Source organism: Streptomyces sp. NPDC014656, assembly GCF_043084305.1.
Taxonomy (GTDB): domain Bacteria; phylum Actinomycetota; class Actinomycetes; order Streptomycetales; family Streptomycetaceae; genus Streptomyces.
Window position 1 is genome coordinate 280,488 of sequence record NZ_JBIBZN010000004.1, and the last position, 112,694, is coordinate 393,181.

106 protein-coding genes and 2 riboswitches (2 of these 108 cut by a window edge) are annotated in these 112,694 nt (G+C 73.1%); of the genes, 40 read left to right on the plus strand and 66 right to left on the minus strand.

Annotated elements, in window-relative coordinates:
- The 16 genes from ACF1ED_RS11970 to rsmH form a co-directional block, all read right to left on the minus strand.
- Nucleotides 1-990: the 5' portion of a DivIVA domain-containing protein gene (locus ACF1ED_RS11970; RefSeq protein ID WP_391759226.1), read on the minus strand. Its footprint begins 81 nt before the window's first position; the window shows 990 of its 1,071 coding nt (coding positions 1-990); it begins with the start codon at nt 988-990; the stop codon falls past the left edge of the window.
- A gap of 55 nt (nt 991-1,045) precedes the next feature.
- Nucleotides 1,046-1,336, minus strand: a complete 291-nt coding sequence (locus ACF1ED_RS11975) for a YggT family protein (protein WP_391759228.1) — start codon at nt 1,334-1,336, stop codon at nt 1,046-1,048.
- A gap of 81 nt (nt 1,337-1,417) precedes the next feature.
- Nucleotides 1,418-2,038: a cell division protein SepF gene (locus ACF1ED_RS11980; RefSeq protein ID WP_030748389.1), complete on the minus strand. Its 621-nt coding sequence runs from the start codon at nt 2,036-2,038 to the stop codon at nt 1,418-1,420.
- Nucleotides 2,039-2,160: 122 nt separating this feature from the next.
- Nucleotides 2,161-2,880: a YggS family pyridoxal phosphate-dependent enzyme gene (locus tag ACF1ED_RS11985; protein WP_391759230.1), complete on the minus strand. Its 720-nt coding sequence runs from the start codon at nt 2,878-2,880 to the stop codon at nt 2,161-2,163.
- The gene (gene pgeF, locus ACF1ED_RS11990) at nt 2,877-3,620 is read right to left on the minus strand and encodes a peptidoglycan editing factor PgeF (RefSeq protein WP_391759232.1); all 744 of its coding nucleotides are present in this window, start codon (nt 3,618-3,620) and stop codon (nt 2,877-2,879) included. The genes ACF1ED_RS11985 and pgeF overlap by 4 nt, the downstream gene beginning before the upstream one ends.
- Nucleotides 3,617-4,831 carry a cell division protein FtsZ gene (gene ftsZ, locus ACF1ED_RS11995; RefSeq protein WP_391759234.1) on the minus strand — a complete coding sequence of 405 codons (1,215 nt, stop codon included), beginning with the start codon at nt 4,829-4,831 and terminating at the stop codon, nt 3,617-3,619. Before ftsZ ends, pgeF begins: the two co-directional genes overlap by 4 nt.
- Before the next feature lie 279 nt (nt 4,832-5,110).
- Entirely contained in the window at nt 5,111-5,914 is an 804-nt protein-coding gene (locus ACF1ED_RS12000; RefSeq protein WP_391759236.1) for a cell division protein FtsQ/DivIB, read from the minus strand.
- Nucleotides 5,915-5,939: 25 nt separating this feature from the next.
- Complete coding sequence (gene murG, locus ACF1ED_RS12005) at nt 5,940-7,034, minus strand: undecaprenyldiphospho-muramoylpentapeptide beta-N-acetylglucosaminyltransferase (protein ID WP_391759238.1); 1,095 nt, start codon at nt 7,032-7,034, stop codon at nt 5,940-5,942.
- Between the two features lie 6 nt (nt 7,035-7,040).
- Nucleotides 7,041-8,381 (minus strand): putative lipid II flippase FtsW, encoded by a 1,341-nt coding sequence (gene ftsW, locus ACF1ED_RS12010; RefSeq protein WP_391759240.1) that lies wholly within the window; start codon nt 8,379-8,381, stop codon nt 7,041-7,043.
- Between the two features lie 55 nt (nt 8,382-8,436).
- Nucleotides 8,437-9,876 carry a UDP-N-acetylmuramoyl-L-alanine--D-glutamate ligase gene (gene murD / locus ACF1ED_RS12015; RefSeq protein ID WP_391759242.1) on the minus strand — a complete coding sequence of 480 codons (1,440 nt, stop codon included), beginning with the start codon at nt 9,874-9,876 and terminating at the stop codon, nt 8,437-8,439.
- On the minus strand, nt 9,858-10,928 hold the full coding sequence (gene mraY / locus ACF1ED_RS12020; protein ID WP_391759244.1) for a phospho-N-acetylmuramoyl-pentapeptide-transferase: 1,071 nt from the start codon (nt 10,926-10,928) through the stop codon (nt 9,858-9,860). Before mraY ends, murD begins: the two co-directional genes overlap by 19 nt.
- Nucleotides 10,925-12,349, minus strand: a complete 1,425-nt coding sequence (gene murF / locus ACF1ED_RS12025; RefSeq protein WP_391759245.1) for a UDP-N-acetylmuramoyl-tripeptide--D-alanyl-D-alanine ligase — start codon at nt 12,347-12,349, stop codon at nt 10,925-10,927. The genes mraY and murF overlap by 4 nt, the downstream gene beginning before the upstream one ends.
- A 4-nt stretch (nt 12,350-12,353) precedes the next feature.
- Entirely contained in the window at nt 12,354-14,048 is a 1,695-nt protein-coding gene (locus ACF1ED_RS12030; protein WP_391759246.1) for a UDP-N-acetylmuramoyl-L-alanyl-D-glutamate--2,6-diaminopimelate ligase, read from the minus strand.
- An 18-nt stretch (nt 14,049-14,066) separates the two neighbouring features.
- Nucleotides 14,067-16,046 (minus strand): peptidoglycan D,D-transpeptidase FtsI family protein, encoded by a 1,980-nt coding sequence (locus tag ACF1ED_RS12035; protein ID WP_391759247.1) that lies wholly within the window; start codon nt 16,044-16,046, stop codon nt 14,067-14,069.
- Between the two features lie 7 nt (nt 16,047-16,053).
- Nucleotides 16,054-16,593: a septum formation initiator family protein gene (locus ACF1ED_RS12040; RefSeq protein ID WP_391759248.1), complete on the minus strand. Its 540-nt coding sequence runs from the start codon at nt 16,591-16,593 to the stop codon at nt 16,054-16,056.
- On the minus strand, nt 16,590-17,546 hold the full coding sequence (gene rsmH / locus ACF1ED_RS12045; protein WP_391759249.1) for a 16S rRNA (cytosine(1402)-N(4))-methyltransferase RsmH: 957 nt from the start codon (nt 17,544-17,546) through the stop codon (nt 16,590-16,592). Before rsmH ends, ACF1ED_RS12040 begins: the two co-directional genes overlap by 4 nt.
- Nucleotides 17,547-17,865: 319 nt before the next feature.
- Between rsmH and ACF1ED_RS12050 the strand changes: the two genes are divergently transcribed.
- The 4 genes from ACF1ED_RS12050 (at nt 17,866) to ACF1ED_RS12065 (ending at nt 23,346) form a co-directional block, all read left to right on the plus strand.
- Nucleotides 17,866-18,459 carry a beta-class carbonic anhydrase gene (locus ACF1ED_RS12050; RefSeq protein ID WP_391759251.1) on the plus strand — a complete coding sequence of 198 codons (594 nt, stop codon included), beginning with the start codon at nt 17,866-17,868 and terminating at the stop codon, nt 18,457-18,459.
- 146 nt (nt 18,460-18,605) lie between these two features.
- Nucleotides 18,606-19,622 (plus strand): AAA family ATPase, encoded by a 1,017-nt coding sequence (locus tag ACF1ED_RS12055; RefSeq protein WP_391759253.1) that lies wholly within the window; start codon nt 18,606-18,608, stop codon nt 19,620-19,622.
- Nucleotides 19,622-21,001: a DUF58 domain-containing protein gene (locus tag ACF1ED_RS12060; RefSeq protein WP_391759255.1), complete on the plus strand. Its 1,380-nt coding sequence runs from the start codon at nt 19,622-19,624 to the stop codon at nt 20,999-21,001. Before ACF1ED_RS12055 ends, ACF1ED_RS12060 begins: the two co-directional genes overlap by 1 nt.
- Nucleotides 20,998-23,346, plus strand: a complete 2,349-nt coding sequence (locus ACF1ED_RS12065; protein ID WP_391759257.1) for a transglutaminaseTgpA domain-containing protein — start codon at nt 20,998-21,000, stop codon at nt 23,344-23,346. The genes ACF1ED_RS12060 and ACF1ED_RS12065 overlap by 4 nt, the downstream gene beginning before the upstream one ends.
- A 128-nt stretch (nt 23,347-23,474) precedes the next feature.
- Here ACF1ED_RS12065 and ACF1ED_RS12070 read toward each other — a convergent pair whose 3' ends face one another.
- The 3 genes from ACF1ED_RS12070 to ACF1ED_RS12080 form a co-directional block, all read right to left on the minus strand.
- Complete coding sequence (locus ACF1ED_RS12070) at nt 23,475-23,876, minus strand: DUF3040 domain-containing protein (protein WP_391759259.1); 402 nt, start codon at nt 23,874-23,876, stop codon at nt 23,475-23,477.
- A gap of 273 nt (nt 23,877-24,149) precedes the next feature.
- Complete coding sequence (locus ACF1ED_RS12075; RefSeq protein ID WP_391759261.1) at nt 24,150-24,938, minus strand: class I SAM-dependent methyltransferase; 789 nt, start codon at nt 24,936-24,938, stop codon at nt 24,150-24,152.
- Between the two features lie 66 nt (nt 24,939-25,004).
- Nucleotides 25,005-25,478, minus strand: coding sequence for an SAV_6107 family HEPN domain-containing protein (locus tag ACF1ED_RS12080; protein WP_391759263.1), 474 nt, complete (start codon nt 25,476-25,478; stop codon nt 25,005-25,007).
- A gap of 260 nt (nt 25,479-25,738) precedes the next feature.
- On the opposite strand from ACF1ED_RS12080, the gene ACF1ED_RS12085 reads away from it, so the two are divergent.
- The 5 genes from ACF1ED_RS12085 (at nt 25,739) to ACF1ED_RS12105 (ending at nt 31,741) form a co-directional block, all read left to right on the plus strand.
- The gene (locus tag ACF1ED_RS12085; protein WP_391759761.1) at nt 25,739-26,581 is read left to right on the plus strand and encodes an ATP-binding cassette domain-containing protein; all 843 of its coding nucleotides are present in this window, start codon (nt 25,739-25,741) and stop codon (nt 26,579-26,581) included.
- On the plus strand, nt 26,553-28,697 hold the full coding sequence (locus tag ACF1ED_RS12090; protein ID WP_391759265.1) for a YhgE/Pip family protein: 2,145 nt from the start codon (nt 26,553-26,555) through the stop codon (nt 28,695-28,697). Before ACF1ED_RS12085 ends, ACF1ED_RS12090 begins: the two co-directional genes overlap by 29 nt.
- A gap of 29 nt (nt 28,698-28,726) precedes the next feature.
- The gene (locus ACF1ED_RS12095) at nt 28,727-29,338 is read left to right on the plus strand and encodes a TetR/AcrR family transcriptional regulator (protein ID WP_391759267.1); all 612 of its coding nucleotides are present in this window, start codon (nt 28,727-28,729) and stop codon (nt 29,336-29,338) included.
- A gap of 317 nt (nt 29,339-29,655) precedes the next feature.
- Nucleotides 29,656-30,294: a DUF4126 domain-containing protein gene (locus tag ACF1ED_RS12100; protein WP_391759269.1), complete on the plus strand. Its 639-nt coding sequence runs from the start codon at nt 29,656-29,658 to the stop codon at nt 30,292-30,294.
- Nucleotides 30,295-30,304: 10 nt separating this feature from the next.
- Nucleotides 30,305-31,741, plus strand: coding sequence for a phytoene desaturase family protein (locus tag ACF1ED_RS12105; RefSeq protein WP_391759270.1), 1,437 nt, complete (start codon nt 30,305-30,307; stop codon nt 31,739-31,741).
- 19 nt (nt 31,742-31,760) lie between these two features.
- Here ACF1ED_RS12105 and ACF1ED_RS12110 read toward each other — a convergent pair whose 3' ends face one another.
- From ACF1ED_RS12110 to ACF1ED_RS12130, 5 genes are all read right to left on the minus strand, one after another.
- Nucleotides 31,761-32,648 (minus strand): hypothetical protein, encoded by an 888-nt coding sequence (locus ACF1ED_RS12110; RefSeq protein WP_391759272.1) that lies wholly within the window; start codon nt 32,646-32,648, stop codon nt 31,761-31,763.
- 54 nt (nt 32,649-32,702) lie between these two features.
- Nucleotides 32,703-33,617 carry a methylenetetrahydrofolate reductase [NAD(P)H] gene (gene metF, locus ACF1ED_RS12115; protein ID WP_391759274.1) on the minus strand — a complete coding sequence of 305 codons (915 nt, stop codon included), beginning with the start codon at nt 33,615-33,617 and terminating at the stop codon, nt 32,703-32,705.
- 182 nt (nt 33,618-33,799) lie between these two features.
- Nucleotides 33,800-34,453 (minus strand): thiamine phosphate synthase, encoded by a 654-nt coding sequence (gene thiE, locus ACF1ED_RS12120; RefSeq protein WP_391759276.1) that lies wholly within the window; start codon nt 34,451-34,453, stop codon nt 33,800-33,802.
- Between the two features lie 72 nt (nt 34,454-34,525).
- On the minus strand, nt 34,526-34,891 hold the full coding sequence (locus ACF1ED_RS12125; protein ID WP_391759278.1) for an Rv2175c family DNA-binding protein: 366 nt from the start codon (nt 34,889-34,891) through the stop codon (nt 34,526-34,528).
- Nucleotides 34,892-34,987: 96 nt separating this feature from the next.
- A complete protein-coding gene (locus ACF1ED_RS12130) occupies nt 34,988-36,211 on the minus strand; it encodes an NAD(P)/FAD-dependent oxidoreductase (protein WP_391759280.1) in 1,224 nt (407 codons plus the stop codon).
- A gap of 83 nt (nt 36,212-36,294) precedes the next feature.
- A riboswitch (TPP riboswitch) is annotated at nt 36,295-36,408 on the plus strand.
- On the opposite strand from ACF1ED_RS12130, the gene thiO reads away from it, so the two are divergent.
- The 6 genes from thiO (at nt 36,406) to ACF1ED_RS12160 (ending at nt 42,144) form a co-directional block, all read left to right on the plus strand.
- Nucleotides 36,406-37,593, plus strand: a complete 1,188-nt coding sequence (thiO, locus tag ACF1ED_RS12135; protein ID WP_391759284.1) for a glycine oxidase ThiO — start codon at nt 36,406-36,408, stop codon at nt 37,591-37,593. Its footprint overlaps the riboswitch before it by 3 nt.
- Complete coding sequence (gene thiS / locus ACF1ED_RS12140; RefSeq protein WP_391759286.1) at nt 37,590-37,802, plus strand: sulfur carrier protein ThiS; 213 nt, start codon at nt 37,590-37,592, stop codon at nt 37,800-37,802. Before thiO ends, thiS begins: the two co-directional genes overlap by 4 nt.
- A gap of 5 nt (nt 37,803-37,807) precedes the next feature.
- Nucleotides 37,808-38,602: a thiazole synthase gene (locus tag ACF1ED_RS12145; protein WP_391759288.1), complete on the plus strand. Its 795-nt coding sequence runs from the start codon at nt 37,808-37,810 to the stop codon at nt 38,600-38,602.
- A gap of 97 nt (nt 38,603-38,699) precedes the next feature.
- Nucleotides 38,700-40,628 carry a Stk1 family PASTA domain-containing Ser/Thr kinase gene (gene pknB / locus ACF1ED_RS12150; protein WP_391759290.1) on the plus strand — a complete coding sequence of 643 codons (1,929 nt, stop codon included), beginning with the start codon at nt 38,700-38,702 and terminating at the stop codon, nt 40,626-40,628.
- A 7-nt stretch (nt 40,629-40,635) separates the two neighbouring features.
- The gene (locus tag ACF1ED_RS12155) at nt 40,636-41,487 is read left to right on the plus strand and encodes a deoxyribonuclease IV (protein ID WP_391759292.1); all 852 of its coding nucleotides are present in this window, start codon (nt 40,636-40,638) and stop codon (nt 41,485-41,487) included.
- A 96-nt stretch (nt 41,488-41,583) separates the two neighbouring features.
- Nucleotides 41,584-42,144 (plus strand): DUF4396 domain-containing protein, encoded by a 561-nt coding sequence (locus tag ACF1ED_RS12160; RefSeq protein WP_391759294.1) that lies wholly within the window; start codon nt 41,584-41,586, stop codon nt 42,142-42,144.
- A 35-nt stretch (nt 42,145-42,179) separates the two neighbouring features.
- Here ACF1ED_RS12160 and ACF1ED_RS12165 read toward each other — a convergent pair whose 3' ends face one another.
- Nucleotides 42,180-42,824, minus strand: coding sequence for a sulfite oxidase-like oxidoreductase (locus tag ACF1ED_RS12165; protein ID WP_043223051.1), 645 nt, complete (start codon nt 42,822-42,824; stop codon nt 42,180-42,182).
- Between the two features lie 181 nt (nt 42,825-43,005).
- On the opposite strand from ACF1ED_RS12165, the gene bfr reads away from it, so the two are divergent.
- Nucleotides 43,006-43,482: a bacterioferritin gene (bfr, locus tag ACF1ED_RS12170; protein ID WP_361394084.1), complete on the plus strand. Its 477-nt coding sequence runs from the start codon at nt 43,006-43,008 to the stop codon at nt 43,480-43,482.
- Here the strand turns inward: bfr and ACF1ED_RS12175 are convergent.
- Together ACF1ED_RS12175 and ACF1ED_RS12180 are read right to left on the minus strand one after the other, a co-directional pair.
- Nucleotides 43,479-43,730 carry a bacterioferritin-associated ferredoxin gene (locus ACF1ED_RS12175; RefSeq protein ID WP_391759296.1) on the minus strand — a complete coding sequence of 84 codons (252 nt, stop codon included), beginning with the start codon at nt 43,728-43,730 and terminating at the stop codon, nt 43,479-43,481. The genes bfr and ACF1ED_RS12175 overlap by 4 nt on opposite strands.
- 122 nt (nt 43,731-43,852) lie before the next feature.
- Complete coding sequence (locus ACF1ED_RS12180; RefSeq protein WP_391759298.1) at nt 43,853-45,205, minus strand: class II 3-deoxy-7-phosphoheptulonate synthase; 1,353 nt, start codon at nt 45,203-45,205, stop codon at nt 43,853-43,855.
- A 215-nt stretch (nt 45,206-45,420) separates the two neighbouring features.
- Here ACF1ED_RS12180 and ACF1ED_RS12185 point away from each other — a divergent pair, with 215 nt between their 5' ends.
- The 3 genes from ACF1ED_RS12185 to ACF1ED_RS12195 all read left to right on the plus strand — a co-directional run bounded on the left by ACF1ED_RS12185 (nt 45,421) and on the right by ACF1ED_RS12195 (nt 50,298).
- Nucleotides 45,421-48,171, plus strand: coding sequence for an N-acetylmuramoyl-L-alanine amidase (locus tag ACF1ED_RS12185; protein ID WP_391759300.1), 2,751 nt, complete (start codon nt 45,421-45,423; stop codon nt 48,169-48,171).
- 92 nt (nt 48,172-48,263) lie between these two features.
- Nucleotides 48,264-48,320 carry a trp operon leader peptide gene (locus ACF1ED_RS12190; protein ID WP_360600813.1) on the plus strand — a complete coding sequence of 19 codons (57 nt, stop codon included), beginning with the start codon at nt 48,264-48,266 and terminating at the stop codon, nt 48,318-48,320.
- A gap of 103 nt (nt 48,321-48,423) precedes the next feature.
- A complete protein-coding gene (locus ACF1ED_RS12195; protein WP_391759302.1) occupies nt 48,424-50,298 on the plus strand; it encodes an anthranilate synthase family protein in 1,875 nt (624 codons plus the stop codon).
- On the opposite strand, the gene ACF1ED_RS12200 is transcribed toward ACF1ED_RS12195, so the two are convergent.
- The 4 genes from ACF1ED_RS12200 to ACF1ED_RS12215 form a co-directional block, all read right to left on the minus strand.
- Nucleotides 50,295-51,296 (minus strand): 2-hydroxyacid dehydrogenase, encoded by a 1,002-nt coding sequence (locus tag ACF1ED_RS12200; RefSeq protein WP_391759303.1) that lies wholly within the window; start codon nt 51,294-51,296, stop codon nt 50,295-50,297. The two genes, ACF1ED_RS12195 and ACF1ED_RS12200, sit on opposite strands and share 4 nt — an antisense overlap.
- 94 nt (nt 51,297-51,390) lie before the next feature.
- Nucleotides 51,391-52,038 carry a response regulator transcription factor gene (locus ACF1ED_RS12205; protein WP_351841196.1) on the minus strand — a complete coding sequence of 216 codons (648 nt, stop codon included), beginning with the start codon at nt 52,036-52,038 and terminating at the stop codon, nt 51,391-51,393.
- Nucleotides 52,039-52,082: 44 nt separating this feature from the next.
- The gene (gene macS, locus ACF1ED_RS12210) at nt 52,083-53,312 is read right to left on the minus strand and encodes a MacS family sensor histidine kinase (RefSeq protein ID WP_391759305.1); all 1,230 of its coding nucleotides are present in this window, start codon (nt 53,310-53,312) and stop codon (nt 52,083-52,085) included.
- A gap of 37 nt (nt 53,313-53,349) precedes the next feature.
- Nucleotides 53,350-54,096 carry a lysophospholipid acyltransferase family protein gene (locus tag ACF1ED_RS12215; RefSeq protein WP_351840958.1) on the minus strand — a complete coding sequence of 249 codons (747 nt, stop codon included), beginning with the start codon at nt 54,094-54,096 and terminating at the stop codon, nt 53,350-53,352.
- Nucleotides 54,097-54,270: 174 nt separating this feature from the next.
- Here ACF1ED_RS12215 and ACF1ED_RS12220 point away from each other — a divergent pair, with 174 nt between their 5' ends.
- Together ACF1ED_RS12220 and ACF1ED_RS12225 are read left to right on the plus strand one after the other, a co-directional pair.
- Entirely contained in the window at nt 54,271-55,053 is a 783-nt protein-coding gene (locus ACF1ED_RS12220; RefSeq protein ID WP_391759307.1) for an alpha/beta hydrolase, read from the plus strand.
- Nucleotides 55,046-55,741 (plus strand): hypothetical protein, encoded by a 696-nt coding sequence (locus ACF1ED_RS12225; RefSeq protein WP_391759309.1) that lies wholly within the window; start codon nt 55,046-55,048, stop codon nt 55,739-55,741. The genes ACF1ED_RS12220 and ACF1ED_RS12225 overlap by 8 nt, the downstream gene beginning before the upstream one ends.
- A 158-nt stretch (nt 55,742-55,899) precedes the next feature.
- Here ACF1ED_RS12225 and ACF1ED_RS12230 read toward each other — a convergent pair whose 3' ends face one another.
- The 6 genes from ACF1ED_RS12230 to ACF1ED_RS12255 form a co-directional block, all read right to left on the minus strand.
- Nucleotides 55,900-56,655: an endonuclease/exonuclease/phosphatase family protein gene (locus ACF1ED_RS12230; protein WP_391759311.1), complete on the minus strand. Its 756-nt coding sequence runs from the start codon at nt 56,653-56,655 to the stop codon at nt 55,900-55,902.
- A gap of 73 nt (nt 56,656-56,728) precedes the next feature.
- Nucleotides 56,729-57,670, minus strand: a complete 942-nt coding sequence (locus tag ACF1ED_RS12235; protein ID WP_391759313.1) for an ROK family glucokinase — start codon at nt 57,668-57,670, stop codon at nt 56,729-56,731.
- A 67-nt stretch (nt 57,671-57,737) separates the two neighbouring features.
- Nucleotides 57,738-58,235 carry a DUF5304 domain-containing protein gene (locus ACF1ED_RS12240; protein ID WP_391759315.1) on the minus strand — a complete coding sequence of 166 codons (498 nt, stop codon included), beginning with the start codon at nt 58,233-58,235 and terminating at the stop codon, nt 57,738-57,740.
- A gap of 55 nt (nt 58,236-58,290) precedes the next feature.
- Nucleotides 58,291-59,457 carry an ArsA family ATPase gene (locus ACF1ED_RS12245; RefSeq protein ID WP_391759317.1) on the minus strand — a complete coding sequence of 389 codons (1,167 nt, stop codon included), beginning with the start codon at nt 59,455-59,457 and terminating at the stop codon, nt 58,291-58,293.
- Between the two features lie 81 nt (nt 59,458-59,538).
- Complete coding sequence (locus ACF1ED_RS12250) at nt 59,539-59,979, minus strand: SRPBCC family protein (protein ID WP_391759319.1); 441 nt, start codon at nt 59,977-59,979, stop codon at nt 59,539-59,541.
- 91 nt (nt 59,980-60,070) lie between these two features.
- Nucleotides 60,071-60,838, minus strand: a complete 768-nt coding sequence (locus ACF1ED_RS12255) for a metallophosphoesterase (protein ID WP_391759321.1) — start codon at nt 60,836-60,838, stop codon at nt 60,071-60,073.
- 257 nt (nt 60,839-61,095) lie between these two features.
- Between ACF1ED_RS12255 and ACF1ED_RS12260 the strand changes: the two genes are divergently transcribed.
- Entirely contained in the window at nt 61,096-62,892 is a 1,797-nt protein-coding gene (locus ACF1ED_RS12260) for an AMP-dependent synthetase/ligase (RefSeq protein ID WP_391759323.1), read from the plus strand.
- 51 nt (nt 62,893-62,943) lie between these two features.
- Here the strand turns inward: ACF1ED_RS12260 and ACF1ED_RS12265 are convergent, their stop codons facing one another.
- On the minus strand, nt 62,944-64,086 hold the full coding sequence (locus ACF1ED_RS12265) for a glycosyltransferase family 4 protein (RefSeq protein ID WP_391759325.1): 1,143 nt from the start codon (nt 64,084-64,086) through the stop codon (nt 62,944-62,946).
- Nucleotides 64,087-64,181: 95 nt separating this feature from the next.
- Here ACF1ED_RS12265 and ACF1ED_RS12270 point away from each other — a divergent pair, with 95 nt between their 5' ends.
- Nucleotides 64,182-65,462: a glycosyltransferase 87 family protein gene (locus ACF1ED_RS12270; RefSeq protein ID WP_391759327.1), complete on the plus strand. Its 1,281-nt coding sequence runs from the start codon at nt 64,182-64,184 to the stop codon at nt 65,460-65,462.
- On the opposite strand, the gene ACF1ED_RS12275 is transcribed toward ACF1ED_RS12270, so the two are convergent.
- A complete protein-coding gene (locus ACF1ED_RS12275; protein WP_391759329.1) occupies nt 65,423-66,775 on the minus strand; it encodes an MATE family efflux transporter in 1,353 nt (450 codons plus the stop codon). The two genes, ACF1ED_RS12270 and ACF1ED_RS12275, sit on opposite strands and share 40 nt — an antisense overlap.
- A gap of 96 nt (nt 66,776-66,871) precedes the next feature.
- Here ACF1ED_RS12275 and ACF1ED_RS12280 point away from each other — a divergent pair, with 96 nt between their 5' ends.
- Nucleotides 66,872-67,411, plus strand: a complete 540-nt coding sequence (locus ACF1ED_RS12280; RefSeq protein ID WP_391759331.1) for a PadR family transcriptional regulator — start codon at nt 66,872-66,874, stop codon at nt 67,409-67,411.
- On the opposite strand, the gene ACF1ED_RS12285 is transcribed toward ACF1ED_RS12280, so the two are convergent.
- The 5 genes from ACF1ED_RS12285 to ACF1ED_RS12305 form a co-directional block, all read right to left on the minus strand.
- Complete coding sequence (locus tag ACF1ED_RS12285; protein WP_391759333.1) at nt 67,399-68,622, minus strand: hypothetical protein; 1,224 nt, start codon at nt 68,620-68,622, stop codon at nt 67,399-67,401. The two genes, ACF1ED_RS12280 and ACF1ED_RS12285, sit on opposite strands and share 13 nt — an antisense overlap.
- A gap of 59 nt (nt 68,623-68,681) precedes the next feature.
- Nucleotides 68,682-69,707: an NlpC/P60 family protein gene (locus ACF1ED_RS12290; RefSeq protein WP_391759335.1), complete on the minus strand. Its 1,026-nt coding sequence runs from the start codon at nt 69,705-69,707 to the stop codon at nt 68,682-68,684.
- A 187-nt stretch (nt 69,708-69,894) separates the two neighbouring features.
- On the minus strand, nt 69,895-70,941 hold the full coding sequence (locus ACF1ED_RS12295) for an NlpC/P60 family protein (protein ID WP_391759337.1): 1,047 nt from the start codon (nt 70,939-70,941) through the stop codon (nt 69,895-69,897).
- Nucleotides 70,942-71,206: 265 nt separating this feature from the next.
- Nucleotides 71,207-72,571 (minus strand): NYN domain-containing protein, encoded by a 1,365-nt coding sequence (locus ACF1ED_RS12300; protein WP_391759339.1) that lies wholly within the window; start codon nt 72,569-72,571, stop codon nt 71,207-71,209.
- Nucleotides 72,572-72,605: 34 nt separating this feature from the next.
- A complete protein-coding gene (locus ACF1ED_RS12305) occupies nt 72,606-72,848 on the minus strand; it encodes a hypothetical protein (RefSeq protein WP_351840925.1) in 243 nt (80 codons plus the stop codon).
- Between the two features lie 161 nt (nt 72,849-73,009).
- On the opposite strand from ACF1ED_RS12305, the gene ACF1ED_RS12310 reads away from it, so the two are divergent.
- Both ACF1ED_RS12310 and ACF1ED_RS12315 read left to right on the plus strand, forming a co-directional pair.
- Nucleotides 73,010-73,744 carry a rhomboid family intramembrane serine protease gene (locus tag ACF1ED_RS12310; protein WP_391759342.1) on the plus strand — a complete coding sequence of 245 codons (735 nt, stop codon included), beginning with the start codon at nt 73,010-73,012 and terminating at the stop codon, nt 73,742-73,744.
- A complete protein-coding gene (locus ACF1ED_RS12315; RefSeq protein WP_030758121.1) occupies nt 73,741-74,022 on the plus strand; it encodes an Lrp/AsnC family transcriptional regulator in 282 nt (93 codons plus the stop codon). The genes ACF1ED_RS12310 and ACF1ED_RS12315 overlap by 4 nt, the downstream gene beginning before the upstream one ends.
- A 112-nt stretch (nt 74,023-74,134) precedes the next feature.
- Here the strand turns inward: ACF1ED_RS12315 and ACF1ED_RS12320 are convergent, their stop codons facing one another.
- The 6 genes from ACF1ED_RS12320 to ACF1ED_RS12345 form a co-directional block, all read right to left on the minus strand.
- On the minus strand, nt 74,135-75,523 hold the full coding sequence (locus tag ACF1ED_RS12320; protein WP_391759344.1) for an aminotransferase class V-fold PLP-dependent enzyme: 1,389 nt from the start codon (nt 75,521-75,523) through the stop codon (nt 74,135-74,137).
- Between the two features lie 206 nt (nt 75,524-75,729).
- Nucleotides 75,730-75,845: riboswitch (SAM riboswitch) on the minus strand.
- An 85-nt stretch (nt 75,846-75,930) separates the two neighbouring features.
- Nucleotides 75,931-76,995, minus strand: a complete 1,065-nt coding sequence (gene trpD / locus ACF1ED_RS12325; protein WP_391759346.1) for an anthranilate phosphoribosyltransferase — start codon at nt 76,993-76,995, stop codon at nt 75,931-75,933.
- A gap of 129 nt (nt 76,996-77,124) precedes the next feature.
- Entirely contained in the window at nt 77,125-78,750 is a 1,626-nt protein-coding gene (locus ACF1ED_RS12330) for a cytochrome bc complex cytochrome b subunit (RefSeq protein ID WP_391759348.1), read from the minus strand.
- Complete coding sequence (locus ACF1ED_RS12335; RefSeq protein ID WP_391759350.1) at nt 78,747-79,799, minus strand: Rieske 2Fe-2S domain-containing protein; 1,053 nt, start codon at nt 79,797-79,799, stop codon at nt 78,747-78,749. The genes ACF1ED_RS12330 and ACF1ED_RS12335 overlap by 4 nt, the downstream gene beginning before the upstream one ends.
- Nucleotides 79,796-80,605 carry a c-type cytochrome gene (locus tag ACF1ED_RS12340; RefSeq protein WP_391759352.1) on the minus strand — a complete coding sequence of 270 codons (810 nt, stop codon included), beginning with the start codon at nt 80,603-80,605 and terminating at the stop codon, nt 79,796-79,798. The genes ACF1ED_RS12335 and ACF1ED_RS12340 overlap by 4 nt, the downstream gene beginning before the upstream one ends.
- A 74-nt stretch (nt 80,606-80,679) precedes the next feature.
- Entirely contained in the window at nt 80,680-81,300 is a 621-nt protein-coding gene (locus ACF1ED_RS12345) for a heme-copper oxidase subunit III (RefSeq protein ID WP_169085597.1), read from the minus strand.
- 201 nt (nt 81,301-81,501) lie between these two features.
- Between ACF1ED_RS12345 and ACF1ED_RS12350 the strand changes: the two genes are divergently transcribed.
- Nucleotides 81,502-81,903 (plus strand): hypothetical protein, encoded by a 402-nt coding sequence (locus tag ACF1ED_RS12350; RefSeq protein WP_351840904.1) that lies wholly within the window; start codon nt 81,502-81,504, stop codon nt 81,901-81,903.
- Nucleotides 81,904-81,934: 31 nt separating this feature from the next.
- Here ACF1ED_RS12350 and ACF1ED_RS12355 read toward each other — a convergent pair whose 3' ends face one another.
- From ACF1ED_RS12355 to coxB, 4 genes are all read right to left on the minus strand, one after another.
- Nucleotides 81,935-83,188, minus strand: coding sequence for an Ig-like domain-containing protein (locus tag ACF1ED_RS12355; protein WP_391759355.1), 1,254 nt, complete (start codon nt 83,186-83,188; stop codon nt 81,935-81,937).
- A 113-nt stretch (nt 83,189-83,301) separates the two neighbouring features.
- A complete protein-coding gene (locus tag ACF1ED_RS12360; RefSeq protein WP_041128840.1) occupies nt 83,302-83,700 on the minus strand; it encodes a cytochrome c oxidase subunit 4 in 399 nt (132 codons plus the stop codon).
- Nucleotides 83,697-85,430 carry a cytochrome c oxidase subunit I gene (gene ctaD / locus ACF1ED_RS12365; RefSeq protein WP_043222955.1) on the minus strand — a complete coding sequence of 578 codons (1,734 nt, stop codon included), beginning with the start codon at nt 85,428-85,430 and terminating at the stop codon, nt 83,697-83,699. Before ctaD ends, ACF1ED_RS12360 begins: the two co-directional genes overlap by 4 nt.
- Complete coding sequence (gene coxB, locus ACF1ED_RS12370; RefSeq protein ID WP_200426443.1) at nt 85,427-86,392, minus strand: cytochrome c oxidase subunit II; 966 nt, start codon at nt 86,390-86,392, stop codon at nt 85,427-85,429. Before coxB ends, ctaD begins: the two co-directional genes overlap by 4 nt.
- 656 nt (nt 86,393-87,048) lie before the next feature.
- Between coxB and ACF1ED_RS12375 the strand changes: the two genes are divergently transcribed.
- On the plus strand, nt 87,049-88,431 hold the full coding sequence (locus ACF1ED_RS12375; RefSeq protein ID WP_391759358.1) for a cysteine desulfurase/sulfurtransferase TusA family protein: 1,383 nt from the start codon (nt 87,049-87,051) through the stop codon (nt 88,429-88,431).
- A 186-nt stretch (nt 88,432-88,617) separates the two neighbouring features.
- Here ACF1ED_RS12375 and ACF1ED_RS12380 read toward each other — a convergent pair whose 3' ends face one another.
- Nucleotides 88,618-89,592 carry a carbohydrate kinase family protein gene (locus ACF1ED_RS12380; protein WP_391759360.1) on the minus strand — a complete coding sequence of 325 codons (975 nt, stop codon included), beginning with the start codon at nt 89,590-89,592 and terminating at the stop codon, nt 88,618-88,620.
- A gap of 130 nt (nt 89,593-89,722) precedes the next feature.
- Here ACF1ED_RS12380 and ACF1ED_RS12385 point away from each other — a divergent pair, with 130 nt between their 5' ends.
- Both ACF1ED_RS12385 and ACF1ED_RS12390 read left to right on the plus strand, forming a co-directional pair.
- Nucleotides 89,723-89,929, plus strand: coding sequence for a hypothetical protein (locus tag ACF1ED_RS12385; protein ID WP_391759362.1), 207 nt, complete (start codon nt 89,723-89,725; stop codon nt 89,927-89,929).
- A 67-nt stretch (nt 89,930-89,996) separates the two neighbouring features.
- A complete protein-coding gene (locus tag ACF1ED_RS12390) occupies nt 89,997-91,469 on the plus strand; it encodes a hypothetical protein (protein ID WP_391759364.1) in 1,473 nt (490 codons plus the stop codon).
- A gap of 93 nt (nt 91,470-91,562) precedes the next feature.
- Here the strand turns inward: ACF1ED_RS12390 and ACF1ED_RS12395 are convergent, their stop codons facing one another.
- A complete protein-coding gene (locus ACF1ED_RS12395; protein ID WP_031006968.1) occupies nt 91,563-91,919 on the minus strand; it encodes an iron-sulfur cluster assembly accessory protein in 357 nt (118 codons plus the stop codon).
- 226 nt (nt 91,920-92,145) lie between these two features.
- Between ACF1ED_RS12395 and nadA the strand changes: the two genes are divergently transcribed.
- Complete coding sequence (gene nadA, locus ACF1ED_RS12400) at nt 92,146-93,336, plus strand: quinolinate synthase NadA (protein ID WP_391759367.1); 1,191 nt, start codon at nt 92,146-92,148, stop codon at nt 93,334-93,336.
- 76 nt (nt 93,337-93,412) lie between these two features.
- Here nadA and ACF1ED_RS12405 read toward each other — a convergent pair whose 3' ends face one another.
- The 5 genes from ACF1ED_RS12405 to ACF1ED_RS12425 all read right to left on the minus strand — a co-directional run bounded on the left by ACF1ED_RS12405 (nt 93,413) and on the right by ACF1ED_RS12425 (nt 99,937).
- Nucleotides 93,413-96,571 (minus strand): efflux RND transporter permease subunit, encoded by a 3,159-nt coding sequence (locus ACF1ED_RS12405; RefSeq protein WP_391759369.1) that lies wholly within the window; start codon nt 96,569-96,571, stop codon nt 93,413-93,415.
- Between the two features lie 157 nt (nt 96,572-96,728).
- Nucleotides 96,729-97,412, minus strand: coding sequence for a response regulator (locus ACF1ED_RS12410; RefSeq protein WP_391759371.1), 684 nt, complete (start codon nt 97,410-97,412; stop codon nt 96,729-96,731).
- On the minus strand, nt 97,409-98,653 hold the full coding sequence (locus tag ACF1ED_RS12415) for a sensor histidine kinase (RefSeq protein WP_391759373.1): 1,245 nt from the start codon (nt 98,651-98,653) through the stop codon (nt 97,409-97,411). Before ACF1ED_RS12415 ends, ACF1ED_RS12410 begins: the two co-directional genes overlap by 4 nt.
- 166 nt (nt 98,654-98,819) lie before the next feature.
- Entirely contained in the window at nt 98,820-99,098 is a 279-nt protein-coding gene (locus ACF1ED_RS12420; protein WP_391759375.1) for a hypothetical protein, read from the minus strand.
- 41 nt (nt 99,099-99,139) lie between these two features.
- The gene (locus tag ACF1ED_RS12425; protein ID WP_079021937.1) at nt 99,140-99,937 is read right to left on the minus strand and encodes a PspA/IM30 family protein; all 798 of its coding nucleotides are present in this window, start codon (nt 99,935-99,937) and stop codon (nt 99,140-99,142) included.
- A 280-nt stretch (nt 99,938-100,217) separates the two neighbouring features.
- Between ACF1ED_RS12425 and ACF1ED_RS12430 the strand changes: the two genes are divergently transcribed.
- From ACF1ED_RS12430 to ACF1ED_RS12440, 3 genes are all read left to right on the plus strand, one after another.
- Nucleotides 100,218-100,820, plus strand: coding sequence for a DUF3043 domain-containing protein (locus ACF1ED_RS12430; RefSeq protein WP_391759378.1), 603 nt, complete (start codon nt 100,218-100,220; stop codon nt 100,818-100,820).
- Nucleotides 100,821-100,885: 65 nt separating this feature from the next.
- Entirely contained in the window at nt 100,886-101,662 is a 777-nt protein-coding gene (locus tag ACF1ED_RS12435; RefSeq protein WP_391759764.1) for a class I SAM-dependent methyltransferase, read from the plus strand.
- Between the two features lie 237 nt (nt 101,663-101,899).
- The gene (locus tag ACF1ED_RS12440; RefSeq protein WP_391759380.1) at nt 101,900-102,979 is read left to right on the plus strand and encodes a S1C family serine protease; all 1,080 of its coding nucleotides are present in this window, start codon (nt 101,900-101,902) and stop codon (nt 102,977-102,979) included.
- A 104-nt stretch (nt 102,980-103,083) separates the two neighbouring features.
- Here ACF1ED_RS12440 and ACF1ED_RS12445 read toward each other — a convergent pair whose 3' ends face one another.
- Nucleotides 103,084-103,290 (minus strand): hypothetical protein, encoded by a 207-nt coding sequence (locus ACF1ED_RS12445; protein WP_043222929.1) that lies wholly within the window; start codon nt 103,288-103,290, stop codon nt 103,084-103,086.
- 91 nt (nt 103,291-103,381) lie between these two features.
- On the opposite strand from ACF1ED_RS12445, the gene ACF1ED_RS12450 reads away from it, so the two are divergent.
- The 4 genes from ACF1ED_RS12450 to ACF1ED_RS12465 all read left to right on the plus strand — a co-directional run bounded on the left by ACF1ED_RS12450 (nt 103,382) and on the right by ACF1ED_RS12465 (nt 108,313).
- Nucleotides 103,382-104,584 (plus strand): bifunctional adenosylcobinamide kinase/adenosylcobinamide-phosphate guanylyltransferase, encoded by a 1,203-nt coding sequence (locus ACF1ED_RS12450; protein WP_391759382.1) that lies wholly within the window; start codon nt 103,382-103,384, stop codon nt 104,582-104,584.
- Nucleotides 104,585-104,654: 70 nt separating this feature from the next.
- Entirely contained in the window at nt 104,655-105,734 is a 1,080-nt protein-coding gene (gene cobT / locus ACF1ED_RS12455) for a nicotinate-nucleotide--dimethylbenzimidazole phosphoribosyltransferase (protein ID WP_391759766.1), read from the plus strand.
- A 111-nt stretch (nt 105,735-105,845) separates the two neighbouring features.
- Nucleotides 105,846-107,606 carry a phosphatidylglycerol lysyltransferase domain-containing protein gene (locus ACF1ED_RS12460; protein ID WP_391759384.1) on the plus strand — a complete coding sequence of 587 codons (1,761 nt, stop codon included), beginning with the start codon at nt 105,846-105,848 and terminating at the stop codon, nt 107,604-107,606.
- On the plus strand, nt 107,603-108,313 hold the full coding sequence (locus ACF1ED_RS12465) for a hypothetical protein (RefSeq protein WP_391759386.1): 711 nt from the start codon (nt 107,603-107,605) through the stop codon (nt 108,311-108,313). The genes ACF1ED_RS12460 and ACF1ED_RS12465 overlap by 4 nt, the downstream gene beginning before the upstream one ends.
- Here the strand turns inward: ACF1ED_RS12465 and ACF1ED_RS12470 are convergent.
- Nucleotides 108,253-109,017 (minus strand): hypothetical protein, encoded by a 765-nt coding sequence (locus tag ACF1ED_RS12470; RefSeq protein ID WP_391759388.1) that lies wholly within the window; start codon nt 109,015-109,017, stop codon nt 108,253-108,255. The two genes, ACF1ED_RS12465 and ACF1ED_RS12470, sit on opposite strands and share 61 nt — an antisense overlap.
- A gap of 76 nt (nt 109,018-109,093) precedes the next feature.
- Between ACF1ED_RS12470 and cobS the strand changes: the two genes are divergently transcribed.
- The gene (gene cobS, locus ACF1ED_RS12475; RefSeq protein ID WP_391759390.1) at nt 109,094-109,858 is read left to right on the plus strand and encodes an adenosylcobinamide-GDP ribazoletransferase; all 765 of its coding nucleotides are present in this window, start codon (nt 109,094-109,096) and stop codon (nt 109,856-109,858) included.
- A 66-nt stretch (nt 109,859-109,924) separates the two neighbouring features.
- Nucleotides 109,925-111,085, plus strand: a complete 1,161-nt coding sequence (locus tag ACF1ED_RS12480; protein WP_391759392.1) for a hypothetical protein — start codon at nt 109,925-109,927, stop codon at nt 111,083-111,085.
- Between the two features lie 102 nt (nt 111,086-111,187).
- Here ACF1ED_RS12480 and ACF1ED_RS12485 read toward each other — a convergent pair whose 3' ends face one another.
- The 3 genes in view from ACF1ED_RS12485 to ACF1ED_RS12495 are tightly spaced (at most 12 nt apart) and all read right to left on the minus strand, a layout consistent with a single transcriptional unit that may run on beyond the window.
- Complete coding sequence (locus ACF1ED_RS12485) at nt 111,188-111,976, minus strand: endo alpha-1,4 polygalactosaminidase (RefSeq protein ID WP_391759394.1); 789 nt, start codon at nt 111,974-111,976, stop codon at nt 111,188-111,190.
- Nucleotides 111,973-112,593, minus strand: a complete 621-nt coding sequence (locus tag ACF1ED_RS12490; RefSeq protein WP_391759396.1) for a spherulation-specific family 4 protein — start codon at nt 112,591-112,593, stop codon at nt 111,973-111,975. Before ACF1ED_RS12490 ends, ACF1ED_RS12485 begins: the two co-directional genes overlap by 4 nt.
- A 12-nt stretch (nt 112,594-112,605) precedes the next feature.
- Nucleotides 112,606-112,694, minus strand: the 3' portion of a protein-coding gene (locus ACF1ED_RS12495) for a hypothetical protein (RefSeq protein ID WP_391759398.1). Its footprint extends 1,339 nt past the window's final position; the window shows 89 of its 1,428 coding nt (coding positions 1,340-1,428); its start codon lies off the right edge, out of view; it ends in the stop codon at nt 112,606-112,608.

Genomic DNA, 112,694 nt, shown 5'->3' on the forward strand with positions numbered 1-112,694 from the left:
CGGAGCCATCGGCTGGGTCATCGCCGGCGACATCTGCTGCTGGCCGCCGTAGGACGGAGCGGCACCCATGGACGGACCGCCGCCCATCGGGCCGTTGCCGCCGTAGGACGGCGCACCCGCACCGGCGGACGCCATGGACGGGGCCGGCGGCAGCGAGGCCGTCGCCGGGGTCCGCGGCGGAGCCAGCGAGTCGTCCGCCTGGGTCTCCAGCTGACGCAGCTGGGACTCCAGGTAGGACTTCAGGCGGGTCCGGTACTCGCGCTCGAAGCCGCGCAGGTCCTCGACCTTGCGCTCCAGCGTGGCGCGGGCGGACTCGAGGGAGCCCATCGCGACGCGGTGCTTCTCCTGCGCGTCCCGCTCCAGCGCGTCCGCCTTGGCGCGGGCGTCCCGCTCCAGGCCCTCGGCGCGCGAGCGCGCCTCGCCGACGATCTTGTTGGCCTCGGAACGCGCCTCGGCGATCGCCTGGTCGGCGGTCTGCTGGGCCAGCGAGAGGACACGGGCCGCGCTGTCGCCACCGGGCTGCTGGGGCGGCTGCGGCTGCATCTGCTGCTGCTGCGGGTGGCCCATGGGGCCGCCCTGCATCGGGCCGGGACCCATCGGACCGCCCTGCATCGGGCCCGGACCCATGGGTCCGCCCTGCATGGGGCCGGCGGGAAGCTGAGGAGCGCCGGAAGGCAGCTGCGGCGGGCCCATCTGCTGCTGCTGCTGGACCGGCGGACCGGATATGGCGGCGGGCACGGGGGCGCCGGGACCGACGGGACGGTTGTCCTGCGGCTCCGGGGGCTTGCGCATGGCCTGCTGCTGGTTCTGCGCGGCCGCGCGGGTCGCCGCGGCCAGCTTGGCGCGCAGGTCCTCGTTCTCGCGGAGCAGGCGGGTCAGCTCGGCCTCGACCTCGTCGAGGAAGGCATCGACCTCGTCCTCGTCATAGCCTTCTCGGAGGCGGACGGTCGTGAACTGCTTGTTCCGCACGTCCTCGGGGGTCAGCGGCATCTCTTCTTCACCTCTACGTAGTCGTCGGCAGTCGGCAGGACCGTATCGTCCATCCTCACCTCGCGAGCGAGTTCACGACGTTGATGAGGATGTAGACGATGATCATCAGAACGAAGAAGGACAGGTCGAGTGCCACGCCCCCGAGACGCAACGGCGGGATGAGCCGCCGCAGAAGCTTGAGCGGTGGATCGGTGACAGTGTAGGTGGCCTCCAGAACGACCACCATCGCCTTGCCGGGCTGCCACGAACGGGCGAACTGGAAGACGTAGTCCATGACCAGCCGGAAGATCAGGAAGACGAGGAAGCACATCAGCGCGATGTAGACCACCTGTAGTGCGACGCCCATCCCGCGGTTCCCTCTCCCCTGGCTCTCGTTTTCTCAGCTTGCTCCGGCCGCCCTCGCGGCCGGTCCGTCCGGTCTCGGTTCTCAGCTCTGGTTGAAGAATCCGCCCTCTGCGATACGGGCCTTGTCCTCCGCCGTGACATCGACGTTAGCAGGCGACAACAGGAACACCTTCTGCGTCACGCGCTCAATGCTGCCATGGAGCCCGAAGACGAGTCCGGCGGCAAAGTCGACAAGTCGCTTCGCGTCCGTGTCGTCCATCTCCGTGAGGTTCATGATCACCGGGGTGCCCTCACGGAAGTGTTCCCCGATGGTACGGGCTTCGTTGTAGGTCCGGGGGTGGAGCGTGGTGATGCGGTAGGGCTCCCGCTCGGACACGACCTTGGGCATGATCACCGGTGCGTTCTTCTCCAGGCTCGGGCGTTCGGGTGTGATGGATGCCACGGGGGCAATTCGGGCCGGACGACCGCTTTCGGCGAGTACCGGGGCAGAGTGGGCGACCGGTTCCCGGGGGGCCGGAGGGGCCACCACGCGCACCGGCTCCTCGCGCTCGATCTGGCGGGGCGGGGTGTGACGCCGCTCCCTCTCGGGCTCCGGCTCCAGCTCGGGCTCGAAGTCGTCGTCGGGGTCGAAGCCCCGGCCGTCGTACCCATCGTCCTCCACGAGACCGAGGTAGACCGCCATCTTGCGCATCGCGCCGGCCATGCTCCGATTCCTCCGCTCTGTGGTGGATCGGCCTCGTCACCAAGTGCCCGCGATCCACGCGGTCACCCCGCCGTTCGCGGAATGACCATATTTTCTGCTGTGGTCCGACCTGCTTCGCGACGTTACCCGAGCTTCGGACGGACTCCGAGTACCGCCGTACCGACGCGTACGTGTGTCGCCCCGGCGGCGACGGCGTCCTCGAGATCCGCACTCATTCCCGCTGAGACCATGTTCGCAGCCGGACGTGTCGCGCGCAGGGCAGTCGACAAATCCATCAGCCGGTCGAAGGCGGCGCGTTGCCTGCCCGCGTACTCGCCGACGAGCGGGGCGACCGTCATCAGGCCGCCGAGCCGCAGCCCGGGGGCCTCGTCGAGGGCGGCGGCCAACTCCTCGACCCCGTCCGGCGACACGCCGCCGCGGTCGCCGCGTCCGCCGGACTCGGCGTCGAGGGCGACCTGGATCAGGCAGCCGAGCTCGCGTCCGGCCCTCTCCGCGGCCGCGGAGAGGGAGGAGACGAGCTTGAGCCGGTCGACGGACTGCACCACATCGGCATAACCCACCACGGATCTGACCTTGTTGGTCTGCAACTGACCGACGAAGTGCCAGGTGAGATCGAGGTCGGCGCAGGCGGCCGCCTTGGGCGCGGCGTCCTGGTCCCGGTTCTCCGCCACGTTCCGCACCCCGAGTCCGTGCAGGATCCGCACGTCGCTCGCGGGGTAGGTCTTGGTGACGACGATCAGGGTCACCTCCTCGCGGGGGCGCCCGGCGGCGGCGCAGGCGGCGGCGATCCGCTCCTCCACCCGCGCCAGGTTCTCCGCGAGTTCGGCCGTACGGTCCGTCATGCCTCTTCCCTGCCCAACCAGACATATCCCGCGAGTCGCCCCGTGGTGCGGTCGCGTCGGTACGAGTAGTGATCGCCGGACTCCAGGGTGCAGACCCCGGCGTCCTCGACGTCGGTGACCCCGAGCCGCGCCAGCTGGGCCCGGACGCCGGCGGCGACGTCGACGGCGGGGGTGCCCCAGGAGGTCTCGGCGTGGGCGGCGGGTTCGACGGCGGCGACCTCGGCGCGCATCGCCTCGGGGACCTCGTAACAGCGTCCGCAGACGGCGGGGCCGGTGCGGGCGGTGATCCGCGCGGGCTCGGCGCCCAGTTCCGTCATCGCCGCGACCGCCGCGGGGACGACCCCCGCGATCATGCCGGGGCGTCCGGCGTGGGCGGCGGCGGCGACCCCGGCGACCGGGTCGGCGAGGAGGACGGGGACGCAGTCCGCGGTGAGGACCGCGAGGCCGAGGCCGCGACGGGTGGTGACGATCGCGTCGACGGCGGGGACGGCCCCGCCGTTCTCCCAGGGGCCGTCGACCACGGCGACGCCGGCGCCGTGGACCTGGTTCATCCAGACGACCAGTGCGGGGTCGAGCCCCAGCTCGGCGGCGGCGCGGGCCCGGTTGGCCCGGACGGCCTCCGGGTCGTCGCCGACGGCGCCGCCGAGGTTGAGCTCCTCGTACGGAACGGCGCTCACCCCGCCCCACCTGTCGGTGAAGGCGAAGTGCGCGCCGTTCGTGGTGAGGCGGTGCCCTATCACTTCAGGAAGTCCGGGACGTCCAGCTCCTCGGCGGGGCTGTCCGCGTACGGACGGGCCGGCGGGACCACCGGCGGGACGGGCGGCAGCGGGGCCTCGTTGACGACCGGGGCCGGCTCGGCCTGGACGGCGGGGGGCTCCTCGCGGGGGGTCACCGTGCCGAGGCCGCCGAGCGGACGGGGGGTCTCGGCGACGCGGGGGGCCGGGGCCGGCTCCTCGCGCTTGGCGGAGACCGAGCCGATGATGTTGTCCCGGCGGGCCGGCGGCTGGCCGCCGTCGAAGCCGGCCGCGATGACGGTGACCCGGACCTCGTCGCCGAGGGCGTCGTCGATGACGGCGCCGAAGATGATGTTGGCCTCCGGGTGGGCGGCCTCGCTGACCAGCTGGGCGGCCTCGTTGATCTCGAAGAGACCGAGGTCGCTGCCGCCGGAGATGGAGAGCAGCACACCGCGGGCGCCGTCGATGGACGCCTCCAGGAGCGGCGAGGAGATCGCCATCTCGGCGGCGGCCACCGCGCGGTCGTCGCCGCGGGCGGAGCCGATGCCCATGAGGGCCGAGCCGGCCTCGGACATGACCGACTTGACGTCGGCGAAGTCGAGGTTGATCAGACCCGGGGTGGTGATGAGGTCGGTGATGCCCTGGACGCCGGAGAGCAGGACCTGGTCGGCCGACTTGAAGGCGTCGAGGACCGAGACCTGGCGGTCCGAGATGGACAGCAGCCGGTCGTTCGGGATGACGATGAGGGTGTCGACCTCTTCGCGGAGCTCGGCGATGCCGTCCTCCGCCTGGTTGGCGCGACGACGGCCCTCGAAGGTGAAGGGGCGGGTGACCACGCCGATGGTCAGGGCGCCGAGCGAGCGGGCGATGTTGGCGACGACGGGCGCGCCGCCGGTGCCGGTGCCGCCGCCCTCGCCGGCGGTGACGAAGACCATGTCGGCCCCCTTGAGGACCTCCTCGATCTCCTCACGGTGGTCCTCGGCCGCCTTGCGGCCGACGGCGGGGTTGGCCCCGGCCCCGAGGCCGCGGGTCAGTTCACGGCCGACGTCGAGCTTGACGTCGGCGTCGCTCATCAACAGTGCCTGTGCGTCGGTGTTGATGGCGATGAACTCGACGCCCTTGAGACCGACCTCGATCATTCGGTTGATGGCATTGACACCACCGCCGCCGACACCGATGACCTTGATGACTGCGAGGTAGTTCTGCGGTGCTGCCACGTCGAAGGCCTCTCGCCTCGAGTTACGTGTCGTCATTGCGCGGTGGTTGGCGCGCCGCGACGACGGATGCCGATGGGGTGGTCCGTTGCGCCGACCCCAACCCTAACGTTGAAGTTTAGGGTTACCAGTGTCCCTGTCCGCTGGACTCTTCCGAACAGGACACTAAGTCGACACGTGGCGCGTGTTCAACGAACACGCCGAACCTCCCGTTTTTCTTTTCACCCTATGTGATCACCCGTAGCGCTGGCCAACCAGGGTGCTGGCCAGCGCGGATGCGCGTCAACTCCCGGAGGAGGCGGGCGCGCTGGGGGCACTTACATCGAAGTGCCCCGCTTTGGGGGTCGCCTTCATGAGGGCGGTGAGCACCCGGGCCTTCGTGGGCCCGTGTTCGGCACTGCCCCAGAACACGGTGCGATCCCGGGTCAGCTCCAGAGTGACGGAGTCGTACGAGGAGAGGCGTACGACACGAGTGTCCTTCGCGATCGCGTCCGGGAGTTCACTCCGTACGCGCACCGCCTCGGCCAGCAGGCGGTCCGCGTCGAACCGGCGCAGGCTGGGCGAAGCGGCCGCGTCGAGGACGAGCCGGGGCACTCCGCGGGGCGGAGTGGTGACGGTCGCGAACGGGACGGCGGTGGAATCGACTTCGGTGAAGGATCCGCGTTTCTCCAGAAGGAGCACGGGTTTCCTTTCGGTCACTTTCAGACCGATTTCGTGCGGCCAGGACCGGAATACCTCGACCGAGGCGATCCGGGGCAGTTCCTCCCGGAGGCGGGCCTCGATCGCGTCGACGTCGACGGTGGCCAGCGGGGCGCCGACGGGGACGGCGGCGACGGCCTCGACCCGGGCCGGGGTGAGCACCGCCGTGCCCGAAGTCTTCACACGTTCCACACGGAACCAGGTCGAGCCGTAGAGGGCCCAGGCCGTGCCGCCGGCGAGCAGGAGCGCACCGGCGGCGAGCAGGGCGAGCTTCAGGCCGGCCGGGCGGAAGCGCCCGCCCGGCCCCTCCGGACCGGACCGCCGGTCCGACGACCCCTTCGGCCTCTCGGTGCCGCTCTTCTCCGCGGTCGTCGGTCCGGCTGCCACGCGCGCCCCTTCCCTCGGTCCCCCGCTACGCCTGCCGGCGGGCGGCGATCGCCTCGTACACCATGCCGACGAGCAGGTCGTCGGCGTCCCGGCGGCCGAACTCGGAGGCGGCGCGGGACATCTCGTACAACCGGTGCGGATCGGCCAGTACGGGCAGGACGTTGGCCTGCACCCACTGCGGCGACAGCTCCGCGTCGTCGACGAGGAGTCCGCCGCCGGCCTTGACCACCGGCTGCGCGTTGAGCCGCTGTTCGCCGTTGCCGATGGGCAGCGGGACGTAGGCGGCGGGCAGTCCGACGGCGGAGAGCTCGGCGACGGTCATGGCGCCGGCGCGGCAGAGCATCATGTCGGCCGCGGCGTACGCGAGATCCATCCGGTCCACGTACGGTACCGGTACGTACGGCGGCATTCCGGGCATGTTGTCGACGCGCGGCACCTCGTTCTTCGGGCCGACCGCGTGCAGGATCTGGATGCCGGAGCGCTGGAGCACCGGAGCGACCTGCTGGACGACCTCGTTGAGCCTGCGGGCGCCCTGCGAGCCGCCGGAGACCAGCAGCGTCGGCAGGTTGGGGTCGAGGCCGAAGGCGGCGCGCGCCTCGGGCCGGACCCGGGCCCGGTCGAGGGTCGCGATGGTGTGCCGCAGCGGGATGCCGATGTAACGGGCGTTCCGCAGCTTGGAGTCCGGGGTGGAGACGCCGACGGCGGCCGCGTACCGGGAGCCGATCTTGTTGGCCAGGCCGGGCCGGGCGTTGGCCTCGTGGACGACGATCGGCACGCCGAGCCGCTTGGCGGCCAGATAGCCGGGGAGCGCCACGTAACCGCCGAAGCCGACGACGACGTCCGCCCTGGTGCGCTCCAGGATCTGCTCGGCGGCCTTGATGGTGCCGCGCAGGCGTCCGGGGACGGTGATCAGCTCCGGGGTGGGCTTGCGGGGCAGCGGTACGGCCGGGATGAGCGCCAACTCGTAGCCCCGCTCGGGCACGAGCCGGGTCTCCAGGCCCTTCTCCGTGCCCAGCGCCGTGATGCCCACGCTCGGGTCCTGCCTGCGCAGGGCGTCCGCGAGGGCGAGCGCCGGCTCGATGTGACCGGCGGTCCCCCCGCCGGCGAGTACGACATGCACCGAAATTCACCGCTCTCCGGACGGGCGCTTCTTGACGCGCCGTCGCATCGACTTCCATCTCACCCCGGCCCGCTTGCCCCAGCCGGGGCGGCGCAGGGCCAGGGCCGCTTTCGCGGCGGGTTCCTGTCGCGCGAAGGCGATCAGGAGCCCGACGGCGAACATGGTCGGCAGCAGGGCCGACCCCCCGTACGAGAACAGCGGGAGCGGGACGCCGGCGATCGGCAGCAGACCGAGCACCGCACCGATGTTGACCACGGCCTGGGCCGTGATCCAGGTGGTCACGCCTCCCGCGGCGAATCGAACGAAGGGGTCCTCCGTGCGTCCGGCCACGCGGATACCCGCATAGCCTAGGGCCGCGAACAGGGCGAGCACCGACAGCGTCCCCGCGAGGCCCAGTTCCTCACCGGCGACCGCGAAGATGAAATCGGTGTGCGCTTCGGGCAGTTGGCCCCATTTTTCCACACTCGCACCGAGCCCGGAACCGAACCATCCGCCCGATGCCAGAGCATAGATTCCGTGCGCGGCCTGGAGGCACGGGGCCCCCTCGCCACCCGGATCGGTGGCGCCGATGCACTGGAAGCGGTCCATCCGGTGCGGGCTGGTCTTGATGAGCAGCACGCCGAGGGCGCCGGCCACCGCGAGCACCCCGACGAAGAGCCGGGTGGGGGCGCCGGCCGTCCACAGCAGGCCGAAGAGGATCGCGGTGAGGATGATCGCGGTGCCCATGTCGCCGCCGAGCATGATCAGTCCGAGCAGCATGAAGGCCCCCGGCACCAGCGGCACGAGCATGTGCTTCCACTGCGTGAGCAACTTCATGTCCTGCTTGCGGGCGAGCAGGTCGGCGCCCCACAGGATCAGGCCAAGCTTGCCGAACTCGCTGGGCTGGAGCATGAACGGGCCGCCCAGCGAGATCCAGTTCTGGTTGCCCCCGACGGAATGCCCTATCCCCGGGATCTGGACGAGCACCATGAGGAAGACCGCCCCGGCCAGGATCGGGTAGGCGAGCGCCCGGTGGAGCTTCACCGGCATCCGGGAGGCGAGGAGCAGCAGCCCGGTGCCCAGGAGGGCGGCGAAGAACTGCTTGCGGAAGAAGTAGGACGGCACGAGCTCGTAGCGGAGCGCGGTGATCATCGAGGCCGAGTAGACCATCACCAGGCCGAGCGTGGTGATGAGCAGCCCCGCTCCGATGATCACGTAGTACGCCGTGAGGGGCCGGTCCCAGGCCCGCCGCACGCGCGCGGGGAGCCCGCGCACGCCTCCGCCGCGCGCCGCACGCGGGGCCGCGGGAGCCCGCCCTCCGCCCGGTCGGGCGGAGGGCCGGCGCGTCCCGACGATCTTGCTCGGCATGGTCGCTGCCCCCTCCGGTCAGGCCCGGTACGGCCGGACCCTCGCAGTGGTCGGGTCAGGCGTCGCCGGTGGCGGCGAGGGCGCGGACCGCGTCCGCGAACGCCTCGCCGCGCTTGTTGTAGTTGGTGAACATGTCCATCGAGGCGCAGGCCGGGGCCAGGAGGACGGTGTCCCCCGGGCGGGCGAGCCGGGCCGCCTCGCGGACCGCCTCGGACATCGCCCCAGTGTCGGTCCGGTCGAGGTCCACCACCGGGACCTCCGGGGCGTGTCGCGCCAGCGCTTCGCGGATCAGCGCGCGGTCCGCGCCGATCAGGACGACGCCGCGCAACCGCTTCGCGGACTTCTCCACCAGCTCGTCGAAGGTGGCGCCCTTGGCGAGTCCGCCGGCGATCCAGACGATCGGGTCGTAGGCGGCCAACGAGGCTTCGGCGGCGTGGGTGTTGGTGGCCTTGGAGTCGTCGACGTACGTCACGCCCCCGACCTCCTCGACCAGTTCGATCCGGTGCGGGTCGGGGCGGAAGGCCCGCAGCCCGTCCCGTACCGCCTGCGGCTCGACGCCGAAGGCGCGGGCGAGGGCGGCCGCGGCGAGCGCGTTGGCGATGTTGTGCGGGGCCGGCGGCCGCACGTCGGCGACCTCGGCCAGCTCCTGGGCGTTCTTCTGCCGGTTCTCGACGAAGGCCCGGTCGACGAGGATCCCCTCGACGACGCCGAGCTGGGAGGGGCCGGGGGTGCCGAGGGTGAAGCCGATCGCCCGGCAGCCCTCCTCGACGTCGGCCTCGCGGACCAGGTCCTCGGTGAGCGGGTCGGCGACGTTGTAGACGCAGGCGACCCGGTTGCCCTCGTAGATCCGGCCCTTGTCGGCGGCGTACGCCTCCATGGAGCCGTGCCAGTCGAGGTGGTCGGGCGCCAGGTTGAGCACGGCGGCCGAGTGGGCGCGCACGGAGGGCGCCCAGTGCAGCTGGTAGCTGGACAGCTCGACGGCGAGCACGTCGTACTTCTCGTCGCCGAGGACGGCGTCGAGGAGCGAGACGCCGATGTTGCCGACGGCGGCGGTCCGCAGCCCGGCGGCCTCCAGGATGGAGGCGAGCATCCGGGTCGTGGTGGTCTTGCCGTTGGTGCCGGTGATCGCCAGCCAGGGGGCCGCGTCCGGGCCCCGCAGCCGCCAGGCCAGCTCGACGTCGCCCCAGACCTCCACGCCCGCCTCGGCGGCGGCCGCGAAGAGCGGCTTGTCCGGCTGCCAGCCGGGGGCGGTGACGACCAGCCCGGTGCCGGCCGGCAGGGTCGCCCCGTCGCCGAGGCGGACGGTGATCCCCTCCGCCTCCAGCTCCGCGGCCTGCGCCCGGGAGCGCTCGTCGTCCCCGTCGTTCACGACGGTCACCACGGCGCCCCGGGCGGCCAGGGCCCGGGCGGCCGGGATGCCGGACACCCCGAGGCCCGCGACCGTGACGCGCTTGCCCTGCCAGTCCAGCTCTTCGCTCACTTGTCGGCTGCCCATCCCGCGTAGAAGAGGCCCAGGCCCACGATGACGCACATGCCCTGGATGATCCAGAACCGGACGACGACCAGGACCTCGGACCACCCCTTGAGTTCGAAGTGGTGCTGGAGGGGGGCCATCCGGAAGACGCGCTTGCCGGTCATCTTGAACGAGCCGACCTGGATGACCACGGACATCGTGATCAGCACGAACAGGCCGCCGAGCAGCGCGAGCAGCAGCTCCGTACGGGAGCAGATGGCGAGACCGGCGAGCGCGCCGCCGAGCGCGAGGGAGCCGGTGTCACCCATGAAGATCTTGGCGGGCGAGGTGTTCCACCACAGGAAGCCGAAGCAGGCGCCCATGAGGGCGGAGGCCACGACCGCGAGGTCCAGCGGGTCGCGGACCTCGAAGCAGGCGTTCGGGTTGGTGAGGGTCAGCGCGTTGGCGCAGGACTCCTGGAACTGCCACAGCCCGATGAAGGTGTAGGCGCCGAAGACCATCACGGAGGCGCCGGTCGCCAGACCGTCCAGACCGTCCGTCAGGTTCACGCCGTTGGACATGGCCAGGATCATGAAGAGCGCCCAGACCACGAAGAGGACCGGGCCGATCGACCAGCCGAAGTCGGTGATGAAGGAGAGCTTCTCGGAGGCGGGGGTGAGCCCGCGCAGGTCCGCGAACTGGAGCGAGAGCACCGCGAAGGCGATGCCGACGATGAGCTGGCCGGCCATCTTCGCCTTGGCCCGAAGGCCCAGCGAACGCTGCTTGACGATCTTGATGTAGTCGTCGAGGAAGCCGACCAGGCCCATGCCGGTCATCAGGAACAGCACCAGGACGCCCGAGTACGTCGGGTCCTCGCCGGTGATGACCTTGGCCAGGGCGTACGCGATGAGCGTGGCCAGGATGAAGGAGATGCCGCCCATGGTGGGCGTGCCCTTCTTCCCGGCGTGACCGCGCGGGCCGTCGTCCCGGATGAACTGCCCGTACCCCTTGCGGGCGAGCAGCTTGATGAGCAGCGGGGTGCCGATCAGGGTGAGGAAGAGGCCGATGGCCCCCGCGAAGAGGATCTGCCTCATCGGCCGGATACCTCGCCCTCAGCGTCGAGCAGCGCCAGGGCGACCTGCTCGAGACCGACCGACCGGGAGGCCTTCACCAGGACCACGTCCCCCGGGCGCAGTTCCCTGCGCAACAGGTCGACAGCCGCCTGCGCGTCGGACACGTGCACCGACTCCTCACCCCACGAACCCTCGTTATAGGCGCCCAGTTGCAGCCAGGACGCTTCCCTGTCCCCGACCGCGACGAGCTTGCTGACGTTGAGCCGGACGGCGAGCCGTCCGACCGCGTCGTGCTCGGCGAGCGACGCGTCACCGAGCTCGGCCATCTTGCCGAGCACCGCCCACGTGCGGGTCCCCCGGGCCTGTCCGGCCCTGCCCATGGCCGCGAGCGCGCGCAGGGCGGCTCGCATGGACTCGGGGTTCGCGTTGTAGGCGTCGTTGACGATCGTCACGCCGTCCGGACGCTCGGTGACCTCCATGCGCCAGCGCGAAAGGGAGCCGGCCTCGGAGAGCGCGGTGGCGATCTCCTCGACAGGCATGCCCAGCTCGTGCGCGACGGCGGCCGCTGCGAGCGCGTTCGACACGTGGTGCTCACCGTACAGGCGCAAGGTCACGTCGCTGCACCCGGTGGGTGTGTGAAGCGTGAAAGCGGGCCGGCCGGAGTCCGTGAGGCGGACGTTCTCGGCACGTACGGCCGCTTCGTCCGCTTCGCCGAAGAGGGTCACGCGGGCCTTGGTGCGGCTCGCCATCGCGCGGACGAGCGGATCGTCGGCGTTGAGGACCGCCACTCCGCCGTCCTCGGCGGACGGCAGGGACTCGACCATCTCGCCCTTGGCCTCGGCGATCTGCTCGCGTCCGCCGAACTCGCCGATGTGGGCGGTGCCCACGTTGAGGACGAGCCCGATCCGGGGCGGGGTGAGCCCGGTCAGGTAGCGGATGTGGCCGATGCCGCGGGCGCCCATCTCCAGGACGAGGTGCCGGGTCTCCCCGGTGGCCTTCAGCGCGGTGAGCGGCAGGCCGATCTCGTTGTTGAGGGAGCCGGGCGTCCAGACGGTGGGCGCGTGGCGGTCGAGGACCTGGGCGATCAGGTCCTTGGTGGAGGTCTTGCCGGCCGAGCCGGTGAGGGCGACGACATCGGTGCCGAGCCGCTCGACGACCGTGCGGGCGAGGGCGCCCAGCGCGGTCTGCACGTCGTCCACGACGATCGCGGGGACGCCGAGGGGGCGGACGGCGAGCACGGCCGTCGCGCCCGCCGCGACGGCGCGCTCCGCGTAGTCGTGGCCGTCGACGCGCTCCCCGGCGAAGGCGGCGAAGAGGCTGCCGGGCTTCACCTCGCGGGAGTCGATGACGACGGGCCCGGTGATCCGGGCGCCCGGATCCGGTATGTCGTGCGCCTGCCCGCCGACGATTTCGGCGATCTCGGCGAGGGAGAGGGCGATCACTGCTTCATCCCTGACTGTTCTGGTGACGGTGTCCGATCGCGGCGGCGGCCGGTGTCCCGCTCGCCGCCTCGATCGCTTCGCGGAGGACCTGGCGGTCGTCGAAGGGACGGACCTTCCCGGCGATCTCCTGGCCCTGCTCGTGGCCCTTGCCCGCGACCAGGACGGTGTCGCCCGGCCGGGCGCGGGCGACTGCGGCGGCGACGGCGGCGGCCCGGTCGGGTTCGACCAGGACGTCGCCGCGCTCCGCGGCGGGCACCTCGGCGGCGCCCGCGAGCATCGCGGTGAGGATCGCGAGCGGGTCCTCGGAGCGGGGGTTGTCGGAGGTCAGTACGGCGGTGTCGGCGAGCCGGGCCGCGGCGGCGCCCATGGGGCCGCGTTTGGTGGTGTCCCGGTCGCCGCCGCAGCCGATGACCACGTGCAGCCGGCCCTCGGTGACCTCGCGCAGCGAGCGGAGCACCGACTCGACGGCGTCGGTCTTGTGGGCGTAGTCGACGACGGCGAGGTACGGCTGGCCGGCGTCGACGCGCTCCAGGCGGCCGGGGACGCCGGGGACGGCGGCGACGCCGTCGGCGGCGGTCCGCGGGTCGAGCCCGGCGGTCGCGAGGGTGGCGATGGCGGCGAGGGTGTTGGCGACGTTGAAGGGGCCGGGCAGCGGGGCGGTGGCGGGGATCCGCTCGCCCTCGGGGCCGACGGCCGTGAAGGTGGATTCGGCGGCGCCCAGGACGACGTCCTCGGCGCGCCAGTCGGCGTCGGCGCGGCCCTCCGCGGAGAAGGTGACGACCGGGACGGTGGCCTCCTTCGCGAGCCGGCGGCCGTACTCGTCGTCGGCGTTGACGACGCCGGTGCGGCTGCGCTCCGGGGTGAAGAGGGTCGCCTTGGCCCGGAAGTAGTCCTCCATGTCGGAGTGGAACTCCATGTGCTCCGGGCTGAGGTTGTTGAAGACGGCGACGTCGAAGACGCAGCCGTCGACCCGGCCGAGCACGAGGGCGTGGCTGGAGACCTCCATGGCGACGGCCTCGACGCCCCGCTCGCGCATGACGGCGAAGAGGGCCTGGAGGTCGGTGGCCTCGGGGGTGGTGCGCTCCGACTTGATGCGCTCGTCGCCGATCCGCATCTCGACGGTGCCGACGAGCCCGGTGTGCTTCCCGGCGCCGCGCAGTCCGCCCTCGACGAGGTAGGCCGTGGTGGTCTTGCCGGAGGTGCCGGTGATGCCGATCTGGAGGAGGTCCGCGCCGGGGCGGCCGTAGATCTCGGCGGCGAGTTCGCCCATCCGGGCCCGCGGGTCCTCGACGACGAGGACGGGCAGGCCGGTGGCGGCGGCGCGGTCGGCTCCGGCCGGGTCGGTGAGGACCGCGGCGGCTCCGAGGCCCGCGGCCTGGGCCACGAAGTCGGCGCCGTGCAGGCGGGCGCCGGCCAGGGCCGCGTACACGTCCCCGGGGCGTACCGCCCGGGAGTCGTGGGTGATGCCCGAGACCGGGACGTCCTGTGCGGCGTCGGGGGCCTCGGTGCCGAGCCGCTGCGCGAGCTCGCCCAGGGGTGTCGGGCGGGCCCGCTCCGGGCGGGGCGGGGTGGTTCGGGACTGATCAGCGTGTGGCACGGCGGTGAGCGTACCGGGCTCACCCTGCGGGGGACCAAACGAGCGGGGGGCGTCGCCGGAGTTCGATTTCCGGTTCCCGGAGTGGGGGGTGATCGTCGTCACTGGTGGTGCTCCCGGGGGTCACGGGGTGGGTTCGAAGGTGACCGGCAGGCGGGCGGACTCGCTGCCGGTGGGTGCCACGTGGAGGGTCTTGAGCGCGAACTCCATGACCTTCTTGTAGATGGGTCCGCAGATCTGGCCGCCGAAGTAGCTGCCCTTGGTGGGGTTCTGGATGGCGCAGTAGACGGTGACGCGGGGCTGGTCGGCGGGGGCGAAGCCGGCGAAGGAGGCGGTGTAGCCCTTGTAGCGGCCGAGTTCGGGGTCGACGCGGTTGGCGGTGCCGGTCTTGCCGGCGACGCGGTAGCCGGGGATGGCGGCCCGGGTGCCGGTGCCCTCGCGGTCCTCGACGACCGATTCCAGCATCTGGGCGAGGGTCTTGGCGGTCTTCTCGCTGACGACGCGGTTCTGCTCGGGCGTGGCGGCGGGGGTGAAGCGGCCGTCGGGGCCCTTGGTGCCGCGGACGAGAGTGGGTTCGATCCGTACGCCTCCGTTGGCGATGGTCGAGTAGACGGAGGCGGCCTGGAGGGCGTTGACGGAGAGGCCCTGGCCGAAGGGGATCGTGTACTGCTGCGAGGTGGACCAGTCCTCGGGCTTGGCGAGGATGCCGGGGGTCTCGCCGGGGAAGCCGAGGCCGGTGGGGCTGCCGATGCCGAAGCGGCGGAGGTAGCCGTCGAGGACGCGGTTGGACTCGGCCTGGTCCTTGCCGAGCTGGCCGGTGGCGAGGATGGTGCCGATGTTGCTGGACTTGGCGAGGACGCCGTTGAGCGTCAGGTACCAGGTCCTGTGGTCGATGTCGTCCTTGAAGAGCCGGTCGCCGCGGTGGAGCCGGTTGGGGACGACGACGTGGGTGTCGGGGGCGGCCTTGCCCTCCTCCAGGACGGCGGCCATCGACATGACCTTGCTGGTGGAGCCGGGTTCGTAGGCGTCCTGGAGGGCGGCGTTGCCCATGGCGGCGGCGTTGGCGGCGGAGAGGTCGTTGGGGTCGAAGCCGGGGGCGTTGGCCATGGCGAGGACCTCGCCGGTGCGGGTGTCCTGGACGATGACGTAGCCGCGGTCGGCCTTCGACTTGCGGACCTGGTCGCTGATGGCCTGCTGGGCGGCCCACTGGATGTCCCGGTCGATGGTCAGCTCGATGTCGGAGCCGGGGACGGCGGGGGTGCCCTGGGAGCCGGCGGTGGGGACCTGCCGGCCGCCGGAGGCGGTGAAGCGGATCTTCCCGTCCCGGCCGGCGAGTTCGGGGTCGAGCATGGACTCGACGCCGCCGGCCCCGCGGCCCTCGGCGTTGACGTAGCCCAGTATCCCGGCGCCGAGATCGCCGTTGGGGTAGACGCGCTTGGTGCTGGGCTCGCTGAGGACGCCGCCGAGCAGGTTGACGCCGGTGCCGCCGGCCGCCTGGGCCTTCTGCGCGTAGACCTTCTTGAGGTCCTTGATCTGGTTCCACACCTGCGGGGTCTGCTTGCGGGCGAGCAGGGTGTAGCGGGACTTGGGGGTGCGGAGCTTCTTCGCCAGGTCCGCCGGCTCCTTGCCGAGGATCGGGGCGAGGAGGGCGGCCGCCTGCTCGGGCGCGTCGCGGACCTTGGACTCCTCGGGGGTGAAGAGCTTCGGGTCGGCGGTGATGTCGTAGGCGTCGACGCTGGTGGCCAGGGCGATGCCGTTGCGGTCGGTGATCTCGCCGCGCTCGGCGGAGAGCGTGTACTCCTGGTAGCGGTACTTGTCGGCCTTGGCCGCGTACGCGCTGGCGTCGACCGCCTGGACCTGGAGCAGCCGCACCACGAAGGCCAGCATGACGAGGGTGAGGCCGACGGAGATCAGCCGCAGCCGGGGCTTGGGGCTGCCGAGCTTGATGGTGCGGGGCCTGCGGGCGGGCGGCCGGGGCGCGGGGCGGCGGGCGGGCGGGCGCGCCGCGGGGCGCGGGGCCCGGGCGCCGGCTCCGGCGGGCCGGGGGCGGGCCGGGCGCGCGGGGCCGGGGACGCGGCGGCGCGGGGGCTCCTGGGAGGGCACTGCTCGGTCACCTGCCGGAGGTCGTGGGGGCGGTCTCGGTCGCGGTCGGGGTGGTGCCGGTGGCGGTGGGCTTCGGGGCGGGGCTCGCGCCGGGGCCGGGCGCGGCCTCGCGCGTACGGGAGGGGCCGGGGTCGCCCGTGCGGTCCGGGGCGCGGCTCGGCGTGCGGGAGGGCTTCGGGGAGGCGGCGACGGTGGGTTCGCCGAGGACCTTGCCGTCGGGGCCGAGGAAGGCGGGGCTGCCGCCGGGGACCATGCCGAGCTCGCGGGCGCGGCGCTCCAGGGCGTCGGGGGCGGCGTTGGCGTCGACGTCGCGCTGGAGGGCCTGCTCCTCGTCGGTGAGCTCGGTGGTGCGGTCCTTGAGCTCGCGCAGCTCGAAGGAGCCCTGGTTGAGGGCGGAGTTCAGCAGCAGCAGGGTGATGAGGCCGCCGCCGAGGAGGAGGAAGACGAGCAGGACGAAGGGGGTGCGGGCGGCCGTGCTGGGTCCGGACGGCATCAGCCGTCCGAGCCGCGCGGCCCGGCCTTTGAGCGGCCCCCTCGCCGTGCTCACAGCACGTCCTCCCGGATGCGCTCGACGCCCCGGAGCCTGGCGGGGGCGGCCCGGCGGTTCTCGGCCACCTCCTCCTCGGTGGGGAGTTCGGCGCCGCGCGTGAGGAGCTTGAGGCGGGGCTGGTACTGCTCGGGGACGACCGGGAGGCCGGGCGGGGCGGTGGTGGCCGCGCCGGCCGCGAAGACCTGCTTGACGAGCCGGTCCTCCAGGGAGTGGTACGAGAGGACGGCGACCCGGCCGCCGACGGCGAGGGCCTTCACGGCGGCCGGGATGGCCCGCTCCAGGACGCTCAGTTCGCCGTTGACCTCGATGCGCAGGGCCTGGAAGGTGCGCTTGGCGGGGTTGCCGCCGGTGCGCTTGGCGGCCTGCGGGAGGGCGTCGCGGATGAGCTCGACGAGCCGGGCGCTGTTGGTGAAGGGCTCCTTGTCGCGCTCGCGCACGATGGCGGAGACGATCCGCTTGGCCTGCTTCTCCTCGCCGTAGGCGCGCAGGATGCGGACCAGCTCGCCAGCCGGGTAGGTGTTGAGGACCTCGGCGGCGCTCATGCCGGTCGTCTGGTCCATGCGCATGTCGAGCGGGGCGTCCTGGGCGTAGGCGAAGCCGCGGTCGGCCTCGTCCAGCTGCATCGAGGAGACGCCGAGGTCGAAGAGGACGCCGTCGGCCTTGTCGATGCCGAGCCGGTCGAGGACCTCGGGGAGTTCGTCGTAGACCGCGTGGACGAGGGTGGCGCGGTCCCCGAAGGGGGCGAGCCGCTCGCCGGAGAGGCGCAGGGCCTCCTTGTCGCGGTCGAGGGCGACGAGCCGGGCCTCGGGAAAGGCGCGGAGCAGGGCCTCGCTGTGTCCGCCGAGGCCCAGGGTGCAGTCGACGACGACCGCTCCGGGGTGCTGGAGGGCCGGGGCCAACATGTCCAGGCACCGCTGGAGCATCACCGGGACGTGTCGGTCGTTGCTCAACGCACCCTCTCAGAACGGGCACGGCGAGCGGGTAAGGGGGCGAGCCGTGGGTGCCGCCGCGCACACGGGGGAGAAACCGCTGCAAATCGCTCGATTGTCTCCGGGAACTCCGCGTCACTCTAGTCCACGGACGGGGCCGGTCAATCAACCGGCTGGCGCGCCGCGCGGCGCCGGGCGCGCGGGTGGACCTTCCGGGCGGTTCACCCGATCGGCGGCGGCCCGTGAGCACTGTGGGTTGGCTCACACACGGGATCATCGGTGTTCTTTGTCCGCTTCTCACAGCGGGTCCGCGGGGGTGGTGCGCACTACCGTCGGAGTCATGACGATCTCCGCACACCCCTCCCCCGGCCCGTCCGGCGCGACGCCCGCCGACGCCTCGGTCACCGAGCGGCTCGTCGAGGCGAACGCGCGGTACGCCGCCGACTTCGCGGACCCGGGCATGGACGCGCGTCCGGTGCTCCGCGTCGCCGTCGTGGCCTGCATGGACGCCCGGCTCGACCTGCACGCCGCGCTGGGCCTCGAACTCGGCGACTGCCACACCATCCGCAACGCGGGCGGCGTCGTCACCGACGACGCGATCCGCTCCCTCACCATCAGCCAGCGGGCGCTCGGCACCCGGGCCGTGATGCTGGTGCACCACACCGGCTGCGGCCTGGAGTCGCTCACCGAGGACTTCCGGCACGAGCTGGAGGACGAGGTGGGCCAGCGGCCGGCCTGGGCGGTGGAGGCGTTCCGGGACGTGGACCAGGACGTGCGGCAGTCGATGCAGCGGGTCCGCACCTCCCCCTTCCTGCCGCACACCGACGACGTCCGGGGGTTCGTCTTCGACGTCACGACCGGCCTGCTGCGCGAGATCCACCCTGTGGAAAATGGTTCCGGCACCGGCCCGAGCACAACTTCCGCCCCCGCGTAAGACGACAAACCCCGGCATTTCGCCTGCGGTTGTCCACAGGCGAGTGACAGGGCCCGGCCATCCCCACGAGAATGCTCGGGTGACACCCCCCGTACATCCCATCGGGGGCAGGTGTCCGTGTTCCTGCAAGGCCGAGGAGGGCCGGGGTGACGACCTATGACGACCGAGCGAGCCTCACAGATCTGACCACCACCGCGGAGCGCGTCCGCGGCTCGGTGGAGAGCGTGATCGAGGGCAAGCCCGAGGTCGTACGTCTCGCGCTGACCGTGCTGCTCGCCGAGGGCCATCTCCTCATCGAGGACGTGCCCGGCGTCGGCAAGACCATGCTCGCCAAGACGCTCGCGCGGTCCATCGACTGTTCGGTGCGCCGCATCCAGTTCACCCCCGATCTGCTGCCGTCGGACGTCACCGGCGTGTCGATCTTCGACCAGCAGCGTCGGGAGTTCGAGTTCAAACCGGGCGCGATCTTCGCCCAGATCGTCATCGGCGACGAGATCAACCGTGCCTCGCCCAAGACGCAGTCCGCGCTCCTGGAGTCGATGGAGGAGCGCCAGGTCACCATCGACGGGCACACCTACGAGCTGCCCAGCCCGTTCATGGTCGTGGCCACCCAGAACCCGGTCGAGATGGAGGGCACCTACCCGCTGCCCGAGGCCCAGCGCGACCGCTTCATGGCCCGCGTCTCCATCGGGTACCCGAGCGCCGAGGCCGAGTTCCGGATGCTCGACGTGCACGGGGCGGTCAACCCGCTGGACGACCTCCAGCCGGTCGCCCACGCCCACGAGATCCTCAAGCTGATCGAGGCGGTCCGCGCGGTGCACGTCGCCGACGCCGTCCGGCGGTACGCGGTCGACATCGTCGCCGCCACCCGCAGCCACCCCGACCTGCGGCTCGGCGCCTCCCCGCGCGCCACGCTCCACCTGCTGCGGGCCGCCCGGGCCTCCGCCGCCCTCGCCGGCCGCGAGTACGTGCTGCCCGACGACCTCCAGGCACTGGCCGTCCCGGTGCTCGCGCACCGGCTGCTGCCCACCGCGCAGGCCCAGCTGGGCCGGCGCAACGCCGAGCAGGTCGTCCTCGACATCCTCCAGCGGACCCCCGTCCCGTCCACGGCCCCGCCCGCCGGGCCGGTCCACGGCCGGCTGCCCGGGGGCCGACAGCTGTGATGGCGACCCCCGCCGCACCCGAGGGGCAGCGGGCCGACGACCGCGCCGGCCCCCGGGCCGAGGACGGCCGGGCCGGCCTGCGGGCCGCCCTCTCCGGGCTCACCACCCGCGGCCGGTCCTTCCTGGCCGCCGGGGCGGCCGCCGCGGTCTGCGCCTACGTGCTCGGCCAGGCCGACCTGCTCCGGGTCGGCCTGCTGCTCGCCAGCCTGCCGCTGATCTGCGCCGTCGTCCTGCACCGCACCCGCTACCGGGTGGCCACCTCCCGCATGCTCACCCCGCAGCGGGTGGAGGCGGGAACCGAGGCCAGGGTCCGGCTCCGGATGGAGAACGTCTCCAAGCTCCCCACCGGGCTGCTGATGCTCCAGGACCACGTGCCCTACATGCTGGGCCCCCGCCCCCGCTTCGTCCTCGACCGGGTCGAGGCCGGCGGCCGGCGCGAGGTCTCCTACCGGGTCCGCTCCGACCTGCGCGGCCGCTTCCCGCTCGGGCCGCTCCAGCTCCGGCTGAGCGACCCCTTCGGGATGTGCGAGCTGACCCGCTCCTTCCACGCGTACGACACCCTGACCGTCGTCCCGCGCACCACGGCGCTGCCGCCGGTCAGGCTGGGCGGCGAGGCGTCCGGGTACGGGGAGGGCCGGCAGCGCGCCCTGGCCCTCGCCGGCGACGACGACGTCATCCCGCGCGCCTACCGGATCGGCGACGACCTGCGCCGCGTCCACTGGCGCTCCACCGCCCGCTACGGCGAGCTGATGGTCCGCCGCGAGGAGCAGCCCCAGCGCTCGCACTGCACGGTCCTCCTCGACACCCGCCGGGTCGGCTACCAGGGCTCCGGCCCCGACTCGGCCTTCGAGTGGGCCGTCTCCGGCGCCGCCTCCGTCCTCACCCACATGCTGGAGCGCGGCTACGCGGTCCGGCTGCTCACCGACACCGGCACCGCCGTCCCCGGCGAGGGCTCCGAGGGCTACGCGGGCGCGTCGGCCGGCGACTCCGCGGAGACGGCCGGGCTGCTGATGGACACCCTCGCGATCGTCGACCACTCCGACGGCGCCGGGCTCTCCCGCGCCTCCGACGTGCTGCGCGCCGGGAGCGAGGGACTGCTCGTCGCCTTCCTCGGCGACCTCGACGAGGAGCAGGCCGCCCTGGCCGGCCGGATGCGCGGCCGGGCCGGCGCCGCCGTCGCCTTCGTCCTGGACTCCGGCACCTGGCTGACCGGCGGCGCCGTGGCCGGGGCCGTCGAGAACCGGATCCGGGAGCTGCGCGAGGCCGGCTGGACGGTCGTCTCCGTGCCGCCCGGCGCCCGCATGGCCGACCTCTGGCAGCAGGCCGCCGGGGCGCTGCGCGACACCGCCGCCGCGGACAGCTACGGAGGATGGGCATGAGCGGGCTCACCCGTCTGGCACTGGCCGCCTGGGCGGCCTCCCTGATGGCCGCCGGGGCGCTGCTGCCCCTGGTCAAGCCGGCCACCTGGATCTTCACCGCCGCCTTCCTGCTCGCCCTGCAGAGCGCCGCCGGCATGCTGTGCCGGCGGGTGCCGCTGGCCCGGCCGCTGACGGTCGGCGTCCAGCTGCTGGTCGGCGTGGTCGCGCTGACCGTGGTCTTCGCCCGGGAGCAGGCGCTCCTCGGCTTCCTGCCCGGGCCGCTCGCGGTCCAGCGGGTGGCGGAGCTGTTCCGGCTCGGCGCCGAGGACGTCGGCACCTACGCGATCCCCGCCCCGGACACCGAGGGCATCCGGCTCATGCTGGTCGCGGGCGTGCTGACGATCGGGCTGCTGGTGGACGTCCTGGCGGTCACCTTCCGCCGTGCCGCCCCGGCCGGTCTGCCGCTGCTCGCGCTGTACTCGGTGGCCGCCGGGCTGTCCGGGGGCGGCGCCGGCCAGCTCTGGTTCCTGCTCGCCGCCACCGGCTACCTCCTGCTGCTGCTCGCCGAGGGCCGCGACCGGCTCTCGGCCTGGGGGCGGGTCTTCGGCGGCGCCCAGCGCTCCGGCCGGCCCGGCTCGGCCGCGGGCGGCGGCGGGAACGCCTTCGCCCCGGTCCGCACCGGCCGCCGGATCGGCGCCGTCGCGATGGGCACCGCCCTGGTGGTGCCGCTCGTCCTGCCGGGCTTCTCCGGCGGGCTGCTGGGCACCGGCGGCGGATCGGGTCCCGGCGAGGGCGGTGGGGGCGGCGGCACCATCGCCGCGGTGAATCCGCTGGTCTCCCTCCAGGACAACCTGCGGCAGCCGGAGGACTTCGAGGTCCTGCGCTACCGGACCAACGCCCTGGACAACAGCGGGCTGTACCTGCGGCTCGTCGCCCTCGACCAGTTCGACGGCACCTCCTGGAAGTCCTCGGTCCGCCCGATCGAGGCGGTGCCGAAGGTGCTGCCGTGGCCCGACGGCCTGGCGCAGTCCGTCCGCACCTCCGAGGTGACCAGCAACTTCGTCGCCTCGGACGGGTACGACCAGAAGTGGCTGCCGATGCCGTTCCCGGCCGCCCGGGTCGACATCGAGGGCCGCTGGCGGTTCGAGCCGTCCGGCCGGATGCTCGTCGGCGACGACAAGCAGACGACCAAGGGCGTCCGCTACCAGGTGACCAGCCTCGACGTGCAGCCCACGAGCGAGCAGCTCGCCGGGGCGGGCCCGGCGCCGGAGCAACTGCTCCGCGAGTACACCAAGGTGCCCGGGAGCCTCCCCGCCGACGTGCGGTCGACGGCCCTGGAGGTCACCAAGGACGCGGCGAACGACTACGAGCGGGCGGTCCTGCTCCAGGACTGGTTCTCCGAGGACGGCGGCTTCCGGTACGACGTCGACGTGACGTCCGGGACGGGCACGCAGGCGATCTCCCGCTTCCTGAGGGACAAGGAGGGGTTCTGCATCCACTTCTCCTTCTCGATGGCGGCGATGGCCCGCACGCTGGGCATCCCGGCCCGGGTCGCGGTCGGCTTCATGCCGGGCACCCCCCAGTCCGACGGCTCGGTGTCGGTCGGCATCCGGGACGCCCACGCCTGGCCGGAGCTGTACTTCGAGGGCTCCGGCTGGACCCGTTTCGAGCCGACGCCGTCGCGCGGCTCCACCCCGGCGTACACCCGGCAGGCCTCCCCCACCGGTGGTCCGACCGGTCCGGCGCAGCCCTCCGCGACCTCCTCGGCGCAGCCCTCGGCGGCGCCGAGCGCCTCGGAGAGCTGCCCGCCGGAGATGCGGCGCCTCGGCGAGTGCGGCCCGAACCCGGCGGCGGCGGACGACACGTCCTCCGGCGGCGGCACGGACCTGCTGAAGGTCGGCGGATGGACGCTGGCGGCGCTGCTGGTCCTGGCCGTGCCCCTGGTCCCGCTCCTCTGGCGGACCCGGGTGCGGGCCAAGCGGCTCGCCCCCTCGGCCGGCGCGCTGGCGGTGTGGCGGGAGATCGGCGACACGGCCTGGGACCACGGTCTCGAACCCGACGAGGCGCAGACGCCCCGCAGGACCGCGGAGCGGATCGTCCGGGCGGGTGAGCTGTCCGGGGAGGCGGCGGAATCGGTGCACCGGGTGGCGCGGGCGGTGGAGGAGGCCCTCTACGCGCCGTCGCCGCGGATGGTGGCGGGGCTCGCGCGGGACGCGGAGCGGGTACGGGCGGGGTTCCACGCGCGGGCCACGCGCGCGGTCCGGCTCCGTGCCCTCCTGGCCCCCCGGTCCGCGGCCCGTCTCCACTGGTCCGCCTCCGCCCGCTGGGCCGCCCTCAAGTCCCGCGCCCCCCGGCTCCACGCCTGAGCCGCGTCGTGGGGCGCGTCCGGCGGGCGCGGCCCACGACGCGGGGGCGCGGGGAAAGACCGCGCCCCGCCGGGCTCGGGCCGGCGGGGCGGGGTCACGGGGGTGCGGGGTCTCCGCTCAGCGGGGCGTCAGTGACCGCCGCCCTGCTGCTCGTCGCGGCGTCGCTGCCACCGCGTCTCGATCCGGTCCATCATGGAGCGTCGCGCCTGCCCACCGCCACGGCGGCCCCTGGCCGCCTGCTGCGGCTGCTCGCCCGGCTTCGGCGCCTTGCGCCAGCCGGTGACCGCCAGGACCGCGCAGCCCAGCATGACGAGGAACCCCACCACGCTGATCCAGATCTGCTGGATAACCATTCCGGTCATGAGGAGCGCGATACCCACCAGGAAGCCGGCGACTGCCTGGTAGACCCGTCGCCGGGTGTACGTGCGCAGCCCGCTTCCCTCGAGCGCTGTCGCGAACTTGGGGTCTTCGGCGTACAGCGCTCGCTCCATCTGCTCGAGCATTCGCTGCTCGTGCTCCGAGAGCGGCACGGAGTCCTCCTAGTCGTCGGTCGCGGGGGCGACCGGTTGCGGCCCTTTCAGGATAGGCAGGGAATCGCCCCCGTGAAACCCGCCCTCAATACCGATCAGCCAATCCGGGCCGCCATGCGGTTCGGTTGGTGAGGCGTTGATTCCCCAGCCGTCCGCCCGTCATGCCGGATGGTTTCCCTCGATCATACGGCGCGAAGCCGCATATGGGGCGGCCTGTGGCAGAGCCGGGCCCGCACCTCCGAACGGGTGGCGCGGCCCCGGAGTTCCGCCGGATCAGACGGGCTTCTCGGCGAGCACGTGGAGCTGGGTGGCGATGGCGTGGAAGGCGGCCAGTTCGGCGGCGGCCTCCTCCAGCTTCAGGAGGGCCTCGGCGGCTCCGGGCTCGGTGTCGACGAGGACGCCGGGCACGAGGTCGGCGAAGATCCGCACGCCGTGGACGGCGGCCACGGAGAGGCCGGCCTCCTCGGCCAGTCCGGTGAGCTGCTCGGCGGTGAAGCGCCGGGGCACGGGGTCGCCGGCGCCCCAGCGGCCGTCGGGGTCGCCGAGCGCGGTCCGGGCCTCGGTGAAGTGTCCGGCGAGGGCGCGGGCGAGGACCGCGCCGCCGAGTCCGGCGCCGAGGAGGCTGAGCGCGCCGCCGGGGCGGAGCGCGGCCACCGTGTTCCGCACGCCCTCGGCGGGGTCGTCGACGTATTCCAGGACGCCGTGGCAGAGCACCACGTCGTAGGCGCCGCGCTCGGCCACGTCGAAGAGACCGCGGACGTCGCCCTGGACGCCGGTCACCAGGTCGGCGACCCCGGCCTCGGCGGCGCGGCGCTCCAGCGCGAAGAGCGCGTTGGGGCTGGGGTCGACCACGGTGACGCGGTGGCCGAGGCGGGCCGCCGGCACCGCGAAGTTGCCGGAGCCGCCGCCGGTGTCGAGGACGTCCAGGGCGGCCTTCCCGGTGCTCCCGACCCGGCGGTCGAGGGCGTCCTTGAGGACGTCCCAGACGACGGCGGTGCGCAGGGAGGCGCGCGACGGGCGCGACGACGCCTCGCGGCTGAAGACAGCGGATGGGTCCGGCACGGCTCTCGGCTCCTTCGTGACGGGTACGGACGTCCCCACCCTATGGCCTCCGGGGTGGGGTGCCGATCAACCGGCGACGCCGTCCGCCGGGGGCTGCCGGGGCAGCACCGGCTGGAGCACGAGCAGCCGCTCGACCAGGCGCAGGAAGTGGGCGGCGTCCCTGACCAGGTCGTCGGCCTCGCGCGGGGTCGCGGCCGCGGCGACCCCGGCTTCGGCGAGGGCCCGGCGCGGGGCCCCGGAGGCGAAGAGGACGCTCCACTCGGTGAGCTCGGGCGCGAGCTGCGGCAGCAGCTCCCAGGCGCTCCTTATGGCCTGGCGCCGGCGGGTCGGGGGCACGGGGCGGGCGCGGGCGGCGAGGACGGCGGCCGCCGCGCGCAGGGCGGCGAGGTGCGCGGTGGCATACCGCTCGTGGGGGCGGTCGAGGGCGGCGGCCTCGTCGAGCCCGGCGTGGGCCTTGGCGAGCAGGTCGAGGGCGGCGGGCGGGGCGGCGCTCCTGCGGGACACGGGGTGGACGTCGGCTGCTGCGAAAGGGCTGACCATGACGAGCCTCCTGTCGTCGGGTGACGGACTTGTCGCCGTCTGTGTCCATGGTGGAGGCGCCCACTGACAATCCGGCTGAGCTGGGGTTTTGCCAGCGAAGCGACTCGCGGGTAACTTTTGCACTGACCAGTCAGTTCAAAAGTGGGGAAGCGGGGGGTGGATCCGTGGGATCCGACGACCTGACCACACGGCCGTCTCCGGAGGACGCCGGCGGGGAGCCCGGCACCGGCCACGGCCCGGCGGCGCACGGCGCCGCGCTCGTGGCCGAGGGGCTGGGGCTCAAGGGCCCCCGGGGCTGGGCCTTCCGGGAGGTCTCCTTCCGCGCCGGGGCCGGGTCCCTGGTGGCGCTCGAAGGCCCGTCCGGCAGCGGCCGCACCTGTCTGCTGCTCGCGCTCACCGGGCGGATGAGGACCCACGAGGGCCACGCCGAGGTCGGCGGGCTGCCGCTGCCACGCCGGATGGCGGCCGTGCGCCGGATCGCCGCGCTCGGGCAGGTGCCCGGCGTGAGCGAGCTCGACCCGTCCCTCACGGTGGCCGAGCACCTGCGCGAGCGGGCGCTGCTCCAGCGCCGTTTCGACGGTTCGGTCCGCGCCCTGCTGCGCCGCCCCGGCGCCCGGGCCGCCGAGGCCGGGGCCCGGATCGACGAGGCCCTGGCGGCCGCCGGGCTGGACCCGGCCGCCCTGCCGAAGGGCGAGCGGACCTCCGTACGGGACCTGGAGCGCCTGGAGGCGCTGCGGCTGTCGATCGCGCTGGCCCTCATCGGCCGGCCGCGGCTGCTCGCCGTGGACGACACGGACCTGAAGCTGTCGGACGCCGACCGGGCCGAGGCCTGGGCGCTGCTGCGCGCGGTGGCCGACGCCGGCACCACCGTCCTCGCCGTCTGCAGCGAGGCCCCGGCCGGCGCCCTGCGCATCACCACGGTCGGCGCCGACACGAGGCCCGACCGGGACGCGGAGCCCACCGCGGACACCCCGGGGCCCGACCAGGACGCGAAGACCACCGCGAAGACCGCGACGGCCGGTCCGGACACGGGAACCACCGCCGAAGACGACATCACCGAGGAGGGGGCGGACGATGCGCTCGCCGAAACTGGCCGCGCTTGAGCTGAGGCGCTTCGGGAGGGGGAAGCTGCCGCGCGCCGCGCTCGTCGCGGTCCTGCTGCTGCCGCTGCTGTACGGCGCCCTGTACCTGTACTCGTTCTGGGACCCGTACAGCAGGCTCGACCGGCTGCCCGTGGCCCTCGTCGACGAGGACCGCGGCGCCACCGCCGACGGCAAGCGGATCACCGCCGGCGCGGACCTCACGGAGGGGCTGCTGGAGAGCAGGACCTTCGAGTGGCACCGGGTCGGCGACGCGGAGGCGCGCAAGGGCGTCGAGGACGGCACGTACTACCTGTCCCTGACCGTGCCCGCCGACTTCAGCGAGCGGATCGCCTCCAGTTCCGGGGACTCCCCCGAGACCGGCGCCCTGAAGGTCCGGACGAACGACTCCAACAACTACATCGTCGGCCAGATCTCGCGGACGGTCTTCTCCGAGGTGCGCACCGCCGCGTCCACGAAGTCCTCCCGGACCTTCCTCGACAAGATCTTCATCTCCTTCTCCGACATCCACGAGGCCACCGCCGAGGCCGCCAAGGGCGCGGCCGACCTCAAGAAGGGCGTGGACAAGGCCAAGAAGGGGTCCAAGGACCTCTCCGACGGCCTGACCGACGCCAAGACCGGCAGCAGCGACCTGGCCTCCGGCCTGAAGAAGCTGGACAAGGGCTCCAAGGACGTCCAGACCGGCACGCGCAAGGTCGCGAACGGCACCCAGTCGCTCGCCGACAAGGTCAACGGCACCGCGGACAAGGTCCGCCCCTACCTGGCGAACAACGGCAAGTCGATCCGCGACACCGCCAAGCTGGTCTCCGACTCGGCCACCGCCGCCCGCAACGACCTGGAGGACCTGGTCCGCCGCGCCCCGGTGCTGCGCACCGCCGCCCACAAGGCGGCCGACACGCTCTCCCGGCTGCACCGCGAGTCCTGCGCGAAGCCCGGCACCGCTCCGCCGATCGAGCTGCCCGAGGGCGTGACCCTGCCCGAGGGCTTCGCCCTCCCCGACAACAAGGAGTTCTGCGCCGCCCTGAAGGAGGCGTCGACCAACGCCGGGGACGTCGCGACCGTCGCGGACGACGTGCACGAGCTGACCGGGAGCGGCAAGGGCGATCTGAAGACGCTCGACACGCGGCTGAAGAAGCTCAAGAAGGAGGCCGACGAGCTGGCCGCCCGCGCCCCGCACCTGGACGAGGACGTCGAGGACGCCATCCGGAAGATCAACGAACTCAACAGGGGCGCGAAGAAGGTCGCCGACGGCGCCGAGCGGCTGCACACCGGCGTCACCGGCGCCCGCGCGGGCTCGGTCAGCCTGGACAGCGGGGTCGGCCGGCTCAAGAAGGGCGCCGGCGACCTCGACGGCGGCCTGTTCAAGCTGGCCGACGGCTCCGGCTCGCTCGCCACCGGGCTCAAGGACGGCGTCGACCAGATCCCGGACTACGACAAGGACGAGCGCGACCGGCGCACCGAGGTCATGGCCGACCCGGTGAAGCTGGCCGCCCAGTCGCTCCACAAGGCGCCGAACTACGGCACGGGCTTCGCCCCGTACTTCATCCCGCTCTCCCTCTGGGTCGGCGCGATGGTCGCCTACATGATCATCCAGCCGATGAACCGGCGGGCCCTCGCGGCGGGCGCCTCCGCCTGGCGGATCGCGCTGGCCGGCTGGTTCCCGGTGGCGGCGATCGGCGTCCTCCAGGTCGGCGCGCTCCTCTCCGTCCTGCACTGGGGCCTCGGCCTGGAGATGGCGAGGGCGGCCGGCACGGTCGGCTTCCTCGCCCTGGTGACCTGCTGCTTCGCCGCGATCATCCAGTGGCTCAACGCCCGCTTCGGCGCGGCCGGCCGGATCCTGGTGCTCGCGCTGCTCATGGTCCAGCTGACCTCGGCGGGCGGCACCTACCCGGTGCAGACCAGCCCGGGCTTCTTCAACGCCGTCCACCCCTTCCTGCCGATGACCCACGTGGTCGACGCGCTGCGCCGGCTCATCAGCGGCGGCGGGCTCGGTCCGGTCTGGGAGGCCGTCGCCGTCCTCACCGCCTTCACCCTGGGCGCGCTCGCCCTGACCGCGGTCTCCGCGCGGCGCAAGCAGGTGTGGACGCTGGACCGGCTGCACCCCGAACTGTCCCTGTGACCCGCGCCGCCTCTGTGAGAATCGATCCCATGGAAAGCAGCAGCACCCGGCGCCAGGCCACCCGCGCCAAGCTCTACGAGGCGGCCGTCACCCTCATCGCCGAGCAGGGTTTCTCGGCCACGACGGTCGACGAGATCGCCGAGCGGGCCGGGGTGGCCAAGGGCACGGTCTACTACAACTTCAAGAGCAAGACCGAGCTCTTCGAGGAGCTGCTGCGCCACGGCGTCTCCCTCCTCACCGCCTCCTTGCGGACGGCGGCCGAGGAGACCGCGGCGGCGGGCGGCAGCCGGACGGCCGCACTGGACGCGATGATCCGGGCCGGCCTCGTCTTCATCGACCGCTACCCGGCCTTCACCCAGCTGTACGTGGCCGAGCTCTGGCGCACCAACCGCGCCTGGAACTCCACGCTCCTGGTGGTCCGCCAGGAAGCCGTCGCCGTCGTGGAGGGCGTGCTGCGCGAGGGCGTCGAGGCGGGCGAGCTGAGCGAGGAGATCGACGTCCAGCTGACGGCGGCGGCCCTGGTCGGCATGGTCCTGGTCGCCGCCCTGGACTGGAAGGCCTTCCAGAGCGAGCGCTCCCTCGACGACGTGCACGCGGCGCTGTCGCTGCTGCTGCACGGGCGCGTGGGCGGGCGCGGCTGAGCCGGTACGCGACCCGGACGAGGAGAAGGAACGACGGGCAGGAACGACGAGAAGCGCCGGTCCCGCGAGGCTCGATCCCCCCGAGCCACGCCGGACCGGCGCTTCCTTCGTACACCCCCGTGCACGTCCCCCGTGCCGGCAGGCGCACGGCCCCGTTCCGCCGCCCCGTGCCGGCGGTTCCGGAGCCGTGCCCCTTCCGTGGGCTCCACTCTCTCCTCCGGACGGCCCCTCCCCCATCCGCGCGCGTACTCATCTCGGCGTCTGAGTACACGTACTCAGTCGTGACGTACGGGCGCGGCCTCGTTACGATCGCGAGCGTGTCCGTACTCCCCCTGGTCTTCACGAGCGGCTGGGCGAGCGGGATCAACGCCTACGCGGTGGTCCTGCTCCTCGGTGTCTTCGGCGCGACCGGGCTCACCGACGAGGTGCCCGAGGCGCTCCAGCGCACGGACGTGCTGATCGTGGCCGGCGTGCTGTTCCTGTGCGAGGCCGTCGCGGACAAGATCCCGTACGTGGACAACGTCTGGGACTCCGTCCACACCGTGATCCGGCCGGTCGCAGGCGCCGTGGTGGCGGCCCTGCTGGCGGGCGAGAGCGGTTCGCTGCCCGAGCTGGCGGCGGGGGCGATCGGCGGTTCGACGGCGCTGATGAGCCATCTGGTCAAGGCGGGGACGCGGATGGCGGTGAACACCTCGCCGGAGCCGTTCTCCAACATCGCGATCAGCACGGGCGAGGACCTCGCGGTCGCCGGTGTCATCACCTTCGCGATATTCCATCCGGTGGCGGCGGCGGTGATCGCCGCCGTGCTGCTGGCGCTCGGCGTGTGGCTGCTGGTCTTCCTGGCCTCCCGGATCCGGCGCTTCCTGCGCCGCCGGGCGCAGCGCCGCGAGGAGCGCAGGCCGGCCTCGGCGGAGGGCGGCCCACCTGCGGACCGCTCTGTCGGCGGGGGCCGATAGGGTCCCTGACATGGGACGGATTGTGGTGATCGGCGCGGGTCTCGGCGCCATGTCGGCGGCGGCGCGGCTCGCGGTCGCCGGACACACGGTGACGGTGTACGAGCGGTCCTCGACGTACGGCGGGGCGGTGGGCCGCTTCGAGCGCGACGGCTTCGCCTTCGACACCGGACCCGGGCTGCTGCACCTGCCCGCGGTCTACCGCGATCTCTTCGTGAAGACGGGGAAGAAGCCGCTGGAGGAGTGTGTCGGGCTGCGCCAGGTCGATCCGGCCGCCCGGCACGTCTTCGCCGACGGCATCCGCGTGGACCTGCCGAACGCCTCCCGGGCCGGCACGGTCGCCGCGCTGGACGCGGCGCTCGGCGCGGGCGCGGGCGAGCGCTGGGGCGACTTCCTGACGCGGGCCCGCGAGGCGTGGGACCGCACCCGGCGCCCGCTCCTGGAGGAGCCGCAGCCCGCCGACCCGAAGGCGCTCGCCCAGGAGCCGTATCCGGCGCTCAAGGCGGGGCTCCTGCGCCGTCCGACGCGGTCGCTGGCCCAGGTCGGCGAGCGGGAGCTGAAGGACCCCCGGTTGATCGCGCTGCTCGACTCCTACGCGGAGGCGTACGGCTTCCCGGCGTCCTCCGCCCCGGCGTCCGCCGCCGTGCTGCCGTACATGGAGCAGACCTTCGGCAGCTGGTACGTGGCGGGCGGCATCCGGGCGCTCGCGGACGCGGTGTACGAGCGCTGCCGGGAGCGGCGGGTGGAGTTCGTCTTCGACGCGGCCGTGGACGAGGTCCTGACCGAGGCCGGGCGGGCGGTGGGCGTCCGGCTGTCCGGTGGCGAGACCGTCGAGGCCGACCACGTGGTGTCCGGGGCCCCGCTGCCGGCGCTCCCCCACGGTGAGGTGCCGCCTCGCCACCAGGCGAACGGGACGAGCCGGGTGACGGTCTGTCTGGCCCTGCGCGGCCCCCGGGAGGCGGGGGCGGTCCACCGGACCGTCGTGCACGCGGAGGGCGGGCGGCCGACCGTGACGGTGCTGCGGCCGGACGACCCGGCGCTGCGTCCGGGGGGTGCCTACGAGGCGGTGACGGTCACGGCGACCGTGCGGACCTCCGGTGAGCGGGAGTGGGAGCCCTTCGCCGGCCGGATGGCCGGGACGGCCCTCCCCGACCGGATGGTCGAGGCGGCCGAGCGTGCGGTGCCGGGGCTCGCGGAGCGGCTGCTGTGGCGGCACGTCCGCACGCCGGAGGACGTACGGGCGGCGACCGGGTCGGCCGAGGTCCCGGGTCCGGCGCTGGCGGACGCGGGCGGGGAGTGGCTGCCCGCGCCCAGCCTCTCCCCCGTCCCCGGCCTCTACTTCGCCGGCGGCTGGTCGCACCCCGGCGGCGGGCTCGCCCACGCGGGCATGTCGGGCGCTCTGGTGGCCGGGCTGATCGTGGAGGGCGCGGAGTTCCGCGGCTCGCGGTGAGCCGGTCCGCCCCGTCGGCTCAGTAGCGGTACTGGGACTGCTCGTCCGGGTGCGGCTCGTAGCCGTACTGCCCCGGGGCGTGGGCCTGGGGCGGCTGCTCGTCGGTGTCGCGCTGCTGCGGGACCCAGACGCCGCCGGGCGGGGTGTCGTAGCTGTACGAGGGGGCGTAGGGGTCGCCGTAGTACGACGTGTACTGCTGGCCGTCGGTGCCGGGGCCGATGTACGGGTCGGAGTAGGCGGCGTACTGCTGCGGGGCGCCCGCGGTGCCGTAGTCGTAGCCGGGCTGCTGCTCGTAGCCGGCGGCGTAGGTGTCGTACGCGGGGGCGTCCTGGCCGGCGGGGGCGTAGCCGCCGGTGCCGTAGCCGGTGGTGTCGTACGCGCCGGTGTCCTGGGCGCCCGGGTCGTAGCCGCCGTACGCGGGGGCCTGCTGGGCCTGGTCGTGCTGCCCGCCGTAGACGCCGTACTGGCCGGTGTCCTCGGGCAGGGGCTGCGGCTCGTAGACGGAGTCCGGGCCTGCCCCCGCGCGCAGTTCCTCGGCGTCGGGGCCGGGGGCGCGTGCCGCGTCGGCGTCCTCGTAGGCGAGGCCGGAGACCTCCAGGGTGGGGCCGGCCCCCGGTTCCGTGCCCGCCTTGCGGCGGCGGCTGGCGCCGGGGCGGCCGCCGATCGCCCAGCCGGTGGAGAAGCCGCGGCGGAAGGAGAGGGTCACGAAGGTCTGGCCGACGGCGAAGGCGACGGCGCCGGCGATGATGACCGCCACCGAGGGCAGCAGCACGCCGGCGACCACGCCGAGGAAGCCGCAGAAGGCGAGGATCCGCCAGCGCAGCCGTGCCTTGTACTGGAGGAGCACTTCGCCCAGCAGCCAGAGCGCCACCAAGCCGAACGCGATGTAGAGGACCGTCCACCCCATGCCCCGCAGCCCCTCTCTACGGCCACCGCCGCGGGTCGGGGCGGGTGTGACCGGTCAGGACTGCTGGTGCAGTCCGAGATTCTCGTAGATCTCGAGCGTCGCGGTGGAGCTGTTGAGCGTGATGAAGTGCAGTCCGGGGACGCCCTCGGCCAGCAGCCGCGCGCAGAACTCCGTCGCGAACTCGATACCGATGGAGCGTACAGCGGCGGGATCGTCCTTGACCGCGAGGATGCGTTCTTTCACGTCGGCGGGGAAGGCCGCGTTGCTGAGCTGGGGCAGCCGGTCGAGCGTCTTCACGTTCACGACGGGCATGACCTCGGGGATGATCGGGGTCTCGCAGCCGGCCTTCTCGACGCTGTCGCGGAGCCGCAGGTAGTTCTCCGGGTCGAAGAACATCTGGGTCACCGCGTAGTCGGCGCCCGCCCGGCACTTGTCGACGAAGTGCCGGATGTCGGTGTCCCGGTCGGCGGACCGGGGGTGCATCTCGGGGAAGGCGGCGACGCCCACGCAGAAGTCGCCGGACTCCTTGATGAGACGGACCAGGTCGGCGGCGTAGCGGACGCCCTCGGGGTGCTCGACCCAGTCGCCCAGCGGGTCGCCGGGCGGGTCGCCGCGCAGCGCGAGCATGTTGCGGATGCCGGCGTCGGCGTACTGCCCGAGGACGTTGCGCAGCTCGGCGACCGAGTGGTCGACGGCGGTGAGGTGGGCGACCGGGGTGAGGGTGGTGTCCGAGGCGATCTTCTGGGTGGCCTTGACGGTGCCGCCGCGGGTGGAGCCGCCGGCGCCGTAGGTCACGGAGACGAAGCTGGGGCCGACGGCCTCGACGCGGCGCATGGCGTTCCAGAGGACCTGCTCGCCCTTGGCCGTCCGGGGTGCGTAGAACTCGAAGGAGTACGACGTCCCGGAGGCGAGGATCTCGCGGACCGTGCGGGCTCGGTCCGTACGGACGGAAGCGGTTCCAAGGGCCATACGGGCAGGTTAGACGGGGTCCAGGGAGGCGCGGAAACCGCGTCCGAGTACTGGACACCTTTTCGGACACCGGTGCGAGACGGAACCGGCCCCTCCGGGCCCGGCCGGGCGGGGCCGACGGGGCCGTGTGCCGTGGGGCCGCGCGCCGGAGCCGTGCGCCGCGCGGCCGTCCGGCGGGGCCGTCAGGCTCCGGCCCGCTCCCGGACGCGCGCGGCGAGGGAGGCGGCGGCCGCGGCCGGGTCGTCGGCCTCGGTGAGCGCGCGGACCACGACGATCCGGCGGGCCCCGGCGTCCAGCACCTCGTCCAGGTTGGTCCCGTCGATGCCGCCGATGGCGAACCAGGGGCGGTCCTGGGCGAGGCCCGCCGCGTACCGCACCAGGTCGAGGCCGGGGGCGTACCGGCCGGGCTTGGTGGGGGTGGGCCAGCAGGGGCCGGTGCAGAAGTAGTCGACGCCGGGCTCGGCGGCGGCCGCGGCCACCTCGGACTCGGCGTGGCAGGAGCGGCCGATCAGCACCTCGTCGCCGAGGATCGCGCGGGCCGCGGGGACGGGCAGGTCGCCCTGGCCGAGGTGGAGGACGTCGGAGCCGATGGCGTGGGCGACGTCAGCCCGGTCGTTCACGGCGAGGAGCTTGCCGTGGCGGCGGCAGGCGTCGGCGAGGACGGCGAGGTGCTCCAGCTCCTCGCCGGCCTCCATGCCCTTGTCGCGGAGCTGCACGACGTCCACGCCGGAGGAGAGCACGGCGTCGAGGAAGTCGGGCAGGTCGCCCTGGCGCTTCCGGGCGTCGGTGCACAGGTAGAGCCGGGCGTCGGCGAGCCGCTCACGAGGCGTGGGCATGGTGGTTCCCCCGTCGGGTGGCGCCGGTGCCGCGGCGCGGGGCCGCGGCACCGGCGGTGGTGGTCCGGTGGTTCAGAGGGCGAGCGCCTGGGCCCGGCGCTTCACCTCCGTGCCGCGATTCTCGCCGAGGGCCTGCGCGGGGGTGCCGGGCAGGGTCGGGTCCGCGGTGAAGAGCCACTCCAGCATCTCCTCGTCGGAGAAGCCGTCGTCCCGCAGGAGCGTCAGGGTGCCGGCGAGGCCCTTGACGACCTTGTCGTCCTGGATGAAGGCGGCGGGCACCTGGAGGGCGTTGTTCTCCCCGCGGCGCACGGCGATCAGCTGGCCCTCCTTCACCAGCTGCCGCACCCGCGTCACCTCGACGTCGAGCATCTCCGCGATGTCGGGGAGGTAGAGCCAGGCGGGGACGAGAGCATCGATGTTTGCGTCAATCTCGGTCACGGGACAAGCCTGCCATCCGGGACCGGCGGCCGGTAGTCGGGCCCGCCCCGCCCGCCTCCGTACGGGGGTGCTACCGGACCGCCGGCTCCAGGCGCGCTACCGGACCGCCGACTTCAGCGGGACGCCCGGGTCTGCGACGCGCTCGGGGTCGACGGGGGTGCCGGCCTCGATGAGCCTGCGCCCCTGGGCGAGGTCGCGGGGGCGGCCGACGGCGAGCAGCGCGACGGGCACTCCGGCGCGCAGCCAGAGCACCGACCAGGAGGCGCCGGACGAATCGCCGCGCCGCACCAGCGCGTCGGCGCCCGCGTGGTGGCCGGCGTACTGGACGAAGCGGCCGAACTGCTCGGACCAGAAGTACGGGACGGGGTCGTACGGCTCCGGGGCGGGGCCGTCGGCGCCGGTGAGGTCGGCGGCGACCGTGCGGGGGCCCTGGAGGGCGTTGTCCCAGTGGTGGACGAGGAGCCGCTCCCCGTAGCGGGCGGAGGGGAAGGAGGCGCAGTCGCCGACCGCGTACACGTCGGGCAGGGAGGTGCGCAGCCGGTCGTCGGCGGTGACGGCGCCGCTCGGGTCGAGGGCGATGCCGGAGCCGGCGAGCCAGCCGGTGGCGGGCCGGGCGCCGATGCCGACGACGACGGCGTCGGCGGGCAGTTCGCGGCCGTCGGCGAGGACGACGGCGCCGGGCCTGACGGTCTCCACGCGCGCGTGGGTGAGGAGTTCGGCGCCGCTCTCGGCGTACCAGCCGGCCATGGCGGTGGTGACCTCGTCGGGCAGGGCGCCGGCCAGCGGGAGGGCGGCGGCCTCGACGACGGTGACGGCGCAGCCGGCCTCGCGGGCGGCGGTGGCGAACTCGGCGCCGATCCAGCCGGCGCCGACCACGACGACGGAGCCGCCGCCGGCGAGGACGGGCCCGAGGCGGACGGCGTCGTCGAGGGTGCGCAGCAGGTGGACGCCGGGGACGCCCTCGGTGCCGGGGAGGGTGAGCGGGTGGGCGCCGGTGGCGATGACGAGGGCGTCGTACGGGAAGCGGCCCTCCTCGGTGACGAGCTCGCGCTCGGCGGGGCGCAGTCCGGTGACGTCGAGGCCGAGGCGGAGGTCGACGCCGAGGGACTCGAAGTCGACGTCGAAGGCGGAGTGCTCGGCCTTGCCGAGGAGGACGGCCTTGGACAGCGGGGGCCGGTCGTAGGGCTGGTGGGGTTCGGCGCCGATGAGGGTGACGGGACCCTCGAAGCCCTGTTCGCGCAGGGCGACGGCGGTCTGTACGCCCGCCATGCCCGCGCCGACGATCACGACGTGCCGCTGGGTCTGCTTCTGCTCGCTCACCCGCCCACCTTACGCATCTGACGGCCCGTCAGGAAGGGAGGTCCCCTGCGGCGCCCCGCCGGCGGGGGCTAGGGTGGCGGGCACACACCACTCGCGGGAGCCCGGACGCACCGGGCTGAGAGGGAGGCTGGCCGGCCTCCGACCGTACGAACCTGATCCGGGTCATGCCGGCGAAGGGAGGGGCGGCGACGCCCATGCGTTCTTCCGACAGCACCGACACGAACACCACCGACGTCCTCGTGGTCGGCGGCGGCGTCATCGGCCTGGTCACGGCCTGGCGGGCGGCCCTGCGCGGGCTGACCGTCGCGGTCGTCGACCCCGAGCCGGGCGGCGGCGCCGCGCGCGTCGCGGCCGGCATGCTCGCCGCGGTCACCGAACTGCACTACGGCGAGGAGACCCTGCTCGGGCTCAACCTCGCCTCCGCCGCGCGCTACCCCGCCTTCGTCGCCGAGCTGGAGGAGGCCACCGGCCTCGACGTCGGCTACCGCGCCTGCGGCACCCTCGCGGTGGCGCTCGACGCCGACGACCGCGCCCACCTGCGCGAGCTGCACGCCCTCCAGACCCGCTGCGGGCTCGCCTCCACCTGGCTGTCCGGCCGCGAGTGCCGCCGCCTCGAACCCATGCTGGCGCCCGGGGTGCGCGGCGGGCTCCGGGTGGACGGCGACCACCAGGTGGACCCCCGCCGGCTGGCCGCCGCGCTGCTCGTCGCCTGTGAGCGGGCCGGGGTGGTCCTGCGCCGGGCCGTCGCGGAGCGGCTCGTGGTGACCGGCGACCGGGCGCGCGGCGTCGTCCTCGGCGACGGCACCGAGCTGGCCGCGGACCGGACCGTCCTCGCGGCGGGCAGCCTCAGCGGCCGGCTGGCGGGCGTGCCCCCGGCGGTCCTGCCGCCGGTCCGCCCGGTGAAGGGCCAGGTCCTGCGGCTGCGGATCCCCGCCCCGTACGCCCCCTTCCTCTCCCGCACCGTCCGGGCCGTGGTCCGGGGCAGCCACGTCTACCTGGTGCCGCGCGAGAACGGCGAGCTGGTCGTCGGCGCCACCAGCGAGGAGCTGGGCTGGGACACCACGGTGACCGCGGGCGGGGTGTACGAGCTGCTGCGCGACGCCCACGAGCTGGTCCCCGGCCTCACCGAGCTGCCGCTCACCGAGACCCTGGCCGGGTTGCGCCCCGGCTCCCCCGACAACGCGCCGCTGCTCGGCCCGAGCGCCCTGCCCGGCCTCCTCCTGGCCACCGGCCACTACCGCAACGGGATCCTCCTCACCCCCGTCACCGGCGACGTCATGGCGGAGGCGCTGACCACCGGCGTCCTCCCCGACGAGGCCCGCCCCTTCTCCCCCCGCCGTTTCCCCACCGCTCTGCCCGTACGTCAGGAGCAGCCCGCATGAACGCGTCCGTGACCGTCTCCGTGAACGGCGAGCCGCGCGCGCTCGCCGCCCCCGCCTCCCTGGCCTCCCTGGTCGCCGGGCTCACCGCGGCCCCCGCCGGGGTCGCCGCCGCCGTCAACGAGACGGTGGTGCCGCGCGGCGAGTGGGCGGCGACGCTGCTCGCCGACGGCGACCGGGTCGAGGTGCTGACCGCGGTGCAGGGGGGCTGAGCGCGATGTCCGACGACACCTTCGTCCTCGGCGGTACGGAGTTCTCCTCCCGGCTCATCATGGGCACCGGCGGCGCCCCCAGCCTGGACGTCCTCGAACGCTCCCTGGCGGCGAGCGGCACCGAGCTGACCACCGTCGCCATGCGCCGCCTCGACCCGACCGTGCAGGGCTCGGTCCTCTCCGTCCTGGACCGGCTCGGCATCCGCGTCCTGCCGAACACGGCGGGCTGCTACACGGCGGGCGAGGCCGTCCTCACCGCCCGGCTCGCCCGGGAGGCGCTGGGCACCGACTGGGTCAAGCTGGAGGTGGTGGCCGACGAGCGGACCCTCCTCCCGGACGGGGTGGAGCTCCTCGACGCCGCCGAGACCCTGGTGGACGACGGCTTCACCGTCCTCCCCTACACCAACGACGACCCGGTCCTGGCCCGGAAGCTGGAGGACGTCGGCTGCGCGGCGATCATGCCGCTCGGCTCCCCCATCGGCTCCGGCCTCGGCATCCGCAACCCGCACAACTTCGAGCTGATCGTGGAGCGGGCCGGCGTCCCGGTGATCCTCGACGCCGGCGCGGGCACCGCCTCGGACGCGGCGCTCGCGATGGAGCTGGGGTGCGCGGCGGTGATGCTCGCCTCGGCGGTGACCCGCGCGCAGGAGCCGGTCCTGATGGCCTCGGCGATGCGGCACGCGGTCGAGGCGGGCCGGCTGGCCCGCCGCGCGGGCCGCATCCCCCGCCGCCACTTCGCGGAGGCGTCCTCCCCCACGGAGGGCCGCGCCCGCCTCGACCCGGAGCGCCCCGCCTTCTGACCCCGCCCGGGCGCCGGGGCGCGGGGTACGTCACAAGCGTGCTGCGGTCGGCCCCGGGGGGCGGGCCGCGTCCGTACCGGCTCGTAGACTCGACGCCGTGGACACGACCCTTCAGGACCCCCTCGTCGGGCGGCTGCTCGACGGCCGCTACCGCGTCGACGCGCGCATCGCCGTCGGCGGGATGGCCACGGTCTACCGGGCCGTGGACACCCGTCTCGACCGCGTCCTCGCGCTCAAGGTGATGCACCCCGCCCTGGCGGCCGACGCCGTCTTCGTCGAGCGGTTCATCCGCGAGGCGAAGTCCGTCGCCCGCCTCGCGCACCCGAACGTGGTCGCCGTCTTCGACCAGGGCGCCGAGGGCGCCTACGTCTACCTGGCGATGGAGTACGTCTCCGGGTGCACCCTCCGGGACGTGCTCCGCGAGCGCGGCGCCCTCCAGCCCCGCGCCGCCCTGGACGTCCTGGAGCCGGTGCTCGCCGCGCTCGGCGCCGCGCACCGGGCCGGGTTCGTGCACCGGGACATGAAGCCGGAGAACGTGCTGATAGGGGACGACGGCCGGGTCAAGGTCGCCGACTTCGGGCTCGTCCGGTCCGTCAACTCGGCGACCGCCACCACAGGGGCGGTCCTCGGCACCGTCTCGTACCTCGCCCCCGAGCAGATCGAGCACGGCACCGCCGACACCCGCGCCGACGTGTACGCCTGCGGCGTCGTCCTGTACGAGATGCTGACGGGCGCCAAGCCGCACTCCGGCGACACCCCGGCCCAGGTGCTCTACCAGCACCTGAACACCGACGTGCCGGCCCCGTCCGCCGCCGTCCCCGGGCTGCCGCCGGAGCTGGACGAGCTGGTCGCCGCCGCGACCGCCCGCGACCCCGAGGCCCGCCCGCACGACGCCGTGGCCCTGCTCGCCCGGGCCCGGGAGGCGCGGGCGGCGCTCACCGACGCGCAACTGGACGCGGTGCCGCCGCGGGCCCGCGCCGAGGAGCGGGACACCGGCGAGGACCGCACCAGCGTGATCGCCCGCCCGGTGCCCTCGGCCGAGGCCGCCGACCCGCACGCGGTGCAGCACACCAGCCGCCTCGCGACCCCCGCGCCCCCGCCGCCCGGCGCGGGCGCGGGCCGCACCCGCCGCCGGCCCGTCCCGCGCGGCCCGCTCATGATCGTCCTCGGCGTGCTGCTCGTCCTGGGCCTCGGCGGCGGCGTCTGGTACATCAACGCCGGCCAGTTCACCCGCGTCCCCGCCGTCCTCGGCCAGACCGAGGAGGCGGCCGGCAAGCGGCTGGCCGACGCCGGTCTGGAGCTGGGCACGACGAAGCGCGCCTTCAGCGACGTGTACGAGCGGGGCACCGTGATGGGCGTCGACCCGGCTCCCGGCGAGCGGGTCCGCAGCCACACCACCGTCACGCTCACCCTCTCCCGCGGCCCGGAGATCGTGAAGGTGCCCAACCTGCGGAACAAGCCGCTCGACGAGGCGAAGCGGATCCTCACGGAGCAGGGCCTCGCCCCCGGCGTGGTGTCCACCGCCTTCAGCACGACCGTCGCCCAGGGCGCGGTGATCGGCTCCGACCCGGAGCCGGGCACCGAGCGGGCCCCGGACTCGGCCGTCGCCCTCGTGGTCAGCAAGGGCGCGCCCGTCGACGTCCCCGACGTGACCGGCGAGACCGTCGCCGACGCCACCGCCGCCCTCCAGGAGGCCGGGCTCAAGGTCACCGTCGCGCCGGAGCGGGTGCACTCCGCCGAGGCCGCCGGCTCGGTCGCCGCCCAGTCCCTCGCCGAGGGCAGCCGCGCCGCGAAGGGCGACGCGGTCACCCTGACGGTCTCCAAGGGCCCGCGCCCCGTCGAGGTCCCGGACGTGCTCGGCATGACGACCGACGAGGCCCGGACGGCGCTGGAGGAAGCCGGTTTCGAGGTGAAGGTCGAGAAGTCCTTCCCCTTCCTCGGCAACGAGGTCACGGGCCAGTCCGTGGAGGGCGGGACGACCGCCCCGGAGGGCTCCACCGTCACCGTCACGATCAAGGGAATCTGAGAGAGCCATGCGCAACCCCGTCGGCGGCCACGTCCCCGTGGCCGGCGGTCTCGCCACGACCGGTCTGGGCTACGCCCGCGAGCTGGGCGCCGAGACCGTCCAGGTCTTCGTCGCCAACCCGCGCGGCTGGGCCACCCCGACCGGCAACCCCGCCCAGGACGAGCGGTTCCGCCAGGAGTGCGCCGCCGATTCGGTCTCGGCCTGGGTGCACGCCCCCTATCTGATCAACTTCGGCTCCCACACGGAGGCCACCGTCGAGAAGTCGGTGGAGTCGCTGCGCCACTCGCTGCGGCGCGGCCGGGAGATCGGCGCGCGGGGCGTGGTGGTCCACACCGGCTCGGCCACCGGCGGCCGGCCCCGTGAGGAGGCGCTGGCGCAGGTGCGGGAGCACATGCTGCCGCTGCTCGACGAGCTGACCCACGAGGACGACCCGTACCTGCTCCTGGAGTCCACGGCGGGCCAGGGCTCCTCGCTCTGCTCCCGGGCGGAGGACTTCGGTCCGTACTTCGACGCGCTCGACCACCACCCCAGGCTGGGGATCTGCCTCGACACCTGCCACATCTTCGCGGCCGGCCACGACCTGGCGGAGCCGGGCGGGGCGGTACGGACCCTGGACGAGCTGGTCGCCACGGTCGGCGAGGGCCGGCTGCGGCTGATCCACGCCAACGACTCGAAGGACGTCGCCGGCGCGCACAAGGACCGGCACGCCAACATCGGCGTCGGCCACATCGGCCAGGAGGCCTTCCGGGAGCTCCTGCGCCACCCGGCCACCGACGGCGTCCCGCTGGTCATCGAGACCCCGGGCGGCAAGGAGGGCCATGTCGCCGACATCGAGCTGCTCAAGAAGCTCCGGGACTGATCCGCTTCTGATCATTTCCGATTGAGGCATACCCAGAGGGGGTATACGGTTCCCGAGGAGAAGCAGGAACCGCTACCCGAGGCTGGGGGCACCCTCATGGAGCACGAAGCACACGAGACGCACCACCATCACGGCGAACACGCAGGTCACGACCACGACCCCGACGCACACGCGGACCCCGCCGGCCACGAGGGCCACCACGCCGGTCACGGCGGCGGGACGGCGTCCTGGGGCACGGCGGCGAAGGCCACCCTCCACTGCCTCACCGGCTGCGCCATCGGCGAGGTCCTCGGCATGATCATCGGCACCGCGCTCGGCTGGGGCAACGCCCCGACCATGGTCCTCGCGATCGCCCTGGCCTTCTTCTTCGGCTACGCGCTCACGCTGCGCGGCGTCCTCGCCGCCGGCCTGGACCTCCGGTCCGCCGTCAGGGTCGCGCTCGCCGCCGACACGATCTCGATCCTCGTCATGGAGATCGTCGACAACGGCGTGCTGCTGCTGGTCCCCGGCGCCATGGACGCCCACCTGGACGACGCCCTCTTCTGGGGGGCGCTCGCCTTCGCCTTCGCCGTCGCCTTCCTGGTCACCACGCCGGTGAACAAGTGGATGATCGGGCGGGGCAAGGGCCACGCGGTGGTGCACCGGTACCACCACTGACCCGCGATCGAGCCGTACGCGACGGCCCGGGGCCGCTACAGCTCCGGGCCGTCGCCCGGCTCCTCCTGGTACGAGTAGCGCTGCTCGGTCCACGGGTCGCCGAGGTTGTGGTAGCCGCGCTCCTCCCAGAAGCCCCGGCGGTCGGCCGTCATGTACTCCACGCCCCGGACCCACTTCGGGCCCTTCCAGGCGTACAGGTGCGGCACGACGAGCCGCAGCGGGAAGCCGTGCTCGGCGGTGAGCAGCTCGCCGTCCTTGTGGGTGGCGAAGATCGTGCCCTCGGCGGCGAAGTCGGCGAGCCGCATGTTGGCGCTGTAGCCGTACTCGGCCCACACCATCACGTGCGTGACGTGCGGCGCGGGCGGCGCGAGCTCCAGGACGGTGCGGGCGGCGACGCCGCCCCATTCGGCGCCGAGCATGCTGAACTTGGTCACGCAGTGCAGATCGGCCACCACCGTGGAGAACGGCAGGGCCGAGAACTCCTCGTGGTTCCAGCAGCGCTTGTCGCCGTCGGCGGTCGCGCCGAAGACGCGGAACTCCCAGCGCTCCGGCTTGAACTTGGGCACGGGGCCGTAGTGGGTGACCGGCCAGCCGCGCTGGAGCCGCTGCCCCGGCGGAAGCTCGGGCGAAATCTCCGGCATCCCCACGTCCCGGTGTACTCCGCTCTCCGGCTGACCCATGCCTCCCATGGTGACAGACCGCAAGGGGTGGTCATGACCAGCCACCCGCCCGGACGCGGCCATTCGGGCAAGTCCTACTAAGCCTGCACTTACTGGACGCCCCCCATTCGGAGTGCGAGGATGCGGCCATCCTGCCCCGTGACGGGGTGGATACACCCCGTGATGGAAGGAACCTGGAGCGATGCAGGGCGACCCCGAGGTCCTGGAGTTTCTGAACGAGCAGCTGACCGGCGAGCTGACGGCCATCAACCAGTACTGGCTGCACTACCGCATTCAGGACAACAAGGGCTGGACGAAGCTCGCGAAGTACACCCGCGAAGAGTCCATCGACGAGATGAAGCACGCGGACAAGCTGACCGAGCGCATCCTGATGCTCGACGGCCTGCCCAACTACCAGCGGCTCTTCCACGTGCGCGTCGGCCAGACCATCACCGAGATGTTCCAGGCGGACCGCCAGGTCGAGGTGGAGGCGATCGACCGCCTCAAGCGGGGCATCGAGGTCATGCGCGCCAAGGGCGACATCACCTCGGCCAACCTCTTCGAGGAGATCCTCGCGGACGAGGAGCACCACATCGACTACCTGGACACCCAGCTGGAGCTGATCGAGTCGCTGGGCGAGGCGCTCTACGTCTCGACGCTCATCGAGCAGCCGAGCTAGGCGGCCTCGGGCAGCTCGATCTCGGCGTCCTCGGAGGCGAGGGCCGGCATGCCCTGGTCGATGAGCTCGCGGCGCGGGCAGTTCCCCCGCCCGAGAATGGCCTGAATGCGCCGTACGCACGAACCGCAGTCCGTGCCGGCCTTGCAGGCCGAGGCGACCTGGCGGGGCGTGCGGGCGCCGGCCTCCGCGTGCTCCTTGACCTGCTTCTCCGTGACACCGAAGCATGAGCAGACGTACACGCGGATCACCTCCCGCCGAGATCGATTAGGCTAACCTAACCTTACCCGGCGGGCCCGGAGCGTAAAAGCCTTCGATACGACGATGGGGCGCGGATCACAAGGATCCGCGCCCCATCGTCGTAGGTATCTACTTACTGATCGCGGTACATCTCGGCCACGAGGAACGCGAGGTCGAGCGACTGGCTCCGGTTGAGGCGCGGGTCGCAGGCCGTCTCGTAGCGCTGGTGCAGGTCGTCGACGAAGATCTCGTCGCCGCCGCCCACGCACTCGGTGACGTCGTCGCCGGTGAGCTCGACGTGGATGCCGCCCGGGTGGGTGCCGAGCTCCTTGTGGACCTCGAAGAAGCCCTTGACCTCGTCGAGCACGTCGTCGAAGCGGCGGGTCTTGTGGCCCGAGGCCGCCTCGAAGGTGTTGCCGTGCATCGGGTCGGTCACCCAGGCGACGGTGGCGCCCGAGGCGGTGACCTTCTCGACCAGCTCCGGGAGCTTGTCCCGGACCTTGTCGGCGCCCATGCGGACGATGAAGGTCAGCCGGCCCGGCTCGCGGTCCGGGTCGAGGCGCTCGATGTACGTCAGCGCCTCCTCCGGGGTGGTGGTCGGGCCCAGCTTGATGCCGATCGGGTTCGCGATCCGCGAGGCGAACTCGATGTGGGCGTGGTCCAGCTGGCGGGTGCGCTCGCCGATCCAGACCATGTGGCCGGAGGTGTCGTACAGCTTGCCGGTGCGCGAGTCCGTACGGGTCAGGGCGCCCTCGTAGTCGAGCAGCAGCGCCTCGTGCGAGGCGTAGAACTCCACCGCCTTGAACTCGGCCGGGTCGGTGCCGCAGGCCTTCATGAAGTTCAGCGCGTTGTCGATCTCGCGCGCCAGCTGCTCGTAGCGCTGACCCGACGGGGACGACTTCACGAAGTCCTGGTTCCAGGCGTGCACCTGGCGCAGGTCGGCGTAACCGCCGGTGGTGAAGGCGCGGACCAGGTTGAGCGTGGAGGCGGAGGCGTTGTACATCCGCTTCAGGCGCTCGGGGTCCGGGACGCGGGCCTTCTCGTTGAAGTCGAAGCCGTTGACGGAGTCGCCCCGGTAGGTGGGGAGCGTCACGCCGTCACGGGTCTCGGTGCCCTTGGAACGGGGCTTGGAGTACTGCCCGGCGATGCGGCCCACCTTGACGACGGGCACCGAGGCCGCGTACGTCAGGACGGCGCTCATCTGGAGCAGGGTCTTCAGCTTGGCCCGGATGTGGTCGGCCGACACCGCGTCGAAGGCCTCCGCGCAGTCGCCGCCCTGGAGCAGGAACGCCTCGCCACGGGCGACGGCTCCCATCCGGGCGCGCAGCTGGTCGCACTCGCCGGCGAAGACGAGCGGAGGATACGACTCGAGGTCCGCGATCACATCGCGCAGAGCCTCGGCATCGGGGTACTCGGGCTGCTGCGCCGCGGGCAGGTCTCGCCAGGTCGCCTTGGCGACGGCGTGGGATTCGGCGTTCACGGTCACGCGGACAACACTACGGGGTTCTTCGTCCTGTCCTGCCCCGTGCCCAGTCACTGAGACGCGCATCCGTTATGTCCGGGCGCGATCTTCATGCCATCGAGTGATGTTACCCTCGGGCCCGTTTCGCAAACGAGCAAACCCGCTCGCCAAATACATAGCTGACAACAGGGGTGGGTGTGACCCAGAGTCACCGCAGGGATCGCAAAAAGAAACGACTCTTGTACGGAGCGGCGGCCGCCGTCGTCGCCACCGCCACCATCGGGACCCTCGCGGTCGCCTCGCCGAACCTCCTCGGCACGGCCGGCGACGCGAAGCCCGGTGCCGACGCCTCGCTCCAGGAACAGTTCGCCGCGGCGGCGAAGGAGTTCGACGTCCCGCAGAGCGTGCTGATGGCGGTGTCGTACCAGCAGTCGTGGTGGGAGACGCACGACGGGCAGCCGAGCACCACGGGTGCCTACAACGTGATGGGTCTGACGAAGGTCGACCCCGAGGACATCGAACCGCAGGACGACAAGGAGCGGCTCGCGCACCTCAACGCGAGCGACAGCCCCGAGGTCGAGAAGAAGTTCAACGCCGCGAAGGCCCTGCGCGAGTCGCCGAAGGAGACCGTCGACACGGACGATCCCCGGCTGCACACGCTGGACAAGGCGGCCGGGCTGATCGGCAGCTCCACCGACGCCGTCGAGAACGACACCGCCGCGTCGATCCGCGCCGGCGCCGCCCTGCTGGTCGACTACCAGAAGCAGGCCGGCGGCAAGCTGTCCGACGAGGCCGGCGACTGGTACGCCGCCGTCGCCCGCTTCAGCCAGTCCCCGGACAGGAAGGGCGCCGACCTCTTCGCCCAGCGCGTCTTCTCGTCGATCAAGAAGGGCGAGCGGGCCCTCACCACGGACGGCCAGCAGGTCTCCCTGCCCGCCGACCCGTCGGTCGTACCGGTCAAGCCGGCCAGCCAGCCGCTGGCCGCGAGCTTCGCGGACACCGCCGCCGACCCCACGCCGGAGTGCCCCACGACCCTGGCCTGCGAGTTCGTCCCCGCCGTGGACCCGACCAACGGCACCAAGAACTACAGCGTCGCCAACCGCGGCAAGGACCCCGCCGGCTTCCAGATCCGGCAGATCGTGATCCACGACACCGAGGGCGAGTACGACGGCTCGCTGGCCACCTTCCGCAACTCCAGCAAGGGCGTCAGCACCCACTACCTGATCCGCTCCTCGGACGGCCACGTCGCCCAGATGGTCGAGAACAAGGACGTCGCCTGGCACGCCGGGAACTGGACCCTCAACATGCACTCCATCGGAGTGGAGCACGAGGGCTTCGCGATCAAGGGCAACTGGTACACGCCCTCGCAGTACCAGTCCTCCGCCGCCCTGGTGAAGTACCTGGCGGCCCAGTACGACATCCCGCTGGACCGCGAGCACATCATCGGTCACGACGAGATCCCCGGCACGCTCGACGCCAAGGTGTCCGGCATGCACTGGGACGCCGGTCCGTTCTGGGACTGGAACCGCTACATGGCCCTGATGGGCGCGCCCACCGGCGACCAGCGCGCGGGCGGCCTGCTCCAGGCCGGCCAGGTGGTCCGGGTCGTGCCGCCCTTCACCACGGCCAACCAGCCGAAGCTCACGTACGGCGGCGACGCCGTCGCCGCGCAGCCGACGAACTTCGGCTACCTGTACGCCTCGGCGTCGACGGCCACCCCGCTCGCCGACCCGTACCTGCCCTCCGGCTGGGGGTCCACCGAGGCCGCCAACTGGGGCAGCAAGGTCAGGGCCGGCGCCTCCTACGTGGTCGCGGAGTCCACGACCAGTTGGACGGCGATCTGGCACAACGGCCGCAAGGCCTGGTTCTACAACCCGGGCGGCCAGTACACCTCCGTCGTCTCCTCCCCGACGGCCAAGGTCGTGAAGGCCAAGGCGGGCGTCGCGCCCCGGATCTACGGGCGCTCCTTCCCCGAGGCCGAGGCCTACGCCGGCACCGGGCAGACCGCGCCGGCGGACAACCCGAACTACCTGTCGAAGTACTCCTTCGCGGCCGGTGCCGCCTACGTGAAGGCGGGCGACGCGGTCAAGGGCGACGACTACTTCGGTTCCGCCCAGACGCGGGTGGTCGGCAACGACACGTACGTGCCGATCCGCTACAACCACCGCATCGCCTGGGTGAAGCAGGACGACGTCGTGGAGGAGTCCCCGGCCCCCGCCGTCTCCGCCACCGACCGCCACAACATCATCGCCCGTGACGCCTCCGGCGTCCTCTGGCAGTACCAGGGCTCCGGCAGCGCGACCGCCCCGTTCCTGCCCAAGTACCGGGTCGGCAGCGGCTGGCAGGTGTACAACGCGATCACGCCGATGACGACGCTGCGGGCCGACGGCACCGGGGACGCGGTCGCCCGGGACAAGGACGGCGTGCTCTGGTACTACCAGGGCAGCGGCAACCCGAACGCGCTGTTCAAGGCCCGGCTCCGCACCGGCGGCGGCTGGCAGGTCTACAACAAGATCCTCGGCATCGGCGACATGAACGCCGACGGCAAGGCCGACCTGATCGGCCGCGACGCGGCCGGCGTGCTGTGGTTCTACAAGGGCACCGGCGACCCGCTGAGGCCCTTCGCGCCCAAGTCCCAGGTCGGCGGCGGCTGGCAGACGTACGACGAGATCGTCAGCACCGGCGACGTGACCGGCGACGGCAAGCCCGACCTGCTGGGCCGGGACAAGACCGGCGTGCTGTGGTTCTACAAGGGCACCGGCGACCCGCTGAAGCCCTTCGCCCAGCGCGTCCAGGTCGGCGGCGGCTGGCAGGCGTACAACCTGATGGTCGGCCCCGGCGACCTGAACAAGGACGGCAAGCCGGACCTGATCGCCCGCGACGCCTCCGGCGTGCTCTGGTTCTACAGGAACACCGGCGGCTACCCGAACCCCTACGCCCCCAAGGCGCAGGTCGGCGGTGGCTGGCAGGGCTTCAACCTGATCGTCTGATCCGGTCGCTCCCGACGGACGGGGCCCGTTCCGCGCCTTCCACGGTGTGGGACGGGCCCCGTTCCCGTGCCCGGCTGGGTTACAGTGCTCGCATGTACGCGCCTTCGAACCAGAACTGGTGGTGGACCGTCCCTCCGGCGGCCCACTGACTGCGCGTACCCGAAGACCACGCGAAGGCCGCCCGAGGGGCGGCCTTTCTCGTACCCGCGAGGCCGTTCCTCTCCGCACTCCGACCGGAAGGAACCCACTGCCATGGACTTCGACCTCTCCCGTCTCCTCGACGGCTCCGCCCCGCCCTTCGCCCTGCTGCGCCGCCGCACTCCCGGCCGCGACCACGACACCGTCGAGGTGCTGACCGGCGCCGTCCACGAGGTGGAGCGGCTCGCCGAACTGCCGGTGGGCGAGCGGCCGGCGCTCGCGCTGGTGCCGTTCCGGCAGATCCGGGAGCGCGGGTTCGACGTGCGGGACGACGGGACGCCGCTGTCGGTGCTCGTCGCCGAGGAGACGTACGAACTGCCGCTCGGCGAGGTGCTGGAGGCGCTGCCCGCGCACCCCGTCACCGTGACCGGCGGGCGGTTCGACGTCTCCGACGAGGAGTACGCGGCCACCGTGCGGCGGGTGATCGAGGAGGAGATCGGCGGCGGCGAGGGCGCGAACTTCGTCATCCGCCGGACCTACACCGGCGAGATCCCGGGCTTCGGCCGGGCCGACGCGCTGGCCCTCTTCCGACGACTGCTCCAGGGCGAGCGGGGGGCGTACTGGACCTTCGTCGTGCACACCGGGGAGCGGACGCTCGTGGGGGCCAGCCCCGAGGCGCACGTGCGGATGTCGGGCGGGACCGTGGTCATGAACCCGATCAGCGGAACGTACCGCTACCCGGACGGGGCGGCTCCGACCGCCGAGGGGCTGCTCGGCTTCCTCGCCGACCGCAAGGAGACCGAGGAGCTCTCCATGGTGGTGGACGAGGAGCTGAAGATGATGTGCACGGTCGGGGACATGGGCGGGGTGGTGATCGGCCCCCGGCTGAAGGAGATGGCCCATCTCGCGCACACCGAGTACGAGTTGCGCGGCCGTTCCACGCTGGACGTGCGGGAGGTGCTGCGGGAGACGATGTTCGCGGCGACCGTGACGGGCTCCCCGGTGCAGAACGCCTGCCGGGTGATCGAGCGCCACGAGACGGGCGGGCGCGGCTACTACGCGGGCGCGCTGGCGCTGCTCGGCACGGACGCCAACGGGGCGCAGACGCTGGACTCCCCCATCCTGATCCGCACCGCCGACGTCGCGGCCGACGGGCGGCTGCGGGTCCCGGTGGGCGCGACGCTGGTGCGGCACTCGGACCCGGCGGGCGAGGTCGCGGAGACCCACGCGAAGGCGGCGGGGGTGCTGGCGGCGCTCGGGGTGCGGGAGGGACGCCCCGAGGAGGACTCCGCCACCCGGCCCCGGCTGGCGGACGATCCGCGGGTGCGGGCCGCGCTGGACGCCCGGCGGGCGGACCTGGCGCCGTTCTGGCTGCGGATGCAGACCCGGTCGGCGGAGCTGACGGGCCACGCGCTGGTGATCGACGCGGAGGACACCTTCACGGCGATGCTGGCCCACCTGCTGCGCTCCTCGGGCCTGGAGGTGTCGGTGCTGCGCTACGACGAGCCGGGGCTGCGGGAGCTGGCGCTCGCCCACGAGGGCCCGGTGGTGCTGGGCCCCGGACCCGGCGACCCGATGGACGCGGCCGACCCCAAGATGCGGTTCCTGCGCGGGCTCACCGCCGAGCTGCTGCGCGGCCACCGGCACGGCCTGCTGGGGGTGTGCCTCGGGCACGAGCTGATCGCGGCCGAACTGGGCCTGGACCTCGTGCGCAAGCGCGTCCCCTTCCAGGGCGCGCAGGTCCGGATCGACCTGTTCGGGCAGGAGCGGACGGTCGGCTTCTACAACAGCTTCACGGCGCGCTGCGACGAGCGGGAGGCGACGGAGCTGGCGCTGCACCGGATCGAGGTGAGCCGGGACGCGGACTCGGGCGAGGTGCACGCGCTGCGCGGCCCGGGCTTCGCCGGGGTGCAGTTCCACCCGGAGTCGGTGCTGACCCTGGAGGGCGCGTCGGTGACGGCCGGGCTGCTGGCCGGGGTGCTGGTCTAGGGGGCGGCCCGCGGGACCAGGACGTTCTCGCCGCGCTCGCCGCGGGTGTAGTCGAGGACGTTCCGGACCGTGGTGTCGATGATCTGGCCGACCGCGTCGGCGGTGTAGTACGCCTGGTGGCTGGTCACGACGACGTTCGGGAAGGTCACCAGGCGGGCCAGGGTGTCGTCCTCGACGCCGGCGAGGGACTTGTCGAGGAAGAAGAGGCCGGCCTCCGCCTCGTAGACGTCGAGGCCGACGCCGGCGAACCGGCCGGCACGCAGCTCGGTGACGAGGGCCTCGGTGTCGACGAGACCGCCGCGGCTGGAGTTGACCAGGATCGCGTCGTCCTTCATGGCCTTGAGGGCGGCGGCGTCGATGAGGTGGTGGGTGGTGGGCAGCAGCGGCACGTGGAGGCTGACGAGGTCGGCCTCGGCGAGGAGGCGGTCCTTGTCGGCGTACTCCATGCCCAGTTCGACGCAGGCCGGGTTCTCGGCGACGTCCCAGCCGAGGAGCCGCATGCCGAAGCCGTGGGCGATCCGGGCGAAGGCCTCGCCGATCTTGCCGGTGCCGAGGACGCCGGCGGTGCGGCCCCGCAGGTCGCGGCCCATCAGTCCGTCGAGGCGGAAGTCGAAGTCGCGGGTGCGGTTGGAGGCGCGGACGATCCGCCGGTTGACGGCCATGGCGAGGGTCCAGGCGAACTCGGCGACCGAGTATGGCGAGTAGTACGAGACGCGGGCGACGGTGAGGCCGAGGCGCTCGGCGACCTCCAGGTCGATGTTGTTGAAGCCGGTGGAGCGCTGGGCGATCATCTGGGTACCGCCGGCCGCGAGGGTCTGCAGGACCCGGTGGTCGAGGACGGCGTTGACGCTGGTGGAGATGACCTCGTAGCCGGCCGCGATGGGGGCGGTGTCCTCGGTGAGGAAGACGTCGAGGCAGCGGACGTCGTGGTGGCCCGCGAACGCCTTCTCGATCATCGGCTTCTCGTCCGCCTGCACGCCGAATGCCAGGATCTCCACGCCAGTCCTCTCGCCGAAGAGCCGCGGGGCCACAGGGCCGCACATGCGCCTGAATATACGGCTCTGTCCCCCGGGCCGCCCGGCGTCCGGCCGGTCAGCCCTCGTCGAGGCCGCGCTCGATCGCGTACCGGACCAGCTCGACGCGGTTGTGCAGCTGGAGCTTGCCCAGGGTGTTCTGGACGTGGTTCTGCACGGTGCGGTGCGAGATGACCAGCCGCTCGGCGATCTGCTTGTAGCTGAGGCCCTTGGCGACGAGCCGCAGGACCTCGGTCTCGCGGTCGGTGAGGCGGGGCGCCTCGGGCTCGCCCGCGCCGGCGGCGGGGGCGGGCTCGGAGGCGAGGCGGCGGTACTCGCCGAGGACCAGACCGGCCAGGCCCGGGGTGAAGACGGGGTCGCCCGCGGCGGTGCGGCGGACCGCGTCGGTCAGCTCCTCGGTGCTGGCCGACTTCAGCAGGTAGCCGGTGGCGCCGGACTTCACGGCCTCCAGGACGTCGGCGTGCTCGCCGCTCGCCGAGAGGACCAGGACCCGCAGTCCGGGCAGCGTCCCGACCAGCTCCTTGCAGACCTGGACGCCCGGCTTGGCCGGCAGGTTCAGGTCCAGGACGAGGACGTCGGGGGCGGCGGCCGGGGCCCGGCGGACGGCCTGCTCGCCGTCGCCCGCGGTGGCGACGACGGAGAAGCCCGCCTCGGCCAGGTCGCGGGCGACGGCGTCCCGCCACATGGGGTGGTCGTCGACGACCATCACCTTGATGGGCCGCCCCTGCTCCGCCCCGTCGTGTGCCTCGTTCACTTCTCTCCTGCCTTCCCCCGTGCGTCCCGCGCCGGTCGCGGGACCTTCAGTTCCACTTCGGTGCCCTGGCCGGGGACCGAGATCAGCTCGGCCGTGCCGCCCAGGTCGCGCAGCCGCCCCCGGATGGAGAGCGCGACGCCCATCCGGCCCTCGCCCTCCGCCTCGGCGAGCCGGCCCTCCGGGATGCCGGGCCCGTCGTCCCGGACGGTGACGATGACCTCGTCGTCCCAGTCCTCGACCAGGATCCACGCGCGCGCGTCCGCGCCCGCGTGCACCCGCACGTTGTCCAGGGCGGCGCCGACGGCGGCGGCCAGCTCGCGGGCGGCGGCCGCGGGCAGCGGCACGGGCACCCCGGGGTCGGAGAGGGTGACCCGGGCGCCGGCCCGCGGGGCGAGCAGGGCGCGCAGGTCGACGGGGGTGTCGTCGGCGGGCTCGTCGTCGACCTCCACGACCCGGACGACCGCGCCCTCGGACTCGTCCTCGGAGACGTGGCTGGTGCGGGTGAGACCGCCGGCCACCAGGGTCCGCAGCGCGACCTCCTGCTCACCGGCCATCCGGCCCAGCTCGGCGGCCTCCCCGCCGATGGCGGTGCCGCGCCGCTGCACCATGGCGAGGACCTGGAGGACGCTGTCGTGGATGTCGCGGGCGAGCCGCTCGCGCTCCCGGGTGGCGGCCTCGATCTCCAGGGCGCGGGCGAGGGTGCGCTCGGAGGCGCGGGCGACCTCGACGACGTATCCGATGGCGATGGAGGCCACCCAGACCAGGATCACGTTGTGGACGGTGTCCCGGCTGGGGTGGCCCCGCTCGATGATGTTGGCGACGGCGACGAGGGAGGAGGCGAAGCCGGCCCAGCGCCAGCCGCCCTTGATGGCGTAGGCGAGGACCGAGCCGGCGGTCCATATCGTCGGCAGCGTGGGGCCGTCCACGGACTGGGCGTGGGCGTCGGCGAGCGGGGTGAGGAGGATGCCGGTGAGGGCGAGGGCGAGGTCGGCGGCGAGGAAGCGCTTGGTGCAGCTCGCCGCGTTCGCCACCTTGGGCAGGGTGGCGAGGGTCCAGACGCAGAGCACCGCCAGGTAGGCGACGGCGATCCAGGGCCGCTCGTAGCGGTCCCGGCCGGTGGCGAAGATCAGCACCGCGTAGACCGTCGTCAGGACGCGGTAACCCGTCAGCGCGCGCCACAGCGGCTGTTCCACCGACATGCGCACGACGCGCTCGCGCTTGGCCATCTCCCCCACCCCCACCGGCGCCCCGTCGACGGGAGCGTCAGGCGCCGGACTCTTCCCGTGCGGCGATCTCCGCCTTCACGGCCTCCTTGGCGGCCTTCTCGGCCTCGGCGAGCTGCCGCTTGGCGGCCGTCGCGTAGATGTCCACGTACTCCTGGCCGGACAGCTTCATGATCTCGTACATGACCTCGTCGGTCACCGACCGGAGGATGAAGCGGTCGCCGTCCATGCCCTGGTAGCGGGAGAAGTCCAGCGGCTTGCCGATCCTGATCCCGGGGCGCATCAGCTTCGGGACGACCTTGCCGGGCGGCTGGATCTTCTCGGTGTCGATCATGGCGACGGGGATCACCGGGGCACCGGTGGCCAGCGCGACCCGGGCGAGCCCGCCGGGCTTGCCCCGGTAGAGCCGGCCGTCGGGCGAGCGGGTGCCCTCGGGGTAGATGCCGAAGAGGCCGCCGCCCTCGATGACCTCGATGCCGGCCTTGATGGCCGCCTCGCCGGCGCCGCGGGCGCCCGAGCGGTCCACCGGGAGCTGCCCGACGCCCTTGAAGAAGGCGGCGGTCAGCCGGCCCTTCACGCCGGGCGTGGTGAAGTACTCCGCCTTGGCGATGAAGGTGACCTTGCGGTCGAGGACCGCGGGCAGGAAGAAGGAGTCCGAGAAGGACAGGTGGTTGCTGGCCAGGATCGCGGGCCCTTCGGCGGGCACGTTCTCCAGGCCCTCCACCCAGGGCCGGAAGGCGAGCTTCAGGGACCCGCCGATGGAGAACTTCATTGCGCCGTAGATCAACTCGCCATGCCTTCCGTGTGCCGTCGCCACGACTTTATCCCGTGGTGACGTGCCGTCCCCGCTGCGGCCCTGGTCGGTGTCGGTCCGGTCGCGTACCGTGAAGGTCCTTCCCCCATCGCCGTACGGCTCCCCCGCCCCGACGCGCCGGAGCCGCAGACCGAACAGGAGACCCCGGTGCCGGTCCTTCCCGGAGCCGAGCCCTACCGCCATGAGGGCGGAGAGGTCGGCGTCCTTCTCTGTCACGGATTCACCGGTTCCCCGCAGTCGATGCGCCCGTGGGGCGAGTACCTCGCGGACCGCGGCCTGACCGTGTCGGTGCCGCTGCTGCCCGGGCACGGCACGCGCTGGCAGGACATGCAGCTCACCACCTGGCACGACTGGTACGCGGAGGTGGACCGGGCGCTGCGCGAGCTGACCGCCCGCTGCTCCTCGGTCTTCGTCTTCGGCCTCTCCATGGGCGGGGCGCTGACCCTCCGGCTCGCCGCGAAGCACGGCGACGCGGTCCGCGGCATCGTGCTCGTCAACCCGGGCAACAAGGTCCACGGCCTCGCCGCGCACGCCCTGCCCGTCGTGCGGCACCTCGTCCCGACGACGAAGGGCGTCGCCAACGACATCGCGAAGGAGGGCGTGACCGAGGTCGGGTACGACCGCGTCCCGCTGCACGCGGCGTACTCGCTGCGGCAGTTCTTCCGGCTGGTGGACGGCGAGCTGCCGCAGGTCACCCAGCCCCTCCTGCTGCTGCGCAGCCCTGACGACCACGTGGTGCCGCCGGCCGACTCGGCGCGGGTGCTCGGCCGGGTCTCCTCCACCGACGTCCGGGAGGTGCTGCTGGAACAGAGCTACCACGTCGCGACGTTGGACCATGACGCGGAGAGGATCTTCGAGGAGAGTCTGGCGTTCGTCGAGCGTCTCGCCCCGGGAGTCGTGGGCGGGAAGGGGAGCAGGAGCGGTGGCTGACCAGCAGGACGGCGGCGAGCGGGAGCCGCAGCCCATCGACGAGGAGGCGGCGTGGGCCGCGATCGTCGCGGGGTACGGCGAGGAGCCCGCGGATCCGCCGGGGGCACGGCCGTTCCGGCCGATCGAGAACCTGCGGCTGCCCGAGCCGGAGGAGCTGGAGGCGCGGGAGGCCCGGGCCGCCTCGGGGGGTGACGTGCCGAAGCCGGACAAGACGAAGCGGGAGGCGTCCGCGCCGCCCGCGGCGGAGCCGGAGCCTGAGCCGGAGCCGGAGGAGGCCCCCGGGGCGGACGACGACGCCGGCGACGGCGGCACCGGCGGAGGGAAGCCGGCCCTCGGCGGCTCGATCACCTTCGCGCCCGGGGTGCGCCCGGGCAGCGGCCCGCGCGACTACAGCGTGGCCGAGCCCGAGGAGGGCCCCGGCGGCTCGGACGAGGGGCACTTCGTGCCGCCGGAGCCGCCGCCGCTCCCGGAGGCGGACACCACCACCAAGTTCGCCTGGCTCGGGGTGGTCGGCGGCCCGGTCCTGATGCTGCTCGCGGTCCTCCTCCGGTGGGACATGACCTGGTGGCTGACCACCCTGTGCATCGGCGGCTTCCTGGGCGGCTTCGTGACCCTGGTGGCCCGGATGAAGGGCGACGACGAGGACGGCGACGGCTACGACGACCCGGGCCGCGGCGCGGTGGTGTGACCCGCCCCGGGCGGATGCCCGGAACCTGACCGCCGCCGGCACCGGCCGGCGGGCCGCCCCTCCCCACGCCGCCCTCACACCGCTCGGCGCCTGGGCGCCTCCCGGGCTTCGGCCGGCTGCGGCGGACTCCGCCCGCCGGCCGCGGACCCGGACGGTCGTCAGGCCTGCGCCCGGAGCCTGACCGCCGCCAGCACCGGCAGGTGGTCGGTGGCGGCGGTCAGGTCGGCCGGATCGAGGTCGGGCGGGACCCCGCAGCCGAGGAACTCGACGCCGTCCGTGCCCAGGACCGCGTCGATGCGCTGGCGCGGACGGTCCGCGGGATGGGTGGGCCCGGTTCCCCGGGGGGCCGCCTCCCAGCCGTCGCGGAGGGTGCCCGTGAGCCGGGTGAAGGCCGGTCCGCCGGGGCGCTCGTTGAGGTCGCCGGCGACGATCGTGTACGGGGTGCCCAGCGCGGCCACCCGGTCGAGGACCAGCCCGGCCTGGGCGTACCGCTCGTCCTCGCGCAGGCTCAGGTGGCAGCTGACGAGACCCAGCCGCACGGCCCCGAAGCGGACGACGGCGGTGGCGAGGCCGCGCCGGTGCAGGCCGGGGGTGAGCGGCAGGAGGACGTCCTCGGTCCGCTCGACGGTGGCGCGCAGCGAGCAGAGCAGCAGCGGCCCCGCGGCGGTGGCCCCGCCGGAGAGCACGACCAGTTCGCTCTTGGCGGCCAGCCGGGCCGCGTGCTTGCGCCAGCGGAAGAAGCGCGGGGCCTCCTGGACGAGGACGACGTCGGGGGCACAGGCCCGGATCACCCGGGCGAGGGCGTCCTCGTCGTCGCGCATCGAGCGGATGTTGTAGCTGAGGATCCGGACCACGGCGGAGCCGTCCGGCTCGGTACGGGAGGCGGGCAGCGCGCCGGTCGCGTCGAGGGCCATGGGCCCAACATAGGCCGGATGCCCGCCCCGCCCCAGGGGGCGCGGCGGGCATCGGCCGGGCGGGACGCGGGGGTCAGCCCTGACGGGCCAGGTCCGCGGCGCCGACGAGACCGGCCTTGTTCCCGAGCTGGGCGGCGAGCACCTGGGCGTGCGGTCGCCACTGACCGCCGATCAGCCAGCGCCGGAAGGACTTCCGGATCGGGTCCAGGACGAGGTCGCCCTCGTCCGAGACGCCGCCGCCGACGATGAACGCGGAGGGGTCGAAGAGCGACGCCAGGTCGGCGAGGCCCGCGCCGGCCCAGCGGGCCAGCTCGCGGAAGGAGTCGACGGCGACCGGGTCGCCCGCGCGGGCGGCCTCGCTGACGTGCTTGCCCTGGATGCCCTCCGGGGAGCCGTCGCCGAGGCCGAGCAGGACCTCGGCGCGCTCCGGGGTGGCGTTGGCGCGCTGCCGGGCGTACCGGACGAGGGCGCGGCCGGAGGCGTACTGCTCCCAGCAGCCCTGGCTGCCGCAGCCGCACAGCAGGCCGTCGGGGACGACCCGGATGTGACCGAATTCGGCGGCGACGCCGAAGCGTCCGCGGCGCAGCTTGTTGCCGATGATGATGCCGCCGCCGAGGCCGGTGCCGAGGGTGATGCAGATGACGTCCTCGTGGCCCTGGCCCGCGCCGAAGCGGTACTCGCCCCAGGCGGCCGCGTTGGCGTCGTTCTCCACGACGACGGGCAGGCCGACGCGCTGCTCGACCTTGTCCTTCAGCGGCTCGTGCCGCCAGTCGATGTTCGGCGCGAAGAGGACGGTGGCCCTCTTGTCGTCGACGTATCCGGCGGCGCCGATGCCGACGGCCTCGATCCGGTGTCCCTTGCCGGCCTCGGAGACGGCCGCGCAGATGGCGTCGACGATGCCTTCGGGGGTCGGCGGGGTGGGCACCGTGTGCGTGTCGAGGATGTTGCCCTCCTCGTCGACCACGCCGGCCGCGATCTTCGTGCCGCCGATGTCGACGCCGATGGTGAGTCCCATGAATCCCTCAGTTTTCGGTCGAGCCCCGCTAGGGCCCACCGTACCCGAGGGGAGCGTGCCGTACTGATCAGTCCAGATCGATGGGGCGGCCGGTGGCGGGGCCGTCCCCGTCGTCGCGGCGGTCCTCCGGAGCGGGCTCGGGAGGGGTGCCGGCGGCGCGGCGGGGGTCGTCCTCGGAGAGGCCGGGGCCCCGGGTCCAGCGGGTCTCGTGGCCCTCGACGGCCGAGCGGTAGGCGGCGAGGAGTTCGCCGCCGGCGGCGGCGAGGTGGTCGAAGACCTGCGGATTGCGCTCGATGACGGGCTCGACGGCGGCCTTCGCCTGGTTGACGAGTCCCTTGACGGTCTCGGCCGCCTGGGCGGCGGCGCCCGCCGCGTTCTGCCCGCCGAACAGCGGGGCCGCGGCGCCGAGTCCGCCGGTGAGCTTCTCGGCGACGGCCTCGAAGAGCCTGCGGAACTCCTCGGCGGGCGAGCCGGGTTCCTCCCCGTGTTGGGCGCGGCGGCGGGCCTTCTCCGCCTCCAGGTCCTCGGCACACGCGTCGGCCCAGGGGTCCCGCTCGCTGCTCATGGCGTACTCCTCCGTCGCTTCCCTTCCTTCGACGGTACACGCCCGGGGGCGGGGGTCAGGAGGGCTCGGGCCACAGTCCGGGGTCGGGGGCGAAGCGGATCGCGAGGTCGCCGTCGACGAGTCCGGCGCCGGTGACGGTGCAGCGGCGCAGGGCGGGAGGGAGGGGCAGGGTGCGGCGGAAGGGGCCGGCGCCGAGGAGCAGCTCGTCGCCCCGGCGGACGAGGGAGAGGTCCTGCTTGACGGCGCCGGGCAGCGGCAGGTGCCAGACGAGCACGCCGTCCCGGGCGCGCCGGTCCTCGACGGCGGGCGCGGGCGCGGGGACGGGCGGGAGGCCGGGGCGCACGGCGGCGAGCAGGGCGAGGTCCTCGGGGCCCCGGGGGTCGCGGCCGAGGTGCGGCAGCTCGTGCAGGAGGTCCCCGGCGCCGGCGCGGAGGGCGGCCAGGTGCCGGTGCTGTTCGGCGGTGAGGGCGGCGAGCCAGGGGTCGTCGGAGGCGGCGGGGAGGAGCCGGTTGGCGATCACGGCGTCGAGGGCGAGGCCTTGGAGGGCGAGGCCGAGGCGGGCGTCGCGGAGGGTGGCGGCGGCGGCCGGGCCGGGTTCGAGGACGAGCCGGACGGTGGTGCCGGGGGCCTCGACGACGGCCTGGACGGCGGCCAGTTCCCGCTCCCAGCGGGCGGCGGTCCCGTACAGCCACTGGGCGGGCATGGGGACGCCGGCGAGCTGGGCGAGCATCGGGCGCAGCGCGCGGGCGGCCTGCCGTTCGGGCGGCAGCAGCCGGCGCAGGTAGCGGCGGAGCTGCTCGGGGAGGGCGAGGACGGTCAGGGCCTCGCGCAGCGGCGGCAGGTCGACGACGGCGAGGTCGTGGTCCCCGGCGGCGGCCTCCCGCAGCGCCCGGAGCAGGGAGAACTGGCGGCTGCCGGGCAGTTCGGTGAGCTCGGCGTCCTCGAAGGGCGAGGCGCCGAGGAGGTCGAGCGCGGTCGAGGAGCGGGCCTGGAGGGCGAGGAACTCCCGCCGGAAGTCCCCGGCGGAGTCGGGCCGCAGCACGGTCAGCGTCCCGGGGCCCGCGGCGCCGGCGGCCTCGGCGACCGGTCCGGGGCGTGCCGGGTCCGTGTCGCCGGTGACGAGCAGCACGCGCCGGCCGGCGCGTGCCTCGGCGAGGGCGGTCGCGGCGGCGACCGTGGTGCGCCCGGCGCCGCCGGCTCCGGTGACGAGGATGATCCGCATGCGGGTGACGCTATCGCGGTGCGGTGCGGGGGCGGGCGGGCGGCCGTCCGCCTCCGGTCCCCGGGCCCGGGGTCCCGGCCTTCAGGCCTTGGACTCGACGCGCTTCTTCAGGCCGGCGAGGGCGCGGTCGATGATGACCTTCTCGGCCTTGCGCTTGATCATGCCGAGCATGGGGATCTTGACGTCGACGGTCAGCTGGTAGGTGACCTCGGTGCGGTCGCCGGGGAGTGCGGCGAGGCGGTAGGAGCCGTCGAGGGAGCGCAGCATCTGGGACTTGACCAGGGTCCAGCTGACCTCGTTCGCGCCGGTCCAGGTGTACGCGAGGGTGTGGTCGTCCTTGATCGCGCCGGCGTCGAGGACGAGCCGGACCTTCTCGGCGCGGCCGGCGTCGTCGGTCGTCAGGACCTCCGCCTGGGTCACCTCGCCGGTCCAGTCGGGGTAGCGGGCGAAGTCGGCGATCACGCCCATGACGTCGGCCGACGCCGCCTCGATGGTGATGCTCGAGCTGGTGTGTTCGGCCATCGCGGTGGCTCCTCCACTGTGCGGTCCGGCGGGCGTGCGTAGGGGCACGGACGTGCCGACGGAAGGCTATCGCGCCCCCGTGTCGCCCCCGTCACCACTCCAGGGCGAAGGGGCGGCCGGTCGCGGCGAAGTGTCCGACGTTCACGCACTCGGTGGAGCCGATCCGCATCCGGCGGACCAGCGGCTGGTGGACGTGGCCGAAGAGGGCGTAGCGGGGGCGGGTGCGGCGCAGGGCGTCGAGGAGGGCGCGGCTACCGCGTTCGAAGCGGCGGGCGACGGTGTCGTAGGTGAGGTCGGGGACGTCCGGCGGGATGTGGGAGCAGAGGACGTCGACCTCGCCGAGGGCCTCGACCTTGGCGGCGTACTCCTCGTCCGAGATCTCGTACGGGGTGCGCATGGGGGTGCGCAGGCCGCCGCCGACGAAGCCGAAGAGCAGGCCGCCGAGCTCGATCCGCTGCCCGTCGAGGACGGTGGTGCCGGGGCCGGCGTACTCGGACCAGAGGGTGGGGATGTCGACGTTGCCGTAGGTGGCGTACGTGGGGGTGGGGAAGGCGGCGAAGAGCTCGGCGTACTGGCGGCGGACGGCGGCCTCGATGGCGGTCTCGCGGTCGACGGCGAGTCCGGCCCAGAGGCTGCGGCCCAGGTCACGGGCCTCGTCGAAGCGGCGGGCGGTGCGCAGCTCGACGAGCCGGTCGGCGTTGGCCGTGCCGAAGAGGTCGGGGAAGATGCCCCGGCTGTGGTCGGCGTAGTCGAGGAAGAGGACCAGGTCGCCGAGGCATATGAGGGCGTCGGCACCGTCCCCCGCCCGGGCGAGGGCGCCGGTGTTGCCGTGCACGTCGCTGACCACGTGGACTCGCATGTGCCCACCTTAGGGCGTCGGACCTGCGGTTACTTGGGAGTCGGGAAAGCTGTGGATTACTGTGCGGAGAGGGCCGTCACGCTGGTGTGACGCACGGAACATCTGGCCGGAACCCCCTATCGGGAACCACGTACTGGTGGGTAACGTCCGGGCAGTCCACAGTCGTGCTCACCCCCACGAGCACCTGCCCGATCATGGACCGCACCGGTGCGTCCACACAGAGCCGTGGCACCGGAGCCCGATGAGGAGCAGCAGTCTTGCGCGAGTTCAGCCTTCCGGCCCTGTACGAGGTCCCTTCGGACGGCAACCTGACGGATCTCATCCGCCGCAACGCCTCCCAGCACCCAGACGTCGCCGTGATGGGCCGCAAGGCCGACGGCGTGTGGACGGACGTGACCGCCAAGGAGTTCCTCGCCGAGGTGCGCGGGGCCGCCAAGGGCCTGATCGCCGCCGGGGTCGGGGTGGGCGACCGCGTCGCGCTGCTCTCCCGCACCCGTTACGAGTGGGTGCTGCTCGACTTCGCGATCTGGAGCGCGGGCGCGGTGACCGTGCCGGTGTACGAGACCAGCTCGCCGGAGCAGATCCAGTGGATCCTCGGCGACTCGGGCGCCTCGCTCGCGCTCGTGGAGTCCGCGGCGCACCAGGCGGCGGTGGAGTCCGTACGGGACGGGCTGCCGGAGCTGAAGGGCCTGTGGCAGATCGAGGACGGCGCGATCGAGCGGCTGACGGCCTCCGGCGCGGAGGTCTCGGACGAGGCCCTGGACGCGCGGATGTCGGCGGCGAACGCGGACGACCCGGCGACCATCGTCTACACCTCGGGCACGACGGGCCGCCCCAAGGGCTGCGTGCTGACGCACCGCGCGTTCTTCGCCGAGTGCGGCAACGTGGTGGAGCGCCTGAAGCCGCTCTTCCGCACCGGCGAGTCCTCGGTGCTGCTCTTCCTCCCGGCGGCGCACGTCTTCGGCCGGCTGATCGAGGTGGCCTCGGTGATGGCCCCGATCCGTCTGGGCTGCCTCCCGGACATCAAGACCCTCACGGACGAGCTGGCCTCCTTCCGCCCGACGCTGATCCTGGGCGTCCCGCGCGTCTTCGAGAAGGTCTACAACTCGGCGCGGGCCAAGGCGCAGGCCGACGGCAAGGGCAAGATCTTCGACAAGGCCGCGCACACGGCCATCGCCTACAGCCGCGCGCTGGCCACCCCGCAGGGCCCGTCCTTCGGCCTGAAGCTCAAGCACAAGGTCTTCGACAAGCTGGTCTTCTCGAAGCTGCGGGCGGTCCTCGGCGGGCGCGGCGAGTACGCGATCTCCGGCGGCGCGCCGCTGGGCGAGCGGCTCGGCCACTTCTTCCGCGGCATCGGCTTCACGGTCCTGGAGGGCTACGGCCTGACGGAGTCCTGCGCGGCGACCGCCTTCAACCCGTGGGACCGGCCGAAGATCGGCACGGTCGGCCAGCCGCTGCCGGGTTCGGTGGTGCGGATCGCGGACGACGGCGAGGTGCTGCTGCACGGCGAGCACATCTTCACGGAGTACTGGAACAACGAGGCGGCGACGGCCGATGCGCTGGCCGACGGCTGGTTCCACACCGGTGACATCGGCACCCTCGACGAGGACGGCTACCTCGCGATCACCGGCCGGAAGAAGGAGATCCTGGTGACGGCGGGCGGCAAGAACGTCGCCCCGGCGGTCATCGAGGACCGGATCCGCGCCCACGCCCTGGTCGCGGAGTGCATGGTGGTCGGCGACGGGCGCCCGTTCGTCGGCGCGCTGGTCACCCTCGACGAGGAGTTCCTGGGCCGCTGGGCGTCCGAGCACGGCAAGCCGGCCGGCACCACCGCCGCCGCCCTCCGCGAGGACCCGGAGCTGCTCGCCGAGGTCCAGCGCGCGATCGACGACGGCAACGCGGCGGTCTCGAAGGCGGAGTCGGTCCGGAAGTTCCGCGTCCTGGCCTCCCAGTTCACCGAGGAGGCGGGGCACATCACCCCGTCGCTGAAGCTGAAGCGGAACGTGGTGGCGAAGGACTTCGCGGACGAGATCGAGGCGATCTACGCCAAGTGAGGCCATGGGGAAGGGGCCCGGCGCACCAGCGCCGGGCCCCTTCCCCATGGGCTACAGCAGTTCCCTGAGCCGTTCCGCCAGCAGGTCCCAGCGCCACTTCTCCTCCACCCACGCGCGGCCGCGCTCGCCCATGCGGGCGCGCAGGGCCGGGTCGAGGAGGAGGGCGGTGACGCGGTCGGCGGTGTCCTCCGCGGACTCGCCGCGCACGACCCAGCCGGTCTCGCCGTCGAGGACGGCGTCGGGGGCGCCGCCGGAGTCGCCGGCGACGACCGGGAGGCCGGTCGCGGACGCCTCCAGGTAGACGATGCCGAGACCCTCGACGTCGAGGCCGCCCCGCCGGGTGCGGCAGGGCATGGCGAAGACGTCGCCGGCGCCGTAGTGGGCGGGCAGCTCCGACCAGGGCACGGCGCCGGTGAAGCGGACGGAGGCGGCGACGCCCGTCTCGGCGGCGAGCCGGCGCAGGTCCTTCTCGTACGGGCCGCCGCCGACGATCAGCAGGACGGCGTCCGGCACCTGCCGCAGGATCCGGGGCAGGGCGCGGATCAGGGTGTCCTGGCCCTTGCGCGGGACGAGCCGGGAGACGCAGACGACGACCGGACGGTCGGTGAGGCCGAGGCGGGCCCGCACCTCGTCGCCGCCGGAGCCGGGGTGGAAGGTCTTCTCGTCGACGCCGGGCGGCAGCTGCACCATGCGGCCGGCGGCGGCCGGGGTGAGCGCGGAGGCGATCCGGGAGCGGGTGTACTCGCCGAGGTAGGTGATCGTGTCCGTGCCCTCGCCGATCCGCCGCAGCAGCTGCCGGGCGGCGGGCAGCTGGGCCCAGCCTGCCTCGTGCCCGTGGGTGGTGGCGACGAGCCGCTCCGCACCGGCCCTGCGCAGCGCGGGCGCCATCAGACCGAGGGGCGCGGCGGCGCCGAACCAGACCGATTCACAGCCGTGTTCGCGCAGCAGCGCGGTGGCCCTGGCGGTCACACGTGGTGTGGGCAACAGCATGGTGGTGCGGTCCCGGACAACCGTGAAAGGCTGTTCCGCGTCGAACAGAGCGGTGGCCTCCGCCCCTTCGCGGCCTCGCTTCCACGTGGAGGCGTAGACCACGAGCCGGTCGGGGTCCAGTCGCAACGCCATGTTGTGCAGGAACGCCTGGATTCCGCCGGGACGCGGCGGGAAATCGTTCGTTACGATCAGGGTCTTGTGCATCGTGACAGACAGTACGTGATGGCACGCGACCGCACCCTCGCCCGGCACCACCCCCCTCCGCACGAGCGGACCGACAGGACAGGAACAGGACAGGTATGACGGGCGCAGTGGGGATCGGCTCGCGCACGGCTGGACGACTGCGGGAGTTGCGCCTGCCGCTCGGTCTGTGGGCGCTGACCAGGATCATCCTCCTGGTGTGCGTCTTCCGGATCGTCGTGGTGCCGGGCCCGGACGTCACCAGTGACGTGGAGCAGATCTACCAGAGCTGGTACGAGGTCCTGAAGACCGGCACGTATCCGCAGGACGACGTCACCTGGCAGTACCCGCCGGCGGCGGCCCTCGCGATCCTCTCCCCCGTCCTCCTGCCGTTCCTGAACTACTCGGCCGCGTTCTTCGTGCTGGCCTTCCTCTGCGACGCCTTCGTCTTCGGGCTGCTGGTGTACACCGGCGGCCGTCCGGGCCGGACGATGCGGGGGGCGTGGCTGTGGCTGGCCGCGGTGCCGCTGATGGGCCCGACCGCGTACGCCCGCTACGACATCATGGTCACCGCCGTCGCCGTGGCGGGGCTGCTCGCCGCGATCCGCAGCCCGCGCGTGCTGGGCGCGCTCGCCGGTTTCGGCGCGGTGCTGAAGGTGTGGCCGGCGCTGATCCTCGCGGGAACCCCGAAGGGCCGGGCGACCTGGCGTTCCTGGCCGGTGGCGGCCGGGACGGCGGTGGGCGTGCTGGTGCTGTGCATGGTCTGGATGCCGGGCGGGCTGGCCTTCCTCTCCTTCCAGAGCGAGCGGGGCACGGAGGTCGAGTCGCTGGGCGCGATGGTCTTCCACGTGGCCCGGCACTTCGGCTGGGACGGCGAGGCGCGGATGAACTACGGCTCGATCGAGTTCCTCGGCCCGTACGTGTCCTGGGTGTCGAAGGGCGCGATGGCGCTGACGGCGGCGGCCTTCGGCTGGCTGCTGGTGTGGCGGTTCAAGGCGCGCCGCTTCACCTCCTCGACGGTGGCGGACGCGGCCTTCGTCGCGGTGCTGCTCTTCACCGCGACGAGCCGGGTGATCTCCCCCCAGTACATGATCTGGCTGGTCGGGGTCGCGGCGGTCTGCCTGGTCTACCGGTCGAGCCGGATGCGGGTGCCGGCGTACCTGATCCTGTGGGCGACGGCCGTGACGCAGTTCGAGTTCCCGGTCTGGTTCTCGCACGTGACGCAGAGCGACTGGCTGGGCATCGGGGTGCTGTTCCTGCGCAACGGCCTGCTGATCGCGGCCACGCTGATGGCCTGCAGGATCCTTTGGAAGCACACGGTCACCGAGGCGGGTTCGGTGGCGATCCCGGTCCCGGCGGATCAGCCGGAGCCCGAGAAGGTGCTCACCCGCTCGGCGTGAGCGGCGCGCGCGGTGCGGCGGTGCAGCAGCGCCAGCGCGCCGAGCTGCGCGGCCATGGCGAGCGTCATGGCCAGGCAGATCCCGGGGAGTCCGAGTCCTGACAGGGCGAGGGCGAGCGGCAGCTGGAGCAGGACGCCGGCGACGGTGATCCCGGCCAGGCGCGGGCTCGCCCCCGCGCCCTCGAAGACCCCGGCGGCGGCGATGTACGCCCCCATGAGCGGCAGGTGGCCGGCGAGGCAGCGCAGGAAGAGCGCGCCCGCCCCGGCGACCTCGGGCGCGGCGCCGAAGAGCCGCATCACGCCGTCCGCGCCGGCCCACAGGAGCGCGGCGAAGCCCGCTCCGAGCCCGGCGCCGAGCAGGGCCGTGGCGCGGACGACGGCCCCGCGTCCGCCGGCCCCGGCGCCGAGCAGGTGGGCGGTGTGGATGGCGGCGGCCTGGCGCACGGCGTAGAAGGCCATGGTGGCGACGTACATGCCCTTGGTGGCGATGCCGTAGGCGGCGGTCTCGGTCACGCCGAGCCGGGCGACGACGGCCACGAGGGCGAGCGCGCCGCCCATCCGCAGGGTGAAGTCGGCGGCCATCGGCAGTCCGGTGGCGGCGGTGCGGCGCAGGGCGGCGCCGGCGGTCCCGGTCGGCGCGGCGGCCCGGGCGGCCGCGAGCAGCGGGTTCCGGCGGAGCGCGGCCAGCCCGGCGGCGAGGGCGGCGGTGCGGCCGAGGACGGTGGCGAGGGCGGCGCCCGGCACTCCGTACGCGTGGATGAGCAGCGGGTCGAGGACCAGGATCAGCCCGTTGGCGAGGAAGGCGAGCCGCATAGGGGTGCGGGTGTCGCCGGCGCCCTTGAGGACGCCGTCGACGACGTTCCCGGCGTAGAGGACGGCGGTGCCGGGGAGCGAGACGGCCAGGTAGGCGACGGCGAGGGCGTACGCGCCGCCGCCCCCGGTCCCGCCGCCGCTGCCGCCCAGGAGCAGGGCGGCGAGCGGTTCGCGGAGCAGGTACCCGCCGAGGGCGACGGGCGGGACGAGCAGGGCGCACAGGGCCGCCCCGCCCCGGACGGCGGTGCGGACGGACCCGGGGTCGGCGGCGCCCCGGGCCCGGGCGACGAGCACGGTGGTGCCGGAGCCGGCCATGAGGACCACCCCGAGGAGGAGGTTCTCGACGTTGGTGGCGACGGCGACGGCGGCGACCGCGTCCCCGCCGAGCCGGGCGACCCAGATCATGTTGATGACGCCGGCGGCGACCCCGGCGAGCAGTTCCAGATAGACCGGCCCGCCGAGCCGGACGAGCGTGCGGCGGTGACTCGGCTGCGTCCCCACGGATCCCCCTCGAATCGTGGTACCTCGATTCGAGGCACCACGAAAAGAGGTAGCATGCGGGGACGAGCGAGGACAAGCGTGGGAGGAGGGCGCCCGGTGCTGGAGCTGTCGATCCTGGGCTTCCTGTACGAGCGGCCGCTGCACGGGTACGAGCTGAAGGAGCGCATCCAGGCGCTGAGCGGCCACGTCCGCCCGGTCAGCGACGGCGCCCTCTACCCGGCGATCAACCGCCTGGTGAAGAACGGCCTGGTGGAGAGCCGCACCGAGCCCGGTGCCGGCGCCGCGCCCCGCCGCACCCTCTCGCTCACGCCCGGGGGCCGCGCCGGGCTCCTCGACCGGCTCCGCTCCCCCAAGGACGTCGAGATCACCGACGGCCAGCGCTTCTTCACCCTGCTGACCTTCCTCGGCCTGCTGCCGGACCCGGCCGAGCAGGCGGCCGTCCTCCGCCGCCGCCAGGCCTTCCTGCTGACCCCGGCCAGCTTCTTCTACGAGGACGGCGCCCCGGCCACCGTCGAGGCGGAGCCGGACCTCTTCCGCCGCGGCATGCTCCGGATCGCCCGCGCCACCGGCACCGAGGAGAAGGCCTGGCTCGCGGAGGCGCTCGCGGAGCTCGACGCCCGCCGTCAGCCGAGCTGAGCCCGCAGGTACGCCCGCCAGTCCTCGGTGAACTCCGCCGGCGTCGTGTCCAGCACCTCGCGCAGGGCGCTCTCCACCGCGCCCTCCCGGCCCGGATGGGCGCCCACCTCGCGGTAGAAGGCCGTCAGCCGGGCCTCCCCCCAGCGGTCGGCGATCATCGCGCAGGCCAGCCAGCCGCTCTCGTAGGCGCGGGCCAGGGCGTCGCCGTCGCCCTCGAAGCCGAAGTCGGCGTCCTCGGGGAGGGCGGCGGGCACCTCCCCGGCCCGCACGGCCCGGCGCAGCTCGGGGGCGGCCTCGGCGGGGGTGCGGCCGCCGCCCCGGTAGGCGACCCAGTCCGCGAAGCCCTCGGAGAGCCAGACCGGGGTGGACGGCGAGGTGTGGGCGCGGGTGGCGACGTGGACGGTCTCGTGGGTGAGGATCAGCTCCCGGCCGAAGTCTCCGAGCACGCCGTACGCCTCGGGGTTGACGATCACCCGGTCCGCGGGCGCGTCGGCGCGGTGCCCGGTCTCGCCGGTGGTGACGGCCGCTATCCCCCGGTACTGCGAGCCGTCCACCGCGAGCAGCCCGCCCATGGCGTCGAGGGAGCCGGGGACCAGGACCAGCACCCGGCGGGTCCACCGGGGGCTCCAGACCGCGTCGACGGCGGGCACGGCCCGGTCGGCGAGCCGGGCGATCTCGGCCAGCCGGTCCCGGTCCTGGCCGACGCCGAGGACGAGCGACCGGGCGCCGCGCACCGCGGTGACCTCCCCCTGCTCCCAGAGCCGCACCGGGGCGCCCTCCGCGGGCCGCTCCCCGGTCAGGTACCAGCGTCCGTCCCGCTCGGCGAAGTCCATGACCCGGTCGGCGCCGAGGGGACCCGCGTCGTACCCCTCGACGCGGTGGCCGCGCTCCACGCGGGCGGTGAGCCGGCCCCCGCCGGTCCGGTCGACGCCGGTGACGCGGTAGCTCCAGCCCGCGAGCGGGACCTGGGCGAGCCTGCGGAACTCGGTCCGGGCGGCATCCTCGTACGCGGGACCCGCGGCGGCCAGCCAGGCGCCCTCGTCCCGGTCGAGGAGGGCTTCGGCGTGCCGGTCGAGCAGGGCCTGCACCTCGCGCAGGGCGGGGTCGGCGGGCCGGGCGGCGGTGCCGCAGCCGACGAGCGCGGCGAGCGCGAGGACCAGGGCGAGCACCACGGCCGCCGGCCGTCGCGCTCCCCGCCCCTGTTCCGCCACGCCTCAGATCGTACGACCGGGTGACGGGCCGGCGCCTCCCGGAGCCCGCGGCGGCGGGCTCAGGGGCGGGTCACCGTCACGTGGGACATCATGTTCACCGGGTCGTAGCGGACCCGGGCGCCGGGGTAGGGGGCGTGGATGACCTGCCCGTTCCCGGCGTAGATGGCGACGTGGCTGGCGTCACCGCGGTACGTGACGAGGTCGCCGGGCTGCGCCTGGGAGAGCGGCACCTGCCGGCCCGCGTGGCGCTGGGCGGCCGAGGTGCGCGGCAGGCTGATCCCGGCCTGCCGGTACGACCAGACCATCAGCCCCGAGCAGTCGAAGGCGGTGGGGCCGATCGCGCCCCAGACGTACGGCTTGCCGACGGCGCTGCGGGCGGCGAGCACCGCGGCGGCGGCCCGCGAGTCGGCCGGGCCGAGGTCGGCGGGCGGCGGCAGCTCCTCGCCCGGGCCGTCGGCGCGTCCGCCGGAGCGGGAGGCCCGCTCGTAGTCGGCGCGCTCGGCGGCGGTGAGGGAGGCGAGGAGCCGGCGGGCCTCGGCGAGCTTGCGCTCCACGGACCGCTTGTGGCGGGCCACCTCGGCGCGGCTGCGCTCCAGCTCGCCGAGGGCGGTGCGGGCCTCGGCGCGCTCCTGGTCGAGCCGGCGGCGCTCCCGGTGGAGCTCGGTGAGGGCGGCGCTCTGCCGGGCGGTCACCCGGTCGAGGGCGGAGGCGCGGTCGAGGTAGCTGTCCGGGTCGGAGGAGAGCAGCAGGACGAGGGCCGGGTCGAGGCCGCCGGAGCGGTACTGGGCGCCGGCGAGGGAGCCGAGCGCCCCCCGCATCCGGTTGATGCGCTCCTGGCCGCGGGCGAGGCTGTCCTGGGCCTGGCCGACCTCGCGCCGCAGCGCGTCCGCCTTCTCGTCCGCCCGGTTGTAGCCCTCGGCGGCCCGCTCGGCCTCCTCGTAGAGCCGGTCGACCTTGGCGCGGACGGCCGCGACGCCGGCACCCGGGTCGGCGTTCGCGGGGACGGCGCCGAGGGAGGCCGCCGCGGTGGCCGCGGCGGCGGCGGTCAGGACGGTGACCCGGGCGGGTCGGCGGTGGGAGGCCACGGCTCGCGCTCTCCGTTCGGCTCGTGGGGACTGGCGCGGCAGACAGTAGCCGCTCCCCCGACCTCGTCCAACGAAGGCGCCGGGCACGAAAAATGACGCCCCGCCGGAGATCACGAGGTCACCGGCGGGGCGTCAGGTCAGCGAGGTGTGCCGCGAACCACCCGTTCGGGCGGCACGGCCGGGCGGGTCAGCCGCCGATGCGGACACCGAACTGGAAGGTGCCCATGTAGTTCATCGACTCGTAGCGGACCGAGGCGCCCGGCTTCGGGGCGTGCAGGATCGTGTTGTTGCCCGCGTACAGGCCGACGTGCGACAGGCCGTTGAAGAAGACCAGGTCGCCGGGGCGGAGCTGGCTGCGGCCGATCTTGGTGCCGTCGTTCTGCTGGGTGTAGGTGGTGCGGGTCAGCCGGGCGCCGGCCTTGCCGTAGGCCCACATCGTCAGGCCGGAGCAGTCGTACGCGTTGGGGCCCTCGGCGCCGGAGACGTACGGCTTGCCGAGCTGGGTGGCGGCGGCGGAGAGGGCGGCGGCACCCAGACCGCTGGCCGGGGCCTCGTTGCCCAGGTCGAGGCGGGGGGCGGCGGCACGGGAGGCACGCTCGGCCTCGGCCCGCTCCTCCTGCTGGATGCGGGCGCGCTCGGCGGCGGTGAGGGTGTTGAGCAGCTTGCGCGCGTCGGCGAGCTTGCCCTGGACCTTGCTCTTCTTCTCGGCGAGCGTCTTGCGGACCTCTTCGAGGTCGGTGAGCTTGGCGGTGGCCTCGGCGCGCTGCTGGGCGAGGGTGCGCTGCTTGTCCTGGATGGTGGCGAGGACGTCGGCCTGCTGGTCGGTGACCCGGCCGATGGCGGACGCCTTGTCCAGGTAGTCGTCCGGGTCCGAGGAGAGGAAGAGCTGGAGCGCCGGGTCGATGCCGCCGGAGCGGTACTGGGCGCTGGCGACCGAACCGATCTGGTCCCGGAGGGTGTTCAGCTCCTGCTGACCACGCGCCACCCGGTCCTGGATCTGGCCGATCTCCTTCTGCAGCTTGCCGCGGCGCTCCTCGGCCAGGCTGTGCTGCTCCGTGGCCTCCTCGGCCTCGTGGTAGAGCTTGTCGACCTTCGACTTGACCTCGTCGATCTTCGGCTTGGGGGCCGCCTGGGCTCCGGTCTGGGCGGAGAACGCGACGGCGGCGGCCGCGGTCGCGGTGAGCACGGTCACACGGGTGCGGCTCGGCTGCTTGGGTCGACGGTGGGACGCCACGAAGGCGAGCTCCTTCTTCCTCGAGCCGCCCGGCCGGTCAGGGGCAGGCGGTTCCTCCACGGACCGCCCTGATGGGTGATCAACCGCGCGAAGGTTCGAGGCCTGACCCTAGTGACCAAGTTGTGATCAGTTCAAATCCCGATGGCAAAAAACTCGCTCACGCGGCACTTTATTTACACGCATCACACCGCGCGTGACCGGCACTTGACGGTCCGCCCTCCAGAAATCGGGCATAGAACACAAGAGTTGCGAGCCGGGCGAGTCGTTACGAGAGCCGCGAAAGGCGCTTGAGGAGCAGGGCCGACGCCACCGGCCGCGCGCCGGCCTTCGCGACGCCGTCCGCCACCTCGCGGTCGGTGGAGACCACGACGACCGGCCGGCCCGGCGGCTCCGCCCGCACCAGCTGGCGGATCAGCTCGTCCGCCGTGACGCCGGGCTTGGAGAAGAGCACCCGCACCCCGCGCGGCGGCGCGAGGAGCACCGGGGCGGCCAGCTCCGCCCCGTCGAAGACGCAGGTGACCTCCGCGCCCGAGCGGGCCGCGAGCGCGGAGAGCCCGCCGAGCAGCCGCAGCCGCTGCTTCTCCAGCGGCATCGTCGGGTAGCCGGTCTTGGTGACGTTGTAGCCGTCGACGACCAGATGCGTCTGCGGCAGCTCCAACAGCTGGTCGAGCAGGGCCGGATCGGTCTCCGACAGGGCGCGGGCCGCGATGTCCTTCGGGGACATCCGCCCCGGCTCCACGGCGTCCACGGTGTCCGCCGGGTGCACCGACACGGGCGGCAGGGCGAGTTCGCGCCGCAGCCCCTGGGCCGCGTCGAGGACGGTGTCGAGCAGCAGCCGCAGCCGCATGTCCTCCACCGAACGCCCCTCGCGGGCGGCCCGGCGGCTCGCCTCCAGGGCCGCCTCGACCTCGCCGAGCCGGGCCTTGAGCCGCCGCGACTCGCTCTCCGCCGCGGACACCTGGGCGGCCGACTCGGCGCGGGCGGCCTCCGTCTCGGCCCGGGCGCGGCGCAGCGCCGCCTCGCCGCGCTTCACGTCGCTCTGCGCGCTGCGCAGCTTGCGGTGAAGCGATTCGGCTTCCCTGCGGGCGGCCTCCAGGTCGTGCCGCAGCTGTTCGGTCTCGTCCCGGGTCCGGTCGCGGGCGGCGGCCAGCTCCTCGCGGAGCCGCTCCACCTCGCGCCGGCCGGCCTCGTCGGCGCGTTCGGCGTCGGCGCGCTGGACCTCCTCGCCGGCGGCGGCCACCAGCTTGGCCCAGCCCGGCGGGCGCAGCACATAGGCCGCCGCGGCCACGTCGACGGGGTCGGCGGCGGCGGGCGGGGTGCCGGTCTCCACGGCCCCGGCCAGCTCCGGCTGCGCCTGCTTGAACCGTTCGCCGATCCGCTGCCGGAAGAGCGGGTCGGCCTCCAGGGCGGCGGCCATCGCGTTGCCGGCGAACTTGGCGCGCCGGCTCGCGGTGAAACGGGCGTACTGGCGCAGGGGGGCGGGCAGCTCGGCGACGGTCAGGCCGCCGAAGGCGTCGGCGACCAGTGCGATCACCCGTCGCCGTACCCCCTCCGGCAGGGGATGGTCGAGCGTCTCGGCAGCGTCACCCGCCGCGCCGGCCGGTTCGTCACCGTGCGCGGACTGCTCCACGATCCGTCACCCCTACTGTCGTCGGCGCCGTCCGTCAGGACTCGACGCCCGGCTTGTCCACCAGTTCGATCTGGTCCACCGCGTTGCACCAGCGGCAGCGGACCGACTCGATGGTCTCACTGAGCACCTCGCGCTCCTCGACCTTGGGCTCCCCCGCCAGGTCCAGATGGACGTACTCCACGACCTTGGACGAGCGCGTCACGTCGAAGCGGGTCAGATTGCCGCACAGGGTGCAGCGCCAGCGGGTCTCGGCGGTCGGCTGGGGAACGGTCGTCATGGTGCCGTCCTTCTTCCTGTTCGTGGTGGTACCAGGTACGGGAGCCGCGGTGCGCCGTCGGACTGCGGTGCTCGATCCCGTAACCCTACGGCCTCACCGCCGGGCGCCCGGCCCGGCGAGGCACTCTGTCCACTTCGTCCCTCTTGGGCCATGATCTGTCCATGATCGACTGGCGAGGCACGGCCCTGGGCGCCTACCGGAGCGTCCGCACCGGACCTGCGGTGACCTACGGACTGATCGCCGCCTGCTGTCTCCTCTTCATTGTCAGCCCCGTCTCCGGACTGAACCCGTCGCACGCGACCGGGGACGAGGTGCTCGCGGCGCAGAGCGCCTACTTCCAGCGGTGGGGAGTGGTGCCGGCCGAGCTGACGCGGGGCGATCCGGGCGCCCTGCTCACCCCCTTCACCGCCCTCTTCGTGCACGGCGGGTGGCTCCACCTGCTCGGCAACATGCTCTTCCTCTGGGTCTTCGGGGCGATGGCGGAGGAGCGGATGGGGCACGCCGAGTTCGCCCTCTTCTACCTGGGCACCGGCTACCTCGCCCTGCTCGGCTACGCGGTGGCGCACGCCGACAGCGAGCAGACCCTGGTCGGGGCCTCCGGGGCGATCTCGGCGGTGCTCGGGGCCTTCCTCTTCCTCTTCCCCCGCTCCCGGGTGACGAGCCTCTTCCCCTTCCTCTTCTTCCTGCCGCTGCGCTTCCCGGCCTGGGCGGTGCTCGTCTTCTGGTTCACGCTCCAGTGGCTGGCGGCGCGGGCCGCCGGCGCGGGGCCGGGGGTCGCCTATCTGGCCCACGTCGTGGGCTTCTCCGTCGGCTTCCTCTACGCGTGGGCGCGCTTCCGGGGTGGGGATAGAGTGAAATCCCCAGCAGCGGCGACCGAGGGAGACAGCCAGCCGTGATCACCGCGATCGTCCTCATCAAGACCAGCGTGGACCGCATCCCCGAGATCGCGGAGTCGATCGCCGCGCTCGACAACGTCAGCGAGGTCTTCTCGGTGACCGGTACGTACGACCTCATCGCGATGGTCCGGGTGCCGCGCCACGACGACCTGGCCGAGGTCATCCCCGGCCGGATCAGCAAGATCCCGGGCGTCGAGGGCACCGACACGCACGTCGCCTTCCGCACGTACTCGCAGCACGACCTGGAGGCGGCCTTCGCCATCGGCCTGGAGTCCTGAGGCCGGGCGCCGTGCCGTCCCGCGGAAGCCCGGACGGGGACATCCCCGTCCGGGCTTCGTCGCACTTGTCTTCGAGGGGTGAGCGCGTGCGGCTCTCGGTCCCGCCCGCCGGTCAGCCGCGGTCGGGGACGCAGCGGCCGTCCTCCGTGCGGTACTTCCACCGGGCGCCGTCGCGGACCAGCTCCTTCACGGCTCCGACGAACCGCTCGACGTGCTCGTCCGGCGTACCGGCCCCGAAGCTGACCCGGATGGCGTTCAGGGAGCGCTCGCCGGGGGCGGCCGGCTCGGGGGCGCCGCACTCGCCCGGGTCCTGCGGGTCGGAGCCGAGCAGGGTGCGGACCAGCGGGTGGGCGCAGAAGAGGCCGTCGCGCACGCCGATGCCGTACTCGGCGGAGAGGGCGGCGGCGAAGTGGGAGCTGTTCCAGCCGTCGACGACGAAGGAGATGACGCCGACGCGCGGGGCGCCGTCGCCGAAGAGGGAGAGGACGCGGACCTCGGACACCTCGGCGAGCCCGGCGCGGACGGTGTCGACGAGGTGCCGCTCGCGGGCGACGAGGGCGTCGAAGCCGGCCTCGGTCAGCGCCCTGCAGGCGGAGGCGATGGAGTAGACGCCGATGACGTTCGGGGAGCCGGCCTCGTGGCGGGCCGCGGTGGTGTGCCACTCGACGTCCACGCCGCCGTCGGCCCTGCGGGCCACCGTGCGGGAGGCGCCGCCGCCGGCCAGGTAGGGCTCGGCGGCCTGGAGCCAGTCGGCGCGGCCGGCGAGGACGCCGGAGCCGAAGGGCGCGTACAGCTTGTGCCCGGAGAAGGCGACCCAGTCCACGTCGAGTTCCCGGACGGAGACCGGGTGGTGGGGGGCGAGCTGGGCGGCGTCGAGGACGATCCGGGCGCCGTGGGCGTGGGCGGCGGCGGCCAGTTCGCGCACCGGCCACAGCTCGCCGGTCACGTTGGAGGCGCCGGTGACGCAGACCAGGGCGGGGCCGTGAGGATCGCGGTCGGCGAGGGCCCGCTCCAGGGTCTCGACGGCCTGCGCCGGGGTGCGCGGCGCGTTGAGGTACGTCACCTGGGCGTCGCGCCAGGGCAGCAGGGAGGCGTGGTGCTCGGTCTCGAAGACGAAGACCTGGCAGTCGGCGGGCACGACCTGGGCGAGCAGGTTGAGCGAGTCGGTGGTGGAGCGGGTGAAGACGACCTGGTCGCCCTCGCGGCAGTCGAGGAACTCGGCGACGGTGACGCGGCTCTGCTCGAAGAGGTCGGTGGAGAGCTGGGAGAGGTAGCCGGCGCCGCGGTGGACGCTGCCGTAGTACGGGGCGTAGGCGGCGACGTCGTCCCAGACGCGCTGGAGGGCGGGGGCGCTGGCCGCGTAGTCGAGGGCCGCGTAGGTCACCTCGCCGCCGGTGACGAGCGGGACGGTGACGTCACGGCCGAGGACCGGCAGCGGCTCGGCGCAGCAGGCGTCGGCGGAGGCGGCGGAGGGGGCGGCGGCGTTCGGGCGTGCGGACATGGCGGTATCTCCCGGCGGGACAGGCGAAAGGGCGTGAAGGGCCCGCAGGGCAGCGCGAAACGGCGTGCCGCGTACGGGTGTTGCCTCGACGCACGGCGAGAACGGGGCCGTACGGAGGGGGAGAAGAAGGGGGCCGGAGGCCCTAACGCATTCGCTTGCTCACGAAACCGCTCCCTCAAGGACCAGGACCCCAGGGACGGCGCAGGGGTCCGCGCTTGCCATGGACCTTGCTGTCCACGGCCTGGTCTTCACCCGGGGCACCCCGCCACGGACGGAGGGTTGCCGGACAGCCAGCCGGGGCTTGGGGCTGTCACTCATGACCTGTTGCCGAACGTATGCCACCGCTCGCGGTCCGCGCAACCCCGTCCGAATTCCGGAACGGGGCCGCGCGGACCGCGCGGCGGCTCTCAGGCGTGAGTGGCGGCGACCCAGCGGTCCAGGCTCGCGCGGGCGGCCCCGGAGTCGATCGACTCGGCGGCCCGCGCCATCCCGGCCCGCAGCTGCTCGGCGAGGGTGCCCTCGCCGGGCTCCAGGGCGGTGAGCGCCGCCGCCGCGTTGAGCAGCACCGCGTCGCGCACCGGCCCGGTCTCGCCGGCCAGCAGCCGGCGGGCGACGTCGGCGTTGTACGAGGCGTCGGCGCCGCGCAGCGCCTCCAGGGGCGCGTAGTCGATGCCGGCGTCCTTCGGGTCGAAGACCTCCTCGCGGACCGAGCCGTCCCGGACCACCCACACCCGGGAGGTGCCGGTGATGGTCAGCTCGTCCAGGCCGTCGTCGCCGCGGAAGACCAGGGCGGAGTTGCCGCGCTCGGCGAAGACCCCGGCGACGATCGGCGCCATCCGCGGGTCGGCGACGCCGACGGCCTGGGCGCGCACCCGGGCGGGATTGGTGAGCGGGCCGAGCACGTTGAAGGTGGTGCGGATGCCGAGCTGGCCGCGGGCGGCCGCCACGTGCCGCAGCGAGGGGTGGAACCTCACCGCGAAGCAGATGGTGATGCCGGCCTCCTCGGCGACCGCGGCCACCCGGGCGGGGGTGAGGTCGAGGTTGATGCCGAGCTTCTCCAGGACGTCGGAGGAGCCGGAGGCGGAGGAGGCGGCCCGGTTGCCGTGCTTGACGACCTTGGTGCCGGTGCCGGCGACGACGATCGAGGCCATCGTGGAGATGTTGACGGTCTTGGCGCCGTCGCCGCCGGTGCCGACGATGTCGACGGCCGGTCCGGGCACCTCGATGGTGTTGGCGTGCGCGTACATGGTCCGGACGAGCCCGCTGATCTCCTCGACGGTCTCGCCCTTGGCCCGGAGCGCCACCATGAAGCCGGCGATCTGCGCGTCGGTCGCCTCGCCGCTCATGATCAGGTCCATCGCCCAGGCGGTGTCGTCGGCGGAGAGGTTCCTCCCCTCCAGGAGGCCGTTCAGGAGGACGGGCCAGGAGCGGCCCGCCGTGGTAGGTCCTCCAGCGGGGGTCACAGCGCTCATGGCAGCTCCTGATGATCGTGCGTCGGATACGGGGCCAGCCTATCGAGCCCCGGGGACGGCAAAGAGCCCCGTCCATCGAATGGACGGGGCTCTCGCCGTGGCGACCTACGTCAGGAGGTCAGGAGGGAGTCAGTGGTGGCCGTGGCCGCTCTGGATCTCCTTGTACTCCTCCAGGGTGGGCTTGGCGACCTGGTTGTCGTCGCCGTAGTAGCCCTTGTTGAGCTTGACCCGGAGCTTCTCCATCGCGCCGATCTTCCGCTGGACGCCGTTCTCGTCGACGGCCGGCGGCAGCGCGGCGGGCTCGTACTGCTCGTGCGCGGTGAGCTTGTACAGCTCGCCCTGGCTGAGCGGCTCGTGGACCTCGACGAACTCACCGTGCGGCAGGCGCTTGATGATGCCGGACTCGCGCCCGTGCAGCACCTTGTCCTTGTCCCGGCGCTGGAGGCCGAGGCAGATCCGCTTGGTGACGATGAACGCGATGACCGGGCCGACGAAGAAGAAGATCCGCACGAACCAGGTGATCGAGTTGATCGACAGGTGGAAGTGGGTCGCCCAGAGGTCGTTTCCACCACCGACGAGCATGATCATGTACGCGGTGATCCAGGCGACACCGAAGGCGGTGCGCGTCGGAGCGTTGCGCGGGCGCTGCGCGATGTGGTGCTCGCGCTTGTCGCCCGTGATCCAGGACTCGATGAACGGGTAGACCGCGATGGCCGCGAGGACCGCCGGGAAGATCGCCAGCGGGATCATCACGCCGAGGACCAGCGTGTGGCCCCACAGGTTGATCTCCCAGCCCGGCATGACACGGATCAGACCCTCGGCGAAGCCCATGTACCAGTCGGGCTGGGCGCCGGTGGACACCTGGTCCGGGCGGTACGGGCCGAGCGCCCAGATCGGGTTGATCGAGGCGACCGCCGCGATGACCGCGATGACGCCGAAGACCAGGAAGAAGAAGCCTCCGGCCTTCGCCATGTACACGGGGAGCAGCGGCATGCCGACGACGTTCTTGTTCGTCCGGCCGGGGCCCTCGAAGTGCGTGTGCTTGTGGACGAACACCAGGATCAGGTGAGCGACCACCAGGCCCAGCATGATGCCGGGGAGCAGCAGCACGTGCGCCGAGTAGAACCGGGCGACGAAGTCGCCGCCGGGGAACTCGCCGCCGAAGAGGAACATCGACAGGTAGGTGCCGACGATCGGCACCGACAGGATCGCGCCCTGCATGAAGCGGACACCGGTGCCGGAGAGCAGGTCGTCCGGGAGCGAGTAACCGGTGAAGCCGGTGAACATGCCCAGGAAGAACAGCAGGAAGCCGAACAGCCAGTTGATCTCACGCGGCTTGCGGAACGCGCCCGTGAAGAAGACGCGCATCATGTGCACGAACATGCCGGCGAGGAAGATCAGCGCCGCCCAGTGGTGGATCTGCCGGATCAGCAGACCACCGCGCACCTCGAAGGAGATGTGCATGGTCGAGTTGAACGCCTCGGACATCAGCTGTCCCTGGAGCGGGACGTACGAGCCGGCGTACTCCACCTCGTTCATCGACGGGTGGAAGAACATCGTCAGGTAGACGCCCGTCAGGATGATGATGAGGAAGCTGTAGAGGCAGATCTCGCCCAGCATGAAGGACCAGTGGTCCGGGAAGATCTTCCGCATGTTGGCCTTGGCCAGCGTGTAGATCCCCAGGCGTCCGTCGGCCCAGTCGGCGACCCGCTCACCGGCGGGCGCCTTCTTCTGCGTGTTGGTCACAGTGCTCATCCGCGCTCCCAGAATGCGGGACCGACGGGCTCGTCGAAGTCGCCGTGCGCTTCGAGGAAGCCCTTGTCGTTCACGCCGATCCGCAGCTGCGGGAGGGCGTGACCGGCCGGGCCGAAGATGACTCGGGCGCCGTCGGACAGGTCGAAGGTGGACTGGTGGCACGGGCAGAGCACGTGGTGCGTCTGCTGCTCGTACAGGGAGATCGGGCAGCCGACGTGGGTGCAGATCTTCGAGAAGGCGACGATGCCCTCGTGCGACCACTCGAGCTCGCGCTTGTCCTTGATGTCCTCCGGCTGAATCCGGACGATCATCAGGGCGGCCTTGGCGATCTCGGTCTGGAAGTGGTGGTCGTGCTCCGAGAGGCCCTCGGGCATCGCGAAGGTCAGCGAACCGACGGCGACGTCCTCGGGACGCAGCGGCTCGTGCGTGTTCATGTTGATGAGCAGCTTGCCCTTGGCCCACAGGGTGGTCCGGAGCTTGCGCTCGGGCAGCGGTCCCATGTCACGCAGCAGCATGACTCCGGAGAGCGGCACCAGGGCCAGCGCGCCGAAGAGCGTGTTGCGGATGAGCTTGCGGCGGCCGAAGCCGGACTCGGCGGCACCGGCCGCGAAGTCCGCCATGACCTTCGCCTTGACCTCGGGCGACGCCGCCATCGGGTGGCGCTCGTCCGCGATCTCGACGTCGGACATCAGGGTGCGGGCCCAGTGGACCGCGCCCGCGCCGATGAAGAAGAGGGCGAGGCCGAGCGTCCAGCCGAGGGCGAAGTTGAGCGCGGACACGTGGCCGAAGGGCCAGATGTACACGATCTTGTCGACCGGGAAGATCACGTACGAGGCGATGAAGCCGATGGTGGCCAGCATCGACAGCACGAACATGAAGGCGACCGCGCGCTCGGAGCGCCGGGCGGCCTTCTCGTCGATGTCCTGGACACGCGGCTTGTGGGGCGGAAGGCCCGGGTCGGCGAACGGGTTGTCCGCGACCTTCACCGCGCCGTGCGCGGTGTCCTGCCCTGCCGGCAGGTTCTCTTCTGGAATCTCTTGGGTACTCATGACTTCTTGGCCTTAGCGGTGTGGGCCGCGACCCAGATGGCAACTGCGATCAGCGCACCCAGACCGAAGATCCAGGCGAACAGGCCCTCGGAGACGGGGCCGAGGCCACCGAGCGACAGGCCGCCCGGGCTCGCGGTCTCGTCGCCGTTCACGGCCTGGACGTACGCGATGATGTCCTTCTTCTCCTTCTCCGGCATGGTGGTGTCCGGGAAGGAGGGCATGTTCTGCGGGCCGGTCTGCATGGCCTCGTAGAGGTGCTTCGGGCTGACGCCCTCAAGGCTCGGGGCGTACTTGCCGTGCGTCAGCGCGCCGCCCTCGCCGGTGAAGTTGTGGCACTGCGCGCAGTTGGTGCGGAACAGCTCGCCACCCTTCGCGATGTCGGCGCCCTCAGGGCTGTACTGGCCTTCCTTCGGCGTGGCCGGACCGGCACCGAGGGAGGCGACGTACGCCGCGAGCTGATCGATCTCAGCCTGCGTGTAGATGACCTTCTTCTTCGGGACCTGGGCGCCCGGCTGCTGCGCGGGCATGCGGCCGGTGCCGACCTGGAAGTCCACGGAAGCGGAGCCCACGCCGACGAGGGACGGGCCGTCAGAGGTGCCCTGACCGCCGGTTCCGTGGCAGCTGGCGCAGCCGACGGAGTAGAGCTTCTTGCCCTCCTCGATGGCGAGGGACTGGGCGGTTTCATCGGCCTTCGCCGTGCCCGCGGGCGCGAACGCGGCGTACAGCCCCCCCGTGGCCGCCAGCGCGAGAAGTAGGACGACGACCGCCGCCAGCGGATGGCGTCGTCGTGCGGAGAGCTTTTTCACGGATTACCCCGGTGTCAGGATCTTCTGCGTCGATGCTTGCTGGATGTCGGTCCGCCGTGACCGGCGGTGACCGACTACTTGATCATGTAGATCGTGGCGAAGAGGCCGATCCAGACGACATCGACGAAGTGCCAGTAGTAGGACACGACGATGGCGGCGGTTGCCTGCTCGTGAGTGAACCTCTTGGCGGCGTACGTCCGGCCGAGGACCAGCAGGAAGGCGATGAGACCGCCCGTCACGTGCAGGCCGTGGAAGCCGGTGGTCAGGTAGAACACCGTGCCGTACGGGTCCGACGAGAGCGAGAGGCCCTCGTGCTTGACCAGCTCGGTGTACTCCAGGACCTGGCCGCCGATGAAGATCGCACCCATCACGAACGTGATGATGAACCACGTCCGGAGCTTCTTCACGTCGCCCCGCTCCGCGGCGAAGACGCCGAGCTGGCAGGTGAGGGAGGAGAGCACCAGGATCGTGGTGTTGGTCGCCGAGAACGGGAAGTTCAAGGCCGCGGCCTTTTCCGCCCAGAACTCGGGACCTGTCACCGATCGCAGGGTGAAGTACATCGCGAAGAGGGCCGCGAAGAACATCAGCTCGGAACTCAGCCAGATGATGGTTCCGACGCTGGTGAGGTTCGGTCGATTGACCGACGGGTGCGCGTGCCCGGTATCTACTGTCGTTACTGTCGCCACGACCGACATTATGTCGGTCGCTTATCCCGCCCTCACTCCGGGGGGTGCCGTTCGGAGTGTCAGAGGGGTGTGTCCAGCCCGAACGGCCCATCGCGAGGCCCTCCCGGCACCCTTCGAACAGGTGTTGAACGGGTGTTGACGGGGTGTGGAGCGGAGTAGGCTCCGCGCACCGGTCGAGGACGACCGGCCCGCCTTCCGGACGGAGGAACGATGCAGTCGAGTGCCACGGTCCTGGTCTACAGCGATGACGCGAACACCCGGGAGCAGGTCCGGCTCGCCGCCGGGCGGCGGCCCGCGGCCGACGTGCCCCCCGTGGAGTTCGTGGAGTGCGCGACGCTCCCGGCCGTGCTGAAGCGGCTGGACGAGGGGGGGATCGACGTCTGCGTGCTGGACGGCGAGGCCGTCCCCGCGGGCGGCATGGGCGTCTGCCGGCAGATCAAGGACGAGGTCTTCCGGTGCCCGCCGGTGCTGCTGCTCATCGGCCGCCCGCAGGACGCCTGGCTGGCCACCTGGAGCCGCGCGGACGCCGCCGTCACCCTTCCGGTGGAACCTGTCGAGTTCGCGGCGTCCCTGGCGGCCCTGCTGCGCTCGCGCCTGTCGATCGACGCGTAGCGCTTCGCCCCTCCGGGGCCGAAGGCCCGGGCTAGAGAGTGGGCCGGAGGCGGGCCTTGGCGTCGTGGGTGGCCGTGGGGTCGCCCTCCTCGGCCACCAGGGCGCTGCCCCGGCGCCACTTCTCCCAGGTCAGGTTCCAGTCGCCGAAGCCGTTGCCGAAGGGGTCCATCATCTCGCCGGAGCTGTTGACGGTGCGGACGATGTCGCCGGCTCGGACGGTCTCGTAGAACCAGGCCGCGTTGCCGGTGGACATGCCCACGCAGCCGTGGCTGACGTTGGCGACGCCCTGGGAGCCCACGGACCAGGGCGCGGCGTGCACGTACTCGCCGCTCCACGTGACCCGGGTGGCGTAGTACACCGGCAGGTCGTACGACTCCGAGCTGCCCTCGGAGATGCCGATGCTGGTGCCGCGCATCCGGACGTAGTACTCCTTGCCGAGCACCACTTTGATCCCGTTACGGGTGGAGAAGCCCGGTTTCCCGGTGGTCACCGGAATGGTGTTGATCACTTCCCCGTTGCGCTTCACGGTCATCTGGTGCGACCCGGCGTCGGCGACGGCCTCGATCCGGTCGCCGATCTTCAGCCGGAGCGGCTTGGACGGGCCGCCGTAGAGCTTGTCGCCGACCCGGAGGCCGTCGAGGTTGCCGGTGACGGAGACGAGCGCGCCGGCCGGCCAGTACTCCTTGGGCCGGAAGTGGAGCTTCTTGTCGTCCACCCAGTACCAGGAGCCCTCGACGGCGGGCGTGGAGCGGACCTTGAGGGCGCGTTCGACGACGGCGCGCGCGGCCCGGTCCTTGACCGGGAGGCTGAGTTCGGCCGTGATCGGCTGCCCGACGCCGTAGGTGCCCGCCTCCGGCCCGAAGGTGACGGTCAGAGCCCGTTTGGCCGGAGCCGTCTCGAAGGTGTACGTACGGGCTCCTGGGGCGCCGTCCGCGTCCTCCGTGGCCACCCTGACGGTGTAGCGGGTCCCGGCGGCCAGGGAGGCCGTGGAGCGCCACGTGCGCCCGTCGGCGGTGAGTTCGCCCGCCAGGTGGCGGCCGGCCGCGTCGGTGGCGGTCACGTCGCTGATCCGCCCGTCGTCGCCCCTGGAGGTGATCTCCAGCGGCTTCTCGGGGTCCAGCCGGGTGCCGTCGGCCGCCGCGAAGACGATCCGGTCGGCCGCGTCGTAGGGGCTCGCCGACAGCGGGTGCCCGTCCGGGCCCGCGCACGCCGTCGCGCCGACGGTGACGGCGAGGGCCAGGAGGGCGCAGTTCAGAACAGTCCGAATGCGCGGCGTGTCGTTCATGACCTCACGCTAAGGACAGTTCCGCGCGCGGGCGCGCCGGGCGCGGCAAAAGAGGGGCCCGGCCGCTTCGCGTACGAAGTGACCGGGCCCCTCGGGGGTGTTACGGGGTACCGCTACTGGTTCTGGTTCTCACCGCGGTAGAACTCGAAGACCCAGCCGAACAGGCCGACGAGGATCAGCGGCGCGGAGAAGTACAGCAGCCACCAGCCCATCGCGATCGCGAGGAAGGCGAGGGCACCGCCGATGGCCAGCGACAGCGGCTGCCAGCTGTGGGGGGCGAAGAAGCCCACCTCGCCGGCCTCGTCCGCGACGTCGGCCTCCTTGTCGTCCTGCGCCATCGCGTCGACCCGCTTGGCCGTGAAGGCCAGGTAGTAGCCGATCATGATGGCCAGGCCGAAGGCCAGGAAGAGCGCCGTCGTGCCGACCGGCTCCTTGGACCAGACGCCGTAGAGGATCGCCATGGCAAGGATGAAGACGCTCAGCCAGATGAACATCTTGCCCTGGATCTTCACTTGCCGGCCTCCTTGCTGCCCGTGAGGGCCGCGGCCTCGTGCGGCTTGTTCTCGAGCTGGTCGACAGCCGCGATCTCAGGGTGGTGCAGGTCGAACGCGGGCGATTCCGAACGGATCCGCGGCAGCGTGAGGAAGTTGTGCCGCGGCGGCGGGCAGGAGGTCGCCCACTCGAGCGAACGGCCGTAGCCCCACGGGTCGTCGACCTCGATCTTCTTGCCGTACTTGGCGGTCTTCCAGACGTTGTACATGAACGGAAGGATCGACAGGCCGAGCAGGAAGGACGAGATCGTCGAGATCGTGTTCAGCGCGGTGAAGCCGTCGGCGTCCAGGTAGTCCGCGTAACGACGCGGCATGCCCTCGGCGCCCAGCCAGTGCTGCACCAGGAACGTGCCGTGGAAGCCGATGAACAGCGTCCAGAACGTCATCTTGCCGAGCCGCTCGTCCAGCATCTTGCCGGTGAACTTCGGCCACCAGAAGTGGAAGCCGGCGAACATCGCGAAGACGACGGTGCCGAAGACCACGTAGTGGAAGTGCGCCACGACGAAGTACGAGTCGGAGACGTGGAAGTCCATCGGCGGCGAGGCCAGGATGACACCGGTCAGACCACCGAAGGTGAAGGTGATCAGGAAGCCGATCGTCCACAGCATCGGCGTCTCGAAGGACAGCGAGCCCTTCCACATCGTTCCGATCCAGTTGAAGAACTTCACGCCGGTCGGTACGGCGATGAGGAACGTCATGAAGGAGAAGAACGGGAGGAGCACGCCACCGGTGACGTACATGTGGTGGGCCCACACGGTCACGGACAGACCGGCGATCGCGATCGTCGCGGCCACCAGACCGATGTAGCCGAACATCGGCTTGCGGCTGAAGACCGGGATGATCTCGGAGACGATGCCGAAGAACGGCAGGGCGATGATGTACACCTCTGGGTGTCCGAAGAACCAGAAGAGGTGCTGCCAGAGCAAGGCTCCGCCGTTGGCCGCGTCGAAGACGTGGGCACCGAACTTGCGGTCCGCCTCCAGGGCGAACAGCGCGGCCGCCAGGACCGGGAAGGCGAGCAGGACCAGGACACCGGTCAGCAGCACGTTCCAGGTGAAGATCGGCATGCGGAACATCGTCATGCCCGGGGCGCGCATGCAGATGATCGTGGTGATGAAGTTGACCGAACCGAGGATCGTGCCGAAGCCGGAGAAGGCCAGACCCATGATCCACATGTCGGCGCCGACGCCCGGCGAGCGGACGGCGTCCGACAGCGGGGAGTAGGCGAACCAGCCGAAGTCGGCCGCACCCTGCGGGGTGAGGAAGCCGGCCACCGCGATGATCGAGCCGAAGAGGTACAGCCAGTAGGCGAACATGTTCAGCCGCGGGAACGCCACGTCGGGCGCGCCGATCTGCAGCGGCATGATCCAGTTGGCGAAACCGGCGAACAGCGGCGTCGCGAACATCAGCAGCATGATCGTGCCGTGCATCGTGAACGCCTGGTTGAACTGCTCGTTCGACATGATCTGCGTACCCGGACGGGCCAGCTCGGCGCGCATGAAGAGCGCCATGAGGCCACCGATGCAGAAGAACACGAACGAGGTGACGAGGTACAGGGTACCGATCGTCTTGTGGTCGGTGGTGGTCAGCCACTTCACCACCACGTTGCCGGGCTGCTTGCGGCGGACGGGCACCTCGTTCTCGTACGAGTCCTCAGCCGCGGCACCCTTGGTTTCGTTGGGGATGCTCACAGTTGGTTCTTCTCCGCGTTCCTGGCCGGGTCCGTCTGCTCGATGCCGGACGGGATGTAGCCGGTCTGACCCTTCTCGGCCAGCTCCTTCAGGTGCGCCTGGTAGCGCTCCGGGGAGACCACCTTGACGTTGAAGAGCATCCGGGAGTGGTCGACACCGCACAGCTCGGCGCACTTGCCGAGGAAGGTGCCCTCACGGGTCGCGGTGACCTCGAAGGCGTTGGTGTGACCCGGGATGACGTCCTGCTTCATGAGGAAGGGGACCACCCAGAAGGAGTGGATGACGTCACGCGAGGTGAGGACGAAGCGGACCTTCTCGCCCTTCGGCAGCCACAGGGTCGGGCCCGGGTTGCCGGTCTGCGGGTTCCGGTCGCCGGGGATGCCGGCGTCGTAGACGCCGCCCGCGTTGTCCGGGAACTGGTCGATGAACTTGTCCGGGATGGACGCGAGGTTCTCGTCCGTCTTCGCGTCACCCTCGACGCCGGGCACGTCCTCGATGTAGTTGAAGCCCCAGCTCCACTGGTAGCCGACCACGTTGACCGTGTGGGCAGGCTTCGGGGAGAGCTCGAGGAGCTTCGACTCGTCGCGCGCGGTGAAGTAGAAGAGCACCGAGACGATGATGAGGGGGGTGACCGTGTACAGCGCCTCGATGGGCATGTTGTAGCGGGTCTGCGGAGGTACCTCGACCTTGGTCCGGCTGCGCCGGTGGAAGATGACCGCCCACAGGATGAGGCCCCACACCAGGATTCCGGTGAGGAGCGCGGCGGCCCAGGATCCCTGCCACAGGGAGAGGATCCGAGGCGCCTCTTCCGTGACGGGGGTGGGCATGCCGAGGCGAGGGAAGTCTTCCCAGTTGTACGAGCAGCCGGTGGCTGTCGCCAGGATCAGGCCCGCAGTCAGCACCTGCGGCAGCTTCCGCCGCATCGGGCGCCGCGACGAGCGGTCGGAGCCGTTGGGACTCACGTAGCGCCTTCCCGAGAGTCTCGGCCCGCGTTGGTCGGCCACGGCCGTCCGTCTCGCTGGTCGGTCGCCGCCCCGGCCGCGGGCAGGGGTTTGGATGTTTATGCGGACCAAACCCTACTGGACGCTATTTGGGGTCGCGCGGGGAGGGTGCCCAACGCGCCGTCCGAGTCCCCGAAGGGGTGGACGCAAGCGTTCCGACGGAGGAGCGGAAGCGCCCGTTCGGGGGTCTCCCGGCGTTCCGGCGACGGTCTGGCGGCGGTTGGGGGCGGGGTTCTGACGGGGGCTCATCCGGGTCGGCGGGGGCGGCACGGACGTGGCCGGGGCGGCGTGTCGGCGGTCGGTGGTCGGGGGGGCGTGCGGTGGTCGGGGGCGTGTCGGAGGGCGGGCGGCGTGTCGGAGGGCGACAGAGCAGGGGTCCCCGGCCGGGGCGGCGCGTCCGGGGTCGGTGGGGAGGGGGTCCCGGTCGGCGGGCCGGGGCCTGCGGCCGACGGGGAGGGGGCCGCGGTCGGCGAGGAGGGGGCCGCGGCGATGTGGCGGGGGGCGCCGGGGCGCCAGGGCCAGACGGTACCGGTGGCGCCGGTGGCGCCGGTGGCGCCGGTGGCGCCGGTGGCGCCGGTGGCGCCGGGAGGCAGGGGTTCAGGCTCTACCGTGGGCGGATGCCGTACTTCGACGCCGCGTCCGCCGCCCCCCTGCACCCCGTCGCCCGCCAGGCGCTGCTCGCCGCCCTCGACGAGGGGTGGGCCGATCCGGCCCGGCTCTACCGGGAGGGGCGGCGGGCCCGGCTGCTGCTCGACGCGGCGCGGGAGGCCGCGGCGGAGGCGGTGGGCTGCCGCCCCGACGAACTCGTCTTCACTCCTTCGGGGACCCGCGCGGTGCACTCGGGCGTGTCGGGCGCGCTCGCCGGGCGCCGGCGGGCCGGCGGGCGGCTGGTGGTCTCGGCCGTCGAGCACTCCTCGGTGCTGCACGCGGGCGAGGCGCACGCGGCGGCCGGCGGGACGGTCACGGAGGTTCCGGTCGGCCGGACCGGGGCGGTGGACCCGGAGGTCTTCGCGGCGGAGCTGGGCGAGGGGACGGCCCTGGCCTGCCTCCAGACCGCCAACCACGAGGTGGGCACGGAACAGCCGGTGGCCGAGGTCGCGGAGGCCTGCCGGGCGGCCGGGGTGCCGCTGCTCGTGGACGCGGCCCAGTCGCTGGGCTGGGGGCCGGTGCCGGCGGGCTGGTCGCTGCTGGCGGCGAGCGCGCACAAGTGGGGCGGGCCGGCCGGGGTGGGCCTGCTGGCGGTGCGCAAGGGCGTGCGGTTCGCGCCGCAAGGCCCCTCCGACGAGCGGGAGTCGGGCCGCGCGCCCGGCTTCGAGAACCTGCCCGCGATCGTCGCGGCGGCGGCCTCCCTGCGGGCGGTACGGGCCGAGGCCGTGGCGGAGGGCGCCCGGCTGCGGGGCCTGGTCGACCGGATCCGGGCGCGGGTGCCGGAGCTGGTGCCGGACGTGGAGGTCGTCGGCGACCCGGTGCGGCGGCTGCCCCACCTCGTCACCTTCTCCTGTCTGTACGTCGACGGGGAGACGCTGCTGTCGGAGCTGGACCGGGAGGAATTCTCCGTTTCATCCGGTTCGTCGTGTACGAGCTCGACGCTGACGCCCAGCCATGTGCTGCGCGCGATGGGCGTCCTGAGCGAGGGGAACGTCCGGGTCTCGCTGCCGGCCGGCACGCGGGAGGCGGACGTCGACCGCTTCCTCGCGGTGCTGCCGGGGGTGGTGGCGTCGGTGCGGGAACGGCTGGGCACCGCGCCGGTCGCCGCGGAGCCGGCCCTCGCCGAGGAGCTGGTCGTCGACGCGCTCGGGAAGCGGTGCCCGATCCCGGTGATCGAGCTGGCGAAGGTGATCGGGTCGGTGCGGGTGGGGGGGACGGTGACGGTGCTGTCGGACGACGCGGCGGCCCGGCTGGACATCCCCGCGTGGTGCGAGATGCGGGGGCAGGAGTACGTGGGCGAGGGCCCCTCCCCCCAGGGCGCCCCCGCGTACGTCGTCCGCCGCACCGCCTGACGGCCCCGGGCCGCGCCCGCACCCCTGCGGAGCCGTGCGGCAGGTGCGGGTTCGGGCGCGGAAAGCCCGGGCCCGGTCAGGGGCGCCGCCCCCGTGCCCACCCGCCCCGCCCCAGCGGGACGAGTGCCCACAGCGACGGCGGGTGCGGCTAGTACGGGGGTGCCGCGGCTTCCCGCGCAGACGGGGTCAGGAGAGGTGGGACTGGAGTTCCGCGGTGGCTTCGTGGCCGTAGGCCTTGGTGAAGCGGTCGATGAAGTTGGTGCGTCGCAGGGTGTATTCCTGGGTGCCGAGCGTCTCGATGACGAGCGTGGCCAGCATGCAGCCGACCTGCGCCGCGCGCTCCAGCCCGACGCCCCAGGAGAGGCCCGTCAGGAAGCCCGCGCGGAACGCGTCGCCGACGCCGGTGGGGTCGACCTTGGCCTCCTCCTCCGGGCAGGCGACCTCGATGGACGGCTCTCCGGCGCGCTCGATGCGGACGCCGCGCGAGCCGAGCGTGGTGACGCGGTGCCCGACGCGGGACAGGATCTCCTCGTCGGTCCAGCCGGTCTTCGCCTCGATGAGGCCCTTCTCGTACTCGTTGGAGAAGAGGTAGGTCGCGCCGTCGAGGAGGGTGCGGATCTCCTCGCCGTCCATGCGCGCGATCTGCTGGGAGAAGTCCGCGGCGAAGGGGATGTCCCGGGCCTTGCACTCCTCGGTGTGGCGGAGCATCGCCTCGGGGTCGTCGGCTCCGATGAGGACGAGGTCGAGGCCGCCCACGCGGTCGGCGACGGCCTTGAGCTCGATGAGGCGGGCCTCGCTCATGGCACCGGTGTAGAAGGACCCGATCTGGTTGTGGTCCTTGTCCGTGGTGCAGACGAAGCGCGCGGTGTGCAGGACCTCGGAGATGCGGACCGAGCCGGTGTCGACGCCGTGGCGGTCGAGCCAGGCGCGGTACTCGTCGAAGTCGTAGCCGGCCGCGCCGACGAGGATCGGGTTGCCGCCGAGCTGGCCCATGCCGAAGCAGATGTTGGGGCCGACGCCGCCCCGGCGGACGTCGAGGTTGTCCACGAGGAAGGAGAGGGACACCGTGTGGAGCTGGTCGGCCACCAGCTGGTCGGCGAACCGGCCGGGGAAGGTCATGAGGTGGTCGGTGGCGATGGAGCCGGTGACTGCGATACGCACGGCTGGGTGCTCCTGCGGGTAATGGGTGAGGACGATCCACGGTATCCGCTGCGGGGCGCGCTGCCGAACAGTGGAAACTACCCCAGAGTAGGGCTTTTCTCCGGAGGCGGGTGGTGCGTACGGTGCGCCCATGACCCCGTATCCCGCTCCCCGCGAGCGACACGAGTCCGAACTGAGCCTCGCCGAGCTGCGCGGCGCCGGTGCCCGGATGGTCCCGCACTGGGTGACGCCGGCCGATCCGGCGCCCGCCCCCGTCTCCCCCGCCGCGATCCACGGCGTGGTCGTCCCGGACGCGTCGGCGCGGCTGATCGCCGCCACCGCCGAGTACGGCGGCTGACGGGACGGAACCGACCGGGCCCCCGCCCCGTCCCACCGGTGTCCGAACGACACGAGGGAGCGTTGCGGTGACCGGTACGGAGAGCGGACGCGGGCGGCGGACCGCGCTCGTCGCCACGGTGGCGGCGGGTGTGCTGCTGGCCGGTGGCGGCGGGCTGTATCTGACCGCCTCCGGTGACGAGGGAGACGGCGGGGGTACGGCCTCCCGGGCCGCGGACGCGCCCGCGCCGCCGCCCCTGCGGCTCGGGGGCGGGAGCGGCGGTACGGGCCCGGGCGCGGGGATCGCGCCGGGCGAACCGGACCCGGGCGGCGGCCCGAACGGGACGGTCTACAGAGCCGAGGGCCCACTCCCCCAAGGGCCCTCGTCGGCCGCGGTCCACCGGCCGAAGGGCCTGGTCACCTCGGAAGAGGTGACCAGGCTGGCCGGGGCGCTCGGCATCGGCGGGAGCCCGGAGCGGGTCGGGGGCGTGTGGACGATCCGGCCCGAGAAGGACGGCCGGGGGCCGCGCCTGGACGTGTCGCGGCACGCCCCTGGGAACTGGACCTACTCCTGGTACGACGGCGGTCCGGCCGGCGACACCTGTCTGAAGGGGAAGGCCTGTCCGCCGCCGGGCGAGGCGAAGCCGCCGGCCGGCGGCTCCCCGGTGAGCGAGGCCGCGGCGAGGGCCGCGGCGGCGCCGGTGCTCAAGGCACTGGGACAGGACGGCGCCAAGGTGTCGGCGACGCAGGTGATGAACGGCTCGGTGCGGGTGGTGAACGCCGATCCGGTGATCGGCGGGCTGCCCACGTACGGCTGGTCGACGGGGCTGCACATCGGCCCGGACGGGCGGCCGGTGGCGGGCAGCGGGACGCTGAAGGAGCCGGCGAAGGGCGAGACGTACCCGGTGGTGTCGGCGGAGCGGGCGCTGGCGCGGCTGAACGAGGAGTCGAAGGGCACCGGTCCGATCGGGATCGGCGGCTGCGCCACGGACCCGCCGGCCGGAGAGCCGCAGGCCCCCGGCGGACCCGGGAAGGACGCGCCGTGCCAGACGGTCGTCGACCCGGCGACACCGCGCGAGGTGCCGGTGACCGGTGCGGTGCTCGGCCTGGCGGCGACGGACACGGCGGACGGGCGGGCGCTCGTGCCGACGTGGCTGTTCACGGCCGATCCGGCGGACTCGGCGGCGTACACGGTGACCTCGACGGCGGTGGCGCCGGAGTTCCTGGTGCCGCCGGCGACGCCGTCCCCCGAGCCCACGCCGGACGCGCCGGACCCCTCCGAGGGGGCGGCGCCGGTGCGGCGGATCGAGTCGTTCACCGTGGGGGGTGACGGGCGGACGCTGGCGGTGACCTTCTGGGGCGGGGCGTGCAGCACCTACACCGCGCACGCCTCGGAAGACCCGCGCCGGGTGGAGGTGCGGATCGACGAGAAGCCGGACGAGCCCGGCCGTGCCTGCATTCTGATCGCCGAGGAGATCACCGTGGAGGTGACGCTGGAGGCGCCGCTGGGCGACCGGCCGGTGGTGGACGCGGCGAGCGACGAGGCCGTGCCGCGACGGTAGGGCCGTGCGGCCCGGGCTCCGGGCAAGCGAAAGGGCGGTGGCCCGGGAGGTCGGTCTCCCGGGCCACCGCCCTCTTCACCGCTCGGCGGCGGCTCAGCTGAAGGAGTCGCCGCAGGCGCAGGAGCCGGTGGCGTTCGGGTTGTCGATCGTGAAGCCCTGCTTCTCGATGGTGTCGACGAAGTCGATGGAGGCGCCGCCCAGGTACGGGGCGCTCATGCGGTCGGTGACGACCTTGACGCCGTCGAAGTCCTTGACGACGTCACCGTCGAGCGAACGCTCGTCGAAGAACAGCTGGTAGCGCAGGCCGGAGCAGCCACCGGGCTGGACGGCGACACGCAGCGCGAGGTCGTCACGGCCCTCCTGCTCCAGCAGAGCCCTGACCTTGGCCGCGGCGGCGTCGGTGACGATGATGCCGTCGGTGACGGTGCCGGTCTCGTCCGATACGGACATCTACATCTCTCCCGGGTTGTACGGAGACTGCTTGCCGACGGTGACAACCGGCGGTGCCCCGGATTCATTCCGGGTCGGGTGGGATTTCCCTCCTCCATGCTCGCACATGCCGCCAGGAGGCGCGGAGGGCGAATGCGTCACATCGACACTATGGCCATCGTCAGGATGACGTGAAGGGGTTATGATAGATAGCGTCAATTAGACGAAAAGGTTCCCCGAAGAAAGGGTGCGTGACGTGACCACCGCCCAGACCCCCCTGGACGTCCAGCCGACGCCGCTCGCCCTCCTGCTGCTCGGCCGCGAGGCCGACCCCAAGAGCGAGCGCGGCGTGGAGTGTCCCGGCGATCTGCCGTCTCCCTCCGACCCCGACCTGGTGGAGCGTGCCCGCGCGGCCAAGGAGAAGCTCGGGGACAAGGTCTTCGTCCTCGGCCACCACTACCAGCGTGACGAGGTCATCCAGTTCGCCGACGTCACCGGTGACTCCTTCAAACTCGCGCGTGACGCCGCCGCCAAGCCGGAGGCCGAGTACATCGTCTTCTGCGGCGTGCACTTCATGGCCGAATCGGCCGACATCCTCACCGGCGACGACCAGAAGGTCGTCCTGCCGGACCTCGCGGCCGGCTGCTCGATGGCCGACATGGCCACCGCCGAGCAGGTCGCCGAGTGCTGGGACGTGCTCACCGAGGCCGGCGTCGCCGGGGTCACCGTGCCCGTCTCGTACATGAACTCCTCGGCCGACATCAAGGCCTTCACCGGCAAGCACGGGGGCACGATCTGCACCTCGTCCAACGCCGAGCGGGCCCTGGACTGGGCCTTCGAGCAGGGCGAGAAGGTGCTCTTCCTGCCCGACCAGCACCTGGGCCGGAACACCGCCGTCCGCGACATGGGCATGTCCCTGGACGACTGCGTGGTCTACAACCCGCACAAGCCGAACGGCGGGCTCACCGCCGAGCAGCTGCGCGCCGCCAAGATGATCCTGTGGCGGGGTCACTGCTCGGTGCACGGCCGCTTCTCGCTGGAGTCGGTCGAGGACGTCCGCGCCCGGATCCCCGGGGTGAACGTGCTGGTCCACCCGGAGTGCAAGCACGAGGTCGTCGCCGCCGCGGACTACGTGGGCTCGACCGAGTACATCATCAACACCCTGGAGGCGGCCCCGGCCGGCTCGAAGTGGGCGATCGGCACCGAGCTGAACCTGGTCCGCCGGCTGGCGAACCGTTACGCCGAGCAGGGCAAGGAGATCGTCTTCCTCGACAAGACGGTCTGCTTCTGCTCGACCATGAACCGGATCGACCTGCCGCACCTGGTGTGGACGCTGGAGTCGCTGGCCGAGGGCAACCTGGTCAACCGGATCGAGGTCGACAAGGAGACCGAGGCCTTCGCGAAGCTGGCGCTGGAGCGGATGCTGGCACTGCCGTAACGGTTCTCCGGTACGTACGTACGCAGAAGGGGCGCCCCGCACGCGCGGGGCGCCCCTTCCGTCTGCCGCCCCGGGCTCAGTCGAGCGCGTCCAGCAGGGTGGCGTCGAGCGGGGAGACCTCCGGCTGCCGCGGGACCTCCGCGTCGTCGCCCTTCCCGAGCGTCTTCTTCGCGCCCTTCTTCGCCGCCTTCTTCTTCGCGCGGCGCTCCTTGCGGAGTTCGACCATCGCGTAGAGCGTCGGGACGAGGAGGAGGGTCAGCAGGGTCGAGCTGATCAGGCCGCCGATCACGACCACGGCGAGCGGCTGGGCGATGAAGCCGCCCTCGCCGGTGATGCCGAGGGCCATCGGCAGCAGGGCGAAGATCGTCGCCAGGGCGGTCATCAGGATCGGGCGGAGCCGGTGCCTGCCGCCCTCGACGACGGCCTCCACTACGCCGTACCCCTGGGCCCGGTACTGGTTGATCAGGTCGATCAGGACGATCGCGTTGGTCACGACGATGCCGATGAGCATCAGCATGCCGATCATCGCCGGGACGCCCATCGCGGTGCCGGTGGCGACCAGCAGGCCGATGGCGCCGGTGGCGGCGAACGGGATGGAGACCAGCAGGATCAGCGGCTGGATCAGCGACCGGAAGGTCGCGACCAGCAGCATGAAGACGATCGCGACGGCCGCGAGCATCGCGAGGAACAGGTTGAGGAAGGCCTCGTTCTGGTCCTCGGAGACACCGCCGACGGAGGCCGAGGCGCCCTCCGGCAGGTCGAGCGCGCTGATCTTCGACTGGAGCGCGGTGCCGACGGCGCCGGTGTTGTCCGTGGTCGGCTTGGCCGTGATCGTCGCCGCGCGGGCGCCGTCGATCCGGGTCATGGAGACCGGGCCCGGGACGAGCTCGACGGTGGCGATGTCACCGAGCTTCACCGGACCGAGGGGCAGCGCCTTCAGCTGGTCGAGGGTGGTGGCCGGGGTGGCCGAGGTGATGAGGACGTCCCGCTCGGTGTCGTCGAGGGTGGCCTTGGCGGCGGGGGTGCCGCGGACGGCCTGGGCGACGATCATGCCGAGGCTCGCGTCGTCGAAGCCGGCGTCGGCCGCCTTCTCGTTGGCCCTCACGGAGACCCGCGGGACCGACTGGGAGAGGTCGCTCTGGACGTCGGTGACGTCCTTCAGCTCCGCGACGGCCTTCTGGACCTGCTCGGACGCCTTCTGGAGCAGCTCCCGGTCGCCGGCCTTCACCACGACGCTCAGGTCCTGGCTGGCGAAGCCGTCGCCGGCCGCGATCGAGGTGTCGCCGACGCCGTCGAGCTTCCCGAGCGCCGACTCGATGGAGTCACGGGTCTTCTCGTACGAGGCGGACTCCTCCAGGGTCACCTGGAAGGACGCCTGGTTGGCGCCGGTGCCGCCGCCGAAGGCCGCCATGAAGCCGGAGGAGCCGACGGTGACCTGGTAGTCCTTGACGCCCTCGGTGTCCGCGAGGACCTTCTCGATCTTCTTCGCGGCCTCGTCGGAGGCGTCCAGGGAGGTGCCGGGGGCCAGCTTCTGCTTGACCGTCAGGACCGGCTGGTCGCCCTGGTCGAAGAAGTTGGTCTTCATCAGCGGCGCCATGCCGAAGGTGACGACCAGGACGACGAGGGCGATGGCGACGCTGGTGAGGCGGCGGCGGGTGGCGAACCGCAGCACCGGCACGTACGCCCGCTGGAGGCGGCTCTTCGCCTCCTTCTCCTCGGCGAGCCTGCGGGCCTCGTCCGGGTCCTCGGAGGTGCCCTTGGGGGCGCGGAGGAACCAGTACGAGAGCACCGGGACGACCGTCAGCGACACCAGCAGCGAGGCCAGCAGGGCGGCCGTGACGGTGAGGCTGAAGGAGCCGAACAGCTCGCCGACCATGCCGCCGACCAGGCCGATCGGCAGGAAGACGGCGACGGTGGTGAGGGTCGAGGAGGTGACCGCGCCGGCCACCTCCTTGACCGCCGTGATGATCGCGGACTGGCGGTCCTCGCCGTAGCCGAGGTGACGCTTGATGTTCTCCAGGACCACGATCGAGTCGTCGACGACCCGGCCGATGGCGATGGTGAGCGCGCCGAGCGTCAGCACGTTGAGGGAGAGGTCGCGGGTCCACAGCACGATCAGCGCGAGGACGACCGAGAGCGGGATGGAGACCGCGGTGACCAGGGTCGAGCGGATCGAGGCGAGGAAGACCAGGATCACCAGGACGGCCATGACGAGGCCGAGGGCGCCCTCGGTGGTGAGGCCGGAGATCGACTTGGCGACGGCCGGGCCCTGGTCGGAGACGACGGTCAGCTCGGCGCCCGCGCCCAGCTGCTTCCGCAGCTCGGGGAGCTTCTCCTCGACGGCCTCGGAGATGGCGACGGCGCTGCCGTCCTTGTCCATGGTGGCCATGACGGCGAGGCTGGGCTTGCCGTCGGTGCGGGTCAGCGAGACCCGGGCGGACTCCTCCTGCTCGACGGTGGCGACGTCGGCCAGCCGGACCGCCTTGCCCTTGGCCGGCTTGACGCGCAGGTCCTGGATCTGCTGGAGCGAGGTGAAGCCGCCGCCGACCTGGACGGTGCGGCTCTTGCCGGCCTCGGAGAAGGAGCCGGCGGGCATGGTGCCGCCGCCGTTCTGCAGGGCCTGGGCGAGGTTCATCGAGGTCAGGCCGGCCGCGGCGAGCTTGCGCTCGTCGGGGGTGACGGAGACCTGGAGGTCCTGCACGCCGTCGATGCTGACCTGGCCGACGCCGTCGATGTCCTCCAGGGCCGGGACGACGGTCCGCTCCAGCTGGTCGGCGAGGGCCTGCTGGTCCTTGTCGGAGGTGGCGGCGAGGACGACGGTCGGGATGTCGTCGGTGGAACCGGCCACGACCTGCGGGTCGACCGACTCGGGCAGCACGGCCCGGGCGCGGTTGACGGCCTGCTGGACGTCGGCGACGAGCTGCTTGGTGGACTCGTCCCCGTAGTCGAAGGAGGCCATGATGACGGCGCTGCCCTCGGAGGCGGTGGAGGTGATGCCCTTGAGGCCGTCGACGGCCTTGAGGTTGTTCTCCAGCGGCTCGACGACCTGCTTCTCGACCACGTCGGGAGAGGCGCCCTGGTACGGGGCGATGATCGAGACCATCGGGAGCTCGATCGACGGGAACAGCTGCTGCTTCAGCTGGGGTATCGCGATCAGTCCGAAGACGATGGCGACGATGGACATCAGCCCGATCAGGGCCCGTTGCGCGAGGCTGAATCTGGACAGCCAGGACATGGGGTCTCTCTTCTGTGGCGTACTCGTCGGCAGGCGGCGGGCAGCCAGGAGCGCCCCCCAGCCCCCAGGATCGGCCATCGGCGACCGGAATTCCTCGGCCCCCGGGCCCGTTTCCCGGGCCGCGCGTACCGCGTCCGCAGTACGCGGCGGGGGAGGGTCACTCCCCCCTCGGGCGTACCAGCCCCGTCTCGTAGGCGGTGACCACCAGCTGGGCGCGGTCGCGGGCGCCGAGCTTGGCCATGGCACGGTTGACGTGGGTCTTCACGGTGAGCGGGCTGACGTCGAGCCGTTCGGCGATCTCGTCGTTGGAGAGGCCGCCGCCGACGAGGACGAGGACCTCGCGCTCCCGGGCGGTGAGCGCGGCGAGCCGGCCGGCGTCCGCCCCCGCGCCGGCCGGGCCGGTGGCGGCGCTCTGCGCGAGGAAGGTGGTGATCAGGCCCTTGGTGGCGGCCGGGGAGAGCAGCGCCTCGCCCGCGTGGGCGATCCGGATCGCGCCGAGCAGCTCCTCGGGTTCGGCGCCCTTGCCGAGGAAGCCGGAGGCGCCGGCGCGCAGCGACTCGACGACGTACTCGTCGATCTCGAAGGTGGTGAGCATGACGATCCGGACGTCGGCGAGTTCGGGGTCGGCGGTGATCGCGCGGGTGGCGGCGAGGCCGTCGGTGCCGGGCATCCGGATGTCCATGAGGACGACGTCGGGCCGTTCGCTGCGGGCGAGGGCCGCGGCCTGGGCCCCGTCGGCGGCCTCCCCGACGACCTCCATGTCGGGCTCGGAGTCGACCAGCACCCGGAAGGCGCTGCGCAGCAGGGCCTGGTCGTCGGCGAGCAGCACCCGGATCGTCATCTGTCCTCCCCCGCCTCCCGGGCCGTCCCGGGCGTCAGCGGCAGTATCGCCTGCACCCGGAAGCCGCCGCCGTAGCGGGGTGCGGTGGTGAGGACGCCGCCGAGCGCGGTGACCCGCTCGCGCATGCCCAGCAGCCCGTGGCCGCCGGAGGGTTCGGGGGCGGGGCCGGTGGGCGGGGCTCCGTCGTCGAGGACGGTGATCTCGACCGTACGGCCCACGAGGACGACGCTCACCTCGGCGCGGGCGTCCGGTCCCGCGTGCTTGCGGACGTTGGTCAGGGCCTCCTGGACGATCCGGTACGCGGCCAGGTCGACGGCCGCCGGGAGCGGCCGGGCCCCGTCGGTGCGGGCCAGCGAGACGGGCAGGCCGGCCTTGCGGAAGCTGTCGAGGAGCCCGTCGAGCACCGCGAGGCCGGGGGCGGGCTCGGTGGGGGCCGCCGGGTCGCCGGACTGGCGGAGCAGGCCGACGGTGGCGCGCAGCTCGTCGAGGGCGGAGCGGCTGGCCTCGCGGACGTGGGCGAGCGCCTCCTTGGCCTGGTCGGGGCGCTTGTCCATGACGTGGGCGGCGACCCCGGCCTGCACGTTGACCAGGGCGATGTGGTGGGCGACGACGTCGTGGAGGTCGCGGGCGATCCGGAGGCGCTCCTCCGCGACCCGCCGGCGGGCCTCCTCCTCGCGGGTCCGCTCGGCGCGCTCGGCCCGCTCCCGGATGGCGTCGACGAAGGCGCGGCGGCTGCGGACGGCGTCGCCCGCGGCGGCCGCCATGCCGGTCCAGGCGAAGACCCCGAGGTTCTCCTGGGCGTACCAGGGGGTGGGGCCGAAGGCCATGGCGGCGACGGCGAGCACGGTCATGGTGGCGAGGCCGACGCGCCAGGTGGTGGGGCGGTCGGTGCGGGAGGCGACGGTGTAGAGGGCGACGACGACGCCGATGGTGACCGGGGCCGGGCGGTTCTCGCCGAGCAGCTCGACGAGGGCGAGCGCGGAGGTGAGGGCGAGGACGGCGAAGGGCCTGCGGCGGCGGAACACCAGGGCGAGGGCGGCGACGAGCATCATCCCGACCCCGGGGAGGGTGGGGGCGCGGTCGCCGAAGGTGGGGCCGGTGGCGCTGCCGTGGGGGTCGGTGAAGGAGGCGGCGATCATCGCGACGAGGACGCCTCCGGCGAGGGTGGCGTCGAAGGCGAGGGGGTGGTCGCGGAAGCGGTCGCACAGGCGGGCGGCCAGGCGGGGGCGGGTGGGGGTCACCGGGGAACGGTACGGCGGGTCGCGGGTCTCATGGAACGGTGCGGGTCCTGGGGGCGGGCAGTACGGATCCGGCGGCGCCGGTGCGCCGTCCCGGTGCGCCCCCGAGGACTCCGGCCAGGGGCACCCCCGGGCGGAACGCCCGCCCGCCCCGTGGGGAGGGCGGGCGTCAGCCGGGGATCAGGCCGTCGTCGGAGAGCATCTCCCGGACCTCGTCCAGGGTCGCCTCGGGGGACGGGAGGATGAGTTCCGAGGGTTCCAGGACGTCGTCGGGAAGGGGGCCGCCCAAGCGGCGGACGGCGTCGAGGAGAGCCGCCAGGGTGCGGCGGAAGCCTTCCTCGTCGCCCGACTCCATCTCGGCCAGCAACTCGTCGTCGAGCCGGTTCAGCTCGGCGACGTGGCTGTCGGCCAGCTCGCGCTGGCCCTCCCCCATGATCCGTACGATCATGACGCCGTCCTTAGTCCTCGCTGCTGCCCGTCACGTGCCCGTCACTGCTTGTCGAAGCGCGGGTGGGACTGCTGCTGGTTCTGCTGCGGGGCGCCCTGGGCGCCGCCCTCGATGGCCTGCTGCTGCGCCGAGGGGCCGCCGGCCAGCTCGGCCTTCATGCGCTGGAGCTCCAGCTCGACGTCCGTGCCGCCGGAGAGGCGGTCGAGCTCGGCCTGGATGTCGTCCTTGGCGAGGCCCGACTGGTCGTCGAGCGCGCCGGAGGCGAGGAGCTCGTCGATGGCGCCGGCCCGGGCCTGGAGCTGGGCGGTCTTGTCCTCGGCCCGCTGGATGGCGAGGCCGACGTCGCTCATCTCCTCGGAGATGCCGGAGAAGGACTCGGCGATTCGGGTCTGGGCCTGGGCGGCCGTGTAGGTGGCCTTGATGGTCTCCTTCTTCGTGCGGAAGGCGTCGACCTTGGCCTGGAGCCGCTGCGCGGCGAGGGTCAGCTTCTCCTCCTCGCCCTGGAGCGTCTGGTGCTGCACCTCCAGGTCGCTGACCTGCTGCTGGAGCGCGGCGCGGCGGGACAGCGCCTCGCGGGCGAGGTCCTCGCGGCCGAGCGCCAGCGCCTTGCGGCCCTGGTCCTCCAGCTTGGCGGACTGGCCCTGCAGCTGGTTCAGCTGGAGTTCGAGCCGCTTGCGGGAGGTGGCGACGTCGGCGACGCCCCTGCGCACCTTCTGCAGCAGCTCCAGCTGCTTCTGGTAGGAGTAATCGAGGGTCTCGCGCGGGTCCTCGGCCCGGTCAAGGGCCTTGTTCGCCTTCGCGCGGAAGATCATCCCCATACGCTTCATGACACCGCTCATGGGCTTCGCGCGCCCCCTTCTGACGGACGTGGCACCGGCTCTTCGACAGGATCCACAGTACGGGCCCTGCTTCTATTACCGCACTGTTCGGAGCGGGATGCGCTCCTCCCCAAGGACGACTGGCGCCCTCCGCTCCTCCGGCGGGAGGAGTAGACGGATCTCCGGGAGACCCCCGGGGCCGCCCGTCCTCGTGTGCGTACCGGCTACGACGCCGGCTGTGAGCGGATCGTTCCCTCCCGGACTGGGGTTCCATGCCCGCCACCCCGTACCCTTGGGTTTTGTGTTCCGTAGCCGTTCGAAGGATGAGAAGGCCCCCACCGAGAAGGTGACGGCGGACCTCTCCAAGCAGCCCCGCGACCCCGAGGCCCCCAAGGGCCGCCCGACCCCGAAGCGGAGTGAGGCCCAGACCCAGCGTCGTCGTGCGCAGACCGTCCCGCTCGACCGCAAGGAGGCCGCCAAGCGCCAGCGAGAGGCGCGGCGGGCCGACCTGACCCGTCAGCGCGAGGCGCTGAACAGCGGTGACGAGCGTTATCTGCCGGCCCGTGACAAGGGACCGGTGCGCCGATTCGTGCGCGATTTCGTCGACTCGCGCTTCGCGATCGCCGAGTTCTTCCTGCCGATGGCCGTGGTCATCCTCGTGCTCTCGCTCTTCGGCAACACGAACCGTTCCCTCCAGAACATCTCCCTGCTGCTCTGGCTCGGTGTGATCATCCTGATCGTCATCGACTCGATCGGCATCTGGATCCGTCTGCGGAAGCAGCTCAACGAGCGCTTCCCGAACGAGCCGAAGCGCGGCGCGATCGCGTACGGCCTGATGCGCACGCTCCAGATGCGCCGTCTGCGGCTTCCGAAGCCGCAGGTCAAGCGCGGAGAGCGGCCCTGAGCGCGGACGGCTCGGTCTCCGGCGGGCACGCCTTCGGCGTGTCCGCCACCGGGGCGGGCGGTCCGGTGCTGCCCGCGGTCGTCCACTGGCCCGCCGGCCACGGCGGGCTCCGGGACACCATCCGGCAGGAGATCGTCGCCCGCCAGGTCGACGAGCAGATAACCGGCCGCTACCCGGTGGGCCAGCGGCTGAGGATCCTCGACGCGGGCATGGGGGCCGGTACGCAGGCGCTGCGGCTGGCCCGGGCCGGTCACACCGTCACGGGCCTGGAGGCCGACCCCGAGCTGCTGAAGGCGGCCCGGGACTCGCTGGCGACCGAGCCGGCCGGGATCCGCGAGCGGGTCCGGCTGATCGAGGGCGACGGCCGCGAGACCGGCGTCCACTTCCTGCCGGGCAGCTTCGACGTGGTCCTGTGCCACGGGGTGCTCATGTACGCCGACGAGCCGGACGCCCTGCTGGCGGGCCTGGCCCGGATGCTGGCGCCCGGCGGCCTGCTCTCCCTGGTGGTACGGAACGCGGACGCCCTCGCCATGCGGCCGGGGCTCGCCGGGGACTGGGCGGGCGCGCTGGCCGGCTTCGAGACGGACGTCTACCAGGACGACGACGGCGTGAAGGTGCGGGCCGACCGGCTGGAGGCGCTGACGGCCACGCTCGCGGGGATCGCGGCGCCGCTGCACGCCTGGTACGGGGTGCGGGTCTTCACCGACGGGGTGCCCCTGGAGGCGGGACTGCCCGCCGCCGAGGAGCTGGAGCGGCTGCTCGCCGCCGAGGAGCGGGCGGGCCGGACCGATCCGTACCGGCGGGTCGCGGCGATGCTGCACCTGTGCGGGGTGCGGGGCTGACGCCCCTTCACGACACGGCCGGGGGCCGGGGCGCCGACGCGGCGCGCCGGCCCCTTCGCGTACCGCCTGCTCCCGGACCGTACCCCTGCCCGGCCGGGGAGGAAGTACACCCGCTCGGCCCACGGGGGCGCGCCCGTCCGCTCCGCGGGGGGGCACAGCCGTCCGTCCGCCGGGAGGTACGCCTGTTCGGAGGCGTCCACCGGGACGGACGAAGGGGGCGGAACGGATACTCCGGACATGGATGTCACCCGTGCCCGCTCCCGTGCCCGACGCCTCGCCCTCCCCCTCGCCGCGGGGTTCTGCGCCACCGCGCTGACCGCCGGCTGCTCCGCCGACTCCGGGGCGCCCGCCGCGCCGGAGCGGACCACCTCGCAGGCGGCGGCCCCGCGCGCCGCCAACGACCTCCAGGACGACTACCAGGCCGTCATCAAGGACGTCCTGCCGTCCGTGGTGCAGATCGACGCCTCCGAGAGCCTCGGCTCCGGGGTCGTCTACGACGACCGGGGGCACATCGTCACCAACGCGCACGTGGTCGGCGACGAGACGTCCTTCCGGGTCACGGCCGCGACCGGCGGGCAGCCGGTGGCGGCCCGGCTGGTCGCCGCCTACCCGGAGCAGGACCTCGCGGTGATCCGGCTGGAGTCGGTGCCCGACGGGCTGAAGCCGGCCCGGTTCGGCGACTCGTCGGCGGTCCAGATGGGCCACATCGTGCTGGCGATGGGCTCCCCGCTGGGCCTGTCCGGCAGCGTCACCCAGGGCATCGTCTCCGCCACCGGCCGCACGGTCAGCGAGGGACGGACCGGCGGCGGCACCGGCGCCACCATCGGCAACATGGTGCAGACCTCGGCCGCGATCAACCCCGGCAACAGCGGCGGCGCGCTGGTCGACCTGGACAGCGAGGTCATCGGCATCCCCACGCTGGCGGCCAGCGACCCCCAGATGGGCGGCGGCTCGGCGCCCGGCATCGGCTTCGCGATCCCGGCGTCCATGGTGAAGACGGTCGCCGACCAGATCATCAAGGACGGCAAGGTCACCGACTCGGGCCGGGCGGCCCTCGGCATCACCGGCCGCACGGTCCTCGACGACTCCTACGAGCCGATGGGCGTGGCGGTGGTCGAGGCCGAGCCGGGCGGCGCGGCGGCGGACGCGGGGCTGCGCGCGGGCGACGTCATCACCCGGCTCGCCGACGACGACATCACGACCATCACCTCCCTCGCGGAGTCCCTGGCCGACCGCAGCCCCGGGGACGTCGTGGCGGTGACGTACGTGCGGGGCGAGGCGACCCGCAAGGCGGACGTCACGCTCGGCGAGATGTGAGCGGGGCGGGGGGCCGCGGACGCGCGAGGGGCGGGACCCCCGGGTCCCGCCCCTCGTGACCGCCGGACCGCGGGGCCGGGCCCCGCGGTCCGGCGGTCACCGCGTCACTCCCCCGCGTCCAGCGGCATCGGGCCGTAGATCTTCGCGGTGTCCTCGGAGAGGGTCACCTGGTCCGCGCCGCCGGCGAGGAGGTCGCGCCAGTGTTCGCCGAGCCAGCTCTCGGCGTCCCCCTGGGTGCCGAACTCCTCCGGGGTCACCACCGGCACGACCTCCGTGCCGTCGGACTTCTCGAACCGCCACGTCCATGCCATGTCCGCCTCCTGGGGCTCACCGGATGATCGGTTTCCTGCCCGCAGCGTAGCCGGGCGAGCACCGCGCGCGGGGGCGCGGGAGGATCAGTGCGTGGAACTGACTCTGCTCGGCACCGGCTCTCCGCTCGGCCTGCCCCGCCCCGACTGCCCCTGCGCGGTGTGCGCGCGCTCCCGCGGCACGCGCGCGCGTGCCGCGACCGCCCTGCTCGTGGACGGGGCGCTGCTGCTGGACCTCACCCCGGGGGCGGCGCTCGCCGCGGCCCGCGCGGGGCGTTCGCTGGTGGGGGTGCGGCAGGTGCTCCTGACGCATCCGCACGACGGTCCGCCGGTGGAACTGCCCGCCGGGCTGCCGACGGCGGGGCGGGTGCCCGACGGGCGGGAGCTGACGCTGATCAGCGGGCACCGGGTGCGGGCGGTGCCGATGGACTCCCCCGGGACCGGCTACGAGGTGGTGTCGGCCGAGGGCGAGCGGCTGCTGTACCTGCCGCGCGGCGGGGCGCCGGCCGGGCTGGCGGAGAACCACACGGAGCCGTACGACCTGGTGGCGGCCGACGTGACGGGCCGGCCGGACGCGCTGGCCCGGCTGCGGGCGGCCGGCGCGGTGGGGCCCGGCACGGAGGTGATCGCCGTCCACCTGGACCACGACGCGCCGGCCGGCGCGGAGCTGGACCGGCGGCTCGCGGCGGCCGGGGCGCGGGCGGTGCCGGACGGGACGGTGCTGTACCTGGGCGAGTACCACGAGCCGCCCGGGGTGCCCCGGCGGACGCTGGTGACCGGCGGGGCGCGGTCGGGGAAGTCGGTGGAGGCCGAGCGGCGCCTGGAGACCTTCCCCGAGGTGGTGTACGTGGCGACCGGCGGGACCCGGGAGGGCGACCCGGAGTGGGCGGAGCGGGTGGGCCTGCACCGGGAGCGGCGGCCCGCCTCGTGGCGCACCGCCGAGACCACCGATCTGGTGCCGCTGCTCGCGGAGGACGGCCCGGCGCTCCTGGTCGACTGTCTGTCCCTGTGGCTGACGGACGCCATGGACCGGGTGGGTGCCTGGGACGACGCCGTGTGGGAGGAGAGCGGGCGGGCTGCCCTGCGGGAGCGGACGGCGGAGCTGGTGGCGGCGGTGCGGACGACCCGCCGCACGGTGGTGGCGGTGACCAACGAGGTCGGTTCGGGCGTGGTGCCGGCGACGGCGGCCGGGCGGCGGTTCCGGGACGAGCTGGGGCGGCTGAACGCGGCCTTCGGGGACGAGTGCGAGCAGGTGGTGCTGGTGGTCGCCGGTCAGGCGCTGGTGCTGCGCGGGTAGGGTGCTGATCCCGATGGGCCTGTGTGCCGAACCTCGCTGATGTCACAAGGCGGAACCCCCGATGGACCCTCTGAATCTCGACGACTTCTCCGACCTGATCGAGCGCCCCGACGGCGGGATCCGGCGTGACGCCGAGGAACGCCGGGAGCGGCGCGCGGTCCGCGCGGGCGCGCTCGGACGCCTCGACGAGCTGGGCGAATGGCTCTCCGCCGCCCAGTCGGCGGTGCGGGTGCGGGCGATCGAGCACCCCAAGGTGGTCGTCTTCGCCGGCGACCACGGCATCGCCGCGCAGGAGGTGTCGGGCCGCCCGGCCGGCACCGCGCACGTGCTGGTCCGCGAGCTGCTGGACGGCGCGAGCCCGCTGGCGGTGCTGGCCCGCTCGATGGACGTGCCGGTACGGGTCGTGGACGCCGGCCTGGACTGCGACCCGGAGCTGCTGCCGGAGGCGGTGACCCGGCACCGGGTGCGGCGCGGCAGCGGCCGGATCGACGTCGAGGACGCGCTGACGCCAGAGGAGACCGAGGCGGCGGTGCGGCTCGGGATGGCGATCGCCGACGAGGAGGCCGACTCGGGCACCGATCTGGTGGTGCTCGGCGACCTGAGCGTGGGCGGTACGACCCCGGCGTCGACGCTGATCGCGGCGCTGTGCGGGACGGACGCCTCGGTGGTGACCGGGCGCGGCGGCGCGGGGATCGACGACCTGGCGTGGATGCGCAAGTGCGCGGCGATCCGGGACTCGCTGCGGCGGGCCCGGCCGGTGCTCGGCGACCAGCTGGCGCTGCTCGGCGCGGTCGGCGGGGCGGACCTGGCGGCGACGACCGGCTTCCTGCTCCAGGCGGCGGTGCGGCGGATGCCGGTGATCCTGGACGGCGTGGTGGGCGCGGCCTGTGCGCTGGTGGCGCAGCGGGCGGCCTTCCGGGCGCCGGACTGGTGGCTGGCGGGCCAGGTGTCCGGGGAGCCGGCGCAGACGAAGGCGCTGGACCGGATGGCGCTCAACCCGCTGCTCGACCAGGGCGTCCTGGTGGGTGAGGGAACCGGGGCACTGCTCGCGCTTCCCCTCGTCCGGGCCGCGGCGGCACTCGCCGCCGAGCTGCCCGAGCGTCCGGAGCCGACCCCTGCGGACGCGGCCGCCTCCGCCGAGGCGGTCTGACGGGGAGAGCGCCTTTCGATCGGTGAGGCCCGGAGGCGGCCGTCCGCGACGCGCGGGCGGCCGCCTCCGGCGTCGCCGCGCGGGAAGCGATGCCCCATATGATCGCTTTTCATGGGAGAGGTCCGTTTGTCCGCCGAAGGAACGCCCCGGGGCACCGAACGCTCGCGGCGCGGTGCCGCGTTCGCCGTCTGGTACCTCCGCGTCGTCACGTTCATCAACCTCCTGAGTGCCGTCTGGGTCTCCTTCGGGCAGGACCTGCGGCGGCACAACGAGGACAACTACTTCACGCCGTACATGCTGACGGCGGGCTTCGCCTCCGGCGTCTTCACGCTCTTCCTGGCGGTCACCATGCGCCGCCGCAAGCGGGCCGCCTGGATCCTCAACACCGTGCTGAGCGGGCTCTTCCTGCTGCTGTTCGCGCTGGTGATGCTCTTCCCCGAGGTCCGGCAGCACGCCCAGAACTGGGTCTCGCTGGTCCTGACCGCCGCCTTCTTCGCCGCCCTGCTGCTGGGGCGCAAGGAGTTCTACGCGAAGGGCGACCGCTCCAACCCGCTGCTCGCCGCGGTCGTCGCCGTCGGCGGCCTGCTCGTCACCTCGCTGCTCGCCGCCCTCCTGGTCACCGCCACCAACACCGCCTCCGGGCACGCCACCTTCCTGGAGCGCTGGCGGTACGGCGTGATGCGGCTGGTCACGCTGGCCACCGACGACTCCCGCTTCCCCACCATCACCACCCCCGGCTGGGTCGACGTGGTCATCAACGTGATGTCCACCCTGCTGCTCTTCGCGGTGCTCTTCGCCGCCTTCCGCTCCCGCCGGGCGGTCGACCCGCTGACCGAGGAGGACGAGGAGCGGCTGCGGACGCTGCTCGACAAGCACGGGGACCGGGACTCGCTCGGCTACTTCGCGCTGCGCCGCGAGAAGAGCGTGATCTGGTCGCCGAGCGAGAAGGCCGCCGTCGCCTACCGGGTGGTGGGCGGGGTCTCGCTCGCCTCCGGCGATCCGATCGGCGACCCCGAGGCCTGGCCGGGCGCGATCGAGCCGTGGCTGGCCGAGGCCCGCGAGCACGGCTGGATCCCGGCGGTGATGGGCGCGAGCGAGGAGGCCGGGGTGGTCTACGCCCGGCACGGCCTGGACGCCCTGGAGCTGGGCGACGAGGCGATCGTGGAGACGGACGACTTCACCCTGGACGGACGGGCGATGCGGACGGTCCGGCAGGCGTACAACCGGGTCAAGCGGGCCGGGTACGAGGTGCGGATCCGGCGCCACGACGCCATTCCGGACGAGGAGATGGCCGAGCTGCTGCGGAAGGCGGACGACTGGCGGGACGGGGCCACCGAGCGCGGCTTCTCGATGGCGCTCGGCCGGCTCGGCGACCCGCGCGACGGGCGCTGCGTGATGCTGGAGTGCACCGACGGGACGGGCGAGCTGCGGGCGCTGCTCTCCTTCGTGCCGTGGGGGCCGAAGGGGCTCTCGCTGGACCTGATGCGCCGGGACCGCGACTCCGAGAACGGCCTGATGGAGTTCATGGTGATCGAACTCCTCCAGCGCGCGAAGGAGATCGGGATCACTCAGGTCTCGCTGAACTTCGCGATGTTCCGCTCCGTCTTCGAACGCGGCTCGAAGCTCGGCGCCGGACCGGTGCTGAGGATGTGGCGCTCGCTGCTCAGCTTCTTCTCCCGCTGGTGGCAGATCGAGTCGCTGTACCGCGCCAACGCCAAGTACCGACCGATCTGGGAGCCCCGCTTCATGCTCTTCGAGAAGAGCGCCGACCTGCCGCGCATCGGCCTCGCCGCCGGGCGGGCCGAGGGCTTCCTGGAGGCGCCCGGGCTGCCGAAGTGGCTGCACCGCAAGCACTTGGCGGGCGGGCGTTGACCTCCGCCGTACGGCGGTTCGCCCGGCGCGAGTGGGGGCCGCTGGCCTCCACCGTGCGCGCGGGATTCGCGGCCCGCCGGTGGAGGGCGGTGCCGCTGACCCTCACGGCGGTCTGCCTCACCGCGCTCTTCCAGTTCGTCCAGAACCAGGCCTGGGGGTACGGGCCGGTACAGGCGATCGGCGCGGTGCGGGCCGAGGACCCGCTGTGGCAGGCCCTGCTGCGCACCCCCCTCTCGCTCTTCGTCCCCGCGCTCGACCTGCCCGTCTGGGGCGCGCTCGCCCAGGTCCTGCTGGTCTTCGGGATCGCGGAGCTGTGCCTCGGGCGGCGGCGGACGCTGGGGATCGCCTATCTGGCGACCCTGTGCGGGACCCTGTACGCGCGCGTGGGCATCGCCCTGGGCCCCGGCACCCCCTTCGGGCTCCCGGCCTCCGACGCGCAGGTGGTGGACACCGGCCCCTCGGCGGCGGTGGTCGGGCTCGCCGTCTACGTCTGCTGGCGGCGGCGGGCGTACTGGACGGGCGCGGCCGTCGTGGCGGCGATGGTGGTCGAGGTGGTCGTCAAGCCGAACCTCGCGGGCAAGGAGCACCTGGCGGCCATCGCGGGCGTCCTCGTGCTGATCGGCGTGCGGGCCCGGTGGCGGCGGGGTCAGGGCGAGCCGGCCCCCCGGCCGGGGACGCGCTCCTGGAAGCCGCCGATCAGGTCCTGAACCTTCCGCCGCACCCGCGTCCAGCGCTTGTCGTGCCGGTAGGCGCGGACCGTGCCCCGGGCCCGGGTGCGGTGGCGGCGGCCGTAGAGGCGCCGCCACCACCAGGAGCCGGGGCGGGCCAGCCGCAGGGCGCCGACGAGCGCCACGAAGGGCACGAAGACCCCGATGAGCGCCATCCGCAGCTTGCCCTTGACCAGGGTGACGAGGATGAGGACGAAGTTCAGGACCAGGGTCAGGATGAAGCCCACCCGGTCCTGCCGCTCCTCCTCCGTGACGCCGTCGACGCCGAGCGGCGAGAAACCGCTGAGGGGCAGCAGCATGAGGGCGGCGGTGAGGACCACGACCTCGACGCTCTGCCGCCCCTCCTCCGACCAGTACACGTCGTCCAGGTGGAGGATGAGCGCGAACTCGTCGAGGACGAGCCCGGCGCCGATCCCGAAGACGACGGCGAAGGCCGCCGCGCCGAAGCCGTGCCGGCCGCTGGCGACGGCCCCGAAACCGCCGAGCACGGTGAGGACCACACCGGGCACGACGTGATGGATGTGGAGCCCGCCCGAGGAGACGTTCCCGAACGGGCCCTTCCCCGCGCGGATCAGCCGGGTGACCGTCCGGGTGACCAGGAAGGTCAGGACGAAGGAGGTCAGCGCGAGGAGCATCGGGAGCTTTCCCGGCTCCAGGATGTTGCGGGAGAACCAGTGACCCATGCCACCCCGTTCCGAAATGCGGCACTTGTCCGATAGGCGCAATCTACCGCCCCGGCCCGGCGATTACCCTGCCCGGATGGACGGCCTGCGTTTCGCCTTCGGCACCCTCACCGTGTTCCCCGCCCGCATCACCCGCTGGGACCGGGACGCGGCGCGCGCCGGCATGCTCTGGGCGCCGGTCGCCGGACTCGTCGTCGGCCTCGCCTCCGCCGCGGTCGGCGGGGTGCTCCTGCCGCTCGGCGCCGGGCCGCTGATCGCCGCCGTCGTCACCGTCGCCGTGCCCGCCGTGCTCACCCGGGGCCTCCACCTCGACGGCCTCGCCGACACCGCCGACGGGCTCGGCAGCGCCAAGCCCGCCGAGGACGCGCTGCGCATCATGAAGCAGTCCGACATCGGGCCGTTCGGCGTCATCGCCCTCGTCCTCGTCCTGCTCGCGCAGGTCGCGGCCGTCTACGAGCTCTACGGCGAGGGCTGGGCGCACGGCGCGGTCGCCGTCGCGCTGGCCGCCACGGTCGCCCGGCTCGCCCTCACCCACGCCTCCCGGCACGGCGTCCCCGCCGCCCGGCCCGAGGGCCTCGGCGCGATCGTCGCCGCCACGGTGCCGGTCCGCTCCGCGACCCTCTGCACGGCCGCCGTCCTCCTCCTCGCCGCCGGCACCGGCCTCCTCCTCTCCCCGTACGACTCCGTCCACGCCGTCCTCGCCGCCGGCGCCGGCCTCGCCGCCGCCGCCCTCCTGCTGCGCCGCTGCGTCCGCCGCTTCGGCGGCGTCACCGGCGACGTCTTCGGGGCGGTGGAGGAGACGGCGGCGACGGCGACGCTGGTGGCGCTGACGCTGGGCTGACCGCCCCTCGGCCCCTTCGTGCCCCCCGGCGGGCGACCCCCCGCCGCCTCCGGCGATCATCTCCCCATGCCCAGAAGACTCGCTCGCTCCGCCGCCGCCCTCGCCGCCATCTCCCTGCCGCTGACCGCCTGTTCGGCGGGCGGGCGGAGCGACGGCCCGCCGGCACCCGCGGCGACCGCCACCCACCCGGTCTTCGGCCAGAAGACGGACCGGCAGGTCTTCCTCGCCGTGCGCGAGACGCAGAAGGCGGGGACCGCGCGCTTCACCCAGAAGCTGACCTTCGAGGGGAAGAAGGGCAGCGTCGCGCGGACGATGACCGGCGGCCTGGACTTCGCCGGGGACCGCGGCCGCGTCGAGGTCGCCTGGGTGCTCCCCGCCGGGACCCCGCGGAAGGTGCGCACCGCGCTCCTCGGCTCCACCCCCGCGCTGGAGGACGGCGACGCGTCCGGCACCTACCTGATCTCCCGCGACCGGACCCGCTACCGGGCGGCCTCCTCCCCGTACTGGCTCGACTACGCTCCCGAGGACACCGCCGACGCCTTCACCGGCAACGATCCCCTGGAGTTCCTGCGCGGCAGCGAGGCCCCGGTCGGCGGCACCCTCCTGGAGGCGCTGACGGCCGGAAAGGCGAGCGCGCACCGGGAGGGAGCGGCCGGCGGCCGCACCTACCGGGCCGAACTGTCCGACAGCGCGCTGCCGCTGCTCTTCCCGGCCGACCTGCACGCCCACCTCGTCCTTCCGGGTCCGAGCGCGGCGCTGCGCCCGCCCGTCCCGCTCACCGTCGACGTGGACGCCCAGGGGCGCGTCACCCGCGCCAGGATCACCGTGAAGGACGCGTTCCGCGAGGACGGCGACCTCTCCGGCTTCACCACCCTCACCGTGGACCTCGCCCTCACCGGGCACGGGGCCTCCGCGCCCTCCATGGCCACCGACGGCAAGGTGCTGAAGGCGGCGGACACGGTGCGGGACATCGCGGAGGTCGAGAAGGGCGGCTGCGCCGACTTCGCCACCGGTCAGCGGAGCAGCCGCCAGGTGGTGACCGTCCCCTGCGCCGGGCCCCACGACGCCCGGATCCTCGGCCAGCACCGGATCGCGCCCGGCGCGGACGACGACGCCACGCAGGCCCGCGGCCAGGCGGTCTGCGGGCCGGGCGTCTGGGCGTGGTGGGTGCGGCCGGAGAAGGGCACCGGCCCCGAGGTGCGGACCACCTGCTACGAGGTCTCCTAGGGCCCGGCCGACCATGGGCGCCGGACCAGGCCGGGCCGTTCGGCCGTGCGGCGAGCGCGCGGGCCGGGCGGGCCGGACCCGGCGGGAACGGTCGGACGGGCCCTAGCAGGTCCGGCGCCAGGCGCCGAGGTCGTAGTGCTTCTGGAGGGAGCTGAGCTCCAGCTCCCTGGAGGTGGCGCAGAACTGGCGGGGGGTCAGTTCGTACTCGGCGTGGAAGACGGGTTTGCCGGCGGCGGTGAAGGGGGCCAGGCGGTGGCACTCGTCGTACTCGGCGCACTGCTCGTTGACCGCGAAGTCGAAGTCGGGGAGGAGCTGGGGGATCTGGTCGAGGTCGTTCTTGAGGCCGACGGCCAGTCCCCGTTCGTGGGCGAGGCGGGCGATCAGGCGGTTGTAGCGGAGCTGGTCGGCGGCGGTGAGGGGGAAGCCGGTGCGGTTGCGGTAGCCGTCCATGTTGTCGGGCTCCACCGCGTCGAAGCCCTTGGCCCGGCACATGTCGATCCGCTCGGTCATGAGGGGTTCGAGGACGTCGGTGCGGCGGATGTCGAGCCAGCGCTCGCCGTCCCAGCCGTTGCCCTCGCCGAGGACGGACTCCGGGAAGCGGCCGGCGTCGGGGCGGAAGTCCTCCCAGGCGCCGGTGGAGAGGTAGCAGATCACCTTCCGGCCCCGGCGGTGCAGGTCGGCGACGGTCGCGGCCGGGTGGTCGAAGCCGTCGATGTCGTAGACCGGGACGTCGACGGTCGGGTCCAGCCGGCCGCTGAGCTGCCACTGCCAGGCCAGGCCGGCCGTCGGGCGCCAGCGCTCGCCGTCCGGCTTGGGGTCGGGGGCGGATCCCGTGGTGCAGGCCGTGGCGAGGAGGAGCAGGGCCGCGAGGAGGGGGAGGAGGCGTCTCATCGGGCGAACTCCGGGATGTCGTGCGGCAGGGTGCCCCAGGGGTGGGCGCCGGTCCCCGGGACCGCGCAGTGGATCCCGGTGGCGGGGCGGAAGCCGGGCGGGGCCGCGTAGACCAGGTGGCAGTGGTGGGGGGCGGCCGGCAGGTCGAGGTCGCGGTACGTGTCCCAGGGGCCCTCGAAGGTGACCAGCAGGTCGGCCAGTTCGGCGTACCCCTCGTCGGGGTGGGTGCCGTGGTTGAGGACGAGGGTCGCGGCGCCCGCGGCCCGGGCGGCGACGGCGAGCCGCCGGTAGTGCGGCAGGGCGTCGGGTGCGGTCGCCACCTGGTCGAGGAAGGCCCCGTCGGCGCCGTACCAGTCGCGGTGGCGGAGCAGGTCGGCGACGACCTCGGCGTGCGGGCGGCGGCCGTAGGCGGTGTCCGCGTACCCCAGGATCCGCACCCCGGCGGCGCGCAGCCGGCCGGCGGCCTCGGCGAAGGCCGGGTCGGGGGCCTCGCCGGCGCCGTTCGCCGGGTTGAGGACGACGCCGTGGAGGATCGGCGCGGCCGCGACCAGGGCCGCCCAGCCCTCGGGGCGGTCGGTGGGGTGCTCGTAGAAGGGCACCAGGAGGAAACGATTCATTCGCCGGGCTTCCTAGGGGCGGTGGGCGGTCGGTCGTACCAGCAGAACACGGCTGAGGACGGCCAGCACGGCCGCCGCTCCCCCGGCGGCGAGCGGGCCCG

Coding starts and splice junctions, on each gene's coding strand:
- ACF1ED_RS11975 (WP_391759228.1), bottom strand. CDS start 1,336: ATGGGCGTCGCACTACAGGTGGTCTACATCGCGCTGATGTGCTTCCTC.
- ACF1ED_RS11980 (WP_030748389.1), bottom strand. CDS start 2,038: ATGGCCGGCGCGATGCGCAAGATGGCGGTCTACCTCGGTCTCGTGGAG.
- ACF1ED_RS11985 (WP_391759230.1), bottom strand. CDS start 2,880: ATGACGGACCGTACGGCCGAACTCGCGGAGAACCTGGCGCGGGTGGAG.
- ftsW (WP_391759240.1), bottom strand. CDS start 8,381: ATGCCGAGCAAGATCGTCGGGACGCGCCGGCCCTCCGCCCGACCGGGC.
- murD (WP_391759242.1), bottom strand. CDS start 9,876: ATGGGCAGCCGACAAGTGAGCGAAGAGCTGGACTGGCAGGGCAAGCGC.
- mraY (WP_391759244.1), bottom strand. CDS start 10,928: ATGAGGCAGATCCTCTTCGCGGGGGCCATCGGCCTCTTCCTCACCCTG.
- ACF1ED_RS12050 (WP_391759251.1), top strand. CDS start 17,866: ATGACGATCTCCGCACACCCCTCCCCCGGCCCGTCCGGCGCGACGCCC.
- ACF1ED_RS12060 (WP_391759255.1), top strand. CDS start 19,622: ATGGCGACCCCCGCCGCACCCGAGGGGCAGCGGGCCGACGACCGCGCC.
- ACF1ED_RS12065 (WP_391759257.1), top strand. CDS start 20,998: ATGAGCGGGCTCACCCGTCTGGCACTGGCCGCCTGGGCGGCCTCCCTG.
- ACF1ED_RS12080 (WP_391759263.1), bottom strand. CDS start 25,478: ATGGTCAGCCCTTTCGCAGCAGCCGACGTCCACCCCGTGTCCCGCAGG.
- ACF1ED_RS12090 (WP_391759265.1), top strand. CDS start 26,553: ATGCGCTCGCCGAAACTGGCCGCGCTTGAGCTGAGGCGCTTCGGGAGG.
- ACF1ED_RS12095 (WP_391759267.1), top strand. CDS start 28,727: ATGGAAAGCAGCAGCACCCGGCGCCAGGCCACCCGCGCCAAGCTCTAC.
- ACF1ED_RS12105 (WP_391759270.1), top strand. CDS start 30,305: ATGGGACGGATTGTGGTGATCGGCGCGGGTCTCGGCGCCATGTCGGCG.
- ACF1ED_RS12110 (WP_391759272.1), bottom strand. CDS start 32,648: ATGGGGTGGACGGTCCTCTACATCGCGTTCGGCTTGGTGGCGCTCTGG.
- metF (WP_391759274.1), bottom strand. CDS start 33,617: ATGGCCCTTGGAACCGCTTCCGTCCGTACGGACCGAGCCCGCACGGTC.
- thiE (WP_391759276.1), bottom strand. CDS start 34,453: ATGCCCACGCCTCGTGAGCGGCTCGCCGACGCCCGGCTCTACCTGTGC.
- thiO (WP_391759284.1), top strand. CDS start 36,406: ATGCGTTCTTCCGACAGCACCGACACGAACACCACCGACGTCCTCGTG.
- thiS (WP_391759286.1), top strand. CDS start 37,590: ATGAACGCGTCCGTGACCGTCTCCGTGAACGGCGAGCCGCGCGCGCTC.
- ACF1ED_RS12145 (WP_391759288.1), top strand. CDS start 37,808: ATGTCCGACGACACCTTCGTCCTCGGCGGTACGGAGTTCTCCTCCCGG.
- ACF1ED_RS12155 (WP_391759292.1), top strand. CDS start 40,636: ATGCGCAACCCCGTCGGCGGCCACGTCCCCGTGGCCGGCGGTCTCGCC.
- ACF1ED_RS12160 (WP_391759294.1), top strand. CDS start 41,584: ATGGAGCACGAAGCACACGAGACGCACCACCATCACGGCGAACACGCA.
- ACF1ED_RS12165 (WP_043223051.1), bottom strand. CDS start 42,824: ATGGGTCAGCCGGAGAGCGGAGTACACCGGGACGTGGGGATGCCGGAG.
- bfr (WP_361394084.1), top strand. CDS start 43,006: ATGCAGGGCGACCCCGAGGTCCTGGAGTTTCTGAACGAGCAGCTGACC.
- ACF1ED_RS12195 (WP_391759302.1), top strand. CDS start 48,424: ATGGACTTCGACCTCTCCCGTCTCCTCGACGGCTCCGCCCCGCCCTTC.
- ACF1ED_RS12205 (WP_351841196.1), bottom strand. CDS start 52,038: ATGGTCGTCGACGACCACCCCATGTGGCGGGACGCCGTCGCCCGCGAC.
- macS (WP_391759305.1), bottom strand. CDS start 53,312: ATGGCCAAGCGCGAGCGCGTCGTGCGCATGTCGGTGGAACAGCCGCTG.
- ACF1ED_RS12230 (WP_391759311.1), bottom strand. CDS start 56,655: ATGGCCCTCGACGCGACCGGCGCGCTGCCCGCCTCCCGTACCGAGCCG.
- ACF1ED_RS12235 (WP_391759313.1), bottom strand. CDS start 57,670: ATGGGACTCACCATCGGCGTCGACATCGGCGGCACGAAGATCGCGGCC.
- ACF1ED_RS12240 (WP_391759315.1), bottom strand. CDS start 58,235: ATGAGCAGCGAGCGGGACCCCTGGGCCGACGCGTGTGCCGAGGACCTG.
- ACF1ED_RS12245 (WP_391759317.1), bottom strand. CDS start 59,457: ATGCGGATCATCCTCGTCACCGGAGCCGGCGGCGCCGGGCGCACCACG.
- ACF1ED_RS12250 (WP_391759319.1), bottom strand. CDS start 59,979: ATGGCCGAACACACCAGCTCGAGCATCACCATCGAGGCGGCGTCGGCC.
- ACF1ED_RS12255 (WP_391759321.1), bottom strand. CDS start 60,838: ATGCGAGTCCACGTGGTCAGCGACGTGCACGGCAACACCGGCGCCCTC.
- ACF1ED_RS12265 (WP_391759325.1), bottom strand. CDS start 64,086: ATGCACAAGACCCTGATCGTAACGAACGATTTCCCGCCGCGTCCCGGC.
- ACF1ED_RS12270 (WP_391759327.1), top strand. CDS start 64,182: ATGACGGGCGCAGTGGGGATCGGCTCGCGCACGGCTGGACGACTGCGG.
- ACF1ED_RS12305 (WP_351840925.1), bottom strand. CDS start 72,848: ATGACGACCGTTCCCCAGCCGACCGCCGAGACCCGCTGGCGCTGCACC.
- ACF1ED_RS12310 (WP_391759342.1), top strand. CDS start 73,010: ATGATCGACTGGCGAGGCACGGCCCTGGGCGCCTACCGGAGCGTCCGC.
- ACF1ED_RS12320 (WP_391759344.1), bottom strand. CDS start 75,523: ATGTCCGCACGCCCGAACGCCGCCGCCCCCTCCGCCGCCTCCGCCGAC.
- trpD (WP_391759346.1), bottom strand. CDS start 76,995: ATGAGCGCTGTGACCCCCGCTGGAGGACCTACCACGGCGGGCCGCTCC.
- ACF1ED_RS12330 (WP_391759348.1), bottom strand. CDS start 78,750: ATGAGCACTGTGACCAACACGCAGAAGAAGGCGCCCGCCGGTGAGCGG.
- ACF1ED_RS12335 (WP_391759350.1), bottom strand. CDS start 79,799: ATGAGTACCCAAGAGATTCCAGAAGAGAACCTGCCGGCAGGGCAGGAC.
- ACF1ED_RS12345 (WP_169085597.1), bottom strand. CDS start 81,300: ATGTCGGTCGTGGCGACAGTAACGACAGTAGATACCGGGCACGCGCAC.
- ACF1ED_RS12350 (WP_351840904.1), top strand. CDS start 81,502: ATGCAGTCGAGTGCCACGGTCCTGGTCTACAGCGATGACGCGAACACC.
- ACF1ED_RS12355 (WP_391759355.1), bottom strand. CDS start 83,188: ATGAACGACACGCCGCGCATTCGGACTGTTCTGAACTGCGCCCTCCTG.
- ACF1ED_RS12375 (WP_391759358.1), top strand. CDS start 87,049: ATGCCGTACTTCGACGCCGCGTCCGCCGCCCCCCTGCACCCCGTCGCC.
- ACF1ED_RS12385 (WP_391759362.1), top strand. CDS start 89,723: ATGACCCCGTATCCCGCTCCCCGCGAGCGACACGAGTCCGAACTGAGC.
- ACF1ED_RS12395 (WP_031006968.1), bottom strand. CDS start 91,919: ATGTCCGTATCGGACGAGACCGGCACCGTCACCGACGGCATCATCGTC.
- ACF1ED_RS12405 (WP_391759369.1), bottom strand. CDS start 96,571: ATGTCCTGGCTGTCCAGATTCAGCCTCGCGCAACGGGCCCTGATCGGG.
- ACF1ED_RS12410 (WP_391759371.1), bottom strand. CDS start 97,412: ATGACGATCCGGGTGCTGCTCGCCGACGACCAGGCCCTGCTGCGCAGC.
- ACF1ED_RS12420 (WP_391759375.1), bottom strand. CDS start 99,098: ATGATCGTACGGATCATGGGGGAGGGCCAGCGCGAGCTGGCCGACAGC.
- ACF1ED_RS12425 (WP_079021937.1), bottom strand. CDS start 99,937: ATGAGCGGTGTCATGAAGCGTATGGGGATGATCTTCCGCGCGAAGGCG.
- ACF1ED_RS12440 (WP_391759380.1), top strand. CDS start 101,900: ATGGATGTCACCCGTGCCCGCTCCCGTGCCCGACGCCTCGCCCTCCCC.
- ACF1ED_RS12445 (WP_043222929.1), bottom strand. CDS start 103,290: ATGGCATGGACGTGGCGGTTCGAGAAGTCCGACGGCACGGAGGTCGTG.
- ACF1ED_RS12460 (WP_391759384.1), top strand. CDS start 105,846: ATGGGAGAGGTCCGTTTGTCCGCCGAAGGAACGCCCCGGGGCACCGAA.
- ACF1ED_RS12470 (WP_391759388.1), bottom strand. CDS start 109,017: ATGGGTCACTGGTTCTCCCGCAACATCCTGGAGCCGGGAAAGCTCCCG.
- cobS (WP_391759390.1), top strand. CDS start 109,094: ATGGACGGCCTGCGTTTCGCCTTCGGCACCCTCACCGTGTTCCCCGCC.
- ACF1ED_RS12480 (WP_391759392.1), top strand. CDS start 109,925: ATGCCCAGAAGACTCGCTCGCTCCGCCGCCGCCCTCGCCGCCATCTCC.
- ACF1ED_RS12485 (WP_391759394.1), bottom strand. CDS start 111,976: ATGAGACGCCTCCTCCCCCTCCTCGCGGCCCTGCTCCTCCTCGCCACG.
- ACF1ED_RS12490 (WP_391759396.1), bottom strand. CDS start 112,593: ATGAATCGTTTCCTCCTGGTGCCCTTCTACGAGCACCCCACCGACCGC.